This is a genomic window from Tenacibaculum sp. MEBiC06402, from assembly GCF_049239625.1.
Classification (GTDB): domain Bacteria; phylum Bacteroidota; class Bacteroidia; order Flavobacteriales; family Flavobacteriaceae; genus Polaribacter.
The window spans coordinates 1-115,343 of sequence record NZ_JBMKKT010000104.1; the positions used below are offsets into that span (position 1 = coordinate 1).

General features: G+C 31.3%; 108 protein-coding genes, 2 tRNA genes and 1 pseudogene (1 of these 111 running past the window's edge). 66 read left to right on the top strand and 45 right to left on the bottom strand.

Annotated elements, in window-relative coordinates; genetic code table 11:
* From ACOSP6_RS14200 to ACOSP6_RS14210, 3 genes and pseudogenes are all read right to left on the bottom strand, one after another.
* Positions 1-4,360: pseudogene (locus ACOSP6_RS14200) on the bottom strand (hypothetical protein); the annotation flags it as partial.
* Positions 4,361-4,457: 97 nt separating this feature from the next.
* Entirely contained in the window at positions 4,458-6,311 is a 1,854-nt protein-coding gene (locus ACOSP6_RS14205) for a PorP/SprF family type IX secretion system membrane protein (protein WP_422094057.1), read from the bottom strand.
* A 5-nt stretch (positions 6,312-6,316) separates the two neighbouring features.
* Positions 6,317-8,536, bottom strand: a complete 2,220-nt coding sequence (locus ACOSP6_RS14210) for a gliding motility-associated C-terminal domain-containing protein (protein ID WP_422095732.1) — start codon at positions 8,534-8,536, stop codon at positions 6,317-6,319.
* Between the two features lie 162 nt (positions 8,537-8,698).
* On the opposite strand from ACOSP6_RS14210, the gene porQ reads away from it, so the two are divergent.
* The 3 genes from porQ to ACOSP6_RS14225 are packed head-to-tail and all read left to right on the top strand — an operon-like array spanning position 8,699 to position 11,917.
* A complete protein-coding gene (porQ, locus tag ACOSP6_RS14215) occupies positions 8,699-9,748 on the top strand; it encodes a type IX secretion system protein PorQ (protein ID WP_422094055.1) in 1,050 nt (349 codons plus the stop codon).
* A gap of 29 nt (positions 9,749-9,777) precedes the next feature.
* A complete protein-coding gene (cmk, locus tag ACOSP6_RS14220) occupies positions 9,778-10,467 on the top strand; it encodes a (d)CMP kinase (RefSeq protein ID WP_422094054.1) in 690 nt (229 codons plus the stop codon).
* The gene (locus ACOSP6_RS14225) at positions 10,454-11,917 is read left to right on the top strand and encodes a hypothetical protein (protein ID WP_422094053.1); all 1,464 of its coding nucleotides are present in this window, start codon (positions 10,454-10,456) and stop codon (positions 11,915-11,917) included. Before cmk ends, ACOSP6_RS14225 begins: the two co-directional genes overlap by 14 nt.
* A gap of 90 nt (positions 11,918-12,007) precedes the next feature.
* On the opposite strand, the gene ACOSP6_RS14230 is transcribed toward ACOSP6_RS14225, so the two are convergent.
* Together ACOSP6_RS14230 and ACOSP6_RS14235 are read right to left on the bottom strand one after the other, a co-directional pair.
* Complete coding sequence (locus tag ACOSP6_RS14230) at positions 12,008-13,045, bottom strand: RluA family pseudouridine synthase (RefSeq protein WP_422094052.1); 1,038 nt, start codon at positions 13,043-13,045, stop codon at positions 12,008-12,010.
* 32 nt (positions 13,046-13,077) lie between these two features.
* Entirely contained in the window at positions 13,078-13,635 is a 558-nt protein-coding gene (locus tag ACOSP6_RS14235; protein ID WP_422094051.1) for a PASTA domain-containing protein, read from the bottom strand.
* 112 nt (positions 13,636-13,747) lie between these two features.
* Between ACOSP6_RS14235 and ACOSP6_RS14240 the strand changes: the two genes are divergently transcribed.
* From ACOSP6_RS14240 to ACOSP6_RS14255, 4 genes are read left to right on the top strand one after another with little or no spacing between them, the layout of a single operon-like run.
* Positions 13,748-14,722 (top strand): D-alanine--D-alanine ligase, encoded by a 975-nt coding sequence (locus ACOSP6_RS14240; protein ID WP_422094050.1) that lies wholly within the window; start codon positions 13,748-13,750, stop codon positions 14,720-14,722.
* Positions 14,723-14,728: 6 nt separating this feature from the next.
* The gene (coaD, locus tag ACOSP6_RS14245) at positions 14,729-15,181 is read left to right on the top strand and encodes a pantetheine-phosphate adenylyltransferase (protein WP_422094049.1); all 453 of its coding nucleotides are present in this window, start codon (positions 14,729-14,731) and stop codon (positions 15,179-15,181) included.
* Between the two features lie 20 nt (positions 15,182-15,201).
* On the top strand, positions 15,202-16,182 hold the full coding sequence (locus ACOSP6_RS14250) for a TonB family protein (RefSeq protein ID WP_422094048.1): 981 nt from the start codon (positions 15,202-15,204) through the stop codon (positions 16,180-16,182).
* Positions 16,183-17,919: a M14 family metallopeptidase gene (locus ACOSP6_RS14255; RefSeq protein WP_422094047.1), complete on the top strand. Its 1,737-nt coding sequence runs from the start codon at positions 16,183-16,185 to the stop codon at positions 17,917-17,919.
* A 52-nt stretch (positions 17,920-17,971) separates the two neighbouring features.
* Here the strand turns inward: ACOSP6_RS14255 and ACOSP6_RS14260 are convergent, their stop codons facing one another.
* On the bottom strand, positions 17,972-19,603 hold the full coding sequence (locus ACOSP6_RS14260) for a SulP family inorganic anion transporter (RefSeq protein WP_422094046.1): 1,632 nt from the start codon (positions 19,601-19,603) through the stop codon (positions 17,972-17,974).
* Positions 19,604-19,742: 139 nt separating this feature from the next.
* Between ACOSP6_RS14260 and pyrR the strand changes: the two genes are divergently transcribed.
* The 6 genes from pyrR (at position 19,743) to ACOSP6_RS14290 (ending at position 25,377) form a co-directional block, all read left to right on the top strand.
* Positions 19,743-20,300 (top strand): bifunctional pyr operon transcriptional regulator/uracil phosphoribosyltransferase PyrR, encoded by a 558-nt coding sequence (gene pyrR, locus ACOSP6_RS14265; protein ID WP_422094045.1) that lies wholly within the window; start codon positions 19,743-19,745, stop codon positions 20,298-20,300.
* Positions 20,300-21,232: an aspartate carbamoyltransferase catalytic subunit gene (locus tag ACOSP6_RS14270; protein WP_422094044.1), complete on the top strand. Its 933-nt coding sequence runs from the start codon at positions 20,300-20,302 to the stop codon at positions 21,230-21,232. Before pyrR ends, ACOSP6_RS14270 begins: the two co-directional genes overlap by 1 nt.
* Positions 21,233-21,237: 5 nt before the next feature.
* Positions 21,238-21,570 carry a hypothetical protein gene (locus ACOSP6_RS14275; RefSeq protein WP_422094043.1) on the top strand — a complete coding sequence of 111 codons (333 nt, stop codon included), beginning with the start codon at positions 21,238-21,240 and terminating at the stop codon, positions 21,568-21,570.
* A gap of 21 nt (positions 21,571-21,591) precedes the next feature.
* Positions 21,592-21,912: a T9SS type A sorting domain-containing protein gene (locus ACOSP6_RS14280; RefSeq protein WP_422094042.1), complete on the top strand. Its 321-nt coding sequence runs from the start codon at positions 21,592-21,594 to the stop codon at positions 21,910-21,912.
* Positions 21,909-22,847 (top strand): ribonuclease Z, encoded by a 939-nt coding sequence (locus ACOSP6_RS14285; RefSeq protein ID WP_422094041.1) that lies wholly within the window; start codon positions 21,909-21,911, stop codon positions 22,845-22,847. The genes ACOSP6_RS14280 and ACOSP6_RS14285 overlap by 4 nt, the downstream gene beginning before the upstream one ends.
* Before the next feature lie 124 nt (positions 22,848-22,971).
* Positions 22,972-25,377: a TonB-dependent receptor domain-containing protein gene (locus ACOSP6_RS14290; protein WP_422094040.1), complete on the top strand. Its 2,406-nt coding sequence runs from the start codon at positions 22,972-22,974 to the stop codon at positions 25,375-25,377.
* Positions 25,378-25,458: 81 nt separating this feature from the next.
* On the opposite strand, the gene ACOSP6_RS14295 is transcribed toward ACOSP6_RS14290, so the two are convergent.
* The 6 genes from ACOSP6_RS14295 to rpmH form a co-directional block, all read right to left on the bottom strand.
* Positions 25,459-26,784 (bottom strand): TolC family protein, encoded by a 1,326-nt coding sequence (locus ACOSP6_RS14295; RefSeq protein WP_422094039.1) that lies wholly within the window; start codon positions 26,782-26,784, stop codon positions 25,459-25,461.
* 10 nt (positions 26,785-26,794) lie between these two features.
* The gene (locus tag ACOSP6_RS14300; RefSeq protein WP_422094038.1) at positions 26,795-29,953 is read right to left on the bottom strand and encodes an efflux RND transporter permease subunit; all 3,159 of its coding nucleotides are present in this window, start codon (positions 29,951-29,953) and stop codon (positions 26,795-26,797) included.
* A 9-nt stretch (positions 29,954-29,962) separates the two neighbouring features.
* Positions 29,963-31,087 carry an efflux RND transporter periplasmic adaptor subunit gene (locus tag ACOSP6_RS14305; protein ID WP_422094037.1) on the bottom strand — a complete coding sequence of 375 codons (1,125 nt, stop codon included), beginning with the start codon at positions 31,085-31,087 and terminating at the stop codon, positions 29,963-29,965.
* Between the two features lie 9 nt (positions 31,088-31,096).
* Positions 31,097-31,552, bottom strand: coding sequence for a MarR family winged helix-turn-helix transcriptional regulator (locus ACOSP6_RS14310; protein ID WP_422094036.1), 456 nt, complete (start codon positions 31,550-31,552; stop codon positions 31,097-31,099).
* A gap of 142 nt (positions 31,553-31,694) precedes the next feature.
* The gene (gene carB, locus ACOSP6_RS14315) at positions 31,695-34,547 is read right to left on the bottom strand and encodes a carbamoyl-phosphate synthase large subunit (RefSeq protein WP_422094035.1); all 2,853 of its coding nucleotides are present in this window, start codon (positions 34,545-34,547) and stop codon (positions 31,695-31,697) included.
* Positions 34,548-34,672: 125 nt separating this feature from the next.
* Positions 34,673-34,834: a 50S ribosomal protein L34 gene (gene rpmH, locus ACOSP6_RS14320; protein ID WP_028891113.1), complete on the bottom strand. Its 162-nt coding sequence runs from the start codon at positions 34,832-34,834 to the stop codon at positions 34,673-34,675.
* Positions 34,835-35,051: 217 nt separating this feature from the next.
* Between rpmH and ACOSP6_RS14325 the strand changes: the two genes are divergently transcribed.
* Complete coding sequence (locus tag ACOSP6_RS14325; protein ID WP_422094034.1) at positions 35,052-36,665, top strand: CTP synthase; 1,614 nt, start codon at positions 35,052-35,054, stop codon at positions 36,663-36,665.
* 51 nt (positions 36,666-36,716) lie between these two features.
* Here the strand turns inward: ACOSP6_RS14325 and ACOSP6_RS14330 are convergent, their stop codons facing one another.
* Complete coding sequence (locus tag ACOSP6_RS14330; protein WP_422094033.1) at positions 36,717-37,949, bottom strand: ABC transporter permease; 1,233 nt, start codon at positions 37,947-37,949, stop codon at positions 36,717-36,719.
* A 6-nt stretch (positions 37,950-37,955) separates the two neighbouring features.
* Here ACOSP6_RS14330 and ACOSP6_RS14335 point away from each other — a divergent pair, with 6 nt between their 5' ends.
* Complete coding sequence (locus tag ACOSP6_RS14335) at positions 37,956-39,188, top strand: exo-beta-N-acetylmuramidase NamZ family protein (RefSeq protein WP_422094032.1); 1,233 nt, start codon at positions 37,956-37,958, stop codon at positions 39,186-39,188.
* A 24-nt stretch (positions 39,189-39,212) separates the two neighbouring features.
* Here the strand turns inward: ACOSP6_RS14335 and ACOSP6_RS14340 are convergent, their stop codons facing one another.
* Both ACOSP6_RS14340 and ACOSP6_RS14345 read right to left on the bottom strand, forming a co-directional pair.
* Positions 39,213-40,211 (bottom strand): PLP-dependent cysteine synthase family protein, encoded by a 999-nt coding sequence (locus ACOSP6_RS14340; protein WP_422094031.1) that lies wholly within the window; start codon positions 40,209-40,211, stop codon positions 39,213-39,215.
* 67 nt (positions 40,212-40,278) lie between these two features.
* The gene (locus ACOSP6_RS14345) at positions 40,279-42,441 is read right to left on the bottom strand and encodes a S9 family peptidase (protein ID WP_422094030.1); all 2,163 of its coding nucleotides are present in this window, start codon (positions 42,439-42,441) and stop codon (positions 40,279-40,281) included.
* 66 nt (positions 42,442-42,507) lie between these two features.
* Between ACOSP6_RS14345 and ACOSP6_RS14350 the strand changes: the two genes are divergently transcribed.
* The 5 genes from ACOSP6_RS14350 (at position 42,508) to ACOSP6_RS14370 (ending at position 47,132) form a co-directional block, all read left to right on the top strand.
* Positions 42,508-42,831 carry a YbaB/EbfC family nucleoid-associated protein gene (locus tag ACOSP6_RS14350; protein ID WP_422094029.1) on the top strand — a complete coding sequence of 108 codons (324 nt, stop codon included), beginning with the start codon at positions 42,508-42,510 and terminating at the stop codon, positions 42,829-42,831.
* 89 nt (positions 42,832-42,920) lie between these two features.
* On the top strand, positions 42,921-43,301 hold the full coding sequence (locus ACOSP6_RS14355) for a VOC family protein (RefSeq protein WP_422094028.1): 381 nt from the start codon (positions 42,921-42,923) through the stop codon (positions 43,299-43,301).
* 7 nt (positions 43,302-43,308) lie between these two features.
* Positions 43,309-43,617, top strand: a complete 309-nt coding sequence (locus ACOSP6_RS14360; protein ID WP_422094027.1) for a DUF2752 domain-containing protein — start codon at positions 43,309-43,311, stop codon at positions 43,615-43,617.
* Positions 43,618-43,631: 14 nt separating this feature from the next.
* On the top strand, positions 43,632-43,967 hold the full coding sequence (locus ACOSP6_RS14365; protein ID WP_422094026.1) for a CCC motif membrane protein: 336 nt from the start codon (positions 43,632-43,634) through the stop codon (positions 43,965-43,967).
* Positions 43,968-44,156: 189 nt separating this feature from the next.
* Positions 44,157-47,132 carry a DEAD/DEAH box helicase gene (locus ACOSP6_RS14370; RefSeq protein ID WP_422094025.1) on the top strand — a complete coding sequence of 992 codons (2,976 nt, stop codon included), beginning with the start codon at positions 44,157-44,159 and terminating at the stop codon, positions 47,130-47,132.
* Between the two features lie 51 nt (positions 47,133-47,183).
* Here ACOSP6_RS14370 and rocD read toward each other — a convergent pair whose 3' ends face one another.
* The 3 genes from rocD to ACOSP6_RS14385 form a co-directional block, all read right to left on the bottom strand.
* Positions 47,184-48,464, bottom strand: a complete 1,281-nt coding sequence (gene rocD, locus ACOSP6_RS14375) for an ornithine--oxo-acid transaminase (RefSeq protein ID WP_422094024.1) — start codon at positions 48,462-48,464, stop codon at positions 47,184-47,186.
* A 143-nt stretch (positions 48,465-48,607) separates the two neighbouring features.
* Positions 48,608-48,991, bottom strand: coding sequence for a DUF6768 family protein (locus ACOSP6_RS14380; RefSeq protein WP_422094023.1), 384 nt, complete (start codon positions 48,989-48,991; stop codon positions 48,608-48,610).
* Positions 48,978-49,541 (bottom strand): RNA polymerase sigma factor, encoded by a 564-nt coding sequence (locus ACOSP6_RS14385; RefSeq protein WP_422094022.1) that lies wholly within the window; start codon positions 49,539-49,541, stop codon positions 48,978-48,980. Before ACOSP6_RS14385 ends, ACOSP6_RS14380 begins: the two co-directional genes overlap by 14 nt.
* Positions 49,542-49,675: 134 nt before the next feature.
* Between ACOSP6_RS14385 and rlmD the strand changes: the two genes are divergently transcribed.
* From rlmD to ACOSP6_RS14435, 10 genes are all read left to right on the top strand, one after another.
* Entirely contained in the window at positions 49,676-51,127 is a 1,452-nt protein-coding gene (rlmD, locus tag ACOSP6_RS14390; RefSeq protein ID WP_422094021.1) for a 23S rRNA (uracil(1939)-C(5))-methyltransferase RlmD, read from the top strand.
* Between the two features lie 6 nt (positions 51,128-51,133).
* Positions 51,134-51,619, top strand: coding sequence for a DUF6452 family protein (locus ACOSP6_RS14395; protein WP_422094020.1), 486 nt, complete (start codon positions 51,134-51,136; stop codon positions 51,617-51,619).
* The gene (locus tag ACOSP6_RS14400) at positions 51,594-52,319 is read left to right on the top strand and encodes a DUF6048 family protein (protein ID WP_422094019.1); all 726 of its coding nucleotides are present in this window, start codon (positions 51,594-51,596) and stop codon (positions 52,317-52,319) included. The genes ACOSP6_RS14395 and ACOSP6_RS14400 overlap by 26 nt, the downstream gene beginning before the upstream one ends.
* A gap of 61 nt (positions 52,320-52,380) precedes the next feature.
* Complete coding sequence (locus ACOSP6_RS14405) at positions 52,381-53,328, top strand: isopenicillin N synthase family dioxygenase (RefSeq protein WP_422094018.1); 948 nt, start codon at positions 52,381-52,383, stop codon at positions 53,326-53,328.
* Between the two features lie 2 nt (positions 53,329-53,330).
* On the top strand, positions 53,331-53,654 hold the full coding sequence (locus ACOSP6_RS14410) for a translation initiation factor (protein WP_422094017.1): 324 nt from the start codon (positions 53,331-53,333) through the stop codon (positions 53,652-53,654).
* 171 nt (positions 53,655-53,825) lie between these two features.
* The gene (locus ACOSP6_RS14415) at positions 53,826-54,764 is read left to right on the top strand and encodes a DUF1835 domain-containing protein (protein ID WP_422094016.1); all 939 of its coding nucleotides are present in this window, start codon (positions 53,826-53,828) and stop codon (positions 54,762-54,764) included.
* Positions 54,764-55,633 (top strand): nucleoside phosphorylase, encoded by an 870-nt coding sequence (locus tag ACOSP6_RS14420; RefSeq protein WP_422094015.1) that lies wholly within the window; start codon positions 54,764-54,766, stop codon positions 55,631-55,633. The genes ACOSP6_RS14415 and ACOSP6_RS14420 overlap by 1 nt, the downstream gene beginning before the upstream one ends.
* A complete protein-coding gene (locus ACOSP6_RS14425) occupies positions 55,634-56,488 on the top strand; it encodes a substrate-binding domain-containing protein (protein WP_422094014.1) in 855 nt (284 codons plus the stop codon). It begins immediately after the preceding gene.
* Between the two features lie 23 nt (positions 56,489-56,511).
* Entirely contained in the window at positions 56,512-56,673 is a 162-nt protein-coding gene (locus ACOSP6_RS14430; protein WP_422094013.1) for a hypothetical protein, read from the top strand.
* A 69-nt stretch (positions 56,674-56,742) separates the two neighbouring features.
* A complete protein-coding gene (locus ACOSP6_RS14435) occupies positions 56,743-57,456 on the top strand; it encodes a hypothetical protein (RefSeq protein ID WP_422094012.1) in 714 nt (237 codons plus the stop codon).
* Here the strand turns inward: ACOSP6_RS14435 and ACOSP6_RS14440 are convergent.
* Entirely contained in the window at positions 57,453-58,094 is a 642-nt protein-coding gene (locus tag ACOSP6_RS14440; protein ID WP_422094011.1) for a protein-L-isoaspartate(D-aspartate) O-methyltransferase, read from the bottom strand. The two genes, ACOSP6_RS14435 and ACOSP6_RS14440, sit on opposite strands and share 4 nt — an antisense overlap.
* A gap of 119 nt (positions 58,095-58,213) precedes the next feature.
* Here ACOSP6_RS14440 and ACOSP6_RS14445 point away from each other — a divergent pair, with 119 nt between their 5' ends.
* Together ACOSP6_RS14445 and ACOSP6_RS14450 are read left to right on the top strand one after the other, a co-directional pair.
* Positions 58,214-59,179, top strand: a complete 966-nt coding sequence (locus tag ACOSP6_RS14445) for a Gfo/Idh/MocA family oxidoreductase (protein WP_422094010.1) — start codon at positions 58,214-58,216, stop codon at positions 59,177-59,179.
* A 26-nt stretch (positions 59,180-59,205) separates the two neighbouring features.
* On the top strand, positions 59,206-60,093 hold the full coding sequence (locus ACOSP6_RS14450) for a 3-hydroxybutyryl-CoA dehydrogenase (RefSeq protein WP_422094009.1): 888 nt from the start codon (positions 59,206-59,208) through the stop codon (positions 60,091-60,093).
* 144 nt (positions 60,094-60,237) lie between these two features.
* On the opposite strand, the gene ACOSP6_RS14455 is transcribed toward ACOSP6_RS14450, so the two are convergent.
* From ACOSP6_RS14455 to ACOSP6_RS14480, 6 genes are all read right to left on the bottom strand, one after another.
* Positions 60,238-60,360: a hypothetical protein gene (locus ACOSP6_RS14455; protein WP_422094008.1), complete on the bottom strand. Its 123-nt coding sequence runs from the start codon at positions 60,358-60,360 to the stop codon at positions 60,238-60,240.
* Positions 60,361-60,541: 181 nt separating this feature from the next.
* Positions 60,542-63,118 (bottom strand): DUF6923 family protein, encoded by a 2,577-nt coding sequence (locus ACOSP6_RS14460; RefSeq protein WP_422094007.1) that lies wholly within the window; start codon positions 63,116-63,118, stop codon positions 60,542-60,544.
* A 190-nt stretch (positions 63,119-63,308) separates the two neighbouring features.
* The gene (locus ACOSP6_RS14465; protein WP_422094006.1) at positions 63,309-64,427 is read right to left on the bottom strand and encodes an efflux RND transporter periplasmic adaptor subunit; all 1,119 of its coding nucleotides are present in this window, start codon (positions 64,425-64,427) and stop codon (positions 63,309-63,311) included.
* A 31-nt stretch (positions 64,428-64,458) separates the two neighbouring features.
* On the bottom strand, positions 64,459-65,700 hold the full coding sequence (locus ACOSP6_RS14470; protein ID WP_422094005.1) for an ABC transporter permease: 1,242 nt from the start codon (positions 65,698-65,700) through the stop codon (positions 64,459-64,461).
* A gap of 2 nt (positions 65,701-65,702) precedes the next feature.
* A complete protein-coding gene (locus ACOSP6_RS14475) occupies positions 65,703-66,932 on the bottom strand; it encodes an ABC transporter permease (protein WP_422094004.1) in 1,230 nt (409 codons plus the stop codon).
* A 10-nt stretch (positions 66,933-66,942) separates the two neighbouring features.
* On the bottom strand, positions 66,943-67,644 hold the full coding sequence (locus tag ACOSP6_RS14480; protein ID WP_422094003.1) for an ABC transporter ATP-binding protein: 702 nt from the start codon (positions 67,642-67,644) through the stop codon (positions 66,943-66,945).
* A 132-nt stretch (positions 67,645-67,776) separates the two neighbouring features.
* On the opposite strand from ACOSP6_RS14480, the gene ACOSP6_RS14485 reads away from it, so the two are divergent.
* The 3 genes from ACOSP6_RS14485 to ACOSP6_RS14495 are packed head-to-tail and all read left to right on the top strand — an operon-like array spanning position 67,777 to position 69,560.
* Positions 67,777-68,193, top strand: coding sequence for a thiol-disulfide oxidoreductase DCC family protein (locus tag ACOSP6_RS14485; RefSeq protein WP_422094002.1), 417 nt, complete (start codon positions 67,777-67,779; stop codon positions 68,191-68,193).
* Complete coding sequence (locus ACOSP6_RS14490) at positions 68,194-68,844, top strand: HAD family hydrolase (RefSeq protein WP_422094001.1); 651 nt, start codon at positions 68,194-68,196, stop codon at positions 68,842-68,844. It begins immediately after the preceding gene.
* Positions 68,844-69,560, top strand: a complete 717-nt coding sequence (locus tag ACOSP6_RS14495; protein WP_422094000.1) for an SMI1/KNR4 family protein — start codon at positions 68,844-68,846, stop codon at positions 69,558-69,560. The genes ACOSP6_RS14490 and ACOSP6_RS14495 overlap by 1 nt, the downstream gene beginning before the upstream one ends.
* On the opposite strand, the gene ACOSP6_RS14500 is transcribed toward ACOSP6_RS14495, so the two are convergent.
* The 6 genes from ACOSP6_RS14500 to ACOSP6_RS14525 all read right to left on the bottom strand — a co-directional run bounded on the left by ACOSP6_RS14500 (position 69,538) and on the right by ACOSP6_RS14525 (position 75,198).
* Entirely contained in the window at positions 69,538-70,698 is a 1,161-nt protein-coding gene (locus ACOSP6_RS14500) for a flavohemoglobin expression-modulating QEGLA motif protein (RefSeq protein WP_422095733.1), read from the bottom strand. The two genes, ACOSP6_RS14495 and ACOSP6_RS14500, sit on opposite strands and share 23 nt — an antisense overlap.
* 22 nt (positions 70,699-70,720) lie before the next feature.
* Positions 70,721-71,551: an N-formylglutamate amidohydrolase gene (locus ACOSP6_RS14505; RefSeq protein WP_422093998.1), complete on the bottom strand. Its 831-nt coding sequence runs from the start codon at positions 71,549-71,551 to the stop codon at positions 70,721-70,723.
* Positions 71,552-71,878, bottom strand: a complete 327-nt coding sequence (locus tag ACOSP6_RS14510) for a hypothetical protein (RefSeq protein ID WP_422093997.1) — start codon at positions 71,876-71,878, stop codon at positions 71,552-71,554. It lies immediately after the preceding gene.
* Between the two features lie 2 nt (positions 71,879-71,880).
* Entirely contained in the window at positions 71,881-72,723 is an 843-nt protein-coding gene (locus ACOSP6_RS14515; RefSeq protein WP_422093996.1) for a sulfurtransferase, read from the bottom strand.
* Positions 72,713-73,744, bottom strand: a complete 1,032-nt coding sequence (gshB, locus tag ACOSP6_RS14520; RefSeq protein WP_422093995.1) for a glutathione synthase — start codon at positions 73,742-73,744, stop codon at positions 72,713-72,715. The genes ACOSP6_RS14515 and gshB overlap by 11 nt, the downstream gene beginning before the upstream one ends.
* 128 nt (positions 73,745-73,872) lie before the next feature.
* Positions 73,873-75,198 (bottom strand): dicarboxylate/amino acid:cation symporter, encoded by a 1,326-nt coding sequence (locus ACOSP6_RS14525; RefSeq protein WP_422093994.1) that lies wholly within the window; start codon positions 75,196-75,198, stop codon positions 73,873-73,875.
* A gap of 158 nt (positions 75,199-75,356) precedes the next feature.
* Here ACOSP6_RS14525 and ACOSP6_RS14530 point away from each other — a divergent pair, with 158 nt between their 5' ends.
* Positions 75,357-75,998, top strand: coding sequence for a DUF937 domain-containing protein (locus ACOSP6_RS14530; RefSeq protein WP_422093993.1), 642 nt, complete (start codon positions 75,357-75,359; stop codon positions 75,996-75,998).
* Between the two features lie 91 nt (positions 75,999-76,089).
* Positions 76,090-76,401 carry a DUF6787 family protein gene (locus tag ACOSP6_RS14535; RefSeq protein ID WP_422093992.1) on the top strand — a complete coding sequence of 104 codons (312 nt, stop codon included), beginning with the start codon at positions 76,090-76,092 and terminating at the stop codon, positions 76,399-76,401.
* A 6-nt stretch (positions 76,402-76,407) separates the two neighbouring features.
* Here the strand turns inward: ACOSP6_RS14535 and ACOSP6_RS14540 are convergent, their stop codons facing one another.
* Positions 76,408-76,701, bottom strand: coding sequence for a hypothetical protein (locus ACOSP6_RS14540; RefSeq protein WP_422093991.1), 294 nt, complete (start codon positions 76,699-76,701; stop codon positions 76,408-76,410).
* A 79-nt stretch (positions 76,702-76,780) separates the two neighbouring features.
* Here ACOSP6_RS14540 and ACOSP6_RS14545 point away from each other — a divergent pair, with 79 nt between their 5' ends.
* The 9 genes from ACOSP6_RS14545 (at position 76,781) to ACOSP6_RS14585 (ending at position 85,240) form a co-directional block, all read left to right on the top strand.
* Complete coding sequence (locus ACOSP6_RS14545) at positions 76,781-77,416, top strand: NUDIX hydrolase (protein ID WP_422093990.1); 636 nt, start codon at positions 76,781-76,783, stop codon at positions 77,414-77,416.
* A gap of 38 nt (positions 77,417-77,454) precedes the next feature.
* Positions 77,455-78,258, top strand: a complete 804-nt coding sequence (locus ACOSP6_RS14550) for a lysophospholipid acyltransferase family protein (protein ID WP_422093989.1) — start codon at positions 77,455-77,457, stop codon at positions 78,256-78,258.
* A 42-nt stretch (positions 78,259-78,300) separates the two neighbouring features.
* The gene (locus ACOSP6_RS14555; protein WP_422093988.1) at positions 78,301-79,392 is read left to right on the top strand and encodes a M42 family metallopeptidase; all 1,092 of its coding nucleotides are present in this window, start codon (positions 78,301-78,303) and stop codon (positions 79,390-79,392) included.
* 111 nt (positions 79,393-79,503) lie between these two features.
* Positions 79,504-80,664: an aminotransferase class V-fold PLP-dependent enzyme gene (locus ACOSP6_RS14560; protein ID WP_422093987.1), complete on the top strand. Its 1,161-nt coding sequence runs from the start codon at positions 79,504-79,506 to the stop codon at positions 80,662-80,664.
* A 2-nt stretch (positions 80,665-80,666) separates the two neighbouring features.
* Positions 80,667-81,212: an NUDIX hydrolase gene (locus tag ACOSP6_RS14565; protein ID WP_422093986.1), complete on the top strand. Its 546-nt coding sequence runs from the start codon at positions 80,667-80,669 to the stop codon at positions 81,210-81,212.
* Between the two features lie 45 nt (positions 81,213-81,257).
* Positions 81,258-82,019, top strand: a complete 762-nt coding sequence (locus tag ACOSP6_RS14570; RefSeq protein WP_422093985.1) for a hypothetical protein — start codon at positions 81,258-81,260, stop codon at positions 82,017-82,019.
* Positions 82,020-82,034: 15 nt separating this feature from the next.
* Positions 82,035-82,736 (top strand): DUF922 domain-containing protein, encoded by a 702-nt coding sequence (locus ACOSP6_RS14575; protein ID WP_422093984.1) that lies wholly within the window; start codon positions 82,035-82,037, stop codon positions 82,734-82,736.
* Positions 82,723-83,478 carry a hypothetical protein gene (locus ACOSP6_RS14580; protein ID WP_422093983.1) on the top strand — a complete coding sequence of 252 codons (756 nt, stop codon included), beginning with the start codon at positions 82,723-82,725 and terminating at the stop codon, positions 83,476-83,478. Before ACOSP6_RS14575 ends, ACOSP6_RS14580 begins: the two co-directional genes overlap by 14 nt.
* A 139-nt stretch (positions 83,479-83,617) precedes the next feature.
* On the top strand, positions 83,618-85,240 hold the full coding sequence (locus tag ACOSP6_RS14585) for a class I SAM-dependent methyltransferase (protein ID WP_422093982.1): 1,623 nt from the start codon (positions 83,618-83,620) through the stop codon (positions 85,238-85,240).
* Positions 85,241-85,325: 85 nt separating this feature from the next.
* Here the strand turns inward: ACOSP6_RS14585 and ACOSP6_RS14590 are convergent, their stop codons facing one another.
* The 5 genes from ACOSP6_RS14590 to ACOSP6_RS14610 all read right to left on the bottom strand — a co-directional run bounded on the left by ACOSP6_RS14590 (position 85,326) and on the right by ACOSP6_RS14610 (position 91,289).
* Positions 85,326-85,796 carry an Hsp20/alpha crystallin family protein gene (locus tag ACOSP6_RS14590; protein ID WP_422093981.1) on the bottom strand — a complete coding sequence of 157 codons (471 nt, stop codon included), beginning with the start codon at positions 85,794-85,796 and terminating at the stop codon, positions 85,326-85,328.
* A gap of 38 nt (positions 85,797-85,834) precedes the next feature.
* Positions 85,835-85,981, bottom strand: coding sequence for a hypothetical protein (locus ACOSP6_RS14595; RefSeq protein ID WP_422093980.1), 147 nt, complete (start codon positions 85,979-85,981; stop codon positions 85,835-85,837).
* A 192-nt stretch (positions 85,982-86,173) separates the two neighbouring features.
* On the bottom strand, positions 86,174-87,121 hold the full coding sequence (locus ACOSP6_RS14600; protein WP_422093979.1) for a hypothetical protein: 948 nt from the start codon (positions 87,119-87,121) through the stop codon (positions 86,174-86,176).
* Positions 87,122-87,206: 85 nt separating this feature from the next.
* Positions 87,207-89,708: a PIG-L family deacetylase gene (locus ACOSP6_RS14605; RefSeq protein WP_422093978.1), complete on the bottom strand. Its 2,502-nt coding sequence runs from the start codon at positions 89,706-89,708 to the stop codon at positions 87,207-87,209.
* A 144-nt stretch (positions 89,709-89,852) separates the two neighbouring features.
* The gene (locus ACOSP6_RS14610) at positions 89,853-91,289 is read right to left on the bottom strand and encodes an ATP-dependent DNA helicase (RefSeq protein ID WP_422093977.1); all 1,437 of its coding nucleotides are present in this window, start codon (positions 91,287-91,289) and stop codon (positions 89,853-89,855) included.
* 104 nt (positions 91,290-91,393) lie between these two features.
* On the opposite strand from ACOSP6_RS14610, the gene ACOSP6_RS14615 reads away from it, so the two are divergent.
* The 6 genes from ACOSP6_RS14615 to ACOSP6_RS14640 all read left to right on the top strand — a co-directional run bounded on the left by ACOSP6_RS14615 (position 91,394) and on the right by ACOSP6_RS14640 (position 96,223).
* Complete coding sequence (locus ACOSP6_RS14615) at positions 91,394-92,131, top strand: hypothetical protein (protein ID WP_422093976.1); 738 nt, start codon at positions 91,394-91,396, stop codon at positions 92,129-92,131.
* The gene (locus ACOSP6_RS14620) at positions 92,106-92,933 is read left to right on the top strand and encodes a DUF3822 family protein (RefSeq protein ID WP_422093975.1); all 828 of its coding nucleotides are present in this window, start codon (positions 92,106-92,108) and stop codon (positions 92,931-92,933) included. Before ACOSP6_RS14615 ends, ACOSP6_RS14620 begins: the two co-directional genes overlap by 26 nt.
* Positions 92,934-93,473: a 16S rRNA (guanine(966)-N(2))-methyltransferase RsmD gene (gene rsmD / locus ACOSP6_RS14625; RefSeq protein WP_422093974.1), complete on the top strand. Its 540-nt coding sequence runs from the start codon at positions 92,934-92,936 to the stop codon at positions 93,471-93,473.
* Between the two features lie 99 nt (positions 93,474-93,572).
* Positions 93,573-93,956, top strand: coding sequence for a BlaI/MecI/CopY family transcriptional regulator (locus tag ACOSP6_RS14630; protein WP_422093973.1), 384 nt, complete (start codon positions 93,573-93,575; stop codon positions 93,954-93,956).
* A complete protein-coding gene (locus ACOSP6_RS14635) occupies positions 93,949-95,250 on the top strand; it encodes a peptidoglycan DD-metalloendopeptidase family protein (RefSeq protein WP_422093972.1) in 1,302 nt (433 codons plus the stop codon). The genes ACOSP6_RS14630 and ACOSP6_RS14635 overlap by 8 nt, the downstream gene beginning before the upstream one ends.
* 61 nt (positions 95,251-95,311) lie before the next feature.
* Positions 95,312-96,223: a peptidoglycan DD-metalloendopeptidase family protein gene (locus ACOSP6_RS14640; RefSeq protein ID WP_422093971.1), complete on the top strand. Its 912-nt coding sequence runs from the start codon at positions 95,312-95,314 to the stop codon at positions 96,221-96,223.
* A 7-nt stretch (positions 96,224-96,230) separates the two neighbouring features.
* Here the strand turns inward: ACOSP6_RS14640 and bshC are convergent, their stop codons facing one another.
* Positions 96,231-97,841, bottom strand: coding sequence for a bacillithiol biosynthesis cysteine-adding enzyme BshC (bshC, locus tag ACOSP6_RS14645; protein WP_422093970.1), 1,611 nt, complete (start codon positions 97,839-97,841; stop codon positions 96,231-96,233).
* A gap of 117 nt (positions 97,842-97,958) precedes the next feature.
* Between bshC and ACOSP6_RS14650 the strand changes: the two genes are divergently transcribed.
* Genes ACOSP6_RS14650 through ACOSP6_RS14670 form a run of 5 tightly spaced genes read left to right on the top strand, consistent with a single transcriptional unit; the run spans position 97,959 to position 103,120 of the window.
* Positions 97,959-99,893 (top strand): BatA domain-containing protein, encoded by a 1,935-nt coding sequence (locus ACOSP6_RS14650; protein WP_422093969.1) that lies wholly within the window; start codon positions 97,959-97,961, stop codon positions 99,891-99,893.
* Complete coding sequence (locus ACOSP6_RS14655) at positions 99,890-101,149, top strand: dihydroorotase (RefSeq protein ID WP_422093968.1); 1,260 nt, start codon at positions 99,890-99,892, stop codon at positions 101,147-101,149. Before ACOSP6_RS14650 ends, ACOSP6_RS14655 begins: the two co-directional genes overlap by 4 nt.
* A gap of 3 nt (positions 101,150-101,152) precedes the next feature.
* Positions 101,153-101,482 carry a hypothetical protein gene (locus ACOSP6_RS14660; RefSeq protein ID WP_422093967.1) on the top strand — a complete coding sequence of 110 codons (330 nt, stop codon included), beginning with the start codon at positions 101,153-101,155 and terminating at the stop codon, positions 101,480-101,482.
* Positions 101,483-101,487: 5 nt separating this feature from the next.
* Positions 101,488-102,126, top strand: coding sequence for an alpha/beta hydrolase (locus tag ACOSP6_RS14665; protein ID WP_422093966.1), 639 nt, complete (start codon positions 101,488-101,490; stop codon positions 102,124-102,126).
* A 58-nt stretch (positions 102,127-102,184) separates the two neighbouring features.
* Positions 102,185-103,120, top strand: a complete 936-nt coding sequence (locus tag ACOSP6_RS14670; RefSeq protein ID WP_422093965.1) for a sterol desaturase family protein — start codon at positions 102,185-102,187, stop codon at positions 103,118-103,120.
* Positions 103,121-103,183: 63 nt separating this feature from the next.
* Here the strand turns inward: ACOSP6_RS14670 and bcp are convergent, their stop codons facing one another.
* Positions 103,184-103,636: a thioredoxin-dependent thiol peroxidase gene (bcp, locus tag ACOSP6_RS14675; RefSeq protein WP_422093964.1), complete on the bottom strand. Its 453-nt coding sequence runs from the start codon at positions 103,634-103,636 to the stop codon at positions 103,184-103,186.
* 35 nt (positions 103,637-103,671) lie between these two features.
* On the opposite strand from bcp, the gene nth reads away from it, so the two are divergent.
* A complete protein-coding gene (nth, locus tag ACOSP6_RS14680) occupies positions 103,672-104,328 on the top strand; it encodes an endonuclease III (protein WP_422093963.1) in 657 nt (218 codons plus the stop codon).
* Between the two features lie 248 nt (positions 104,329-104,576).
* Here nth and ACOSP6_RS14685 read toward each other — a convergent pair whose 3' ends face one another.
* Positions 104,577-105,161, bottom strand: coding sequence for an RNA polymerase sigma factor (locus ACOSP6_RS14685; RefSeq protein ID WP_422093962.1), 585 nt, complete (start codon positions 105,159-105,161; stop codon positions 104,577-104,579).
* 256 nt (positions 105,162-105,417) lie between these two features.
* Between ACOSP6_RS14685 and uvrA the strand changes: the two genes are divergently transcribed.
* The 3 genes from uvrA to ACOSP6_RS14700 all read left to right on the top strand — a co-directional run bounded on the left by uvrA (position 105,418) and on the right by ACOSP6_RS14700 (position 109,237).
* Entirely contained in the window at positions 105,418-108,204 is a 2,787-nt protein-coding gene (gene uvrA / locus ACOSP6_RS14690) for an excinuclease ABC subunit UvrA (protein WP_422093961.1), read from the top strand.
* Positions 108,205-108,375: 171 nt separating this feature from the next.
* Positions 108,376-108,933, top strand: coding sequence for a YqgE/AlgH family protein (locus ACOSP6_RS14695; RefSeq protein WP_422094063.1), 558 nt, complete (start codon positions 108,376-108,378; stop codon positions 108,931-108,933).
* A 148-nt stretch (positions 108,934-109,081) separates the two neighbouring features.
* Positions 109,082-109,237, top strand: coding sequence for a hypothetical protein (locus ACOSP6_RS14700; RefSeq protein ID WP_422093960.1), 156 nt, complete (start codon positions 109,082-109,084; stop codon positions 109,235-109,237).
* On the opposite strand, the gene ACOSP6_RS14705 is transcribed toward ACOSP6_RS14700, so the two are convergent.
* A complete protein-coding gene (locus tag ACOSP6_RS14705) occupies positions 109,234-110,061 on the bottom strand; it encodes an aminotransferase class IV (RefSeq protein ID WP_422093959.1) in 828 nt (275 codons plus the stop codon). The two genes, ACOSP6_RS14700 and ACOSP6_RS14705, sit on opposite strands and share 4 nt — an antisense overlap.
* A gap of 95 nt (positions 110,062-110,156) precedes the next feature.
* Positions 110,157-110,540 carry an START-like domain-containing protein gene (locus ACOSP6_RS14710; RefSeq protein WP_422093958.1) on the bottom strand — a complete coding sequence of 128 codons (384 nt, stop codon included), beginning with the start codon at positions 110,538-110,540 and terminating at the stop codon, positions 110,157-110,159.
* Positions 110,541-110,645: 105 nt separating this feature from the next.
* Here ACOSP6_RS14710 and ACOSP6_RS14715 point away from each other — a divergent pair.
* A tRNA-Met gene (locus ACOSP6_RS14715) sits at positions 110,646-110,719 on the top strand.
* A gap of 210 nt (positions 110,720-110,929) precedes the next feature.
* Here ACOSP6_RS14715 and ACOSP6_RS14720 read toward each other — a convergent pair.
* Positions 110,930-111,373 carry a GNAT family N-acetyltransferase gene (locus ACOSP6_RS14720; protein WP_422093957.1) on the bottom strand — a complete coding sequence of 148 codons (444 nt, stop codon included), beginning with the start codon at positions 111,371-111,373 and terminating at the stop codon, positions 110,930-110,932.
* Between the two features lie 27 nt (positions 111,374-111,400).
* On the opposite strand from ACOSP6_RS14720, the gene ACOSP6_RS14725 reads away from it, so the two are divergent.
* Positions 111,401-111,847 (top strand): GNAT family N-acetyltransferase, encoded by a 447-nt coding sequence (locus ACOSP6_RS14725; protein ID WP_422093956.1) that lies wholly within the window; start codon positions 111,401-111,403, stop codon positions 111,845-111,847.
* Positions 111,848-111,911: 64 nt separating this feature from the next.
* Positions 111,912-111,984, top strand: a tRNA-Gly gene (locus ACOSP6_RS14730).
* Between the two features lie 37 nt (positions 111,985-112,021).
* Here ACOSP6_RS14730 and ACOSP6_RS14735 read toward each other — a convergent pair.
* Positions 112,022-112,666 (bottom strand): rhomboid family intramembrane serine protease, encoded by a 645-nt coding sequence (locus ACOSP6_RS14735; RefSeq protein ID WP_422093955.1) that lies wholly within the window; start codon positions 112,664-112,666, stop codon positions 112,022-112,024.
* A gap of 88 nt (positions 112,667-112,754) precedes the next feature.
* Between ACOSP6_RS14735 and ACOSP6_RS14740 the strand changes: the two genes are divergently transcribed.
* Positions 112,755-113,657, top strand: a complete 903-nt coding sequence (locus ACOSP6_RS14740) for a lysophospholipid acyltransferase family protein (RefSeq protein ID WP_422093954.1) — start codon at positions 112,755-112,757, stop codon at positions 113,655-113,657.
* A gap of 285 nt (positions 113,658-113,942) precedes the next feature.
* The gene (locus tag ACOSP6_RS14745) at positions 113,943-114,788 is read left to right on the top strand and encodes a hypothetical protein (protein WP_422093953.1); all 846 of its coding nucleotides are present in this window, start codon (positions 113,943-113,945) and stop codon (positions 114,786-114,788) included.
* Between the two features lie 62 nt (positions 114,789-114,850).
* On the opposite strand, the gene ACOSP6_RS14750 is transcribed toward ACOSP6_RS14745, so the two are convergent.
* A protein-coding gene (locus ACOSP6_RS14750; protein WP_422093952.1) for a response regulator crosses the window boundary here: on the bottom strand, positions 114,851-115,343 show its end. 2,309 nt of this gene lie beyond the right edge of the window; the window shows 493 of its 2,802 coding nt (coding positions 2,310-2,802); the start codon falls outside the window, past its right edge — the gene reads right to left on this strand; its stop codon occupies positions 114,851-114,853.

A 115,343-nucleotide genomic window follows, 5' to 3' on the forward strand; every position in this document is an offset into this window, starting at 1 on the left:
CCGATAAACATCCATTGGTATCTTGAGCAATAATGGTGTGTGCTCCTGCTGCTACATCCGTAAATGGTGTAGATTGAAATGCTCCAGCTCCATCTAATTGATACGTATATGGACCATTTCCTCCTGTCGCACTCGGCTCAATTGTAGCACCAGTTGCCGGGTTACAAGTTACTTCTTTCGTAATTGTTCCGCCTGCAACTACAACCGTAGGCTCACTTAATGTTTCTGTACCCAACGACACATCACATGTATCTCCGTTTACAGTTGCACGAATACGGACATCGTAACTTCCTGCTGTTAAACCTGTTGCTGTAACTGGACTACTCATATTTCCAGTAACCCAAGTAGTTCCTCCATCAATACTATAGTCAAATGAAGTTCCAAAATTACTTGCAGTTATCTCTATAGCTCCATCACTTCCTCCATTACAGGTAATGTTGGTAGGATTTGTACTTCCTAATAATTCTCTTCCTGCTTCAACAACAAAAGAAACATCAACAATACAACTTCTCCTATATTCTACAGTTATTGTATGAGATCCAACTGATAAATCAGGAAAGCTATTAGTTCCGTTAAATGGTCCACCATCTAAAGAATATGTATAACTTCCGTTAACAGGAGATAATGTTACATCTGCTGTTCCATCACAATTATAAATTAAAGTAGGTGTTATTGTAGGTTCATTTGGTAAAGGATCTACTACTAATGGATCAGGTAAGCTATACATACAACCATTTGAATCTCTTATCACTAGATTGTATGTACCTGGGGTGGCCGTATTTAATACCCCAGAAGATTGAAAAGTAACACCTCCATCAAAACTATAATTATAACTTGGTGTACCACCAGATTCATTACTAAAAACAATTCTTGCAGGATGACTACAATTAAATTCTCTATCTATCGATGCTTCAGCAAATAAAGGATCTGGTGTTGTTATATCAACTGGTCCAACACTATAACTACATGAAAAACCACCTTTTGTCGCTCTTACATCTATAGTGTAAGAACCACTTCCTAATCCTGTAAAAGTATTAGAAGGATCGAATGACGTTCCTCCATCAATACTATACTCCAAGGAATATCCTATCAAACCAGGAGGCGTCACAGTATTTACAGTAATACTACCATCTGTATCTCCATCACATAAAGGGTTTGTTACACTTGTCGTAAATTGTAAAGGCTCTTCAAGAACTACGGTAACAGCACTAGAAACTTGAGAACAGTTATTATCATCAACAACTATGAACTCATAAGTACCTTCCTCTCCGCTAGCAATACTAAAACTTGTAGTTGAAACAAAATCACTAGAAGCAATATCTGAAACATTAGTATATGATATAGCGGTTTTTGTAGCTGTAGCAGCAGGTGTATATGACCAAACTGCATATGTATAAGGCGTCGTTCCTCCGGAAGCACTTAAATCTATAATACCATCGGTACAATTGATATCTTTTGTAACAACAGCAGTTAAACTCAAAGGATCTGGCACAACAAACGCTGCAGTATCTTCTGAAAAACTACATTCCGCTGTGGTTACCTGAACCGTATATACTCCAGCACCTGTAACTGGAAAGTCTCGAGAAGTATCAGCAGTAGGTCCGAAACTACTTACTAATGAGGCTCCATTTAAAATCGTATATGTGTATGGCCCTGGTATTGCGCTGTTAATCTGAACATTAATGTTCCCAGAATCTCCTGCACAAAGAATAGGACTTGTTGTAACATCGACATCAATATCGATAGAATTTACTGAATAACCTGGATAAGGATAAACACAAGAAGTTGCATCATTCTTAATATAAACATCATAATTTCCAGCAGTTGTAATTGAAAAAACATTAGATGTTTGATATGATGAATCTGGAGGTGTTGGTCCTCCAGCGGTTACAATAGCATATTCATAACCAGAAGGCACGTTATTTATTGTTATACTTCCAGCATTACCACAAATAATATCGTCTGTTACAATAGTAGGTGTGATAGTCGCTTTAAAGACATTAAAGTAATAACGTTCGAAACAACCTCCTGACTCTGTTACCTCTAAACGATATTGACCTGCCTCTGAAAAACTCCTTGTCGTGGCATTAACGTCTGTAGCCACATCCTCCCAACAAGCTGCAGTTTGATTTGGACAGCTAGGATCTGGATCTGGACTACAACTTGAACTTAATTGTTGCCATCGTACGGTAGTTGGAGAAATAACTCCAGTTATAATTTCTCTAAAATCAGTATCTCCACAAAGGTATATTTCTACTAATTCTGTTCCATCATTTGGACAAGTCCTAATATTATCACCAAAAGCAGCGATAGGATTAGTACCTGTTCCGAAAGGACCAACGACAAACGTTTCATCCGAACTTACACAAGCTGCTGGCACCCCTGATGGATTAACTTTCGTTACTGTATAAGTACCTGTACTTGTTACAGTAAGAGTAGGATCAGTACCAACAACTACACCATTTTCATCTCTCCATTCATAAGAGGCAAATCCTGATCCAGGAATTAACTCAAGTGACGGACCACATAATGTTACATTTTGAACAAAGCTACATCCACTTGTATCAACTAAGAAATTTGATGTTCCAGCAATACCATAATCACAGGCATCAATACCAGAAACACTTGGCTCATTATTTACACTAACTCCTCCTTCAACTCCATCATACCTAGCAAAAGCTTGATTTTCAATAACATTAGAACAAACATCTCTTAGCTCATTACAATCTGACACTACTTGAACATGCAGACGAATATTGTGTATTGATCCTCCTTCTTCTACCAAACTATCAGGAATAGTAAACTCTAGTTCTCCTTGGAAACCGTTAGCTAAAGCTGGTGGATCATAAGTATAAGTTACACCTGACGGAACTGTAATATCCGCAGGAATTAAATCAACATTTTTAGGAAGTCTATCGGTTATTACCGTATTAGTTGCATCATCTGTACCAACATTCTGGAAACTTATATTGTACCACAAATCACTACCTAAACCAACCGGCGTTCCTGCGATATCGTTTCCTGCTCCGTCATCAATAGTCTTCACTAGTTGAATATCTGGCTCAATAATTTCAATTGCCATTCCAATTAAGAAAGGCCAGTAAACATCTCCCGCTGTTGTAAACCTTGCATCTAAACTAGTTTGATTATTCGCAATTACTGTATTTGAAGGGTTACTTAAATCAAACAAATCTATATCAAAACCTAAAGTATTTTCACTATCAGGATTTCTGGTAGTTACAAAATTATCATACTGTGTTATACTACCATTAAAGAAGTTATTAGCTGGGTTTGTATTAGTAGTAGAAATATCATTGTAAGTACCTGAAGTATCTTCTACCTGAAAACTATCTCCAGAAATATATGTATCACCTTCAAGTGTTGCAGTAAGAAATTGTGTTCTTACTGGTCCTGAAGGAATAGTTGTAAAACCAGAGAAACTAATATCTGCATTATTCGTTCCATCGACAGTAGAAAACCCATCGAAAACAGAAATATTTTTACTTGATTGCGTTGAATCTTCATAAATTACAACAAGCACCCAACCTGCCGATCCTCCTAAACCATTACTCGAGTCCCATCCGGTTGTTGCTCTAATATTTGCTGCGTAATAATCTCCATTAGGATCACTCAGGGCTTGTACATCTGTAGTAACATCTTTATAACAAACATATGGTCTTTGTGTAGCTATACCATTATCATATATAACTTCATCAGCAGTAATATCTTGGTAACCTTGTCCTGGTAACCTAAATTTTATATCTCTGTAATCTCCTTCTCTTGAACCCGCATCTTCCCATGTATCATATGGGTAAACTCCAGCCCAATATAAACCTGCGTAAATAACTCTAGAACAGTTTGGAAGAGCTAACGTCGATTTTGACGATGAAAATGTAGTACCATTCTCTGAAATACCTTCAATATCATCAATATCAATATAATCCATAAAAAAGTTACCATTATTGATAAAAAAGTAACTTCCACTAAAATCTATTACTAAATCTGAGTCGTATGGATCATCTGGTGTAATTGAAGTATTGACATCTCCACCAATAGTATTAGTATTCGGATTGTAGTAATTAAAATCATAAAAAGAATTATCGGTATCTCTATTTAAAATATTATTACCTACAAAAGTAATATTTCCTTGAACATTGACACCTCCTGTTGCTAATCTTTGTGTAAAAGCAACATCTGGTTTTTTTAATAAGGACCTGTCAACACTTTCTTTATATGCCTTAGACTTAAAACTACTGTTCGGTGGTATTTTATCCAACACTTTCTTCCTGCTATCAACTTGTGAAAATGAGAGCACAGTGTGTAAAACAAATACTATTAGGGTAAGTAATTTTTTATTCATTTTTGGGGATTTGAATATTATATTATAACGCTCATTTAATATATAAAAAGAATTTAACAAAACCAAGCTAAAAAAACACTAAACATATGTTTATCAATTACTTAATTTGATAAATACTTTTTCTATCATAATATTTACCGTTAAAGTTATTATTATATAATCTTATCGCTTCTTTTCTATCATCCGTTTTAAGGATGTAAACATGTCTGTATCCTGTCTCAGGATTTATGAAAAAGTCGGCATCAATACCATCATTTTCTAACTCATCTAAAAACTTATCTGCGTAAGGCTTTTTAGAGAAAGCATTTACAACGATATAATAACCTGCAGGAATCTCTCCCGTTGGGTTTTTCATTGTACGAACACGAGCTGGTGGCTGAGATTTTGGCTCAGTAATCGTTTCACCCTGAGCACCTAAAGTAATCCTCATTACATAAACCCTATCAGAACCAGTTTTCTTCTTAATACCTAAGTCATTATTCGCCTCTTCGCCTTCTACTCCTTTTTTAACAGCCCCATTAATTTCATCCTTCTGTTTTTCAGCATCTTCTTCTTTAGCATGTCTATCAATATAAACCACATATACATCGAATTTAGGATCTCTAACGTATCGAGCTTTGTACTTATTTTTCTTATTTCTATTATACTTTCGCACTTCTGCCTTTGCTCTTGACAATGATTTAAATTGCTCAATAGCTGTATAATACATTGTTCCTGCACCACCACCTGTTCTCGTCACAGTTCTTTGCCTCCAAGGCTTAGCTGTACTTCTTGGTAATGATTGATCTCTTGCTTCTTTCGGTTTTTCAACAGGAACCTCTCTAATAATTTCAGTTGTTTTCGGTTGATTTTTAACTAATCGTAACAATTCATCAACCTTTTTATGTAAACTATTTATAGAATCCTGAGCAACTTTTAACTCATCAGATAAATCGTTATGTTCAGGATCATCGTATTCATTCCTTTTCGTATCAAGAATCTCTGGTTCTTCGTCTTCTGGAAGAATAATATCAACTTTCGGTGTTCTATTTGAAACACCTCTTCCTCTATTTCTACCAAATCGATATAAAATACCTACCTCATTTGTTCCTCCTAAATTATCTTGTTTTTCATATGAAAAACCAATTCCAAGATTTTTAGTAAGATTTATTCCAAAACCTGCATTTAATCCAAATATTTTATCATAACCGACTTTTACCCAACCAGCTTTTGGTAATTCTAAAAGCATATTTCCAGAATAAGAAAAATCACCTTTTAGTTTTCTTGCAATACCTAAACCTCTTATCGACATATTTTGAAGCAAGCCACTTGTATTATCGAACCTATATGTATAAGCCGCATGAGCTGAAATTGTTTTATCTCCGAAATCGGTAACAAATTCGCTCGACTTTAAATTAAAATCTCCTAAGTTCTCAAAAAACAGACCTACATCTAAGTCTCCAAAAGACATTGTTGCAGCAGGTTGAAAAACAACCACTGGCTTATCTTGATAATTATTTATTAAAGGATCGTCGCCATTAGATAGCACTCTTGGGTTGTCTAAACTTCTTCGGCTGTAGAAGAAATTGAAACCAAATGTTAATTTCTTATCTCCTCCTAATTTAAGTTGATATGCGTAATTAGCAACAGCTCCAAAGTCTTTAAAAACACCTATTTCTTGTTGAAAAACTGCAATTCCTCCTCCTACATTTCTTCGCATTCTTCCTGAATAACTTAAAATATGCAAACGAGCAGCATCTTGAAACTCAATATTAGCACTTCTTGAAATTGCTTCAATTGTTGCTGTTTCTCTATGTAAAATTGAAAAAGTCGGCACCGTCATGAAGTTATTAAACTGCATAAAACTTCTTGACGAAAATCCATTATACTCATCTTCATTAATACTTACCTGAGACAGGCCAGTAAAATGAATAAATGCAAATAATACAAATAAAGTAATGTTTTTAACCATATAAATTATTGTAATACTGAAATGGTTCCCGCTTTAACTAGACTATTATCTTTAATAACCTTAAAGTAGAATAACATCCCATCTTTTAAATTATTGTCCTCTGGCCAATTATTTTGATAATCGGTTGTATTAAGGACTTGTTCCCCCCTTGAATTAAATATGATAACCTGAACATTTGGCTGAAAAGCAAATCTGTTCGGTAGTTCCCATCGATCATTAACACCATCACCATTAAACGGTGTAATTATATTAGGTATAATCAACATTCCATCATCCTCAATAACATTCACATCTCGCTGCGCATTACAACCTCCTACTGTACCTATAACAGTGTAGGTACCTAAAACTCCTACGTCTAAAGTTTCGTTTGTTGATAATAAATTTCCAGCTTCATCATACCATTCATAAGAATCAGCTCCACTTGCTGTCAAAGTAATAGTACCTCCAGTAGGTAAGACTGCATTAGTAGAAGGACTAACTTCTAAAACACTATCATCAAACTCGACAATTTCAATTTCGGTAACATTTATTTGACAACCAAAACCATCTAAAGTCACACTATAAGTTCCAATTTCAGAAACCTCAACGTTTAGAGGGTCTACTACAGTCATTGCAGCTCCATCCTGAAACCATGTATAAGTATAACCAGGAAAATCATCAATAGTAAGAAATATTGATTCACCTGGACATAATGCATTGGATGAAGATACAATTTCAACATCCCCAACACCTAATAATAAATTAATCACATTAGAGTCAGCGGTAAGCGAACCTACTGTAACATTTAAATAATACTCACCATTATCGGTATACGAATTCACATTAAATGTTTGAGCTTCTGCTCCTGCAATCGCAACAGTATCTTTAAACCATTGTAATCTCATTATAATTGATCCACCAGAATCAGGTGCTAATAATTTATCTATTTTTTCCTGTGATAAATCATAATCATTACCGTCTGTAGCAGTAACACTTATCCCAACCATAGCCAGCTCAGTGCTTGCAGAATTACATTCTTCATAATCTGTTCCAGCTCTAATGGTTACGAACATTTCAACAACTCCTAGAACAATACGTGTATCAGAATTAATTGAGACTGGGCAATCACCCGAAGATTCTGTTACTACAGCATAATATTCTCCTGGTCCTGAAACATTCAGTGTATCTCCTGACACTCCTGGTATCTCTCCTGATTCATTAAACCATTTTATATCAACAGTACCTGGAGCATCATGAGTAACATTTAACACTATTGTCTCTCCCGGAAATATAATATCTGTTGGATTACCACTAATATTAACATCAAATGAAGTATCTGATTTTTGCTGTAACGTAACATCTTGAGAACGACTTGAGCATCCTCCTATTTCTATTTCTAAATGATAAACCCCAAATTGATCTGTTGTTGGTGTCGTGTAAATAGGTAAATAGTCTGGTAAACCTGTAATTTGAACTCCGTCTTTGAACCATTTGTAGGTAAAACTTGGATCATCTATACTAGCTTGCAGATCATAAGATTGATCTGCACATAAATCCACCGTATTATCTCCCAATATTGTTAAACTTGAAGAATTAACAACTATTACATTAACTTTATTAGAAATAACGGCATCTGTACATGACCCATAATCTACTTCTGCGTAGTATTCACCCGGTTGAGTAACAGTAAGTGAAAGTCCTGTTTCGCCAACAATTTGAGAATTGTTACGATACCATTTATAACTTAAATTCGGATCAATTTCATTTAGCGTAATAGTTTCAGGATTTCCATTACATAAAGCAACATCTGTAAAGTTGTTTAATATTAATTGTTCAGAAGTAATATCATAAGCGCCAAAAGGATCAGAATCTGGACTAGTTACTGCTGGGTTTTCAGCTACAACTCTTATTCTATACCCTGAACCATAAGTACCATTCGGAACACTAAACGAACCATTAATGGGGATCAGAGGGCTAAAATTTTGATTATTCACACTCAATATCTCTACACCAGGAGAAAAATCACCATTCTCATCAGAAAGAAAAACCTTGAAAGTATTGGCTGCGTCGAAAATACCATCTCGGTACGTAAAACTAAATGTAAAATTATTGAAGCTATCAGTAGCACAAGCAGACGTGAAGTCTAAGACAGGCTTATCTATAGTTTGCCCATAAATACTAAAGCTAAGCAATAGTATTGTTAGCTTGAGAATCGGTTTTAGATTTATTTTCAAGTACTTAAACATAATAGGCGGGGACCATTAAACTAGGTGCACTATACACCTAACATACAAATATATTTATTTTTTGTTAAAAGCCTAATTAATTTAAAGCTTATTCAGTTTAAAAACACTATTGTTGTAATTAATACGTTAATTTAGCGGAGTTATTATATGTTGTTTCAAATAATGCTAAAAAAATTCACCTTAATTTCATTTTTTTTCGTTGTAACAAATACTGTAGCACAGGTTGCTGGTTCGAGTACATTTTCCTTTTTAAATACGGCTACAGATGCGCGACAAATTGCTTTGGGAGGAAAAATATTAACATTAGTTGATGATGTAGATCAACCTAAATGGAATCCTGCAGTAATCAATATCGATTTAGACCGAAAACTATCGGTTAATTACACAAGTTACTTAGCTGATATCTCAATCGGATCAATTTCATACGCACATCGTTTTAATAGGCATTCACCTACGTTTCATTCTAACATAACTTATATAAATTATGGAACTTTAATACAAGCTGATGAGCAAGGAAATGAAACTGGAACCTTTGGAGCTAGTGATGTTGCTTTATCAGCTGGATACGCATATCAAATACCAAATTCGAATATTCGAATCGGTGCTAATGCTAGGCTAATTTATTCTTCGATAGCCAATTTTTCGTCTAGTGCTTTTACTGTTGATTTTGGAGCTATTTATTATAATATTGAAAAACCTTACATATTTTCATTGGTACTTAGAAATATTGGAACCCAAATAACTACATTCAATGGAACTTCTGAAAAGATTCCTTTTGAGATTGCGATTGGAGCATCTTACATGTTAGAAAACGTTCCTTTTAGACTCTACGGAACAATAGATAATTTGCAACAATGGAACATAAGTACGGCTAACCCTTCTAACTCTATTTCTGATTTAGAAGGAAATGTAACAGAAGAAGAAATTTCAGTTTTAGATAATGCTTTCAGACACGTTATTATTGGTGCAGAACTCTTTCCTAAACGTGCTGTAAACTTACGAATTGGATATAATTTTAGAAGAGGAAAAGAATTACAAGTCCAAAATGTTAGAACTTTTGGAGGTATTTCATTTGGTTTTGGATTACGAATGAATAAAGTAAAATTAAACTACGCCTACTCCAGATATCATTCGGCATCTAACGTAAGTACTTTTGGCTTAACAATAGATTTCAATAAAGATTATAGACGAAATATTTCTACGAATTATTAACTTAATTATCTTTGCTGTTAAACTAGATTATGAGCGATAAAAAGATAATAATAGCAATTGATGGTTTCTCTTCAACTGGCAAAAGTACAATTGCGAAACAGTTGGCTAAACAACTTAATTATATTTACGTAGATACTGGAGCAATGTATAGAGCTGTTACATTGTTCGCTATGCAAAATAATTTAATTACTAAAACCGCTTTTGATAAACAAAATTTAATAAAATCGCTCCCAAAAATCCAATTGCAGTTTAAATTTAATTCTGAATTAGGATTTGCAGAAATGTATTTAAACGGTGTTAATGTTGAAAAAGAAATCAGGTCTATAGAAGTTTCTAAATTAGTTAGTAAAGTTTCTGAAATCTCTGAAGTTAGAAGAAAACTTGTTTTAGAACAGCAAGAAATGGGAAAGCATAAAGGAATCGTGATGGACGGAAGAGATATTGGAACAATTGTTTTTCCTGATGCTGAACTGAAACTTTTTATGACTGCCTCTGCCGATAAAAGAGCTACCAGACGTTATAAAGAACTATTAGATCGTGGTGACAAGGTAAACTATCAAGAAATACTTCAGAATGTTCAAGAGCGTGACCATATCGATTCTACAAGAAAAGACTCGCCTTTAATAAAAGCAGATGATGCCATAGAGTTTGATAATTCAGATATGGGGTTAAAAGAGCAATTTGAAAGAATAATGAGCCTTGTAAATGATAGACTCTAAAGACTTTCAAAAAAAAATTAAAATTGCTGCATTCATCATTTTTATGATTACAGCTTTTTTTAGTGTTGGACATCTACAATCCGATGAGCATTTTCAGGTTTTAGAGTTTGCTCAATACAAACTTGGTAAAATTTCAGCTAATGATTTACCATGGGAATTCGGAGAAAAAATGCGTCCTTCCATTCAACCATGGATTGTATATTCTTTTATAAATTTATTTGATGCAATTGGACTTAACAATCCTTTTGTAATTACACTAATATTTAGAATTTTTAGTGGAATTCTTTTGTGGTATGTAATCATTTCTTTAAATAAAATTATAATTGAGAAATACTTTAAAGTAACAAGATGGGCTAATATATTTTACGCCACTTCATTACTACTTTGGTTCATTCCTTTTACCTCAGTTCGTTTCTCATCTGAAAACATATCAGCATTATTTTTATTATTAGGATTCTTACAATTATTTCGAAAACAAACCTATGTAAGCTTCGCTATTATTGGACTATTTTGGGGATTATCATTTTTATTTAGATATCAATTAGGATTAAGCATTTTTGGAACTTATGCATTTCTACTTTTCATTCAAAGAATTCACATTTTAAAACTTGCAATAAGTGTAATTCCATTGTTTTTAATAATTAGGCTTGGAGTGTATTTAGACACTTTGTTTTATGATGAATTTACAATTGCTCCATATAACTACCTAAAAGCCAATATACTTGATGACAAAGCTTCTAACTTCGGAACTTCTCCTTTTTTCGCTTACTTATATTTATTTCTAGGAAAAGCTATTCCACCCATAAGCTTGATTCTTTTCGCTGGATTTATTTCATCATTTAAACCATTGAAAAAGAATATTTTTTTATGGTCTATAATACCGTTTATATTAATTCATTCTTTCATTGCTCATAAAGAAATCAGATTCATGTTTCCTGTAAATTACCTATTCATTTTTATGAGTGTTTACGGATTAATGAATTATTTTAAAGACAAGGAAATTAAAAACTGGCACAGTAAACTCATTAAGTTTAGCGTTTATATAAATATTCTTTTACTCGTTGTAATGGCTTTTAAACCTATGAATGGAACAGTGAAATTATTCAAATATGTGTACAATAATTTAAACAAAACTGAAACTCATTTAATAAGCACAAAACGTCCGTTATATTCAATGTTAGTTGATTTACAATCCTCTTTTTACACAGCTAAAAATATTAAAAATGAAGTTGTAAAACCTGAAGATTTAGCTCAATACTTGAGAAGCAACAATATTAAAAACTGCTATATTTTACATGAAAAATTTGATTTAGCAGAATCACTTGATGGATACTCTTTGGAAAAAGTTTATTCAGAATACCCAGAATGGATTAAGAGTTTAAAATTCATAGACTGGCAAAAGAAGCTAAGAACAAAAACTATTTATAAGCTCACAAAAAAAGAGGAATAATTTTAAATTATTCCTCTTTTCTGAAAATTTAATATCCTGTATTATGATTAAATAATTTTCAAATACGCGATTCTCAGCGATTAGAAAATTTTAGTCTATTTCGTTCGAATTAACAGAGTATCTTCTCCATTTTTCCAAACATTGCTGAATATCATCTGGAATTTCAGAATTAAACTGCATAAACTCTCCAGAAGTTGGATGCACAAATCCTAAAGTTTTTGCATGTAATGCTTGTCTAGGTAAAACCTTGAAACAATTATCTACAAACTGTTTATATTTTGTAAATGTAGTTCCTTTTAAAATTTGATCTCCACCATAACGTTCATCATTAAATAAAGTATGACCAATATATTTAAAATGTGCTCTAATTTGATGCGTTCTTCCTGTTTCCAATTTACATTCAACTAATGTCACATAAGTAAATCGTTCAACTACTCGATAATGAGTTACAGCTGGCTTTCCAAATTCTCCATCTGGAAAAACAGACATTTGCATTCTATCTTTTAAACTTCTACCAATATGTCCTTCTATCGTTCCTGAATCCTCTTCTACACTTCCCCACACCAATGCATAATACAACCGCTCTGTTGTTTTATCAAAAAACTGTTTTGATAAATGAGCCATTGCATATTCAGTTTTAGCAACTACTAATAAACCACTAGTATCTTTATCAATTCTATGAACTAAACCTGGACGTTCATTACTATTCTTAGGTAAATTTTCAATATGATGAATTAATCCATTCACTAATGTCCCTGTGTAATTTCCATGACCTGGATGCACTACCATTCCTGGTTCTTTATTAACTACAATTACATCATCATCTTCATATACAATATTTATTGGAAGATCTTCAGCTACCAATAAATTCTCATGTGGTGGATGTGTTAAAACGACTCTAACAACATCTTTTGGTTTTACTTTATAGTTTGATTTCACAGCCACGTCATTCACCAAAATATTTCCAGCTTTTGCTGCTTGTTGGATTTTATTTCGCGTAGCATTTTCAATAAAGTTCATTAAAAATTTATCTACACGCAATGGTTCTTGTCCATCCGTAGCTGTAAATCTATAATGCTCGTATAATTCAGAATTCTCTTCTTGTAAGTCGTGACTTTCCTCCTGCATTTAAATAATATTCTTAACTTCTTAAAGTTGATTTAGTTTCCTTTTCCGTCTCCCAGAATTAAATCTATCACCGATTTTTTAGGTAATTTATCTCCTAAGCCAATTTGTTTACCTTTATGTTTTAAACCTCTAACTACATCCTTACCAATATCAGGAACATAGGTAAACTTCTCTCCTACTAAAAAGCCAATTGATCTTAAATGTGTAATTGCTTGTCTCTTTGTTTTTCCATTTAAATCTGGAATGGCTACATCTTTATATTTTGATGGGTTTAATGTCAAATAAATCTTTCTCTTTTCTTTTACAAAATCTCCGGCTTCAGGATTTTGTTCAATCACTGACTTCGCAGGATAATCAGGGTTATAACTTGCACTATCTATAATAGTGTATGCTAAATTCAATTCTTCAAGTTTTCTATCAACTTCTAACAACCCCATTTTATTTAAATCTGGAACTTGAATTTTTTGATCGTGATTTGTTGTAAAACCTAACCACCATTGCAATAAGAAAACGAACAATAATAATCCAACAATGGCCAGTCCTATCTGGATAAAAAACGTTCTACTTTTCAAAAATTGAATAAACTTCATAATCTATTTTTTTGTAAGATGAGACAAATGTACATTAAAAATAATACTAAATTAAAAACAGCAGTTTTTAAAATACTTTTTTTGGTAAGTTTGTAATACATAATCAATCGTAATGAAGAAAAATATCGCCATTATTATGGGAGGCTACTCGTCTGAAGTAGCGATTTCTATTAAAAGTGGAAATGTAGTTTATAAACATTTAGATGCTGAAAAATATAATTCATACCGAATACATATAGTAAAAGAAGGCTGGTTTTATATTGATTCAAATGAAAAAAAACATGCTGTTAACAAGGATGATTTCTCAATTGAAATTGACGGAAACAAGATAACATTTGATTGTGTTTTTAACGCTATTCACGGTGCACCTGGAGAAAACGGGGCTATTTTAGCGTATTTCGATTTGTTAGGAATTAAACACACTTCCGCTCCATTTTATCAAATGGCTTTAACTTTCAACAAACGTGATACTTTAAGTGTATTACAGAAGTACGATATTCCAACAGCGAAGTCAGTATATTTAAATAAAGGAAATTCTGTTGATCCTAACGAAATTGTTGAAAAAGTTGGATTACCTTGTTTTGTAAAACCGAACAATGCTGGTTCTAGCTTTGGAATTTCCAAAGTATATGAAGCTCATAAATTATATGATGCTATTGATAAAGCATATCAAGAAGATAATGAAATTCTAATTGAAAGTTTTCTTGAAGGAACCGAGGTTTCCGTGGGGGTTATTGAATATAAAAATGAAGTTTTAGTTCTACCAATGACTGAAATAGTTTCTGAAAATGATTTCTTCGATTATGAAGCTAAATACGAGGGAAAGTCACAAGAAATTACACCTGCAAGGATTTCAACCGAAGAAGAAAATAAAGTTAAAACTATCGCCAAGAAAGTTTATACAGTTTTAAACATGAGTGGTTTTTCTAGATCGGAATATATCCTAGTAAATGGTGAACCACATTTCTTAGAAATGAATACTGTACCAGGTTTAACAGAGGAAAGTATACTTCCACAGCAAGCTAATGAAGCGGGGATTTCGTTAGCTGAATTATTTGATAACGCAATACAAAATCAACTAAACTAAACATACATGAGACGCGCAATTTTTCCTGGATCTTTTGACCCTATTACTTTAGGTCATTTTGATATTATTGAAAGAGGAGTTACTCTTTTCGACGAATTAATTATTGCTATTGGTATTAATGCTGATAAAAAATATATGTTTCCATTAGAGAAACGTCAACAGTTTATTGAAGAGGCTTTTAAAAACGAACCTAAAATAAGAGTTGTTACATACGAAGGGTTAACCGTAAATTTTTGTAAAGAAATTGGAGCTGATTTTATATTAAGAGGCCTACGTAATCCAGCTGATTTTGAGTTTGAAAAAGCAATTGCTCATACGAATCGTAAACTATCTGAAATAGAAACTGTTTTCTTGTTAACCTCATCTGGTAAAAGTTATATTTCTTCTTCAATTGTAAGAGATGTAATTAGAAATAATGGAGACTATACAGGTTTAGTTCCAGATTCAGTAAGAGTTTAATTTATTACCCAAAAACAACTATGAAAAAGCAAATTTTTATTTTACTTACCTTATTATCAATTAGCAGTTTATTCGCTCAAAGATATAAACAGTACCGTATTGGTGATACAATCTTCTTAAAAAATAAAGTACCTGTACCTAAAACACAAGCAGACTTTTATACCGTCGTAAAAGAAAAAGTTAGCATCAATAATAAGAGACTTTATAAAATGGAGGGGTATAAATCTCCGAAAGATTCTACCTCTTTTTTTAAACATTCAATATACTATACAATTGATCCGAATTTAGTTGGATCTGAAAGTAAGCACATAATTTTTCATATGAATGGAAATAAACTTGCTGAAGGTTATAGAGAAAAAGGGAGAAATTATGGTTTATGGACTTATTGGTACGACAATGGTCAAAAAAAGGAAGAAAAGCGTTTTTTTAAACACAAAGCTCTAGCTAAAAAAATAAAAGATCCTGAAATACTATCTTTTTGGGATAAAAATGGAAACCAAACTATAGAAAATGGTAATGGTACTTACCTAACTATTAAAGATTCCACCACTACAAAAGGTTTTTATAAAAATGGTTTAAAGCATGGTAAGTTTTTAAAAACAAAAAATGAGAAAAAAGTTTATGAAGAATATTATAAAAATGGAAAACTAAAACAAGGTAAAAGCTGGGATAAAAACGGAAAAGAATTCAGTTACAAACAAGGCTTCAAAACTCCGCAATACCCGGGAGGACAAAAAGCGATTGCCAAGCATATTATAAAAAACATAAACATTCCTGACTACGCGTATCAAAATGACATTTCCGGAAGAGTAATATTAATGTTTAAAATAAACAAAGTTGGTAACATCAGTAATATTAGAGTTGTCAAAAGCTTATGTAAACCTTGCGATCAAGAAGCTGTAAGGGTTATAAGACTTATGAAAAAATGGAAACCAGGAGAGTCTAGAGGTCAAAAAATTAAGGTAAATTACACCCTACCTATTACTTACAACGTACAATAGATGAAAAAACTTATAATTCTTGTTCTTTTAATTAGTTTCTCTTGCCAGAAAAAAAAGGGCTTTGACTTTACAACAACCTTCGAGAAATCTGAAGGAACCGAAACTCCAATTTACAGTGATGTTATTTCTTATTACCAAGATTTAGCAACTCAATATTCAGAAATCACCTTACTTGAATTTGGGCTAACAGATAGCGGTAATCCATTACACTTAGTCGTTTTTAATTCAGATGGAAAGATTGCTAAAAACGAATTTAAAAACTCTAAAAAGAATAGAATTTTAATCAACAATGGAATTCACCCTGGAGAATCTGATGGTATTGATGCTTCCATGATGATGTTACGAAATATCGTTCAAAATGACTCTCTTCAAAACGCTTATAAGAATTCGTTAATTTGTGTAATTCCGATTTATAATATTGGAGGAGCGTTGAATAGAAATTCGCATACAAGAGCAAATCAAAATGGACCAAAAGAATATGGATTTAGAGGAAATGCAAGAAACTTTGATTTAAACAGAGATTTCATAAAGCAAGACACAAAAAATGCTATAGCTTTTGCTGAAATATTCCATACTGTAAATCCAGATATTTTTATTGACAACCACGTGAGTAATGGAGCTGACTATCAGTATGCGATTACGCATTTATTTACCCAACATAATAAATTAGGCGGCCATCTTGGAAGTTTTCTTGAAACAGAAATAAGACCTTATTTAGAGAATTCTTTAGAAAAGAAAAACATTCCTATTACTCCTTATGTAAATGTTTGGGGAAGTACTCCTGATAAAGGATGGTCTCAGTTTATGGATTCACCACGCTACTCAACAGGATACACCACATTATTCAATACTTTCGGAATGATGGTTGAAACACATATGTTGAAACCTTATAAAATTCGTGTTGAACAAACATATGAACTAATGTTATCTATGCTTGATTTCACGGAAGAAAACTCTGAAAAAATTAAAAATTTAAGAACAAGTGCTACTGAAAATATTCTAAAGAAGAAAACGTATCCGATTCAGTATAAAGTTGATAGAGAAAATCCTTCAAAATTCAACTTTAAAGGATATGAGGGTTCATATATTGATAGTAAAGTTACCTCTGGAAAAAGATTATTTTACGATAAATCGAAACCTTTCCAAAAAGAAGTGAATTACTATAATAAATTTAAAACAACTAAGGAAATTGCGATTCCAAAAGCATACATTATTCCTAAAGGTTGGCAAAATGTAATTGAAAGATTAGCAAATAACAACATAGAATTTACACGTTTTTCAAAAGATACAGTTATGAATGTTGAAGTGAATCATATTACTTCTTTTAAAACATTAAGTTCTCCTTTTGAAGGTCATTATTTACACTACAATACAGAAATTAAGAAAAGTGTTAATTATGTAAAGTTTTCAAAAGGTGATTATTTAGTTCCTACCAACCAAAATGGAATTCGATATTTACTAGAAACCTTAGAAGCGGAAGCTGTAGATAGTTTCTTTAATTGGAACTTTTTTGACACCATTTTGCAACGAAAAGAAGGGTTTTCTCCTTATGTTTTCGAAGATAAAGCGGAAGAATTCTTAAACAAGAATCCATTAGTCAAAGCCGATTTTCAAAACAAAATTAAAACTGATACAGTTTTTGCGAATAATCCTAGAGCTCAACTAAATTGGATTTACATGCAAACTCCACATTACGAACCTGCCCATATGAGATTACCTATTTTCAAAATTCCATAGGTCATTATTAAGATAAAAATAAAAAGCTCCTGAAAAATCAGGAGCTTTTTATTTAAAATTTATATTCATTCAGAGGCTTTGGAAACGCCTCTGGATTTGCTGCTAAATGATACCTAGGATCATCAACATCTTCGATAATTATATCATGAAACTTATCACTTGCTTTGTACATTAACACTTTACAATCTTCACTTAAATGTTTTAATTTAATTGTTTTTCCCGCAGCTTGATATTTCTCAACTAAAACAAATAAAGCTTCTAATGCTGAGTGATCTGAAATTCTACTTTCAATAAAATCAATAAGAACATTATCTGGATCATTTTTTACATCAAACTTTTCATTAAAAGAAGAGATGCTTCCAAAGAATAATGGTCCCCAAATTTCGTACACTTTTGTTCCATCTTCACGCATACGTTTACGAGCTCTAATCATTTTTGCATTCTCCCAAGAAAAAACTAATGCACTTACAATTACCCCTGCAATTACCGCAATTGCTAAATCGAAAATTACTGTTAATGATGAAACTAAAATTAAAACGAATAAATCCGTTCTTGGAATTTTACTAGCAATTCTAAAACTACTCCAAGCAAACGTTCCGATTACTACCATAAACATAACTCCTACTAAAGCAGCAATTGGAACTTGTTCAATTAAAGATGAAGCAAAAAGAATGAACATTAATAAGAATACTGCTGCCGTAATACCAGACAATCTTCCACGACCACCACTTTTAATATTAATAATAGATTGTCCAATCATTGCACAACCTCCCATTCCTCCAAATAAACCAGTAATAATGTTAGCTCCACCTTGTGCTAAACATTCACGATTTGTATTTCCACGAGTTTCTGTAATATCATCAATTAAATTTAACGTCATTAAACTCTCAATTAATCCAATTGCTGCTAAGATTAAAGCATACGGAAAAATAAAAGTCAATGTTTCTAAGTTTAATGGAATTTTTGAGAATGTTTCTAAAACAGGAACTGGAAAACCTCCTTTTAGTCCTTCTCCACCACCTTCTCTAATAAATGAACCAACAGTTGCCATGTTGTCCAAACCACCAAAAATTACAATAGCTGAAACTACTAAAATTGCGATTAACGCTTCTGGTAATTTTTTAGTTGCTTTTATTTTAGGTAACCCCCACATGATTAACATCGTTAATCCTACAAATCCAATCATTAAAAATAGTTCTGTTCCTTGTAACCAAACTTTTTCTCCTGCAACTTTCTTGGTAAACATTCCCAATTGAGATAAAAATATTACAATTGCCAAACCATTTACAAACCCCATCATTACAGGATGTGGAATTAATCGAACAAACTTTCCTAGTTTAAAAACTCCTGCTAACATTTGTATAACTCCCATTAACATCACCGTTAAAAACAAATAATACAAACCAAGGTTTTCATCAGCAGCTCCCATGGCATTTCCTTCTGCAACTAAATTCACCATTACGACTGCCAACGCTCCAGTTGCTCCTGAAATCATTCCTGGTCTCCCTCCAAAAATCGAAGTAATTAATCCAATCATAAAAGCGGCGTACAATCCTACTAACGGATCAACACCCGCAACGAAAGCAAATGCTACTGCCTCTGGAACTAATGCTAATGCAACTGTAATTCCAGATAAAACATCATTTCTAATATTCCCTACTCTTTTGGTAATAAACTCAGTCATAATTGTTTTCTTAATTTTAAAAGAGGGCAAATATAGATATTATTTCATCGTTAAAGGTTTCTTACAGTTTAATTTTGCCTTGAGCCATTTTTATACTACTTTTGAACTTTGGAACTATCAATTAAATTGGTAGCATAAAATGAGCAGAAAAACACTACTTACTTCTAAAGAAATTGAAATAATTCTGCATCGACTAGCATGTCAGCTAATCGAAAATCATAACGACTTTTCTAATACAGTTTTAATCGGTTTACAACCAAGAGGAACTTTTTTAGCAGAACGCTTACAAAAGATTTTGGTTGAAGACTACAATATCAAAAATTTAAAACTAGGCTTATTAGATATTACATTTTATCGTGATGATTTTAGAAGAAATGATGAACCTTTAGAAGCTACACCAACCAAAATTGACTTTTTAATTGAGAATAAAAAAGTAGTCATAATTGATGACGTTCTATACTCAGGAAGAAGTGTAAGATCAGCATTAACGGCCCTACAGGCTTTTGGAAGACCAACCAACATTGAGTTATTGGTTTTAATTGATCGCAGATTTAGCAGGCATTTACCAATTCAACCAAATTATCGTGGTAGACAAGTAGACGCCATTAATGAAGAAAAAGTGCTGGTGAACTGGAAAGACACACATTCAAAAGACGAAATATACTTAGTACCTAAACAATCTAAGAAAGAACAATAATGAAGCAGTTAAGTGTAGAACATTTATTAGGAATAAAATATCTGAACAAAAATGATTTAGAACTTATTTTTGAAACTGCTACTCATTTTAAAGAAGTTATAAATCGGCCAATTAAAAAAGTTCCTTCTCTAAGAGATATTACTATTGCCAACTTATTTTTTGAAAATAGTACTCGTACCAAATTATCTTTTGAATTAGCAGAAAAACGTTTATCTGCTGATGTGATTAATTTCTCTGCTGGACAATCTTCTGTTAAAAAAGGAGAAACTCTTATTGATACAGTAAACAACATCTTATCAATGAAAGTTGATATTGTGGTAATGCGTCATGGAAATGTTGGAGCTGGTGTTTTCTTATCAAAACATGTAGATGCTAGAATTGTAAATGCAGGTGATGGAACTCATGAACATCCTACACAAGCTTTATTAGATAGTTTTTCGATGAGAGAGGCTTTAAATTCTGATTTAAAAGGAAAAAAAATTGTAATTGTTGGAGATATTCTGCACTCTAGAGTAGCTTTATCAAATATTTTCGCTCTACAATTACAAGGCGCACAGGTTAAAGTTTGCGGACCTACTACCTTAATCCCGAGGTATATTTCTAGTTTAGGTGTTGAAGTAGAAACAAATCTTAAAAAAGCACTAGAATGGTGTGATGTAGCCAATGTTCTTCGTGTTCAGCACGAGAGAATGGATATTAAATATTTCCCTTCTACCAGAGAATACACACAGCTTTTTGGTATTAATAAAGAGATTTTAGATAATCTTGGCAAAGATATTGTAATTATGCACCCAGGACCTATAAATAGAGGTGTCGAATTAACAAGTGACGTAGCAGATAGTAAACAGTCTATCATCCTTAACCAAGTTGAAAATGGAGTTGCAGTAAGAATGGCTGTTATTTATTTGTTAGCACAACAAATAAAAAGATAGTTATCATGAAAATAGAACACAAAGAAGATTATATTTTAATTAGTTCTGAAGAAACATATTTTTCAGAATTTTATGATTTATTTTCAAATAAACATAAAGAATTTGCTAAAAACAATGTAATAATCAACATTTCATCGAATCTTATTGCAAATGAGCAAGAAATTTCGTTATTTTTGAAATGTGCTGATATACATCAAGAAAGCGGCACAACTTTTGTAGTTGTATATCAGAATGTTGACGTGGATAATTTCCCTGAGACTTTTAACATTGTTCCTACTTTACAAGAAGCAGAAGATGTGTTAGAAATGGAAAATATCCAAAGAGATTTAGGTTTTTAACAAATAATATCCCCTTTTATTATGATAAAAAAACTACTTTTTATCTTTTGTTTTTTATGTGCTTCATTGCTTTACTCTCAGGAGAAATCGGTGAATAAATTGGTGGCATCACCAAACCCTTTTTTAAATTCAACCACTATAACTTTTAACTCAACTACCCAACAAGAAGTTTTGATTAGCGTCAGAAATGTACTTGGAAAGACTGTTTTTACAAAAAAAATGTCAGCTCATGTAGGAAAAAATGAGCTTCCATTTAAAAGAAACAATTTAAGTTCAGGCATGTACATCTACGCAATTCAAACAGGAAATGAAGTAATTTCTAAACGTTTTGTAATTAGATGAGTTTAAAATTAACAGTATTAGGTTGTCATTCAGCAACTCCAAGAGTAAATGCACACCCAACTTCTCAATATCTAGAAATAAATAACAGACATTTTTTAATAGATTGTGGTGAAGGAACGCAACGACAAATGAGAAAGTATAAAGTTGGTTTTTCTAAAATCAATCATATTTTTATTTCTCACTTACATGGTGATCATTTCTTCGGGTTAATCGGTTTATTATCTACTTTCGGAATTTTAAACCGAGAAAAAGATTTACATGTTTTTGGTCCAAAAGGAATCAAAGAAGTTACAGAATTACAACTCAAACTGTCAATGTCTCATGTGAAATATAATATTGTTTTTCATGAGTTAACCTCAAATAAAAGTGAGTTAATCTTTGAAGATGATAAGGTTTTAGTTTACACTATTCCTTTACATCATAGAGTTTACACTAATGGTTATTTATTTAAAGAAAAACCAAAAGCAAGAAACTTACATTTAGACAATATCAAACAATACGATGAAATCGAAATCTGTGATTATCATAATTTAAAAGCAGGTAAAGATTTTATGTTGAGTTCGGGAGAGATTATAGCGAATGAAGAACTTACAGTAGCTCCTGAGAAACCGAAAAGTTTTGCCTTTTGTAGTGATACAATGTTTAAACCAGATATTGTTCCGATTATACAAGATGTTGATGTTTTATATCATGAAGCTACTTTTTTAAAAGAACTAGAGCATCTTTGCGAAAGAACAAAACATTCTACAGCAGAACAAGCAGCAACTATTGCTAAAAATGCTAATGTTGGAAAATTAATTTTAGGCCATTATTCTAGTCGTTATTCAGATATTGAGTGCTTCAGAGAAGAAGCACAAACAGTATTTGAAAACGTAGAACTAGCAAGGGTTGGGGAAGTTTTTACTTGCACCACAAAAGTTCCTGTACACGTTTAAAAACAACCTTTTTTTTATTTTAACTGCACTGTTAATAATTCGTTAAACAGTGTTAAACGAAGTAACAAAACTAATCTTCTCGTAGTCTTTTATGCATTGAAGAACTACAATAACAACATAAGAGATGAGAAGAATTTTATTATTACTTGTATTAGCTATTAGTACAAGTTCATTTGCACAAATGAAAAAAGATGACCTGCCCAGACCAGGAAAAATTTCAGGAAAAATTATAGACAAATTAACTAAAGAGCCATTACCTTACGTAAATATTATTATTAGAGATGCAGCTAAAAAAGTATTAACTGGAGGAATTACAGATGATAATGGACTTTTTAACGTTACCAAAATTCCAGAAGGAAAAAGTTTTGTTGAAATTCAGTTTATAGGTTACAAAACTGTAAGTCGAGAAATTACAATTGGCTCTAAAAATAGAAATATTAAACTAGGAACGATTGCTTTGGAGGAAGACTCTACAACCTTAGAAGAAGTTGAAGTTAGAGCAGAAACCTCTACAGTAGTACAAAAAGTTGACCGTAAGGTTATTAATGTTGGAAAAGATTTAACTTCTGCTGGTGCTACGGCCTCTGAACTGTTAAACAACGTACAATCTGTTAGCGTTGATAGCCAAACAGGAAATATTAGCTTACGTGGAAACGAAAATGTTCGTGTATTAGTAGATGGGCGACCTACGAATATTCCTGCTGCACAGTTATTAAGACAATTACCTTCTACGTCGATTAAGAGTGTTGAATTAATTACAAATCCATCAGCAAAATATAACCCAGAAGGAATGAGTGGTATTATTAATATCATTCTAAATAAAAACGCCAATATGGGATTCAATGGATCGCTTAATACAGGAGTTGAAACTGGACATTATGTTCGTTACAATGCTTCTACAAACATGAACTATAAAACAGGAAACGTCAACTTTTTTGGAAACTATGGATTTAATGGCGGAGACAGATTTAACTTTGGTTTCATCAATAGAGATGGAGTGAATTTTCAGGATTTCTTATTTATCAATGAAAATGAATCTCATTTATTTAAAATTGGAGCTGATGTGTATATTGATGATAAAAACACTTTTTCATTCTATACTACCCAAAATTGGTCTGATAATGGAGCAAATGGTCGTGTCTTAGTTTCGGATGCCTCTAATAATTTAGTAAGTAACGCACCAAACTCTCAAGACAACAATAATCATAATCAAACGTATAATGTAAATTATAAACATGATTTCAAAAAGAAAGGACATAATGTTGAATTTGAATCAACATACTCTATTAACGATGCACCACAGTTACTTATAAATAACGATTTATTGAATCCAAACGATGGAGAATTAAATTATTTTAATGATATCAATAATGAGCGTTATAATATTTTAATGAACCTAGATTATACAAACCCTGTTTCCGAGAAAGGTAAATTAGAACTTGGATTGGAATACCGTGAGGATGGAACAGATAACACCAATAGAACTAACCAAACTAACTTTAATAATTCATCATTTAGTTACGACAGAAAAATCTTCTCTGGTTATGCTAATTATGGACATACTTTTGGAAAAGTTACAATGCAATTAGGTGCGAGATTAGAGCAGTTTAATATTGAAGGTAAATTCAACGTTGAAACAGTTGGAACAGAAACAGTCACGGATGATATTTTTACTATTTATCCATCTGCTTTCTTTACCTACAATCCTTCTGACAAAAATCAGTTTCAATTAAGTTACAGTAAACGTGTAGATAGACCTAATATTCAACAAGTAAATCCGATTAGAGAATGGAGCACACCTTTAATTACGTCTGTAGGTAACGAAAATTTATTACCACAGTTTACGAACTCAATTGAAGTAAACTATACGAGAAAAGTAAAAGGAGGATCAATAACATTAGGAACATTCTACAGAAATATTAACGATGTAATCTCGAGAGTTACTTTCAGAGATCCAGCAGATCCAAATAATGTAAGACAAATTTTAACGTTCCAAAACTTTGATGATACCGATGCATATGGAGTTGAATTATCATCTAATTATAAAATTGCAAAATGGTGGAGAGCAAATGCTAGTATGGATTTCTATTCTCAAAAGCAATTTGGAGTAGCAGACTTATCTAACCCATCTGCACCTAGATTAGAAGTACAAAACGAAGTTTTTAATGCTAGAATTAGTAACAGTTTTACAGTTTCTAAAAAACTTAGATTACAATTATTTGCAATGTACAGAGGTTCAGTTCAAGATATTCAATGGACAGTTGACCCTATGAAAATGGTAAACTTAGGTGCTAATTATACAGTTTTCGGAGGTAAAGGAAACTTAACATTTAGAGTTAACGATATTTTCAATACTATGCAATTTCAATTTGCATCAGATAATCCATTTACACAAAATGGTAGATTTAAGTGGGAAAGTAGAACAGCTTACCTAGGATTTAACTACAGATTTGGTGGTGGAAAAAACAAAGCTAAGTCTAGAAGAAGAAGAGATAGTAACGAAAAACAAGGAGGTGGTGGCTTCTTTTAATTGAAGGGTAATAGATTAATCACCAAAAGAAAAGCCGAAGTTGATAACTTCGGCTTTTTACTTATAATAAGATTTCTCTTTTTAAAAGTTCTTATGATTCAATAATTCTCCTGAGAACTGAAGCAATCTTAATTCTGCATTCTTAGCTACGTATTTAGCATTATTTCTACTTAATTCTGCATTGATTAAATTAATTTGAGCCTGACGAAAATCAATAGAAGTAATTTGACCAAGTTTATAACGTTCTTTTGAACGTTCAAAATTTAGTTTATTAGTTTGAACATTTTTCTCTTGAGCTTTTAATGCAAACAAACTATTTTGATATGTCTCCCAGGCATTATTTATATCTCTTTCTAACTGCTCCTCTAACTGTTCTTTTCTAATTTCCTGAGTTTCTAAAGCTATTTTAGCATTATTCACATTTGTTCTAGTCCTACCACCATCAAATAAATTCCATGTTAAATTAACTCCAGCACTCAAACCTACTTGTGTATTACTAATTGGACTAAAAGCATTGGTAGCATCTCCACTATTTCTATTCCAAGCATAAGAACTTGTCAAGCTTACATTCGGCATCCAACCTGATTGATTAATTTTAACATCCAATCGACTTAGTTCAATATTCTTCTTAGATTGTAATAGATTAGCATTTTCAGATTTTGCCTTATTAATAATATTTTCCAAATTAATTTCGGTATCATACAAAATATCGGTATTTACATCCAACGGCGTATTTACCTTTCTTCCTAGAACAACGTTTAAATCACGCTTAGCATTTTTCAATTGTCTTCGAACATCTATGTAAGTTATACTATCATTATTGACATCAACTTCTGCATTTAAAACATCTAACTTTGTGTTTTGTCCATAATCAAAGCTATAATTCGCTCTTTTTAAACGCTCTTTTGAAATTTCTAACGCTTGTTTTTGGGTTGATTCATTTTCTGAAAGTCTCGCTACTTCGTAGTAAGCAATAAACAAAGTTATTACTGTATTCTCCATAACCTGACGCCCCTGAAGTTCAGTTAAGTTATAACTTTCTTTTAAACGTTTAAAAGCATTCTGTCTATTAAAACCATTAAAAATCGTATAATTTAAACCAATTGAAGCATTATAGTTTTCAGATTCGGCTCCTGTTACGGTGTTCACTGTTCCATCTTGAAATTCGATATCCGTATCATTATTTGTATATCTTGCTCCAGCGTTACCCGTAACTGTTGGTAAATATCCACTATTATAAATACTTTTATTATTTTCTGCGGTAGCTACGTTATTTTTAGTAATTCGAATATCATAATTGTTCTCTAAGGTAAGTTCTAAAGCCTTCTCTTTGCTTAGAATTTCTTGAGCATAAAAAACACTATTTGACAATAGCAGCCCAACTAAAATTACAATTTGTTTTTTCATGTGTTTCATTTTATGCTAATTCTTCTTCTTCCGATTTCAACTCTTTAATCGCTCTTTCAACTTCTTCTCTAGTAGGTCTTTCTCCTTCCCATAACCAATAGAAATAAACTTTCGCATAGTTAGAAATCGATAATAAAACTGGTAATGTTAATAGGGTTAAGAAAGTAGCAATCATGATTCCATAAGCAATAGAAATTGCCATTGGAATTAAAAACTGTGCTTGTCTACTTGTTTCAAAAATCAGAGGTGCTAATCCGGCAACTGTTGTAATGGTAGTAAGGAATATTGCTCTAAATCTTGACTTTCCGGCAGCGAATAAAGCTTCTTCATACTTTAAGCCTTCCTTTAAATAGGTATTGAATTTGCTAATAAGTACCAATCCGTCATTTACCATAATACCGATTAATGCGATAATTCCTAAAAGTGATAAAATGTTTACGGCAAAACCATGAATGTAATGTCCCCAAGCAACACCAATTAAACTAAATGGAACCATTACCAATAACATGAATGGCTGACCATATGAACGGAATGTAAACACAATGACTATATAAATTAGCAATAATATTACCGGACCTACAATTTTTGCTGAACCAGAAACTTTTGATGCTTCTCTATTTTGCCCTTCATATAATGCAGAAACAGATGGATATTTAGCCTTTAACTCAGGCATAATTCGCTGCTGAATATCAGTTAAAACATCCGTAGCACTGGCCTGCGCATCTTTCATATCTGCCTCAACCTTTATTTCTCTTCTACCTTCTAAGTGATTAATTGAAATTTCACCACGCTCAATTTCATAAGTTGCTATTTCAGAAAGTGGTACACGAGTTCCATTTGGAGCAGAAATTCGCATATCATCAAGATTTTTGATTGATGAGCGCTCTTTTCTGTTATATCTCACCCAAACTTTTATCTCGTCCTGTCCACGTTGAAAACGCTGCGCTTGTCTGCCAAAGAATCCACTTCTAATTTGAGACATTACATCATTTAAATTCAATCCTAATAGATAAGCATTATCCTTTAATTGAATTTTAATTTCCTTAATTCCTTGTGGATCGTTGTCAGTAACATCTTTTAGCTCCTGGTTTTTCTTTAACTCCTCTTTCAGTTCTGTTTTGGCAGCTTTTAATTCTTGAATATTATTACTCAATAAAGAAACTGAAACCGGACTTCCTCCAAAATTTCCACCAGAACCAAAAGTTAAAGATTCAACTCCATAAACCCCTCCTACCCGATCTCTAATTACATTGGTAATTTCTCTAGAACCAAAAGTTCTTTCTTCTCCAGGCAATAAGTTAATTCGTAAAGAAGCCTGAGCAGAACCTGGCCCTATTTGTTTTAATACATTTTCAACAACCGGTTCCCCTTCATTTCCATACTTCTTGGTAAACTCTTTTTCTACTTCCCAAACTTTATCTTCGATAGCCGTAATAATACTATCAGTGATTCTTTCATTAGTTCCCTGAGGCATGGTTAAATTAATAGAGACACGATCACTTGCAATAGATGGGAAAAAAGTTCCTCTGATAATCCCTCCTTTAAACGCACCAATCGTTATCATTAAAAAACCTATCGGAATTATTAAACCAAAAAATTTAAACTCTAATACAAACTTTAATGCTGGCGCATACAGTTTATCTCTCATGAAATCCATTACATCCTCAGCATACTTATTAAACTTGTATAATTTTTGATTTCTATCCAAAGATTTTGAGTGTGCAACGTGTGCTGGTAAAATAATTAGAGCCTCCACCAACGAAAGTATTAATGTTAATGCAACAACTGTAGCTACCTCTCCGAAAAACTCACCGATATTACCATCTAAAAAGAAGAATACCGAAAAAGCTAGTACCGTAGTTGTAATTGCAGAAATAATTGGTGGTACAACTTCCATTGTTCCATCAATTGCCGCACGGATTGGGTTTTTCCCTTTCTCAAAATGATGATAAATATTTTCAGATATAACGATTCCATCATCTACCAATATTCCGATAACGATAATCATTCCGAATAATGACAATACGTTTATTGTAATATTAAAATATCCCGCCAACATGAACATTCCGAAAAAAGCAACTGGTAAACCTGCAGCAACCCAAAATGCCAACCTAGGACGTAAAAACAGTGATAAAAACAACATTACTAACAACATTCCTTGCCAAGCATTCTTAAAAAGCAACTCTGTACGTTGATTTAATGTAATAGATGAATCCCTTGTAATTTCAAGTTTTACATTCTTGTGCTCTTTATTGAACTTAGTAATATACTCGTTAATCTTTTCAGCAGATGACAACAAATCCTCATTATTAGTGTTGCTTACCTGAACTCTAACCGCCAAATTTCCGTTATAATAATTTCTGTTCGGTGTTTCGTTCCAAATATCTCTTACTGTAGCGACATCTTTTAATCGAATAATACGACCAGAGGCATCAGCCTTTACAACTATATTATCTAACTCATCTCCATAATAGGAACGATTGTTAGCACGTATTAAATATTCTTCTGCATCTGTTTTTACCGAACCTCCTGTAGTTAAAATATTTGCAGACGATACAGCATTTGCAACTTGATTAAAAGTAAGATTATAAGCTAAAAGAGAGTTTTCATTCACCGCGATTTCAATTTCCTCTGCTGGATAACCTGTAATACCAATTTGAGATATCCCATCGAATCTGCGAATATCGTTTTCAATATCTCTTGCAATTGATTTTAATGATTTTAATGAAATTCCTTCTCCAGTTACTACAAAACTTATGGTTTCTCTTATATTTTCAACCTTTGCAACCACTGGTGGTTCCATTCCCGTAGGAAAGTTAGGTACTTTATCTACTGCATTTTTTACATCAGCTAAGACTACATTAATATCATAATCTTTAAGTGTTTCAACCGTAATACTTGCGGCGTTTTCGGAAGAAGTTGAAGTTACCCTATCAACACCTACAATTCCTTTTAAATTGTCTTCTATCTTAAGAACTACTCCTTCTTCAATTTCCTGAGGCGAGGCTCCTGGATATACTACATTTATACTGATAAATTTTACTCTTGTAAGCGGAAAGAAAGAAGATTTTAAGGTTGAAAAACCTAGATAACCTAAGATCACAAAAGCAATTATAATAATATTTACCGCTACTGGATACTTAATAAAATACGCTATAATTTTTTTCATATCGTACCTTTATTTAGTTGATGATTTTTCAGAAAAAATCTTAACTGGCATTCCCGAATAAGCGCCAGCAACAGGTTTTGAAACTAATTTGTTTCCATCCGCTAATCCTTTTACAACAACTGTTTTTTCGTTAAAATGAACAGGATTAATATCGACTAAGCTTAAAACAGAATCTTTTACTACATAAACTGCTTTATTTTCTACAAGTAATTTTCGATTAATTTCAATAGCCCCAGATATAGGTTTCGTAGAAACATCTGCTTCTAAATACATTCCTTCTCTTAATCCTTCTCCTTTTACTTCAATATAAATAGTTACTGTTTGCGATGTTTGATCTATTTTTCCATTAATTCTGGTAACAACACCTTCCCATGCTTTAGTTTTCTCTAAGTTTCGCAGTGATACTTTTTTTCCTTTAACTACAACATCAGCAAAACTAGCATTTACTGAAAGTGGTAACTCAAAAATGGAAACATCAATAAATTCACCCATCTTTTGACCAGCTCTTACCAACGTTCCGTTTGTAACCAATGCTTCTGTTAAAACACCATTAAATGGTGCTCTAATATTATATTTACCAAGTCTAACTTCGAGATTCTTTATGTTATAAAAGCTTGTGTAAATATTTTTTCCTGAAATAAAATATTTCTCCTTATTTGATTTAGGCTCGGGTAATGGAGCTAACGAATTATTAATATTAAAATTCTTTAAATAAGAATTCCAAGCTTCAAAGGACTCGGGATAATCTAATCTTATATCTGGCATTATCGAAGCAATTGAACTCTGTAAAACACTGCGCTGAGATTTTATAGATGCATAAAACTCTTGATTATTAATTTTTAATAATGTTTGTCCTTTTTTAAATGGTGTTCCTATACGAAAATCCTTGCCTGTATCTTGCAAAACACCTTGAACTTCAGAATAAATATCAACCTTGTTTTTAGCCACTAGATTTCCATTAGCAGTGACAACAATTGGTACTTCACGATTTTTTACTTCATCAACAAAAACTGTCTTTTCAATTTTAACCGCTTTTGGTTTTGGATTCTTTTTACTGTTCTCGAAATAATTCGAAATTAAAAAGGATAAAGCCAATAAAGCTAAACCCGTTCCGGTAATGATTAGTTTTCTCATATAATAGTATTAGTTGCTAGTGCAACTGTTTTGCGTTTTTGATATTAAATTTTCTTGTACTTTTTGAATAATTCTTATTGTTGATTGAATTTCTTCCTCTGAAATATTTTCCTGTAACGACTTTGCGAAATCTTGAATAACTGGTAATGTTTTCTGGAAAAGTCCAGTTCCTTTCTTTGTCAAATAAATATGATTAATTCTTTTGTCAGTCTTTGAAGGAATTCTAGCTAACAAGCCTTTCTTCTCCATTGTATTTACCAACCTTGTAAGGGAAGTTTTATCTCTTCCTGTGAGAAACGCCAACTCCTGTTGAGGGACACCATCTTTTTCATGAAGTTTTTTTAATAGAACCCATTGTGTTTTAGTAAGACTAATATTCATTTCATGAAACATCTCTTGAATGTAATTATCAATCATCTTAGTAGTTTTACCTAACCATGGCGCCAATGTTTTCTCTATATCCATTATTACATTTCTGTAGTTAACAAATTTACGGCTACTTTATAACTTAGTTGCATATACAACCAGTTAACATTCTGTTAAAAATTTGACATAAAAAAAACCTAAAGATTTCTCTTTAGGCTTTCATAAAATGTCTCAGATATGATTATTTACTCAAATACATTTTTCTTCTTGCATATAAGTCATAAAAATCATCATCTCTTAAACTATCAATAAATAAAATACTTTCTCCAGTACTCTTCATTTCTGGACCAAGCTTCTTATTTACATTCGGGAATTTGTTAAATGAGAATACTGGTTGTTTAATAGCATAACCTTCTAATTGAGGATTAAAACTAAAATCAGTTACTTTCTTCTCTCCTAACATTACCTTCGTTGCATAGTTTACATAAGGTTCTTTGTAAGCTTTTGCTATAAATGGAACTGTACGAGAAGCTCTTGGATTCGCTTCGATGATATATACTTTATCATCTTTAATTGCAAACTGAATATTAATTAAACCTACTGTATTCAATTCTAAAGCAATCTTCTTTGTATATTCTCTAATTTGCTCCAACACTAACTCTCCTAAATTGAAAGGAGGTAATGTCGCGTTAGAATCTCCTGAGTGAATTCCACATGGCTCAATGTGCTCCATAATACCAATGATATACACATTTTCTCCATCACAAATAGCATCCGCTTCCGCTTCAATTGCTCCTTCTAAATAGTGATCTAATAATAATTTGTTATTTGGAATCTTACGTAATAAATCAACTACATGCTCTAATAACTCTTCTTTATTAATAACAATCTTCATTCCTTGTCCTCCTAATACATACGATGGACGAACTAAGATTGGGAAGTCTAACTCATCAGCTAAAGCTAAAGCCTCATCTGCATTTGTAGCAACTCCAAATCTTGGATAAGGAATATTATTATCTTTTAATAATGTTGAGAAACTTCCTCTATCCTCAGCTAAATCTAAAGATTTGTAGCTAGTTCCGATAATTGGAATTCCGTATCTATCTAACTTTTCTGCTAATTTAAGTGCTGTTTGTCCACCTAACTGAACGATTACACCTTCTGGTTTTTCATGCTTAATGATATCGTAGATATGCTCCCAGAATACAGGTTCGAAGTATAATTTATCTGCCGTATCAAAATCTGTCGAAACAGTTTCTGGGTTACAGTTAATCATAATTGTTTCGTAACCACATTCCTTTGCAGCATATACTCCGTGAACACAACAATAATCAAATTCGATTCCTTGTCCAATTCTGTTTGGCCCAGAACCTAAAACGATAATTTTCTTCTTATCCGAAACAATACTTTCGTTCGCAGGTAATTTTTCTCCATCAGCAGTTTCAACTTCATTTTCGAATGTTGAATAATAATATGGAGTTTGAGCTTTAAATTCTGCTGCACAAGTATCAACTAACTTATATACACGCTTAATTTTCAACTCTTCACGTTTCTTATATACCTCACTTTCTAAACACCCTAACATGTGCGCAATCTGACGATCACCATATCCTTTTTGCTTAGCCTCTAAAAGTAATTCTCTGTCAAGAGTATCAATTGTATAGGTAGAAATCTCTTTCTCTAAGTGAAATAATTCCTCATACTGTTTTAAATACCACATATCTATCTTTGTGATATCGTAAATCTTACTCAAAGGAATTCCCATTGCAATCGCGTCGTAAATTGCGAATACACGATCCCAACTTGCATGTGTTAATTTATCAATTACTTGATTGTAATCTTTATAACCTTTACCATCTGCACCTAAACCATTACGTTTAATTTCTAATGACTGAGTCGCTTTGTGCAATGCTTCCTGGAAAGAACGTCCAATTCCCATTACCTCTCCTACAGCCTTCATTTGTAAACCTAAAGTTCTGTCAGAACCTTCGAATTTATCAAAGTTCCAACGAGGAATTTTCACGATTACATAATCTAACGTTGGCTCAAATAAAGCTGAAGTAGATTTTGTAATTTGATTATCTAATTCATCTAATGTATATCCGATAGCTAATTTAGCAGCAATCTTTGCAATTGGATATCCAGTTGCTTTAGATGCTAATGCTGATGAACGAGATACACGTGGGTTAATTTCAATGGCAATAATATCTTCTTTCTCATCTGGAGAAACAGCAAACTGAACGTTACATCCACCTGCAAATTCACCTATAGAACGCATCATTTTAATTGCCATATCACGCATTTTCTGATATGTTTGATCAGAGAGTGTCATTGCCGGTGCGACTGTGATTGAATCTCCCGTATGGATTCCCATTGGATCCATATTTTCAATAGAACAGATAATTACAACATTATCGTTATCATCACGTAATAACTCTAACTCGTATTCTTTCCATCCCATCATCGCTTTATCAATCATTACTTCGTGAATTGGAGAAATCTCTAATCCTCTCGTTAATGATTCTTCGAACTCATCTTCATTGTAAACAATTGAAGCTCCTGCTCCACCTAACGTAAACGATGCTCTAATACATAATGGAAAACCAAATTCTTGAGCAATTTCTTTACCTTTTAAATATGACGTTGCTGTTGCTTGAGGAGCCATTGGCACATCAATTTGTCCCATTAACTCTCTAAATTTCTCTCTATCTTCTGTAATATTGATAGCATCAATGTCTACTCCGATAATTTCAACTCCGAAGTCTTCCCAAATACCTTTCTCATCTGCTTCAATACATAAATTTAACGCTGTTTGTCCTCCCATTGTAGGTAATACAGCATCAATTTGTGGGTGTTCCTTTAAAATTTGAATTAAAGATTTTGTTTTTAAAGGTAATAAATACACATGATCAGCCATTGAAGGATCTGTCATGATTGTAGCTGGATTTGAATTGATTAAAATCGTTTCTATTCCATCTTCTCTTAAAGAACGTAAAGCTTGAGAACCAGAATAATCGAACTCACATGCTTGTCCAATTACGATCGGCCCTGATCCAATAATTAAAATCGATTTTAGGTCTTTTCTCTTAGGCATTTGTGTTGTTTTGTTTTTGTGTGTTTTGCTTGTTGTGTTGTAAAAATATAAATATAAATTGATTAGGTATAAAAAAAGGTGTTACTAATAAACAGTAACACCTTGATATAAACAACTCTAAATCATTATTTTTTCGGTCTTGATTCAGACGAAACCGATAATTTCTTTCTTCCTTTTGCTCTTCTTCTAGCTAATACTTTTCTACCATTAGCAGAAGCCATTCTTTCTCTGAAACCGTGTTTGTTTCTTCTCTTTCTTTTCGATGGTTGGTAAGTTCTTTTACTCATTTTAAATAAAACTTGAAATATTCAAAAATTAATTTTGCTAATAGTGAAATTCCGACTGCTAAAAGCGTTGGCAAATATACAACTGTTTTTTAACTTGACAAGTGATTAAATACTTTTTTTTGAGATATTTTTTTTTAACCTAAAACTCATCGAATTTTCTTCGTTTTTTATTGTGAAAACTATCAATGTTATTACTTTTGCGCAAACCTAATACTGCATGAACAACACAAAATATGTATTTGTAACTGGAGGGGTTACTTCATCCTTAGGAAAAGGTATTATTGCCGCCTCTTTAGCGAAACTATTACAAGAAAGAGGATACTCAGTTACCATACAAAAATTAGACCCATACATTAATATTGATCCGGGAACATTAAATCCATATGAACATGGAGAGTGTTATGTAACCGATGATGGCGCCGAGACAGATTTAGATTTAGGTCATTATGAGCGTTTTTTAAACATTCCTACATCTCAGGCTAATAATGTAACCACTGGTAGAATTTATCAATCGGTAATAAATAAAGAACGTAAAGGTGAGTTCTTAGGAAAAACCGTTCAGGTAATTCCACATATTACTGATGAAATTAAACGTAGAATTAAATTACTTGGGAATACAGGTAAATATGATATCGTTATAACTGAAATTGGAGGAACTGTTGGTGATATTGAATCATTACCATACATAGAATCTGTAAGACAATTACAATGGGAATTAGGTGAAGACAATGCTATTGTTATTCATTTAACATTAGTTCCTTATTTAGCGGCAGCTGGGGAGTTGAAAACTAAACCAACCCAACACTCAGTAAAAATGTTAATGCAGAGTGGAATTGGACCAGACATATTGGTATGTCGCTCTGAACATGAAATTTCCGAAGATATAAAACGTAAACTAGCTTTATTCTGTAACGTTAAGAAAGAAGATGTGATTCAGTCGTTAGATGCAGAAACTATTTACGATGTTCCTAATTTAATGTTTGAAGAAGGTTTAGATTCAGTTGTATTGAAAAAATTAGAATTATCTTCTGATAAACAACCCGAACTAAAAGAATGGAATTGTTTTGTAAAAAAATACAAAAACCCAAAACAAGAAATCGAAATTGGTTTAATAGGTAAATATGTTGAATTACATGATTCTTATAAGTCAATTACGGAAGCATTTATTCATGCAGGTTCTACTCATGAAACAAAAGTAAATGTTCGTTGGATTCATTCAGAAGAATTAGAAAACGGAAACGTTGAGAAAAAATTAAAAGGATTGAATGGACTTTTGGTTGCTCCTGGTTTCGGTGAAAGAGGAATTGAAGGTAAAATTGATGCAGTAAAGTATGCTAGAGAAAATAATATTCCTTTCTTAGGTATTTGTTTAGGTATGCAAATGGCAGTAATTGAATATTCAAGAAATGTTGTTGGTTTAAAAGGAGCTAATTCTACAGAAATGAATGAGAATACAGCTCATCCTGTAATTAATCTTATGGAAGAACAAAAGGAGATTACAAATATGGGAGGAACTATGCGTTTGGGAGCTTGGGATTGTGCTTTGGAAACAGAGTCGAAAGCTTACGAAGCTTATAAAAACAATAATATTAGTGAGCGCCACAGACACAGATATGAGTTTAATAGTGATTACAAAACTCAAATTGAAGCAGCTGGCATGAAAGCAACTGGAATTAACCCTAAAACAGGATTGGTAGAGGTTGTAGAAATTCCTACTCACCCATGGTTTGTTGGAGTACAATATCATCCAGAATATAAAAGTACTGTGTTAAATCCACATCCTTTATTTTTAAGTTTTATTGAAGCTGCAATTAATTATTCAAAGAAATAATCAATAGGTTACCATATAAAAAGAAGCATTCACCAAAAGTGAGTGCTTTTTTTATTCAAACTTAATTGATTTAGATGGGTGAATATTTGAAACTATTTTCGAAGGAATTACAAGCATTAATAAACATAAAATTAGAGTTCCTAAGTTTAATAGTATAAAATGAAGTATGTTTATATTCACCGGTACAGTTGAAACGTAATATGTTTCTGGATTAAGCGAAATGATTTTAAAATACTTTTGAACCAACAATAATCCTAAACCTATAACATTACCCCAAATCAATCCTCTTACGATTAAATAAGAAGCATTATATAAAAACACTTTTTGAATTTCCCAGTTTGAGCTTCCCAATGTTTTTAGGATTCCAACCATTTGAACACGCTCTAAAATTAAAACAAGTAAAGCAGTAATCATATTAATTCCAGCTATTACAACCATAATTGCTATAATAAACCAAACATTATTATCAAATAACTTTACCCACTCAAAAATGGCAGGAAAATTATCTACAATAGTAACTGCATTTAATGTAGCTCCAATAGTACTATAAACTTGATTTCCTTTTTCTTGTAACTCATCAAAGTCATTTAATAAAATTTCAAAACCTCCGACTTCATTATCTTTCCACTTATTAATTCTTTGAACTTCTTTTAAATCTCCTAATATGATGTTATTATCAAACTCCTGAAAACCTGTATTGTAAATACCCGCTATTACAGGTTTTCTCATTTTAAAACCAGTTGCAGTCGCACTTTCAAACCAAGCCTGTAAGGTATCATTTAGTTTAAGTTGTAATCTATCTGCTATTGATTTTGAAATCAATACTTCTCTATTTCTTTTTTGATTATAATTTGGTAATCTTCCTTCTACTAAAAACTCTTTAAAAAAAGAAAAATCATAATCCTTATCGACTCCTTTAAAAACAATTCCCTGAAAATCTGTTGGTGTTCTTAAAATACCACCTTTATTAATATAAGGTTGTACTTTCTTTATACCGTTAATATCTTTGAAGTTTGGGTAAAATTCTTGGTTAACATCAATAGAAATAGTGGAAACATCAGAATTATTATTATCATAATTAGTAATCTGTATATGACCTTTAAACCCAGCTATTTTATCTCTTATTTTTTGTTGAAACCCTGAACTTACGGCAACAGCCACTAACATAATTGCAATTCCCAAAGTAATAGCTACTATGGCAATTTTTATAATTGGAGATGATATACTATTTTTATGCTCTTTGCCTGCAATAATTCGCTTAGCAATAAATAATTCGTAATTCAAAAATTCATGATTTATAACACCATCAAAAGTACATATTTATTCTTGTTTATGCTTAGCATTTTTTGCGATGTGTCATGTAAACAACCAAACAAAATAAATGATGGTAAAAATATAGTACAGCAAAAAATTGTGCCAGGTGCTAATAGAACTGGAATTTATATTCCTCTTTTGAAAGGAAAACGAATAGCAATAGTTGCTAATCAAACTTCCATAATAGAAAAGAAATCAAAGTTCAATCCTGAAATTACATCATTTCATCTAGTTGATTATATTCATAATTCAAAAGAAATTGAAGTAGTAAAAGTGTTTGCTCCAGAACACGGATTCAGAGGAAAAGCAGATGCAGGAGAACATATTAAAGATGGAATTGATAGCAAAACTGGATTACCAATTATTTCTTTATATGGAAAAAACAAAAAACCTTCAAAAGAGCAATTAACAAATATAGATGTAGTTGTTTTTGACATACAAGATGTAGGTGTACGTTTCTATACATATATTTCAACGCTTCATTATATTATGGAAGCCTGTGCAGAGAATAATATTCCACTTATTTTATTAGACAGACCAAATCCAAACGGACATTATATTGATGGGCCGTTATTAGAATCTGAACACAAAAGCTTTGTTGGAATGCATCCCATTCCTGTTGTTTATGGAATGACTATTGGAGAATATGGAAAAATGATTAACGGTGAGGGCTGGTTAGAAAACCAAGTAAAATGCGACTTAACCGTAATTTCTATAAAGAATTATACCCACACTAGTAAATATAGTTTACCTGTAAAACCCTCTCCAAATTTACCAAATGATACTTCTATCAACCTCTACCCTAGCTTATGTTTTTTTGAAGGAACTAATGTTTCAGCAGGAAGAGGAACTAATTTTCAATTTCAAATTTATGGTTCTCCATTTTTAAATGAAATGAATTATACATTTACTCCAAAACCAAATGATGGAGCTAAATATCCAAAGCATAAAGAAAAAACTTGTTTTGGTGAAGATTTACGAAATACAGAACACCTTTCAAAGTTAAATTTAAAGTGGTTGATTAAAGCTTATCAGAAGACTGACAAAAAAGAAGAATTCTTTAATAAATTCTTCACGAAACTTGCAGGAACAGAATTATTACAAAGCCAGATTGAAAAAGGACTTTCACAACAAGAAATAGAAAATTCTTGGAAAAAAGATTTAGAAAATTTTAAAAAGATTAGAAAGAAATATTTGATCTATGATTAAATCAATTTTAAATTGATCGAGATATTACATAAATCCTTGTTGTTTCATCCAATCATCAGAATACACTTTATCCATGTAACGAATTCCGTGATCTGGTAATACCATAACAACAACACTATTTTCATCAAACATTCCTTGTGCTGCGTACTGTTTTGTAGCTTGAATTACTGCCCCTGAAGTGTAACCGCAAAACATTCCTTCTTGTTTTACTAAATCACGGCAAGCAAAAGCCGCATCTTTATCGGTTATTTTTTCATACATATCAACAATATCAAAATCTGTTGCTGTAGGAATTAAGTTTTTTCCTAATCCTTCAATTTTATATGGAGAAATTTCATTAGGATCAAACTCTTTTGTTTCATGGAACTTTTTAATAACCGATCCAACAGCATCAACTCCTAATATTTTAATATTCGGATTCTGTTCTTTTAAATACCTTCCTGTTCCAGAAATTGTTCCTCCAGTTCCACTTGCAGCAATAAAGTGTGTAATTTTACCTTGCGTTTGCTCCCAAATTTCAGGACCAGTTGTTGTATAATGGGCCTCAATATTTAATTCATTAAAATATTGATTAATATAAATAGACTTTGGAGTTTCTTTATGCAGTCTTTTAGCAGTTTCGTAATAAGATCTTGGATCATCTGCTGGAACATTAGCTGGACAAACATGTACCTCTGCTCCCATCGCTTTTAAAACTTCGATTTTATCTTGAGAAGACTTATCACTAACGGCAAGAATGCATCTGTATCCTTTAATTAAGCTAATCATTGCTAAACTAAAGCCTGTATTACCTGAAGTAGTTTCTACAATTGTACTGATTCCTGGTTTTAAAATACCTTTTTTCTCAGCACTCTCAACAATGTGTAATGCAATTCTATCTTTTGCAGAATGACCAGGATTAAAAGCCTCTACTTTTGCATAAAAAGTACCTGGTAAATCTTTAGTAATTCGTTGAAATTTAACAACGGGGGTTTGTCCTATTAAATCAAGTACCGAATTTACTATTACTTTGTTTCTGTCCATCAAAAATTGCTTCATAAAAAAACCTGATAGTGATTACCATCAGGTTTTAATCGGTGCAAAAATATAATTATTTTTCTAACTTATCCTCTAAAGCTAAAAAGAAGCTATATTCCCTTGCAGTTTCTTTTAAAGAATTAAATCTTCCTGAAGCTCCACCATGTCCAGCTTCCATATTTGTATGTAAAAACAATTGATTGTTATCTGTTTTTAACTCTCTTAATTTAGCTACCCACTTTGCAGGTTCCCAATATTGCACTTGACTATCATGTAATCCTGTAGTCACTAACATGTTTGGATATTCTTTTGCTTCAACTTGATCGTATGGAGAATATGATTTAATGTAATCGTAATATTCTTTATCATTTGGATTTCCCCATTCGTCATACTCACCTGTTGTTAAAGGAATACTATCATCTAACATTGTAGAAATAACATCCACAAAAGGAACAGCAGCAATTACTCCATTATATAATTCTGGATTCATATTTACCACAGCCCCCATTAATAATCCACCAGCAGAACCTCCCATAGCATATAAATGCTCTGGAGAAGTATATCCGTTATCAATTAAATATTTAGAACAATCGATAAAATCAGTAAATGTATTTTTCTTATTTAACATTTTACCATCTTCATACCACTCTCTTCCTAAGTATTGACTTCCTCGAATGTGAGCTAAAGCGAAAATAAATCCGCGGTCTAATAAACTTAAACGCGTTGTTGAGAATCCATCAGGAATTGTGTATCCGTACGAACCGTATGCGTATTGTAAAACAGGTGTATTTTTATCAATCTTAGTATCTTTTCTATGAACAATTGATAAAGCTACTTTTTTACCGTCTCTAGCAGTAACCCAAATTCTTTTACTTACGTAATTTTCTTTTTTGAATTTCCCTCCTAAAACTTCTTGCTCTTTTTTAATTTCTTTAGACTGATCTTTCATATTGAAATCAATCACAGAGCTTGGAGTTGTCATTGAATTGTAAGAATAACGAATTACCTCTGTATCGAAATCAGGATTTGAATATACTCCAGCAGAATATGTTTCTTCATCGAATGGTAAGTAATAATCTTCTTTACCATCCCAACGCTTAATTCTAATTTTGAATAACCCGTTGTCTCTTTCTTCTAAAACTAAGTAATCTTTGAAAATTGAGAAATCCTCAAAAAACACATCTTCTCTGTGCGGAATAACATCTACCCAATTCTCTTTCGTAGTTTTAGTTTCTGGAGTTTTCATCAACTTAAAGTTCGTTGCTCCGTCTTTGTTGGTTTTAATATAAAAGTGGTCTCCGTAATGAGCTATATCGTATTCTAAATCACGCTCTCGTGGTTGAATAATTCTAAACGTTCCAGTAGGATTATCAGCTTCTAAAACCTGATATTCACTCGAAACTGTACTGTAAGATCCCATTACTAAGTACTTCTTAGATTTTGTTTTCGTTACAAAAACTCCAAAAGTCTCGTCTTTCTCTTCAAAAACCAACACATCTTCAGACTCATCTGTTCCTAAAACGTGTCTATAAATTTGAGAACTACGTAATGTTACAGGATCTTTTTTAGTGTAGAATAACGTTTTATTATCGTTAGCCCAAACACTTCCTCCTGTAGTATTGTTGATTCTATCTTTATAGATTTCGCCAGTTTCTAAATTCTTAATTTGAATAAAATACTGACGACGACTTACCGTATCTGTAGCAAAAGCAAGTAACTTATTATCAGGAGAAACATTTAATCCTCCTAATTGAAAATATTCATGTCCTTCCGCTTCTTTATTCACATCGAACATAATTTCTTCTTCAGCCTCTAAGTTTCCTTTTTTTCTCGAGTAAATAGGATATTGTTGTCCTTTTTCATATCGAGTAATATAGAAATAACCATTTCTTTTGTAGGGAACAGATTCATCATCTTCCTTAATTCTACCTTTCATTTCTTCAAACAAACTTTCTTGGAAGTCATTGGTATATCCCATAACATCTTCGAAATATTTATTCTCAGCATTCAAATAATCATATACCTTTTGAGTTTGCTCGTCTTTTGTTTCAGCGTTTTTTTGCTCATCAGTTAAACGCATCCAGAAATAATTGTCTACACGAACATCACCGTGTTTTTCTAGTTTTTTTGGTTGTTTCTCAGCTACTGGCGGAGTGGTTTTGTTTGTCATCTTCTCTTTTTTGCAGGAAGCAAAAATAACACTTATACCAATACTGAATAAAAGAATTTTTTTCATTTGATTTATTTTGGTTTAGTAATGTAGTAATTTTGTAACGGAATTATTTAAAAAAATATATAATTTATGTTCGGAGATTTATCAGGAATGATGGATAAGCTTAAGCAAGCTCAACAAAAAGTAGAAGAAACAAAACAACGTTTAAATACTGTTTTAATTGATGAATCCGGTGCTGATGGAAAAATTAAAGTTACCGTTACGGCTAACAGAGATATCAAAGCCGTTTCTATCGATGAATCATTATTAAACGATGCTGAAGAATTAGAAGATTATCTAATACTAACATTAAACAAAGCATTAAAAAGAGCTGGAGAAATAAACGAACAAGAAATGGCAATTGCTGCAAAAAGCGGAATGCCTAATATTCCAGGAATGGATATGTTCAAATAATTGAAAGGAATAATTTAAAGTTAGAGGCTAGAAGTTTCATTAACTTTAGACTTTAGACTTTAGACTTTAGACTTTAGACTGTAAAAAATATGAATCTAAATCAAGTTACGGTTCCTTCATTAGATTTGTCAAAATCAATTCCTTTTTATGAAAAGTTAGGATTGAAACTTATAGTGAAAGCCTTGCCTCATTATGCCAGATTTGAATGTCCTGATGGAAATTCTACCTTTTCCATTCATTTAGTAGATGAATTATCAAAAGGAAATGGAGTTTACGTGTATTTTGAATGTAAAAATTTGGATGAAGAAGTTCAAAATTTAAAAGAACAAGGAATTCAATTTGATCAAGAACCTAAAGATGAATCTTGGCTTTGGAGAGAAGCTAGATTAAAAGATTTAGATGGAAATCAGTTAATATTATTTTATGGAGGTGATAACAGGTTAAATCCGCCATGGAGAATTCAAGAATAAATTAAAGATGAAAACCCAAAAAAGCCATACAACTGAAGATTATATGCTGCCATGTTTGAACAAAAAAATGTTTGGCTTCGATTGTCCTGGATGTGGTTTTCAACGCTCTGCAGTAATGGTTACAAAAGGAGAATTTAAAGAAGCCTTTAACATGTTTCCCGCAATCTATACCTCGATTATTTTTTTTATCGCAGTAATCTTTCATTTTTTGGTTAAGAAAAAAATCACTTCTAAAATTTTAATTATTTTGGCTATTCTAAACGTATCAGTAATTATTATTGCTTATGTTTTGAAAATGAATAAACTAATAAACTAAATAAAAATATTTACATGTTTGAATTTGAACAACGAAAACTACCCAATGCAACACCTGTCTTAGTTCTAGGAATTTTATCAATAATTACCTGTTGCTGTTATGGTGTATTAGGAATTATCATAGGAGTTATTGCTCTAGTATTATATAAACAAGACAAAGAGGTATATGATAAAAACCCTAGTGTTTATGATAACTATTCTAACTTAAATACTGGAAGAATATTAGCCATAATCGGAATTATTTTAAGTACGCTTTTTTTAATATATGTAATTTGGTTAATCTCTTTTTTCGGCTGGGATACTTTACAAAATCCAGAACAATTACAAGAGCGTCTTAACGAATTACAATAATAAATACTCTTATGGTATTTTAATTTCTTTTCAAAAGAGTTAATTACGTAACAACTTTACTATCAATAAAGAATAAAGCAAACTGATTTACAGTTTGCTTTATTCGTTAATAAGTATTCGCAAAAAAACGAAATCTTAGTTTTTAAATGTCCTATTTTCGCCGTCTTACATTAAAATTTGAGGGGATTAATGATAGACAAAAAATGGTTACAATACTATAAAAACAGCTTGGTTGATAGTGAAAACTTAGCAATAGACATTGCTAAAATTAAAAACTTATATCATCAAAACAATTCAGATTTAAGTAACGCATTTATTAATCAAAAGCAAGCAGTTCAATTAATCGACGCTGAGGAAAGAAGAATCAATAGACTTCGTGGAGTTCTTAAAAAAGAGAATAGTCAATGGCGTAACATTGAAGAAACTAAAATTGTGATTGCTCCATTTCATTTAGAATATCAAACAGATAATCCTCAATTTAAACAACGTGTTATTCATCCATTTTGGATAAACGCTACTGTAAACAGATTAGGACAATTATCGGCTCCGAAAGACCTCTTCCCTCTTATTGTAAGAAATTATATGACGCCGATAGCCGATATTAAAAATGATTTTATTTTTACTTCATTAGATGCCGTTCAAAATGCAAGAGAAATTGAACCTCCTTCAACTGAACATGAAGAAGATATTGTTCCTTGGGATGAATACTGGAATTACATAAACGAGGTTTTCTATGCTATTACGTTTAAAAACTTACCTTATTATAGAGCGGATAGATATTTCACTAAATTTCAATTAACCTATTTTGCTGTAAGCTCAAAAATTTCTACTGCAAAAAGTATCTTGTTTCTATATGATAACTTATTACAAAATGAGGAAAAGTTACCGCTGCTCTCAAAAATAATCAATCCAAATCAGGTCGAAAAAAGAGATGCAATAACAGACTATGACTATCTAAATTATAATCACTTACATCTTGGGCAAATGTCGGATCGTTTTCCATTATCGGTAACACAACGTAAAACATTACTCTCATATTTGTCTGCCGAAGAAAGCTCGGTTACTGCAGTAAATGGTCCTCCAGGAACAGGAAAAACCACCTTACTTCAAAGCTTGGTAGCTACAGAGCTTGTAAAAAGCGCCATCATCGGAGACGAAGCGCCTTTTATATTAGCTTGCTCAAATAACAATCAAGCAGTTACAAATATTATTGACAGTTTTATAAACTCAAAAAGTAGCTTAGAAAATTTATCAGAAAGATGGATTCCTAATTTTAAAGGATACGCTACTTATTTACCTTCTAATGGAAAAAGTGAAAAATACTTAGGTGACATTAATTTTTTAAAAGGTAATTTATTCAAACATGAAGGTACACTATGTGAGCTTGAAAACCAAAACTATTTACAGGAAGCAGAATATTATTTCTTATCAAAATATAACGATTATTTTGACTTAAAAACCGATTCAATTGAAGATGCATTAGAACATTTACAGGACGAAATAATTGTTATTGAAGAACTATTAATTGATAGTGTTTCTTTTCCTGACAACCTCTTAAAGTCTATAAACTACATTAACATACGACTTAAGGACAAAGAAAATTACATTAGTCGTGATGATTTAAACATTTCTCAAATTAACGAATGGCGTTCAATTCTCGCTACATTAAAATCAGCCTCTAAGAAACCTGAATTTCTATCATTAGTAAAAGAGTATTTTACTTCAGACGCAGAGAAGTCTTCGAACAACAATACTTCTATTTTTAAGACAGAAGAGTCAATTATTAACGATAAAACAAAAGCGAATCAGTTAATAAAAGAACTCATTAAGAATTTAAACATTGCGTTACAATCAAATTTAAAACTAAAAGACTGGCGACAAAAAGTTGACATTCAAAGTTTTCCTATTTTAAAAGAAGATAAACTTTGGGAATCTGAGTTTAAAAAATTAGAAACAAAAGATTTTACTCCTAATTTTTATTATGATGAAATTGATGTTACTCTTCGTCACAAAGCATTTTTACTTGCTACTCATTATTGGGAAGGACGCTGGATTTTAGCCACTAAAGAAGCTCTAGAAGAAAACACTGAAAGAGGAACTGGTGAACAAGCTATTACCATCAAATGGAAACGAAGAGCAATGCTCACACCGTGTTTCGTGTCCACTTTCTATACCGCTCCTAGTCATTTTTTATACAGCCAATTTCAGGGTGAAAATGAAAATGGAAAGCCTATTTTTGAATATTTCCCGTTATATAATTTTGTTGATTTATTAATTATTGACGAAGCCGGACAAGTTACACCAGAAGTTAGCATTCCTGTTTTTGCAATTGCTAAAAAAGCATTTGTAGTTGGCGACTTAAAACAAATTGAACCCATTTGGTCTATTCCTTCAAGAATAGATAAAGGAAATCTATCTAGCTTACGGATTATTGAGCACGAACAAGATATGGAATACTTAAAAGAAGCTGGACTTTTAGCTTCAAATGGATGCATCATGAAAATCGCACAAAATTCCTGTGAGTATGAAACTCCAATTGACAATAAAAAAGAACAAGGCTTGATTTTATTAGAACATAGAAGATGTAATGATGAAATAATTAATTTCTGCAATGAATTAGCCTATGATGGAATTTTAAAACCTATGAAAGGAAGAGCAAGAAAAGATCAAGCTTTTCCATCGATGATGGCTTATCATATAGAGGGTTATAGCGAACGAAAATACAACAGTCGACAAAATATACAAGAAGTAAAAGCTATTGTTACTTGGCTTCAGCAGAATAAAGAAAAAATTCAAGAAACATACAATGTTGATAATATCGAAGATGTACTCGGAATTATTACTCCTTTTGCCAGTCAAAAAGGAGAACTCTCGAAAGCATTACTCGAGGCTGGATTTAAAGTAAATGATATTAAATTAGGAACGGTTCATGCTTTGCAAGGTGCTGAACGTGATATTATTTTATTTAGTTCGGTATACACAAACGATGACGAAGGAACGATGTTTTTTGAAAAAGACAATAAACCAAACATGCTAAATGTTTCGGTTTCGAGAGCAAAAGACAGTTTTATATTATTCGGTGATACAAGAATTTTCGACGAAACTCAAAATACGCCCTCTGGTGTTTTAAAGAAACATTTAAATATTTACGAAATGGCTACTTAAAGACATAAAAAAAGCCTCACAATTGTGAGGCTTTTTTTATATATAATTCTTCTATTTTTCGAATTCCATAATTGTTTTCTTGATAATAGAAATACAATCTCTTAACTCCTCTTTATTCATAACTAATGGTGGAGCAAATCTGATGATATTACCATGTGTAGGTTTAGCTAATAAACCGTTATCGCGTAACTTCATACAAATGTTCCATGCAGTATCACTATCTTCAGTATCATTAATTACAATTGCATTTAACAATCCTTTTCCTCTAACTAAAGTTACTAACTCAGTTTCGTCTACTAATTTCCCAATTTCTTCGCGGAAAATTTTCCCTAAACGATCTGCATTCTCAGCTAAATTCTCGTCTCTTACAACTTCTAAAGCCGCAATTGCAACGGCAGCAGCAATAGGATTTCCTCCAAAAGTTGAACCGTGATTTCCAGGACGAATTACATTCATAATTTCATCATTTGCTAATACAGCAGATACTGGATAAGCTCCTCCACTTAATGCTTTACCTAAGATTAAAATATCTGGTTTTACATCTGGAGTTCCAGAACAGTTTTTATCTGCACAAGAGCAGTTTCCGCAAGTAGCTAATAAACGACCAGTTCTAGCAATTCCTGTTTGAACTTCATCTGCAATAAACAATACATTATACTTTTCACATAATGCCTTTGCCGCAGCTAAATATCCTTCAGATGGAACATAAACTCCAGCCTCACCTTGAATTGGTTCTGCCATGAATCCAGCTACATTCTTATTATTCTCTAATGCTTCTTCTAAAGCTTTTAAGTTATCATATTCAATTTTGATAAATCCTTTTGTAAACGGCCCGAAATTTTTACGTGCCACTGGATCATTTGAAAATGAAATAATTGTTGTTGTTCTTCCGTGGAAGTTATTCTCACATACGATAATCTCAGCTTCATTCTCGTCAATTCCTTTTACTTCGTAAGCCCACTTTCTACAAATTTTCAAAGCAGTTTCAACAGCTTCCGCACCTGTATTCATTGGTAATAACTTATCAAAACCAAAATACTCAGTTGCAAACTTTTCGTACTGACCTAACATATCATTATAAAATGCACGAGATGTTAAGGTTAAAGTTTTTGCTTGATTTACCATTGCATCCACAATTTTTGGGTGACAATGACCTTGATTTACCGCAGAGTACGCTGAAAGGAAATCATAATATTTCTTTCCTTCTACATCCCAAACATAAACACCTTCACCTTTGCTTAATACAACTGGTAACGGATGGTAGTTATGGGCTCCATACTTGTTTTCTAAATCGATTGCTTGCTGTGACGTTAATTTTTCTAAAACAGCCATTTCCTTAATTTTTTTAAAAATTCATAAAATAACCATTCCTACTGTACCTTTATTCTTCCGAAGAGCTTCGAAAAAGCAGCGTGGGAGAGAAATCATCCCTAAGAGATGCGCAATTTATTAAATAATAACTCCGCCGTAAAATGTTACTTCGATAATTTTCCCGATAAAGAAGAAACTTGTAATTCTAATCGCTTAATCTCTCTTAACAGCGCCTTTTTATCCATTTGCATCCACGTATAAAACTTCAACATTGAAGAAGCCATTATACTTAAAGAACCAAATACTCCCCAACGAATTAAATCATTCGTTTCTGTAGCGTTAAAAAACTGAATTGCACAGTACACAAATACTCCAAACCAAAGTAGTTGAACAATTGCTATTAATATAGTAACCCAACTATTTTTTCCTTTAAATATACCAAACATCATCTGCCACAAGTTTTGTTCTTCCAATTCATCATAAAATCTTGCTTCTTCTTTAGTTAATGTTTCTTTTATCAATTCATCTAAATCTTTAAATTCTTCCATTTTTCCTATATTTTATTATTACTTTTTTTAATTGTTCTCTGGCATGAAATAGCCTAGATTTTCCGGTACCAACAGAAATTCCTAAAATATTTCCTATTTCTTTTAGCGAATAACTTTCAACATAAAACAACTGTAAAACCTGTTGATGTTCTTCACTTAGTTTTTTTATTTCTTTAAGCAGAATTATTTTAATTTCCTCTTTATTATCATCAGATTCTATTGAGGAAGTAAATCGCGAATCTTTATACTCAGTTTTTCGTTTTTGCTCTCGTTGTTGTACTCTCAAAAAATCTATTGCTTTTCTATTTACAATACTAATTGCCCAACTTTTAAACTTCATTGGATCTTTCAAATCATTGAATTTATTGTAAATAATCGTCCAACTTTCTTGAGCTACATCTTTAGCTATATCTCGATCTTTCACATAAAAATGAGCCAGTTTACAAAACCGAACATGCCAACGTTTTACGAGTACAATAAATGCAGTAGACTTACCAGACTGATAGTCTAAAATCAATTTTGCATCTATTTCTTTATCCTTGTTTTTCATTAATTAGAATTCATAGTATGGACGATGAAAAAATAAAAAGGTTCAAATCTTTTTAAAATTACTTTTTAAATTTCAAAATAAACGATTCAAACTGCTAAGTTTTACTAATTTTGCAGTCCTTAAAATTATTATAGATGCCAAGAAGAGAACGCAATAAATTTGTAAAACGAGGAGAAGTAATTGAGTTACTAATTGAAGATTATGCTTTTGGTGGAAAAGGTATCGGGAAAATAAGATCAGAACATGGTGAGTTTGTAGTTTTTGTTCCTAATACGTTACCAGGTCAATTAGTAAAAGCCAGAGTTGCAAAATCTCAGAAGAAATACGCAGAATGCAAATTAATTGAAGTTCTTAAACCTTCGGAAGATGAAGTTGCCATGGATTATCAAGAAATTCCTGGTGCGCCGTATATAAAACTTCCAGTAGAAAAACAGCATAATTACAAACATACAAGTACTTTAGATTTATTTAAAAGAATCGGTAAAGTTGCAAATATTGATGATTTATTTGATGAGTTTGTGAGTTCTCCAAACCTATTTCATTACAGAAATAAAATGGAATATAGCTTCTCTGCCATTGGTTTTGATAGCGTAAAAAATACTGACGTAGATGAGTTTACACTTGGTTTTAAAAAACGTGGTGTTTGGTGGATGGGTGTAAACCTTGAAAAAGATTCTGGTTTATTTGATAAAGATGTTGAAGACAATATCAGAAACATAAAAACCTACTGTGAGGAAACTGGTTTAGCTCCTTGGCATGGACCTAGAAAAGAAGGTTTCTTTAGGTATTTTGTAGTTAGAAAGTCATACAAAACAAATGAATTATTATTCAATTTAGTTACCACTTCAGGAGATTTAGACAACTTTAACTTGGATAAGTTCGCTAATTATTTAGTTGAACTTTTTGGTGATCGTGTAGCTGGACTATTACATACTATAAATGATGAAACGGGAGACAGAACAATCGCTACTTCTGGAAGCATTCAATTAGTATATGGAAAAGATAAAATTGTAGAGGAATTACTAGGATTGAATTTTGAAATCAGCATGAAAAGCTTTTTCCAAACAAATCCTAAATCTGCAGAAAAACTATACTCTAAAGTAATTGATTATGCTTTAGAAAATAAAGATGCAATTGATAATACCGTTGTCATGGATTTATTCTGTGGAACAGGAACTATTGGTCAAATATTAGCTTCAAAAGGAAGTAATACAAAAATTATTGGAGTTGATATTGTAGCTTCTGCCATTGCTGACGCAAAGAAAAATGCAAAAAGAAATAACATAGAAGGTGTTGAGTTTTATGCCGCTGATGTTGGGAAATTCTTATTAGAACATCCTGAATTTAAAAACAAAATTAGAACGATAATTTTAGATCCAGCGAGAGCTGGAATTGCTCCAAAAACACTTAAAAAAATCATAAATCTAAATGCAGATAGAATGGTTTATGTATCTTGTAACCCAGCAACTCAAGCAAGAGATACAGAGCAGTTGATTGAAGCAGGATATAACTTAAAAAAGATTAGTTTAGTTGATCAATTTCCACATACCGCTCATATTGAAACTGTTGTATTGTTTGAAAAATAAATTTACATGAAAATTCTAAAGCAACTATTTGTTTTTACACTTTTAATCGTAATTATTAGTTCTTGTGAAAAAGATGATTTCTGCGAATTCAGTTCACCAACACCAAATTTGGTACTTCGTTTTTACGACAAGGATGTAAATGACGATTTAAAAATTGTTCAGCGATTGTCGATTATCGCTCAAAGTAAATCAGATAGTTTATATACCAATAGATCAGTTGACAGTATTGCTATTCCTTTAAACACGAATGCTTTTGAAACTATTTATATTTTCAAAAGAAATGAAATAGATGGAAATTTAGCGAACAACGAAACTGCTACCTTAACTATAAAATATACGCCTGAAGAAGAATATCTTTCTAGATCCTGTGGATTTAGATTTGTATTTAAAGATATTACTTTTGAAAAAACAGGTTGGATTGACAGCTTATCAATAACTACTTTAGAATCTATTAACTCACAACAAAATGCGCACGTTAACATTTTTCATTAATTTTTGTTTTCTTTTTTGTTTCGCTTCTATTGGTGCTCAAAATATCGGAGTTAAAAAAGAGCAACCGAAAGATACAGTAGTTTACAAAACTGGTTATGGTTTACGTTTAGGTTTGGACCTAAGTAAAGCTGGTTTAAGTTTTTTTGACAAAAGTTATAATGGTTTAGAAATTGTTGGTGATTATCGTATTTCTAGTAGATGGTATATCGCTGCAGAAATAGGATATGAAGAAGAAATTATATTTGAAGATTTTACCACATCAAGCTCAAAAGGAAACTATATAAGAATTGGGGCTAATTACAATACCTACAATAACTGGCTTGATATGAATAATGAAATTTATGTCGGCGGAAGATACGGATTAGCGTTATTTGATCATACGTTAGAAAGATATACACCCAATGCAACAACTGGAGATGTAAATACACCAATATACTTCCCTACTACTCCTGTAACAACTCCTGTTACAGAAACAGGATTAACCGGACAATGGATTGAATTTGTTTTTGGAATTAAAGCAGAAACTTTTAAGAATCTTTTTATTGGTTTTAGCGGATCGTTTAAGATTGTTACAACTATGGAAGACCAAACTGGATTTAAAACTTTGTACGCACCAGGCTTTAATGATGTTTTAGATAGCGGTACAGGATTTGGTTTTAATTACACTTTAACCTACTTAATTCCATTTGTTAATAAATAATTTTAGAGCATACCTCCTATTTTACTACCTTTACACTACGTAATAAACAAACTTATTAACAATGGATAGAATACCTAGTGTTGATCTGAGAGACTTTTTGTCTGGAGATGAAAGTAGAAAACAAAAATTTATTAATGAAATTGGTCATGCTTATGAAAATATAGGATTTGTTGCCCTAAAGGGTCATTTTTTAGACAAGGAATTAGTTGACAACCTATATGAGCAAATCAAAAAGTTTTTCGAATTACCAGTAGAAACAAAACAGAAATATGAAATCCCAGGTATTGGAGGTCAGCGTGGTTATGTTTCGTTTGGTAAAGAAAGTGCAAAAGGAAAAAAAGAAGGAGATTTAAAAGAGTTTTGGCACTTCGGACAATACGTTGAAGATAACCCAACTTTAGAAAAAGAATATCCAGCTAATGTTACAGTTGATGAACTTCCAGAATTTAATGAAGTAGGTAAAGAAACCTATAAAATGTTAGAGAAAACAGCTAAATACGTATTACGCTCATTAGCTTTGCATTTAGGTTTAGAAGAGACTTACTTCGACCAATATATTTTTAACGGAAACAGTATTTTAAGACCTATTCATTATCCACCAATTAAGGATGAGCCAAAAGGAGCTGTAAGAGCTGCTGCACATGGTGATATTAACTTGATTACACTTTTAATGGGAGCTCAAGGTAAAGGTTTACAAGTTCAAAACCACGAAGGTGAATGGATTGATGCAATTGCTGAGCCTGATGAATTAATGATTAATGTTGGGGATATGTTGTCGAGACATAGTAACAATAAATTGAAATCTACAATTCATAGAGTTGTAAATCCACCAAAAGAATTATGGGGAACTTCTCGTTACTCAATACCGTTTTTTATGCACCCAGTTTCAGAAATGAAATTAGATGTTTTAGACAATTGTATTGATGCCGACAATCCAAAGAAATTTGAAGACATTACCGCTGGCGAGTTTTTAAACGAGCGTTTAAGAGAACTTGGGTTAATTAAGTAATTATGGATTTACAAGATCAACTTAAGAATCTTTTTCCAGATCATCAATTTGAAGAACCAACTCCAGAAGAAAAACCTGATATTTGGCTTCAAGATGAACCTCTTCTTTGTAAATATGAGAAACGTAAAGGAAAACCTATCACAATAATTGATGGTTATAATGGTGCTACGCAAGACTTTAAAAAATTAGCCAAAGAGATTAAAACAAAACTGTCTGTTGGTGGAAGTTTTAAAGATGATACCATTATAATTCAAGGAGATTATAGAGATAAGATAATGGAACTTTTGCAAGAAAAAGGATTCAAAGTGAAAAGAGTTGGTGGCTAAAGAATCTTTGATTAATAGGTGTCAAAAATCATAGTGCCAAATTTTTTAAAATTCACTTTTTTAACAAAAAGTTTATCAAAACAACAAAAATAAACAACAAACAAAACAATATTCTCAGAGTATTGTTTTTTTTTATTAATATTGATAAATTTTTATATTAAGTCCCTACAAATGAGTTCTTTTTTACACATCACCAATGGTGATTCAACAACTGAAATTTTAGAAAACCTTTCTATCAAAGGTGAAATTATTACGTGGCGTGAAATGTTGTGCGAAGGAAAAACTACCAGAGATGTTGGAAGTGAAGATTTTTGGAAAACACGTTTTGATTTTTTAAATACTGCTTACAAAATAACCAAAAAAACGTTTATTGATTTTACCTTAAAAGAATACAGAAAACTCTGTAAACAAAATCAAGACGAAATCGTACTATGGTTTGATTATGATTTGTTTTGTCAAGTTAACATGCTGGCGGTTATTAGTTGGTTAAAAAAATATCGAAAAGGCTGGAAAATTACGTTGGTCCAAAGCGGCAAATCTGAAAACCATGATCATATGGTTGGCTTTGCAGAATTAACCAAAGAGGAATTAACCAACCTTTATGAAAATAGAATTCAGTTGTCACAAGACGACATCGAATATGCCGATTATATATGGCAACTATACTGTTCCGATAGCCCGCTTAGACTTGAAACTGTTCATAAATTCAATCCTTCATCTCCATTTATTTATTTGACTGATGCTATAAGCGCTCATTTAAAACGTTTTCCTTCTGTTGAAAATGGTTTAAATAAAATTGAAAACAATATTATAAAGGCTGTGCATAAATCAAATCTTACAACTGAAAATGAATTAATTCACAAATTATTGGTAGAACAAGAGGTTTATGGTTTTGGAGATATTCAGTATAAAAACAAAATTAAAGAGCTTCAAAGTTTATTTTCTTCAATGAATCCAGTGAAGCTAAGTGAGGATGGAATTAAAGTTCTAAACAACCAAAAAAATTACTATCGAGAATTGCGTTCTGATTTTTCGTATCTTGGCGGGGCAAAAAAATACAGTTACTTGTATATGAATGCTAACGACAAGTTATTGAAATTAACATCTTAATGAACATTCAAAATTCTGAACTTATCTTAAATCCTGATGGAAGTATTTACCATCTTAATTTAAGACCCGAACATATAGCCAAGGATATAATTTTTGTTGGAGACCAAGATAGAGTTGACAAAGTAACAAAACACTTTGATAGTGTCGATTTTACTACTCAAAAAAGAGAGTTTAAAACCTCTACTGGATTCTACAAAGGAAAACGATTGTCAGTTGTTTCCACTGGAATCGGACCAGACAATATTGATATTGTAATTAACGAGCTAGATGCTTTGGTAAATATCAATATTGAAACAAGACAAGTAAAAGATAATCATACTTCACTTAACATTGTAAGAATTGGTACTTCTGGTTCTTTACAAAATGATATTCCTGTAGATTCGTTTTTATTGAGTTCACATTCACTTGATATTAACGGAATGTTGCATGCCTATCAAATTGATAGTATCTCGAATCCTGAAATTGAAAATGCTTTTATTAAACATACGGATTGGTCTGCAAAAAAAGGAAGTCCAATAGTAATAAAAAACTCCCAAGAACTAGAAAACAAATTGTTCTCTGAAGAGACTTATAAAGGTATTACTGCAACTGCGGGTGGATTTTATGGACCTCAAGGTCGTGTACTAAGATTGCCTCTACAAGATCCTGATATCAACAAGAAAATTGATAGTTTTAATTATAATGGTAATAGGATTACAAATTTAGAAATGGAAACTTCTGCTATTTACGGTTTGTCAAAATTATTGGGTCATAACGCTTGCTCTATGAATGCAATTCTCGCTAATCGAGCGAACGGAACTTTTAGTGCTGATCCAAAAAAAATAGTTGAAGAATTAATTATATATACGTTAGATAAATTAGTTGAATAAATGCTGGATTTAAAAGTTGGTGGTGTTCCGGAACATTTTAACTATCCATGGTACATTACGTTAAAAAATAAAGAATATACAAAACAAGACATCAATCTTCGTTGGAAAGATTTCCCTGGTGGTACAGGTGCCATGTGCAAAGCATTGAGAGACGCTGAAATTGACATTGCTATTGTATTAACAGAGGGAATTATTAAAGATATTATCGAAGGAAATCCATCTAAAATATTACAAACATTTGTAAAAAGTCCTTTGGTTTGGGGGATTCATGTAGGTGCTAAATCAAAGTTTAAAACGGTGGAAGATTTAGAACATGCAACGGTTGCTATTAGTAGATTTGGTTCTGGTTCTCACTTAATGGCCATTGTAAATGCTTACAATAATGGATGGGATATAAATAAATTAAAGTTCAAAGTTGTTAAAAACCTTCAAGGAGGTATTGATGCTCTAACCAATGGAGATGCCGATTATTTTATGTGGGAGCATTTTACTACTAAACCTTATGTGGATGAAGGTATTTTTAGAAGAGTTGGTGATTGTCCTACTCCATGGCCTTGTTTTGTTGTAGCCGTAAGAGATGAAGTATTAGAAAACAATCCTGAACAAATAAAAGTAGTTTTGGATATTATTAATTCTTGTACTGAAAATTTTAAGCAAATACCCGAAATAGATAAGACATTATCAATCAGATATGAACAACAGTTGGAAGACATTCAAGAATGGCTTTCTATTACTGAATGGAATGACGGAAAACCTATTACCAAAAATTTATTAACGCGCATTCAAAATAAAATGGTTGGGTTCAACGTTATATCCGAGAAGATTGATTCTGATAAATTAATTAAAAATTTGTAAATTTAGCATCTAAATAAGATAAAATGAAAAGAGTAGTATTTATTGCAATTTGTATTGTTGGTTCTTTAGGATTAATCTCATGTGGAAGTACAGCACCTTGTGGGCTGTCTCAAAACACAAAAACTAAGCAAACTCAACAAAACTATCAACAAGAAATTGTTGTTGCTGAGGCAGCAGCAGAATAAGTTGATTGTTCTTTTTTCAAATTCAATAAATCCGCTTTTTTAGGCGGATTTTTTTGTTAACTTTAGTATATGAAAAAGATTTTTAAAATTGTTAAAACAGTCTTAGCTTTATTTCTAGTTTTAATTTTAATCGATTTATACATTTTTCGTGGATATCTCTATATAGATTTTTTTCGAGGGTACTTTACTGATTATACGGAAAGAAAAGAAATTCAGAGTGATAACCTTGAATTTAAAATTCGAAAATCTGATAGTTCTTTTCATATAAATTTCACTAATAAAAGCTTAAAGCCATACTTTGTTAAAACATACAGGTGGAAAGTTAAATTTCCTGTTAATGACTCCATTTTCTTTCTTCATTTAAGAACTAAATCTAATTATCCAAAACTTCAAGATGATTATGGTGATGGAATGGACTGTGGAACAGGTATAGGATATTTCTCAATAAATCCTTTAGAAAGTTTTAAACAAGATATAAGTTACTCTAAATTAATCAAAAATCACCTAAGCTACGCTCATCGAAAAAGGACAGATGAAGATACAATAAATGATTTATTTTACGATAAACCCCTCATAATATCAAAAGAAGATAAATTGCCTTTCCTCATTGATAGAAATGATTTAACTGAAGAAGATAGTTTGAGTCTTCGATTATACATTCCCGTCTATAATTATAACTATAGCCAATTGATTTACGTAAAGTCTAACAAGATAAAGGTTTCTTATTTAGATGTAATTAAAAATGATATTCAAGTAAAAAAAGACGAATTCGAGAATTATTAATTCCTCTTTTCCAACATCGGAACAAACTTAAAATCACCCAACTCGTGTTTTTCAAATTCTTTTGCTGATTTACGAATTAGTAAGGTCATTACTTGAGTTTTATCTCCTACTGGAATTAATAGCTTCCCTCCTACTTTTAATTGACTTAACAATGGATTAGGAATATATGGCGCTCCTGCTGTAACAATTATTTTATCAAAAGGAGCTTTCTCAGGCAATCCCTTATAACCATCTCCAAAAATAAATTTCTTTGGACGGTAACCAATTTTTGGCAAAAACAAAGAGGTTCTCTTAAATAATTCATGCTGTCTTTCGATAGTATAAACTTCTGCTTTCAACTCCAATAAAACTGCCGTTTGATATCCAGAACCTGTTCCAATTTCCAATACTTTTTCCCCTTCTTTAACATCTAAAACCTCTGACTGAAAAGCTACTGTATAAGGATGTGAAATTGTTTGATTGGCTGCAATTGGAAATGCTTTATCCTGATACGCATGATCTTCAAAACTGCTATCTATAAACAAGTGTCTCGGAATTTTCCTAACAGCATTCAACACTCTTTCATCTGAAATTCCTTTTCCAGACAACGTATTAGCTAACTGATTTCTAAGTCCTTGATGTTTGGTAGTATCTCTCAAAAAAAGTTGATTTTTGGGATTTTAAAAGTAGTAATTATTCACCAAAAAAAATCTATAAAAGTGTATCTTTGTTTGCGTTGATTAAAAATAATCGGCAATCATTTAAAACTTAATTACATATGCTAAAAGCCGGAGTTTTAGGAGCAGGCCATTTAGGTAAAATTCATTTACGCTTATTACAAGAATCTGAAAAATATGAATTGGTTGGTTTTTACGATCCTAATGAAGATTATGCTCAAAAAGTAGCCACTGAGTTTGGGTACCACTTATTTGACTCTATCGATAGTTTAATTGATGCTGTTGATCTTGTTGATATCGTTACTCCAACACTTTCTCATTTTGATTGTGCTAAAAAAGCCATTGAAAAAGGAAGACACGTTTTCATTGAAAAACCAATAACGAACACTTTACAAGAAGCCGAAGCAATTAAAACTTTAGCTAGTCAGAATCATGTTCGAGGTCAAGTTGGACATGTAGAACGTTTTAATCCTGCATTTACGGCTGTAAAAGATATAATCGAAGCTCCTATGTTCATCGAAACGCATCGATTGGCAGAATTCAATCCAAGAGGAACTGATGTACCTGTTGTTTTAGATTTAATGATTCATGATATTGACATTATTTTATCTGTTGTTAAATCAAAAGTTAAAAATATTTCTGCAAGTGGTGTTTCTGTTATTTCTGAAACTCCAGATATTGCCAATGCACGAATTGAGTTTGAAAGTGGATGTGTTGCTAATTTAACTGCGAGTAGAATATCTATGAAAAACATGAGAAAAACTCGTTTCTTCCAGAGAGATGCGTATATATCTGTTGATTTTCTAGAGAAAAAATCAGAAGTAGTAAAAATGAAAGATGCACCCGAAACACCAGATGATTTTGCTATGATTTTACAGAATGCAGAAGGTGTTAAAAAACAAATCTATTTCGAAAATCCAAAAATAGAACAAAACAATGCTATTTTAGATGAGCTAAACTCTTTCGCTGATGCTATCAATCAAGACATCACCCCTATTGTTTCTTTAACACAAGGAACAGAGGCGCTAAGAATTGCTCATAAAATAATCGATTGTTTTTCTAAATAATACATAACAACTAAAATTTAATTTTCATGAAGAATATTGCAGTAATTGGTGCTGGAACTATGGGAAATGGAATTGCTCATACTTTTGCTCAATTCGGATTCAATGTACAGTTAATTGATATTTCTCAAACAGCTTTAGATAAAGGTATAGCTACGATTTCTAAAAATTTAGATAGAATGGTTGCTAAAGAAAAAATATCTGAAGAAGATAAAACCAATACATTAAATAATATTACCACCTACACTAGCATAAAAGAAGGTGTTCAATATGCAAGTTTAGTAGTAGAAGCTGCTACTGAAAATGTTGACTTAAAACTTAAAATATTTAAAGAATTAGACGACGTTTGTCCTGAAGACACAATTTTAGCAACAAACACTTCTTCTATTTCTATTACACAAATTGCAGCGGTTACATCTAGACCAGATAAAGTTATTGGTATGCACTTTATGAATCCTGTGCCGATTATGAAATTAGTTGAAATTATTAGAGGTTATAACACCTCTGATAGCGTAAATGATTTTATTGTTGATTTAACTAAGGATATCAAAAAAGTACCAGTTGAAGTGAATGATTATCCAGGATTCGTTGCTAATCGTATTTTGATGCCTATGATTAACGAATCTATCGAAACGTTGTATAACGGTGTTGCTGGTGTAAAAGAAATCGATACGGTTATGAAACTTGGAATGGCACATCCAATGGGACCTTTACAATTGGCAGACTTTATTGGTTTAGACGTTTGTTTGTCGATTTTAAACGTAATGTATGAAGGATTTAAGAATCCGAAATATGCTCCATGTCCTTTACTAATAAATATGGTAACAGCAGGCAAGTTAGGTGTGAAATCTGGTGAAGGTTTTTATGACTATTCTGAAAGCAGAAAAGCAGAAAATGTAGCTAAAATGTTTAGCTAATATCAAACACATATTATTAAAAACAAAAAAGAGAGCTCAAATGAGCTCTCTTTTAGATTGGGGATTATGTTGAATTAATTACTATAAAGTAATTAAAGGGGGAAACATTTGACGATTATCGGGGGATTCCTATAAGGGGGAATTTTATTTGTAAAAGGGACTTCTATTATTCTTTACATATACCGGTACTTTCTCTACTTTTAATCCTGAATTTGAAAATCCGAATAAAACTTTTACTAACTGATTTAATGGCTGAAAAATGTTCATTTTAAAAGATGTTTTTAAGGGGTTATCCTTTTGTTTGACACCGCTAAATTACAACACATTACTTCTTTCTTTTTTAAATTTTAGACTGTAGTAGATGATGAGCCGATAAATGGTATTCTTTTGTCGATAAGTAAAAATATAATATCATTTCATCGAGTTTTCAACTATTTAATTGTCCATTTCACCTTAGCAATAACTTACCTTTCAACTCTTTAGTCCCAGAGTATATCTTGAAGAAATACATACCTGAAGCTAGATTTTTTCTATCAAATACAACGGAATTCGTTCCTGTTACTGACTTAATGACCTCCTGATGAACACGTTCTCCAAATAATGTATATACTTCAAAGTTAAACTCAGTACTTACATCTGTTCTGAAATTTAGTTGTGCTGACTCTACTACCGGATTAGGCACAATATTAACAACTGCCTCATTAGTTAAGTCCGTAACCGAAGCTGTAGCTGACTTTGAAAACTTAATATTTTCAATTTCCAATAATTTAGTCTGTGTAATACCATTTTCTGAAAGTAATGTAAAGAACAACATTTTTACGTCGTTAAGCTTATTGTCATTACTAATCCCTGAAAGTAAATCGTTGAAATATATAATATGTTCCTTCTTAAAACCATTTAACTCAATAACCTTATAAGGCTGATTCTCCCATGAAGAAACACTTTCTTTTACAAGAGTTATTTTTAATTTACCTGTTCCTTTTCCTAAAAAAGACAACGTATTGTAAGAAGATAAATCAACAGTTTCGAACTTAGGAGTTAATGATCTGTAAATAGATACATCTTGATTTGTCTGAAAAGTAGCTTGTATATTTCGCTCTACTGCAAAAACCTCTTCATCATAATCAATCGAATTTTGTGTAACCGAAAAATCAGAAATAAAAGACTCTGAGCTATAATCAACTCCCCAAGTTCCATCAGAAAGAAACAAATCATCAGGAGTCATATTATATTCGTTGGACAATCTAAATCCAAAATCATACAATCTATCAGTTTCTAAAGTAACATTATTTAATGCTCCATCTAAATTAATAACAAAATTTACATTTTGATTTTCTGATGTTTCCGTTGCTCTTTTGTAACCGTCTATTGAAATAGTTGTTGCTCCAATAGTACTTACAACTTCCATATCAATCTTACCATTATTATAATTCGCCTTTCTAATAAAAACTGGTGGAGCCTCTGAACCTACATAGGATGTTATTTCTTTTTGAACGTTTATCAAGTTTAAGACTTCCTTCGACAACTTATATAAATCATCTATATTACTTGCCCAAATTTGGAAATTATAAAAACCTTTATGAGAATATTTATCTAAATTCCAATGAGATTCAACTAAATACGAACTTTTATCTTCAGACTCAGTTACTGCAAAACTAGCAACATATTCAATTCCTCCATCAGGTCTTTTTACGATAGATTTTATAAATAATTCATCGTTAATTTCCATATTAGAAACAGAAAGTAATTCTGAACCAGTAAATCTATCACATATAAGTTTTGTATGTTCGTACACAGAGTTTTCGGTTTCTAAAACCAAGATAGTTCCCAAACCTTCGTTATTACTAGTAATATAATCTACCGAAAGTACGTCTACAGCATTCGTTATATCTTCGAGGTCTTTTGGAGAACTTTCAACTACCGCTACACCTTGTAAAACATCCATAGGAATAAAGTCCCACAAAGTAACTTCACCACTCGATCTTTTTCCGTAATTCGCTTTTTTAAGTACTTTCTTCGCGGTAGAAATATCGAACTTGTAATTTGTTTTAACTCTGTTTAAATTTCTCTGATTTATTTGCTGAGACAATCGATTATTACTTTCCAAACCTCCATCATTACCCGTTGAGGTTGCAGACATTTCAGGACACGCAGCCACTCCAGAACAAGATGGGTCGTCACAATCTACCAAACCATCACCATCATCATCAATTCCATTTGTACAGTTTTCTTGAGGAACAGGAGCTGTTGGACAACGTGCTCCATCATTTTGAGAACTTGATGGTCCGTATGCAAACAAGTTTGATTGCATATTCGAGCTACTTGTTACATTTTGTACACCATAAATTACGTAAACGGTTCCAGTTTGATTCGCAGAAACATAAAAATTTCCATCTACGTCGAAATACACAGCACCATAAGTATAATCTAAACCAGCTAGTATTGGTACTTCGCCAAGTGCCAGAACATTACCTGTTACTGGATCGATTTTATACAAAATATTAGAATATTTCTCTACAGTATAAAGCATATTATCAACCGCATTAAACGCCCAATCATGATTACTAATTGCTTGCGATAAACTTACACTACCGATATTAGTTAAATAAGTTGGGGAGCTTGGGTCCAAATCGATTTTATACAATGAAGAACTTCCGTTTTTTAAATGGTAAACTCCATCTTGATTTACATCTCCTACATACGAATAAGGAGCATTGGCAATAGTATATTGGGTAATCTGATAATCATTTCCGATTCTTACAATAGTATTTGATGGACTCTTTAATGAACCCCAGATATAACCATCTTTCGGATTATATCCGACACCATTTATCACTGAAGGATCTAAATCAACTCCTTCTAATGAAGCAACACCAGATGCTAAATTTTGAGCATAAACATCGTTACTTTGAAACAAGTATGCTTCTTGAGTACAATTAAAAGGTTCATTTTGAGAATGAAGTTTGTTATTCAATGATAATACTAGAATTGCTACTAATGTAATAATGGTGTGTTTATTCTTCATAATATTGCCCGTTTAGAATTGTTATCGTACTATTTTGAATTCTAAATTAGCGCATATTACTAGGAAATTTTTAGAATTAGCTCCTTCGTTAATTTAAGTATTGATTAAATACTAATTTTTAATGATGAAAAGAGAAAAAACAAAAAGGCATCTCAATGAGATGCCTTTTTTACCGTTTGTCTATAGTTTTTTAGTTTTTGTCTTTATCTTTTTCGTTTTTAGATGCTTTATTCCAAATTTTGATATCATCTTCCATAGTAATTCCTGATTTAACCTCTATGTTAACTCCGTCAGAAATTCCTAATTCAAGTTCCTTCTTTTCAAAAGAATCTTCTCCTGTTTTTACCTCAACATAAGGCTTCTCCGTTTTCTTGTCAAATCTTAATAACGCCTCTTTAATTGCTAATACACTATCTTTTTTCTCAAGAACAATATCCGCATTTGCTGAATATCCCGCTCTAATGAAATAGTTATCATCTAAAGAAACATCTGCTTTAATTTTAAACTGAACTGCTCCACCTTCTTCCGTACCCTTTGGTGCTATAAAATTTAACAACGCAGGGAATTTTTTATCTTCAATAGCCCCTAAAGAAACTTGTAATTCTGTTCCTTTTACTAATTTACCTACTTCCGATTCGTCTACCTGACCTTCAAAAATCATTTTATTCATATCTGCAATAGTAGCAATGGTAGTACCTGCATTAAAGCTATTACTCTGAATTACCTGATATCCTTTCTTTACGGGAATTTCTACAATCATTCCTGAAGATGTAGCTCGAATATTTGTATTTGCAGCACTTCCTAAACCAGCTGTAGTACCTCTCTTAATGATGTCCATATTAGAACGAGCATTAGATAAACGTTGCTTTGCGTTATTAAAAGAAAGTTGAGAATTCTCAAACTCTTGACGAGCAATTACACCTCTTTCGAATAAGCTTTTATTGCGGTCAAACTGAACTTTAGCATTATCAAATGCTAATTGAGCATTCTTAATTTCGTTGTTTGCTGAGTTTAATGCCTCTACATTTGGTACTACTCTAACCGTTGCTAATAAATCTCCAGATTTAACAACCTGTCCCTCCTCTACTACTATTTTATCAACAATACCAGCAATTTGAGGTTTAATTTCTACCTCTTCTAAAGGAACCACTTTTCCAGTAGCAACCGTTTTCTTAACTATAGTTGTTTTAAACGCTTTCTCTGTTTCGAATTGTACAACACTTCTCTTGTTCTTTTTCGCAAACCAGATTAATACGGTTGCAAATAACAGTGCTACAGCGATTAATATAATTTTTGCTCTTTTACTCATTGTATTTATTTATATAGTCTGATTATTATTGTTATTCTTCTCTTAAAGCCTCGATAGGTTTTACTAACGTTGCCATATACGCTGGAATTAATCCTATTAATGTACCTAAAACTACTAGGATAAAAAACGCAAATAGTATAATAGGAATATTTACAGTTGGGTTTAATAACGTCGGATCTGGCCCAGAACCTAAGGTGGTATCAATTAAATATAGAATTAAGCCTCCAAAAACAATTCCTAACATTCCTGCAATTGTTGTTAAGAAAACCGATTCTAAAACTACTTGTTGACGAATTTCAATTGGTGTTGCTCCTAGAGCTCTACGAATTCCTATTTCTTTTGTACGTTCTTTTACAGTAATTAAAAGAATATTACCGATTGCAAAAACTCCCGCAATTAAAGTAGCAATACCAACAAACCAAGTTAAAAATTGCATTCCCGTTAAAAACCCTGTTACTTTATTAATTCTAACAGCAAGATTAAAACTTCCAAAAGCTCGATTATCCTCGGGATCTACTTTATGTAAATTTTTAAGCGTTAATTTTATATCACTTTCCAATTGCTTGATATCTACTCCTGCATCACCAGTAACCATCATCCAATCGATATTATTACCTCTATTGTAGATTTGCTGGAATGTTGTAAATGGAATGTATGCTGCATCTCCATCAATACCTATATTTCCTCTTTTATAAACTCCAACCACTTTGTAATTAATGTTATCTGCAATAACATATTGCCCAATTGGAAATTCATTTTTCTCAAATAATTGCTTGTAAGCCGTCTCTTCGATTATTATTACTTTCGATTTATTTTTGATATCGTTCTCATTAATAAATCTACCGTAAATTAAATCTTTCTTTTGTACTTTATCTAAAACCGGATAATCACCACTTATACTGAATTCACCTGTTTTAAATCCATTAATAATATTTGTACTTGTTTGACTTCTTGGAGCTAAATATTTAATTTGTTTAAACTCACTTTTTAATACTTCAATATCTTTTGTTGTTAAGCGAATCCTACGTCCTTCTTGAAAACCTTTAAAAGGTTTTTCTGTTCTTTGGGCCCACATGAAAACACTATTGGTAGCAAAATCTCCAAAGATATTTTTAAAGTTATTTTCCATTCCTCTTGCCGCTCCTAAAAGAACAACTAACAAAAAGATTCCCCATAAAACTCCTATAATGGTAATTATAGTACGAGTTTTGTTTTTACGAATTCCTCCGTAAATCTCTTGCCATGTATCTGAATCAAATAAAAATTTAAACATAATTAATCTGCTCTTAAGGCTACAATTGGTTTAATTTGGGCTGCTTTCTTAGCTGGTAAATATCCAGCAATTAATCCTGCAATTACTAGAGTGATAGTCGCTCCAACTACAATTCCCGTATTTACACCAGGATTTTTAATAAAATACTCTTCTAAACTATCTCCTATTTGATTTAAAATATAGGTTCCTAAAAGTAGTCCTAAATATCCTGCGAGTGCTGTTATCAAAAGAGACTCCTTTACAACCATTGCTATTATAGAAGATGGTTTTGCTCCTAATGCTTTTCTGATACCAAATTCTTTGGTTCTTTCTTTAATTGAGAAAATCATGATATTACTAATCCCAATAATACCTGCAATTAAAGTACCTGAACCAACAAAAATTACAATAAAATATAAAGCTATCATGAATTGGTTTACTCCTTTATTCGCTTCTGCCATATTTCTTACCGATAATGCACTTTGGTCATCAGGATGAATATCTAACTTCTCTCGTAAATCTCTCTCTAAACTATTTCCAAAAGCAATTGCTTGGTTTAAATCTAATTTTGGATCATAACCAATATTAATTTGACTGATATAATCATTATTACCGTACAACTTTTGCGCTGTAGTAACTGGCATATATGTCAATCTTTCTTCGTTATCTCCTCCATCATCAGTAAATACACCTATTACTTTGTAAGAAATACCGTTTACATTCACCTGTTTTCCTAAAGCAGGTCTCTCGCCAAAAAGATCTTCTTTTACTAATCTTCCTATAACAATAACTTTTGATGCTTGTTGAAGATCTAACTCATTAATATATCGACCATCGGTGATTATGGTTTTCTCTAAAAATTGATGATCTGGATGAACAGCTCTCAAACTGTAAGCATCTTGCTTATTCTTATAAGAAATACTTACGTTTTTATAAATTCTTGCAGTTAAATATTGAATTTTGTTGTTGTATTTTTCTTCAACATAATCGTAATCTTTATTCTTCAATTGAATTCTTCTTCCAGACTGTAAACCTTTATATGGCTTAGAAGTTTTCCAAACTCTCACAAACATTGCGTTAGCTGCATCATCAACAAAAGCTTCGGCAAATGTATTTTTTAAACCACTAACTATTCCAAATAGTAATGTGAATAACAAAATAGCAAACGCAACTGTAAAACCAGATAAAACAGCTCTTAGTTTGTTTTTATTAATACTCTGAAAAATTTCTCGCCAAGAATCTAAATCAAACATAGCCTAGCTTTTAGTTTACTTTTTTAAGTTTGCCTGCATCAGTCAATTCATCACTTATAATTACACCATCCTTCAATCTAACAATTCGATTCGTTTGCTCTGCTACATCCTCTTCATGTGTAATTACAAAAACAGTCATTCCTTCATCGTTGATTCCTTTCAATAAATCCATAACAGAATCAGTAGTTTTAGAATCTAATGCTCCTGTTGGCTCATCTGCTAAAATAACTTTTGGATTGGTTACTAATGCTCTTGCAATAGCTACACGTTGTTTTTGCCCTCCAGAAAGCTCGTTTGGTAAATGGTTTGCCCAAGGTCCAAGTTCTACCTTTTCAAGATATTCCTGTGCTATTTTTAAACGCTCTTTTCTTCCCATACCTTTATAGTACAAAGGCAATGCAACATTTTCAAGTGCAGTTTTATATGATATTAAATTAAACGACTGAAACACAAAACCTAAAAATTTATTCCTTAATACAGCGGCTTTCTTTTCGTTTAAGTTTTGAATAAGTTGGCCATTTAAGAAATAATTTCCTTCATCATGTGTATCTAAAAGTCCAACAATATTTAGCAATGTAGACTTACCTGAACCTGAAGATCCCATAATGGATACAAATTCACCTTCTTTAATGTGTAGATCTAGTCCCTTTAAAACATGAAGAGAATCTTTCCCGATTGGATAAGATTTGTGTAGTCCTTCTATTTTTATCATATAGTTAGTTAATTTATCTGAATTTGTAAGTTCTAAAAAGCTTTGACTTTAATAACTCACACTCACTAGACGCTTGTTTTTAAATTATGTTACAGAAAGTTGTTGTAATTTTGAAAAAAAATAAAAATTAATATGATTGATTTCCCTGAAGATAAAAAAATAATATTATTTGATGGTGTTTGTAACTTGTGTAATCAAACGGTATTGCGAATAATTAAACTTGACAAAAAGGATGTTTTTCGATTTACTTCACTACAATCAGAAACAGGAAAAGAAATTATTGATTACCTCAAAATTGATACTTCAAAGGTCGATTCTATCATTCTATTTGAACCAAAAAAAGCTTATTACATAAAATCTACTGCTGCTTTAAAAATATTTGGTAACTTTGGAGGAATTTGGGAGGTAAGTAAGTTTCTATTGTTTTTCCCCTCTTTTATCAGAGACTTTGTATATGATATAATTGCAAAAAATCGTTACAAATGGTTTGGTAAAAAAAATCAATGCATGATTCCTACTCCAGAATTACTATCAAAATTTATAGATTAAATGATACAGAATTTAAGATGTGTAATCTTTGATATGGATGGTGTAATAATTGATTCAGAAGAGTTACATAGGAAAGCATACTTTGAAGTATTTGAGTCTTTAGATTTAGATGTAACTGAAGAGTTATATAAATCGATGACAGGTTCTTCTACTCTTAACGCTTTTCAAAAGTTAGTTTCACACTTCAATTTAAACGAGGTTCCTGAAGAACTTGTTTTAAATAAAAGAAAAAGATATGTTGACTTTTTCGAGAATGACCCTAATTTAAGTTTAATCGATGGAGTTGAAAATATCATCGATTATTTCTTTCACAAAGGCCATACCCTAGTACTAGCTTCTTCATCGGCTATGGTAAATATTAATCGTGTTTTTGATCGATTTGATTTACATAAATACTTTAAAGCTAAAATTAGTGGAGCCGATTTAAAAGCTTCAAAACCACATCCAGAAATTTTTGAAAAAGCTGCTGTTCTAGGAGGACATGATAGAACAAATTGTATCGTAATTGAAGATTCTGATAATGGTATTAAAGCAGCCAACGACGCTGGTATTTTTGCGGTTGGTTATAAGAATCCTTTAGTTACCAATCAAACTTTAGAAAATGCCAACATGGTTATTTCTAGTTATAACGAACTAATTGATATTTGTTAATGGAAGGAAAAACAACACTCAAAATTTTTGTTATTTCAATAGTCTTAGCCTCTGTATTGGGATTCATGTATTTAAAGAACAAGGATACGTCTAAAAGCGCAGAACATAATGTATCTGATAAAGTTTTAATCAAAAAGGCCAAACAACAAATTGACTCTATCAAACAATCTTCTTTAATTGAAGATACAATGATGGAATTAATTATAAACTTAGCTGATGATTATTCAAAACATAAGAATATTGGAACTAAACTTTCTGATAACGATATTTCAAAAATTGAAGAAAGATTAGAACTTACCTTGCCTGAGTCGTACAAACTATTCTTAAAATATTTTGGTGATGGAGCTGAATTAGTTTACAATGCACCTGTATTGAATAGTAAGAAAATTGACTATTTAAACAAACTAAACAAAGAGGTAAATGAAACCATTGAATCTGATATAGCTACATACAAAAGCAGTAATTTGCTATCATTAACTAGAAAAAGCAAAGATGGAACTGCATGGTATTGGTTTGTGGATAAAACTAAAGAAGATAATGAATGGAGTTTAGTTTACTTCAACTCTAAAAACCAGTCTATTGAACATGAAGTAGAAAGTTTTACGAAATGGGTAGAACTTCTTGTAAGTGGTAAAAGCAATGTTGTTACTGAATTACAAAATAAAATAAATTCAGGTGTTAGTACCGATATAACTACTTCAAGTTATCTAAAATAAAGTTGATTGTTTCGTTTTTATTATCATTCCTTGAATACGAATCGGTAATATACTTGGAAGGAACAGCATATCCGTTAGTAATCAGATATTGAATATCATCGGAATATTCTAATGTAACTTTACCTGTTAATAAATTACTTAGGTCTTTTCCTTCTTTATAGTGATTGTATATTTTCTTGAGACCAGTTAAATACAAATAATCCTTAGTAAACCCGCCTCCACGATAAGCTCTAAGTGTTATATAAAAAGCATTTTCCCTATCTAAATCGAATGAATTATGTAATAATCTAAAGGTTCTTGAAAACGAATAACCTTTGGCTAATCCATTTACAGCCAAAACACGATAAGCAAGTTCTTTTAACCTTGTTAAGGTAAGATTTCCAGACATATATTCACTAAAAACTGCCAACCCTTCTTGTGTTTCTTCATTTCCAGGAAAACCGTGAGAGAAAATTTTCAAAGGATGTTCTAAAGCATTCATCGTTGTTACCATATGAACACCTATTTCATGATTTGTTAAAATAGCCAATTCATTATCGGAGTATGTATGATTTTCACTTAAAACCAACGCTTTTTTGCTATTTAATACCATAGCAATAGCACTCATTTTTCTTGAATGTTTTATACTGAAATCGAAATCATATTTCTTCCCATAATCTATAAATACTTTTTCCGCTTCTCTTGAAGAATACTTTCCTTTAAAAGCCGGAGCTGTAATATCTTCATCTTCAAAATGAAGAATAAACTTAGCATTTTCAACATCATCTTCTGTAGGAGAACCAAATGATCGTAAACTGTTATAATAGAATTTTTTCCCTTCACCAATAGTTTCAATACACTGAATCAATCCTGAGTAGAAATAGATAATGTCTTCATATAAATCTCTAATCTTTTCGTCCTCAATTTCTTCAAGAGGCAAAGCAAAAAACTCACTGTGCAATTTGAACTTATCAAAATCACGCTCGGGATAAATAAAATTCGGATCAGTTAAATATTTTGAAGCAAAGAATTTTGTTTTTTCCTCTTCTATATTCACTGGATTTACATATCTAAGTAACTCAATTTCTTTAACTAATTGATCAATTCTTTGATCTATTTCGAAAAGTTTTTTTGTGTTAACCGTAGTATCCATCATCATTTTAAAATTCTAACCTGCAAATTTATGATTTATGTCTGTTATAGAAATCTTTTGCATGCTCTTTTAACATACTTTTCAAATATACTTTTACTGCATTTACAACTTCAGGATAAATGATTTGATTAAGCTCATCACAATATACTTTAGCTATTTCTGTAGCTAAAACCAGAGTATTATCAAACCTTTCAGTAATAAATTTTAAAAAGTATCCATTTCCTTGAAAAGTGTCGTTAATTTTTGAAGTCGATTTAATGTTATTTGGCAATGGCATTTTTTCTAAAATTTGTCTCCATTGTTCAACATCGTCTTGGAATCTTTCGTTATCGATATTTGAAGTTCCTAAATTCCAAGTTGGCACTTCTCTATCCCAACGCTGCCAATTGTAACTATGCATATCAAACACTATACAATTTTTGTGCTTCGATTCTAATTTTTTAATTAAAGCATACACCACTTCATAGAAAGATTCATGTTTTGCTAAACTTTTCTCTTTCATAGTATTGGCTAGAGGAGATTTCCACAACTTTTTACCCCAAGCATCTTCATAAATTGCAGTAGAAGGAGCCCTATTTAAATCGTACTCAAATCTTGAATCTAGTCCTGCTATAACAATAGGATGCTCTGCAATCATTTCTTTTGTGCATGGATCCTCTTCATACCAACGGTCATATTCAGTGTGCAAACAATTTGCCCACAACTCTTTTCTGAATTGATGCCCATCGTGAACGGCTGCACAAACATACGGGACATATTCTTCTATTTTTAAGGTAAAAGAATAATCAGAAGAAACCGCTTCGAAGGTTTCCTCTTTCTCTATCTTTAGAATTATTTCTTGTATCGATAATTTTTCCATCTATTTCAGGATTTTTTGAAGTGCAGCGAAAATTTGTTTTTCAATTTTATCGACAGTTCCATCTGCGAAAAAAACTTCTTTAATATCGTTTAGTAGATTCCTTTTTTCTTGATCTGAATATTTATTGGTAAGTAAATACTCCTTAATATTTTCAATGATATCCTCTTCTCTATCAAAAACTATTTGAGTATGAACTTTATTAAATGTTTTTTCATCTACTTTAGAAAGAATATAATTACGTTCTTCTTCAGTTTCAAGAAGATTACATTGAGCTGCGTATAACAGAACATACGCTTCAAACTCAGTTCTTGTCCATTCTAGTATCATAATTAATTTGCAATAGGTAAACCTGATATACTCGCCCATTCTGTCCACGAACCATCATATACCGAGTAATTAGTATTTTCAGTTATTTCAAGTGCTAAAGCCAAAATACAAGCAGTAACTCCCGATCCACAAGTAAATATATAATCCTTATTTTCTGAATTAATCGATTCGAATAATGTTATCAATGCTTCCTTTGACTTCATCTTTCCGTTATTTTGAACAACAGAATATGGTAAGCTTTTAGAATTAGGAATGTGGCCTCCTTTTAAATCTTTTCTTGGCTCTGGTACTTTTGCTAAAAATCGATCATTTGAGCGTGCATCTGCTACACAATATGTATTGCTAGTAATATTATCAAGTACTTCCTGATAATTCACCACATAATTTGCATTAAATTTTGCTCTAAAATTACCTTTATTAAGATTAACAGATTTTGGGTTTTCAATAGTATATCCTCTTTTTTTCCACTCTGGAAATCCTCCGTTTAAAACAGCTACATTATCGTGACTAAAAAGTTTAAAAAGCCACCATGCTCTTGGAGAAGAGTAAACTCCCAAATCATCATAAATAATAACACATGAATCATCATTTATTCCTAATTGTTGTATCTGTTCTTCGAAATATTGTTGATCTGGAATCGTATTTGGAAACTTTCCATCGACATCTAAAAAAACATTCTTAAGGTCAAAAAAAACAGCATTTGGAATTTGGAATTTTTCTTGAACGACATCAATTGATGAACCGACTTTTTTTATACTGGCATCTAAAATAATTAAGTTGCTTGCATTACTATTTTCATTTAACCAATCAACAGAAACAATTGGAGATACAACTTTAAGCTTCATCAACTTGTTTCTTTAAATCTGTCATTCTTCTGAAAGCCGCATTCTTTTCAAGAACTTTACTCTCTAAAAAGTCAACAACTTTCTCTTGTAATTTTACTTTTGAAACTTTATTGATGTAGGTGATTCCTCCAGGACTCATAACATTAACCTCTACTAGTTTACCATTAATCACATCAATTCCAACAAAATACAATCCATCTTTCACTAATTTAGGACCTATTTTTTTACATAATAATTTCTCTGCGGTTGTTAAACGATGCTTTTCAACTCTACCTCCAGCTGTAACATTTGATCGGTGATCTTTTTCACCCGGAATTCTTTTCATTGCACCAATCGGCAATCCATTTAAAAGTAAAATTCTAACATCTCCTTTTTCCGCACCTTCAATATACTCTTGAAGAATTACATAATCAGAAGAACCATCACTTTTACTAATGTAAAAATCAAGTAATGAATTGATATTTCCCATTGCGGATTTCTCAATTAAAATAACACCAGAACCTCCATAACCGTTTAAAGGTTTTAGAATCATTTTATCCGAGTCGGATTCTTCAATGGTTTTTATTAAATACTTTTTATTTTTTGATACGTGAGTAACAGGGATAATTTCATTCTTTGGGTCTTCAAAAACCGCCGTATATAATTTGTTATTTCCTTCTCTCATTCCTTGTACTGAGTTGATGATAAATACATCATCCTTTACTGAATCAAGAAAATTTAACATTAAAGGATCCAACGGTGGATTAGCACGCATAAAAATAGCGTCAAAACCAGCTAATGGTAACATTTCTTCTCTTATCGTTGCTTTTTTATAATACGATTTAGGAGAAGTTGGCACCTTTTCCATTCTATTAATAATTGTACAAAAAGCATTGGTAACACTATTTCGAATAGTTAGATTTGAAGGTGTACAAATTGCTACACCATGACCTCTTTTTGCGCATTCATGAATTAACGTCAATGAAGAATCAGTATCTGGTTTTATTTCCTCCCATGGATACATTAAAAAACAAATATTCATTTATTAAATGTAGTTTTTGATTAGTATAAGTAAGTATCTATAAAATTAATAGAAAAACACCAATAATATTGCATTGTTATTGGTGTTTATAAAAGTACTCTTTTTTATTTATCTGATGGAAATAAATATTACTTTACCTCATCATAATGATCATCCCAATTTTTAGGATTAGGTTCACCTAATTTTCCAACAGATTTCGCCACCAACGTTGCTACAGTAGCATCTCCTGTAACATTAATTACAGTTCTGCACATATCTAATGGTCTATCAACAGCAAAAATCAAGGCTAAACCGATTGCTAATTTATCCGCTGGAAAACCGACAGCTTCTAATACAATTACTAACATTACCATTCCAGCTCCAGGTACTGCTGCTGAACCAATAGAGGCTAATAATGCAGTAAGTATAATAGTTAACTGATCAGCAAAGGACAAATCAAAACTTAATGCTTGCGCTATAAACACTGCTGCAACTGCCTGATATAAACTCGTTCCGTCCATGTTAATGGTTGCACCAACAGGTAACACAAAACTTGAAACTTCTTTATCAACTCCAACGTGCTCTTCTACTCTTTCCATAGTAACTGGCAAGGTTGCAGCACTTGAACTTGTTGAAAAAGCTAATAATTGAGCCGGACTAATTTGTTTTAAAAACCATAATGGATTCTTCTTCGCGAAAACACTCATGATGATCATATAGAATACAATCATTAATAACAATCCTGACACTACAGTCAAACCATATTTAAATAAAGCAAATAATAAATCTGGATCGTTTGATGAAACCACTACATTCGCTAGTAATGCAAATACAGCATATGGTGCAAATAACATTATTAAATCGACCATTTTTAACACAACTTCATTCAGTGAATCGAAGAAATTCTTCAATGGTTCAGACTTCTTTTCTCCTATTAACAACATAGCAATTCCAAAAAATATAGTAAAGAAAATTACTTGTAACATTGCTTTATTATTGCTCATTGCTTGCATGGCATTGTCAGGAACCATATCAACTAAAAACTGTAAAGGTCCACTATTTTTTTGTCTTGAAGCTTCAGCAATTTTAGATTTAACTCCATCACTATTTGCGTAAGTTTGAGTTAACTTTTCGATAGTTTCTTCAGAAATACCATCTCCTGGCTTTACAACATTCACTAGTAATAATCCTATCGTAATTGCTATAACAGTTGTTCCAACATAAATACCAATCGTGCGTAGTCCAATATTTTTGAACTTTGAAATATCTTTTAAATCGGAAATTCCTTTTATAAGTGATGCAATAATTAGAGGAACTGCAATTAGTTTTAATAATTTTACAAATATTGATCCAAAAGGTTTAATCCAATTTCCAACAAAACCAGCTCCGCCTTCTACAGTAGTCATCAGTACCCCAAAGACTATTCCTAAAACCATTCCGATTAATATTTTCCAATGTAATGCTAATTTCTTCATTTGTTTATTTTGGTTTGTACCGTGTAAAAATATAAAATTGATTATAATTAAACTTAAAACATTTACAGTGGAGAAAATCCAAAGAATATGTGACTTCTTTTTGTATCTTGTGTCAATATAACTGTCAGAGTATTAATTAAAATAAAAACTAATAGAAAATGGAAGGAATCTTAGACTTATTAAACAGCCCAATTGGAAAAACTATTATTAGTGGTGTTGCTGGTTCAACTGGACAAGATAATAACAAAACTGGAAGTGTTTTAACTATGGCATTACCGGTTTTAATGAAGGCCATGGAACGTAATGCTGCAACTCCACAAGGAGCTGAAGGATTAATGGGAGCTTTAAATAAACATGATGGAGGAATATTAGATAATCTTGGTGATTTATTTAATGGAGGTGTTAATAAAGAGGTTGTTGATGATGGAAATAAAATACTTGGACATATTTTAGGATCAAAACAACAAGGTGTGCAACAAGTAATTGGCCAAAAAGCAGGAATGGACTCAGGAGCTGTTGCTGATATTTTAAAAACGGCTGCTCCAATTTTAATGGGAGTTTTAGGGAAACAATCTAGACAAAATGGTGTGAGTAATGCGGGTGGCTTAGGTGACTTACTCGGCGGAATGCTAGGTGGAAGCAAAACTAAAAATGAGCAAAGCTTCTTAGAAAAAATATTAGATGCTGATGGTGACGGAAGCGTTATTGATGACGTTGCAGGAATGGTTCTTGGCGGAAGTCAAAAAAAATCAGGCGGTTTATTAGGCGGACTTCTAGGAGGTTTATTTGGTAAGAAATAAGATTCAATCTACATAATAATAAAAGGGTAAACGTATTTGTTTACCCTTTTTCTTTTATATACTTTTGCCCCGAAATATTTAACTTCTTATTTTGGAAAAACTAAAAGAACGTTGGGGTTTAAAAACGAATTGGGATGTTGTTGCCGTATTAATTGTGTTTGCTATTAACGGGTCTTTTTCTGCTTGGGTAGCAAAGCCTGTAACAAGTTTTCTTGGTTTGTCTTCAGAAACATTAAACCCTTGGATTTACTATCCTCTTAGAATTCTTTTAATATTTCCAATTTACCAAACTACTCTGCCTATTGTTGGTTGGTTATTCGGACAGTTCAATTTCTTTTGGGAATTCGAAAAAAAGTTTTTAAGTCGTTTAGGTTTTGGTTTCTTATTTAACAAGAAAAACTAAAACAAATCATCGTTTTTTAATTTCCTTATTTTTCCCAGAACTAAAAACATATGTGTAAAACCACATCAGAGTAAAAGTAGGTATAACATCTAACCATGGCATGGCCTCTTCTACGAATGAAATAGCTGCTGCAATTTTTCCTCTATTACCTTTATACATCTTAGTCATTAAATAAGCAGAAGCAGGAGCCCAAACAACATCCGTTAATTCGGCCAATCCTGGTATAATAAAAGACATATATCCTATTACATCGAAGAGTATTCCTAATAGTAATTTTTGATATTTATTTTCTATATTCATATTTTTAATTTTTTATGAAAGTTACATCAACATTCAAACCATTTATTAGACACAAAAATTAATAAAAGTAACAGTATTCATGGATTTTTCTCATTTCAAAGATCAAATTAACCTTTTAAAAACAAAACCTTTAGGAGGATTAGAATCACAATTTAAGTTGGTTCCAGAATTGAGAATTAAAATATCTGAAGAAAAAATTAAAAAAAGTAACCCCAGGAAGGCTGCTGTAATGGCGCTTTTTTACCCCGATGAACAGGAAAGAACAACGTTTTTATTAACTCAAAGGGCTAGCTATAATGGCACTCATTCAGCTCAAATAAGTTTCCCTGGAGGTAAATATGACCAAGAAGATGATAATATTCGACAAACTGCTCTTAGAGAATTAGAGGAAGAAGTAGGAGTAATTCGAGATTCGGTTAAAGTTATCCGACAATTGTCTGATACTTACATTCCACCAAGTAACTTTATGGTGACTCCATTTATCGGTTTTGTTGACAAGAAGCCTTTGTTAACCCCAAATGAAGAGGTAGCAAAACTTATTGAAATTGAAGCTTCTGACCTTTTAAATGAACAAAATATCTCTTCTATTGTTATGGAAACTTCCTACATGAAAGAGATTGAAGTTCCGTGTTTTAGATTTTATAATCACATTGTTTGGGGTGCTACTGCAATGATGTTATCTGAAATAAAAGATTTAATGAAAGAAATTGAATGAAAATGTTTTTTTAAATTTGTTTTACTAAACTAGATTTTATGCCCCTATTTAAAAGGAATCCTTTCGGACATATTCTATTTATAAAACGTTTTCTGATACAAATCTTAGGATTAATTTCTCATAGTAGATACAGAAGTTTTAACAATTTACAAATTGAAGGATCAGAAGTACTTAGACAACTTCCTGATAAGAACATACTGTTTATTTCAAATCATCAAACATACTTTGCTGATGTTGCCGCTATGTTTCATGTTTTTAATGCTTCTTTAAAAGGACGCGATGACAATATTAGAAACGTGGGATATTTATGGAAACCGAAATTAAACTTATACTACGTTGCTGCAGGTGAAACTATGAAGTCTGGATTACTGCCTAGAATTTTTGCTTACGTTGGTTCCGTTTCCGTGGAAAGAACTTGGAGAAACGCTGGTAAAAATATCAACCGTCAAGTTAAAATGTCCGATATTTCTAATATTGGAACCGCATTAAAAGATGGCTGGGTAATTACATTCCCGCAAGGTACAACAACTCCTTTTAAACCAATTAGAAGAGGAACAGCACATATTATTAAAACTTTTAAACCTACAGTTGTTCCTATTGTAATTGATGGCTTTAGAAGATCTTTCGATAAAAAGGGATTAATGATAAAAAAACGTAACGTTTTACAATCTATGGTAATTAAAGAGCCGTTAGAAATTGATTATGACAATGAGAGTGTGGATAGTATTGTTGAAAAAATTCAATTCGCCATTGAACAACACCCTTCTTTTTTAAAGGTTTTAACTCCTGAACAACTTAAAGAGCAAGAAGAGTTTATTGAAAGTAGAAGTTTTTGGGGATAAATAAAACTTCTAATCACAAACACATATAAAGTAAGCATAATTATGTCAAAAAAAGAAACCATATTAACTAAAGATTCTATTGACTTTTTAGAAAAATATTTAAATAACGCCGCTCCTACTGGGTATGAATGGGAAGGACAAAAAATCTGGATGGATTACCTAAAACAATATGTTGATGAGTTTATTACAGACACCTATGGAAGTGCAGTTGGTGTTATCAATCCGGATGCAAAATATAAGGTTGTTATTGAAGGACATGCAGATGAAATTTCCTGGTATGTAAACTATATTTCTGACAAAGGATTGATTTACGTTGTAAGAAACGGAGGTAGTGATCATCAAATTGCGCCAAGTAAAGTTGTAAATATCCATACAAAAAACGGAATCGTAAAAGGAGTTTTTGGTTGGCCTGCAATTCATACTAGAGATAAAGGAAATGAAACTCCACCGAAGCAAGACAATATTTTTATTGATGTTGGTTGTGCAAACAAAGAAGAGGTTGAAGCACTAGGCGTGCATGTTGGTTGTGTAATCACTTATCCAGATGAGTTCCACATTTTAAATGAAAATAAATTTGTTTGTCGTGCTCTAGATAACAGAATGGGGGGATTCATGATTGCCGAAGTTGCTCGTTTACTTCATGAAAACAAAAAGAAACTTCCTTTCGGATTATATATTACAAATTCAGTTCAGGAAGAAATTGGATTACGCGGAGCTGAAATGATTACAGAAACAATTGAACCAAATGTTGCTATTGTTACGGATGTAACTCATGATACTACCACGCCAATGATTGACATGAAAAAACAAGGTCATCAAGAAATTGGTAAAGGTCCAGTTATTGCTTATGCTCCAGCTGTTCAACAAAAACTAAGAGATTTAATTATTGAAGGTGCGGAAGAAAATGATATTCCTTTCCAAAGATCAGCTTTGTCAAGATCTACAGGAACAGACACTGATGCTTTCGCTTACAGTAACGGAGGTGTTGCTTCTGCATTAATTTCATTACCATTACGTTACATGCACACAACTGTTGAAATGGTTCACAGAGAAGATGTAGAAAATGTTATTAAAATGATTTATCACGCACTGTTAAAAATTGAAGACGGAGAAGATTTCTCTTACTTTAAATAATATTAACAGAGAATATAGAATTGTGTCATTTTGAACATCTTGAAAAATCTAGCAAAGATTTAACAAGTGTTCAAAGTGACATTTTTTATTTTTATAACAAATACAACTAAAATGAGTTTACCGAACCAAAAAGTTCTATTCCATTTACCAGACGATATTACTTATTTAAATATTGCAAGTCAATCTCCTTCATTTAAAAGTGTGGAAGAAGCAGGAATTAAAACTGTAAAAGAGAAAAGTCATCCTTACTTAATTACGGCCAATCGTTATTTTGATCCGATTGTTAAACTCAAAAAACTTTTTGCACAACTTGTAAAAGCAGAAGATTACAACAGAATCGCATGCATTCCATCTGTTTCATATGGATTAGCAACAGTTGCAAACAACATTCAATTAAAAGAAGGTGATGAAATTCTTCTTATTGAAGAACAATTTCCTAGTAACTATTATGTATGGGAACGTTTAGCTCAAAAATACAATGCCATAATTAAAGTTGCCCAGCAACCGAAAACCAATTCTGATAAAGGAAAAACATGGAACGAAAATATTCTGAATTCAATTTCTGACAAAACAGCGGTAGTTGCTATGGGAAATATCCATTGGGCAAACGGTACTTTATTCAATTTAAAAACAATTCGAGATAAGTGTTACAAACACAATTCTTTGTTTATTATTGATGGAAGTCAATCGGTTGGAGCTTTGCCGTTTTCTATTGAAGACTTAGAACCCGATGCATTAGTTTGCGCGGGTTATAAATGGTTATTCGGACCTTATGGATGCGCGTATGCTTATTTCGGTTCTTATTTTGATAACGGAACTCCCATTGAAGAAAATTGGTCTAATCGATTGGATAGTGAAAATTTAAGTGGTCTAACCAACTATCAATCTCAATATAAACCATTAGCCAATAGATATTGTGTTGGCGAACACGGAAGTTTTATTTATACAGAAATGCAAATTGCTGCATTAACACAATTACTAAACTGGAATCCTAAAGATATTCAAAACTATTGTCATGAAATTACATCAGAATTTGTTCATAAACTAAAAGAAGTTGGATGTTTTATTGAAAATGAATATTTCCGTGCGAAACATCTATTCGGGATTCAATTACCTGAAACCATTGAAATGGAAAGATTGAAAAATCGATTACAAAGAGAAAAAATATTTGTTTCCTATCGTGGAAATTATGTTCGTATTTCCTGTCATTTGTACAACACAAAAGAAGAATTCGATAAACTTACCGAATGCTTTTTGTCTGAAATGCACTAATTATGGATGAACTTATTGATATTGTTGATGAACAGGGAAATTATACAGGTAAAACTTGTCTAAAATCAGAAGCACATAAATTTGGTTACTTCCACCCTACTGTTCATATTTGGATATATACACCTCAAAGAGAAATCTTATTACAGAAAAGAGCTCTAACTAAAAAAGTGTTTCCTGGTTTATGGGACATTTCCGTAGCGGGTCATATCGCTGCAGGAGAAAAAATTGAAATTGCTGCATTAAGAGAAGTTGAAGAGGAAATCGGTTTTATTATTGAACCTCAAAATCTAAAAAAAATAGGTACTCGAAAACATCAAGTTCATCATGCAAACGGAATTATAGATAATGAATTCCATCATGTATTTATTTCTGAACTAACAGTTCCTGTAAGTAAATTAGTTATTCAAGAAAGCGAAGTTGCTGAATTAAAATTATTCAATCTAGAGATCCTAAAAAACACCTCTGCATATGAAAATATCTTACTCCCTCAGTACAGCGATTATTATAAAACTGTTTTTAATGCAATAAATTCTGGTTTAACTAGATAGATTACTTACATTTGCCGCGTAAATCAAAAAAAAAATCACAAACAAATGAAAATCAGTAATCTATTACTTTTATTCATAACAACTTTTTCAATTTTAAGCTGTACAACTAATAATCATAATTACCCTATAGAAAAGGAGTATTGGGATATTAACGATTACGACAAAGCTATTTTAGACCTAAGGTTTGGTTACCAAGCTAATGAACCAAAGCCAACTTTAGATAATCCAGAGAAAAGAATTATTGTAGAAAAACTGATTGATAAACAGAATTATAAAATCATACTTGACGATAGTACCATTAATCTTAGAGAGCGTAATAAATTTGCTCATGACTTCTTTGATCAGTGGAGAGAAATGACATCCATATATAATGAAAAAGGTGCTGATAATAAATACATTTACGGAAAAGAACTTTTAGCTGTTTGGCATTTTGGATTAGAATTTCACATGGAATATTTCACAATCGGAAATAATGCTATTCATACTTTTTCTGCTAATGCAAACAATGAAAAAGTTATCAATCGAGTAAATCATAATATGAATGAGTTGGTTAAAAACTTCTCTAATTATATGGATTTAATTAAAGAGGAAGATGCTTTTTACGAAAACGAAAAGGAGTTTTTTATTAAAGGAATCGATACATATTTCACAAAACTTATTATGAAACTTCCTGAGGCAAATTATGAGCGAATAGAAAAAAAAGCAACAAGTGTTCTTAAAAAAATAAAATCTAAAGAGATAAGAGCTTCTCTAGAATCTCTAATTGAAACGATTAATTTTATTAAGCTAAAGAAATCGAATGTATAGTTAAACTTTAATGATTTGAGTGAAAATTTAGTTGCGGCCTTGGTTCTTTTAATTTACTTCTCTCCTATATTTTATCAACTTACCATAGTATTAAGAGAACTAAAAAAAGGAAATAAATTACCATTAAAAAAGTTATTTCGATTTTTAAAAATTAGTATCAGCATACTGATTCCTACAGTGGTTTTCTTTTTTATAATTAGCCATACGAATTATTTAAATTATCAAAAACCAATGAGGTTTAATGAATATGATAAAATCACTTTTGACAATTTTAAAGGATTAAACTTCTTTAAGAAATCATTATATGGCAGTACTCGGTTTGCCTATATTGTTACCAGTATTGAAACCCAAATAGAAACTGATTCAGTATCTATTGAAGCACTTTTTCACCCTTCAAGATCTTTTGTTTATAATAGAAAAACTTACAGTAAAGATTTATTAAACCATGAAAAATACCATTTCAAAATAACGGAACTATTTGTAAGAAAAGCTAAAAAGAAAATTTCAAGGTTACAATTAAAAAACGAACAAAAAATAAACTACATAGTAACATCTATTAAAAAAGAAGAACGTAAATATCAAAAAGCGTATGATTATAACACCTTTCATAGCTACGTACATAGCGAACAAAAAAGGTATGAAAAAGAAATAGATAGTTTATTAAATTTGTTGTCAGAATATAAAAAATCAAAAATTACACTTAATGAAAAAAAATAAAGTAATACTAATCCTTCTGGTTGCTGTGGGATTCATAAATTGTGCTGAGGAAAAACACAAGTTCCCGATAGAAAAAAGATACTGGGATCTTAACGACTATGATAAAGCTATTACAGATTTAAGATTTGGATACATAAATGATGAGAAAAAACCAAGCTTTGATGATCCTGAGCAACGAATAATTGTTCAAAAGTTAACAGATGAACAAAATTTCAAAGTAGTTTTAGATGATAAAGAATTAGGATTAAAACACAAGAATAAAGTTGCTACAAAATTCTTCTCTCATTGGAAAGACATGACCGCTATTTATCAAGATAGAGATAGAAAAGACATGTATATTTATGGAAAAGAGATGCTCGCTGTTTGGCAGTTCGGATTAGGATTACAATTAAGGTATTTTAAATTGGGTAATGACGAAATTATAGAAGATTCAGACGACCCTAGTTCTAAAGAAATAAGAAATCTTATAAACTCTAATGTTAATAAGCTTACTACAAATTACACATATTACTTAGGCTTAGTAAATGAAGAAAAATCATTAACCAAAAAGGAACAGGACATTTATGCGAGTGGAATTTCAAAATATTTCACAGATTTAGTTGAACTTTATCCTAATGCAAAATACGATTCTCTTAAAGAAAAAGCCAGTTTAATGCTAAACAAAACAGAATCAAATTCTATTAAAAATGCTTTGACAAAACTAATAGCTTTAATAGATTCTAAAAAAGTAAAAAAGGGATAAGAATAATTAAACCCTTTTGTTATTTAATAATTATTAAAAACTCACCTAGTATTAGGTGAGTTTTTTATTTACGTCTGTTTTGTAATACTTTATTTATTAAATTGATGTCCAAACAACCAAACCAAAAACATCTATTTAAATGCTTTCAAAACAAGAGAAATCTGAACTAAGAGGAAAACTATTTCGCCACTTAGATGGAATTGTAACCTGTCCTGCAGCTTACGAATTACATAAAAAAGGAATTACCAAGTATCTATTATCAGAACAACAAGTTGATTTAACAGAACTCTCAAATCATTTTAAAGCAAATGAAGGATATTTAAATGTTGCACTAAGAACATTAGCTTCTCAAGGCTGGTTGGATTATAATGTGAATAACCAATCAAATAAAGTAACTATTCGCACAAATGATTTATCAGAAGAAGCATTCAATCATTTTTCTTTGTATCAAGAAGCTGCAGAATTACTAAAATATTCAGAACAATATTCATCTAGAAAATTTGAGCTAGCTCCTTTTTTGAAACTCGAAAGCTTATTCGATAATTTTAAGAATAACTTTGGAATACAACTTTCCTTAGATGATAAAATAGTTACGATTCAAAAACAAATCCTAACACATATCGAAGGAATTATTGTAGGACCAACTTTGGTTCTTTTGGGAATGAATGGAATGTTTCATAAATATTTTATGCAAACAAAGTTTAAAGCTGAAGAATTCCATAGAGAACCTGAAAATTTTGCCCGATTGTTAGATATTTTAACTCATTTAAATTGGTTCAAAAAAACTGGTGATTCATACGAATTTACAGATACTGGATTGTTTTTTGCTAGAAGAGCCAGTGCATATGGTGTTACAGTTTCCTATATCCCAACGTTAAGAAAACTAGATAAATTCATTTTTGGGGACCCAACAATTTTTAGATCTGAAGGAATTGGAAATGAAGAAATTCATGTTGACAGAGAAATGAATGTTTGGGGAAGTGGTGGTGCTCATGCTTCCTATTTTAAGGTAATCGATGAAATCATTATAAAACTATTTAATAAGCCAATTCATGAACAACCGAAAGGAATTTTAGATGTAGGCTGTGGAAATGGAGCTTTTCTTAAACATTTATTTAATGTTATTGAAAATCAAACTGAACGTGGAAAAGTTTTAGAAGATCATCCTCTATTATTAATTGGAGTCGATTATAATGAAGCTGCTTTAAAAATTACGCGTAAAAATTTGGTTCAAGCTGATATTTGGGCTAAAGTTATTTGGGGAGATATTGGTAATCCAGAGGCAATGTCGAAAGACTTAAATGAAAAATACGGAATCAATTTATCTGATTTATTAAATGTTCGTACATTTTTAGACCATAACAGAATATGGGAAGAACCAGAAATTAAAAGAGAAATTGCCGCTACAAATTGTTCAGGAGCCTACGCTTACCGTGGAGTTCGAATTAATAACAATTTAGTTATTGAATCCTTAAAACAACATTTTAATAAATGGAAACCATATGTTAGTAAATTTGGTTTATTACTAATAGAATTACATACTTCAAAACCTGAATTAATAAAAAATAACATTGGTAAAACTGCTGCAACAGCTTATGATGCTACACATGGATATTCTGATCAGTACATTATAGAAATTGAAGAATATATGAAAGCCATGGAAGAAATCGGATTATCTTCTGATGATTCAACTTTTAGAAAATTCCCCAATTCTGATTTAGCGACAGTTTCTATTAATCTATTCAAATCGAAGAAAGAATAAATAAGATATAAAACTCCAGGGAGTTTAAATTTGATACGGAAAGAGTACAAAAAAACAAGTCTCTTTCCGTATCATAAAAATCTAATTAAGAAATTTTTATGGTTTTAATAGGTTTCTTTTTTGCTTCTTCTCGCTTCGGAAGAATAACCTCTAGAATACCATCCGTATAGTTTGCTTTAATTTTTTCATCATCCACGGTTTCAGGCAGTTTAAATCGTCTTTCAAAAGACGAATAACTAAACTCTTTTCTTGTGTAATTTTCCGATGTCTCTTCATTATTATATTCAACAATAGATGAAATGGACAAAAGATTATTATCCACACTAACATCAAAATCAGATTTTTTCATTCCTGGAACAGCCATTTCAACAATAAAACTATCGTTTGTTTCCTTAATATTAACTTTAGGAACCGAAGTTTCCGTAGTTAAATCTGAAGAAAAAATTGATGGAAAACCACTCATAAAGAAGTCATCAAATAAGGTTGATCTCTTTGGATAGTTTGTCTTTGCGTTCGCCAAACTTCCATTTTTTGATAATGTTGCTAAATTGCTCATAATTAAAAATTAAAAAGTTAGACAATTGATTAATAAAATTATGCATTTGTAAAAATGTAATCACCACTATTACGCATTTTATTGTAGTAGTACTCATTAACAAATACAGGTACTTTTAAATAAGGAAATTTAATTTTGAAGTTCTCGTTTTCTTTACCTAGAAATTTTACTTTAGTTTTTTTCATAATCCAAAATTTTTAATCTAAAAATTAATAAACCATAAAAAATAATTTCACTTATAATGTTACCAATTTCGTTCCATTTGATTTTCATCAAAAAAACAAGACAAAAAGACATTTTGAATTAAAGGAGGTTCTGATAAACCACTAAGTAACAAACTAAAAACTGACAATTTTTCAGCCTACTAAAAAGCTTTATTAATTATTCGGGAATCGTACATAATTGGTAATTTCTTCATTTCCCCATTTTATTTTTAAAGAATCTTTACTTACTGAAATCACTTCACCAACTTGTGTTGCTTCTTCATAAAACACTTTTAATCGGTTATCCTCTAAAACATATTTAAAAGAAGAATCTCCATCTGAATCAGCAAGATAAAACTCATCTTTATTAATCATAAATTGAGCATGAGGATCGGAAATGTTGTAAGCCCAAACCCCATAAAAAAGATTTAAGTCAATCGGCTTCATAAACTCCTTAAACTTCACCAACTCGGGACTAATAATAATGATTTCCTTTTTTCTTGGAAAAGCTCCATGCTCTATTATGAGTTCTATTTTGTTATTATCCTTCTTATTTAAAGAAACAATCTTAACATCAAAAAAATCTGATATCACAAAGGTTTTATTTTCATACCCTAATTCTGTAGGTTGAATTAGTATATGAATATTTGTTTTACTGTTTTCACTTTCTAAAGACAAACTTTCTCCATTATAAAAAGTCATTACTCTAACAAAAAAATCATCTCCATAAATTGATTTTTCTTGTTGAAAATCTTTCAAAACAGCCTCAAAATCAGATTGAGTTGTTTGTTTGATTGTGGAGGTGTGTTCGTACACAATTAAATTATCAGAAACATCAAGTGTATCGGTAAAGAACTTCTCGTCGATTATTTTTTCTTTTCCTGCAAATAACTGTTCTTCAACATTAATTTCCTGATTCGCTGATTTTACAAAACGATAATAATCATTAACAACAGAATCTTCAGAAACTCTTAAACGCTCTATTTTCTTATTCAAATCCGAGATAACTTCTTCCTTTTCTCGTAATTGCTTTTTGAGCTTATTAAACTCAGCTGAGTTTTCTTCATTATTACAACCTACAAAAACTTGTAACACTATTAAAAAGGTTAATCTCCTAAACATACTTTATAACTTATAAGTAAATATAGTAAAACAAAAAACCTCGAATTATATTCTTCGAGGTTTTAATTAATTTATGATAAACTGATTATTTTATTTCGTTCTCTTTTAAAGAAAGTAAATTCGCAAATAATTTATACGCTCCAGGAACACCTGCTGGTAATTCTCTAAAGAAACTTAATCCTGTGTAGATATAGTTTCCTTTTCCATACTTTGCAACTAATAAACTTCCCTTTTTCGAAGATTCTCCCTTATCATTCATCGCTAAAATCGGTTCATATTCTGCACTCCAGTTATTCGGAAAATATAAACCTCTTTCCTGAACCCATCCCTCAAAATCAGAATTTGAAATTTTATTCGGATAATTTAATACTTCATGCTCTTTTGCTAACATTGTTACTTGAGCGTTCTCATCTGTTACTCTATCTCTCGACAATTGTAAAGTATAAGGAGCTTTTACATCAACTCTCCTATTCGTATTATACTGAACGATAATGTTTCCACCATTTTTAACGTACTCAAGTAAATATTTCTGTTTAAACTGAAGAACTTTTTTGGTGTTATACGCTCTAATACCAACAACAACTGCATCAAAACTATTAAGAGAAGTTTCATTTATATTTTCTGGTGAAATCTCAGTAACCGTATATCCAATCTGACGTAAACTTTCTGGAACAGCATCTCCAGACCCTTGAATATATCCTATTGATTTTCCTTCTTTACGAATATCTAATCGAACAACTTTTGCTTTTGAAGTTAATAAAACGGACTGTTTAGGAATATGGTTATAATTAATCTCTATTAGTTCCTTATCATATGACTTATTATTAACCTTAGCTACCGAATTAATATAACCCTCAGATTGGTTTTGAGATGGAGTAACGGTAAAGGTAACTGCAATTTTATCTCCTTTTTGTTCAATTGAAAAAGGAATCTGTGCTGGACCAACAGTCCAACCTTCAGGAACATTTAATAAGACATTTCCCTGAACGTTCGCTTCTCCAGATCTAACTTCAACAGCTATCTTTTTTGGTTTACCATCTGCAAAAATGATTACTTTATCTTTTAACTTAGTTGTCACTTTAGGTAAAACTTCAAAAGGTTCATAAATCTCTCCTTTATCTCTTTGCGAATATCTTCTAACCACATTTTTAGTGAAAGAAATCGGAGTATCTTCAATCATAAGATTAAACCTTACTTGAATTGGTCTTGGTGTTTCAGGCTTTCCTATGAGCTGTTGATTTTTAACTGTATACATTCCTAATCCCCAAACATCTTTTAACCAATAAGGAGCTGAATATTCTATTCCGGTTAACGAAACATCCTCGGTAAAGTTTTGTCTTTTATTTGAAATTAAATCAATATTCTTCGAAACTTTCTTCTGAGAAGGCAACCATTCAATCGAAGTTAAATCCATTGATATAGAACTTCTATTCAATACTTCAAAATCTACTTTTATTGAAGAACCTGGAGTTGCACTTGAATTTTTAGCCGATGCTTCAAGATATAATCCAGCGCAAGCTTCAATAATATCTTTAATTTCAGCAGATTTTATCGCTTTCCAATGATCATCCTTCAAATTATTGATTAAACCATAGGCTTTTAATAATTCAGGTAAGTGTTTAGCTGGATTTACAAAATCAAAATTCTTTTCAATGTCATATAATATATCTCCAATCGCTCCTCCACCTTCTACTCTATTCCAAGTTGTATTAATTCCAGAAAAAATGTCTTTTTTATCCTTAGGAAAATCTCCTTTTAAAAACTCAACCCATTCCGTCTGAGTTCCTCTAGTAGTTAACCTCCCGAAACCTTGACATAAATGTTGACTACTTGCAATAGAGGCTAATTCGTTATTGGACAACCCTTTTAAAGGATAATAAACCCCAATATCAAAATTTAGCATTTTACTCTTATCTGCTTTGTCAAAATTTTCCTGACTTCCATAAAACCACCATGAAGTATTAAAAAACAAACGGTTTGGTTGCCAAGCATCTGTGTATTTTAGTTGTTCTGGATACTTAGATTTATCTCCAGCTAAATCAAATGCTTCGACACTTAACATCGCAGATGACGTATGATGCCCATGCGTAGTTCCTGGAGTTCTGTGATTAAAACGATTAACAATAACATCTGGTTTAAACGTTCGAATGGCCCAAACAACATCTGACAACACTTTATCTTTATTCCATATTTCTAATGTTTCATCCGGATGTTTTGAATACCCAAAATCATTAGCCCTTGAAAAGCGTTGTTCTCCCCCATCAACACCTCTTGCCGCTAATAATTCCTGAGTTCTTATTACACCTAGTAATTCACGAATTTCCGGACCAATCAAGTTTTGACCTCCATCTCCCCTAGTTAGAGACAAATAAGCTGTTCTTGCTTTTACATTGTTAGACAAATAAGCAATTAACCTTGTATTTTCATCATCTGGATGAGCTGCTACATATAAAGCAGAACCTAAAAAATTAAGCTTCTGTACTTTCTCGTAAATCTGATTTGTAGTTAATTTTTGTGGTTTTTGAGCAATCGCTGAAGAACATATCAGCAATAATAAGATGAATGATAGTGAAAACGTTTTTTTCATTTACGTAAAATAAATTGTCAGGTCGAGCGAAGTCGAGACCTAACTGTTTTACCTCCCGACTCCGCTCGAGGTGACAAGTTAGTATTGCAACAAATTTATAATTTTTAGTCTCTTAATTATCTAGTTTAACAAAATGCTAACACTTTATTCTAAAAAATAATCGTCACTAAAACCGATTAAATATAACTTTTCTTGTGCTCTGGTGACAGCAGTATATAACCAACGTAAATACTCTACGCTAATTCCATCAGGTAAATAAGGTTGCTCTATAAAAACAGTTTTCCATTGACCTCCTTGTGATTTATGACAAGTCATAGCATACGAAAATTTCACCTGTAAAGCGTTAAAATACTTATTGTTTTTTACACCCATGAATTGTTTGTATTTTGACTTTTCATGTGCAAAATCTTCTTTTACAGCTTCATACAATCTATTCGATTCTTCATAAGTCAATGAGGGACTTTCACTTGATAAGGTATCTAAAAGTAAAACCGTTTCGAAAGGTTTCATATCAGGATAATCAATCATTCGTACCTCTACTTCAGCAAATTTGAATCCGTACAACTCTTTTATTTGTATAATTCGCATTACTTCACAAGTATCACCATTTGCAATAAAACCAGCAGAAGAGGAATCTTTTAACCAGAAATAATTATTTTTCACGACCATTACATAATCTCCGACAGAAATTTCATTTTCTTGTCCTCGTATTTTGGTACGTATTTGCTGATTATATTGGTTGGCTCTTTTATTAGAGCGAACAATAATTGCAGTATCTTCTACTCCTCCCGAAGCGTCGGGACCATCATAAGCTTGCGTTATAGCGTCTTGGATATCATAACCATCCTGCAATCTAACAATATCAGGGTAATTTAAATCGAACTTAAAATCGACACCTTCATTCTGGATTAACAGACGTAAATCTGTTGCATTTGCTAAAATTCCTGAATCCTGTTGTTGACGAACAACTTCATCTAATTCTATTTCAGATATATCCTTATTATAATGAAGTGATAATTTATCAGCGTCTAAAGCAGGACTAACATCTAACTTTACAGGAGGCAACTGAGCTGTATCACCAATGAATAATAACTTACAGTTCTTTCCGGAATACACAAAAGAAATTAAATCGTCCAAAACTGAACCATTTTCAAATAACTTAGCATTCTGGACCTGATCTGAAATCATGGATGCTTCATCCACTATAAACAATGTATTGGTATGCTTATTTGGTTGCATTACAAAACTTACACCTCCGCTAGACTGTTTTTTCGGAAAGTAGATTTTTTTATGAATTGTAAATGCTTGCCTTTTTGAGTATCCCGAAATTACCTTTGCTGCTCTTCCTGTTGGTGCTAATAAAACAGCTTTTTTTCCAACTTTCCATAAACTATGAACTATGGTACTAATTACAGTTGTTTTACCCGTTCCTGCATATCCTTTTAATAAGAAAAGAGCTTGATTATTTTTATCGAAAACAAAATGAGACAAATCATTAATTAACTCTAATTGTCTTTCTGTAGGTTCGTATGAAAATTTTTGTAATAGCTCTTTATAAAAATCGGCAGGATTCTTGATCATATTTCAAATAAAAAATCAAAGATAAGTGTATTTGCAAATAATTGTTTTCATGATTGAAAAAAAATTGTAGATTTGCGTACATATCATAAAAAAATCTAGATACAATGAATTTAATATTAACTATTGTAGCCGCTGTTATAGTCGCATTCCTTTTAGCTTTTGTTATAGTAAAATATATACCATTAAAACTAAGAGGTTTAGTTTCTGTTTTATTATTATTAGTTGCAGGTTATTTGGTTTATTTAATATATAACGGAATTATGGAGCCTATCAAATTCAACAAAGAAAAGAAGGTTCGTTATGCAAAAGTTATCGATCAGTTAAAAATCATTAGAGACGCTCAAATAAAATATAAAGATGCTAAAGGTGTTTTTGCTAAAGACAAAGCTAGCTTAATTAATTTCATTGAAAGCGATTCATTAGTAATTACTCAATCAGTTAACGAAAAGAAAGAAATCTTAATTGGTGGTGGATTAACGAAAGAAGTTTCTGTAAAAAGAATAGATACAATTGGTTTTGAACCAGCTTTAACATATTTTAAAGACAGACCTTACAAAGAAATGTTTAGTGTTCCTGGAACTGATAAAGAGTTTCAGATGACTACTAGTGAGATTGAAAAAATTAAAGGTTTATTTGTACCTGTATTTGAGGCAAAAACTGAGAAAAAAGAAATTTTAAAAGGTTTACCAGCCCACTTAGTTAAGCAAGAATTAGAAGTAATTGAAGCAGATCAAATTAAAGGTCAATTCGTTTCAGTAGGATCTTTAGAGGAAGTATCTACTGGTGGTAACTGGCCTCCATTTTATGACAAGGGAGATGCAAAAACTGATTCAGAAGAATAGAAAAGAAATTTCATCTAAACATAAAAGTTTATCCATCCAATTTAGTTTGGATGGATTTTCTTTTTGTGTTAAAGACATACCAAGTAAGGAAGTTTTAGTTTTATCAGAATATATATTCGATAAAACCCTAGAAAATCCTCATTTACTGCAAGAAAAAGTTCAACAAATTTTTGAGACTGAAAAAGAATTACAGATAGAATTTTCAAAAGTTACTGCCATTCATGAGAATCAGTTAGCTACTCAAATACCTGAGGACTTTTTTGATAAGGATAATTTAAAGAAATATTTAGATTATAATATCAAAACATTTTCATCTGACTATATTACTTATGATAGTTTAGAAACTCTGCAAGCAAAAAATGTATATATTCCTTATGTAAACATTAATAATTTTTTGTTTCAAAATTTTGGTGAGTTCGAGTTTAAACATCATTCCACAATACTTTTAGAACAGCTAATTGGTGTTCATTCTAAAACTTTAATAAATACGATGTATGTGAATGTTTCTAATAAAAACATGGATATCGTTGTTTTTAAAAACAATCAACTCACCCTGTATAATTCATTTAAATTTAACTCTAAAGAAGACTTCTTATATTATATTTTATTCGTCTCGGAACAACTAGAATTAAATCCTATAAATTTTCAATTGTTTTTCTTAGGAAATATTAATGAGGATTTTGATACTTTTAAACTAGCTAAAGAGTATGTGAAAAATATAGATTTTCTTAAAAGCAAGTATAATTTCTTACAAGAATCTGAAGTATTTCAACCTCACTCTAATTATATTTTATTATCATAAATGCGTATTATATCAGGAAAATATAAAAGTAAAAGAATCAGTGCTCCTAAAAACTTACCTGTTCGACCTACAACCGATATGGCAAAAGAGTCATTATTCAATATTTTGAATAACTTATATTATTTTGACTCTATTTCGGTTCTGGATTTATTTGCTGGAACTGGAAATATTAGCTACGAATTTGCTTCTAGGGGCACAGAAACGATATATGCCGTAGATGCTCATTTTGGATGTATTAAATTTATCAATCAGATAGCTAAAGAGTTGGACTGTGAAATCACTACTTTTAAAAGTGATGTGTTTAAATTTCTGGAAAAATCCTCGTTAAAAACAGATATCATATTTTCCGACCCTCCTTACAACTTTGAAGAAGAACAATTCCTAAAAATTGCGGATTTGGTGTTCGAAAATGATTTACTAAATGACGAAGGAGTATTAATTATAGAACATTCGAAACATACAGATCTTTCTTCACATCCTAAATTAAGCTACCAAAAAAGATATGGAGGTAGTGTTTTTAGTTTTTTCGAGTTAACATAGCACCTCTACTACCATTATAAATTTTAGTGTTTTAAAACTTTAACATTCTTTTTATTACTACAACTATAGTTATAGTAATAAAAGGTATATATTTGTTGTATGAATAAGTTAACCAAGCCTGAAGAGCAAATAATGCATTATTTATGGAAGCTTAAAAAAGCCTTCCTTAAAGATATAGTCGATCAGTTTCCCGAACCAAAACCAGCATACACTACTATCTCTACTGTTGTGCGAGTTTTGGTAAAAAAGAAATTTATTGACTACAAGACTTTTGGAAAAACTAGAGAATATTACCCTTTAGTTTCAAAACAAAAATACTTTTCTGAATACATGAATGATGTAATTTTCAGCTTTTTTAACGGTTCGTCAGCCAAGTTTGCATCTTATTTCACTAAAAATGAAGATTTAAATTTATCTGAACTTGAAGAAATAAAAAAGCTTATAGAAGAAAAAATAGAAAACTTAAAAAATCAGCATGAATAATTACATCCTCTTTACTTTAAAAGTAACAATCGTTTTTACAGTTTTATTCACTTTTTATAAGTTATTCTTCAGTAGAAATACATTCCATAAATTAAATAGAATTCTATTATTACTCATTATTCCATGTTCAATTTTTATTGCATTAACAAAAACTGTCATTCCAATTCAAAATGAACATTTAGAGATACCATCATTTGTTGAACTTGGTTATACTATAGATACTACTTCATCGGAGATAAACATAATTGACTCCAACACATCACTTGAAAACCCATATTGGTTATTCATTATTTATATACTAGGTGTTGTAATTTATATGATTACAATTCTAAAATCCATTTTTCATATACATAAGTTGAAAAAAGATGCTACCGCCATCAGTGATGGAAAATACAAATTAATGTACTCCAATACTAAAGCTACATTTACCTGTTTTAATCTGATTTTTATTCCAAAGGAATTACAAAATTCAGAAAACAATATTGTAATTGAACACGAAAAAAAACATGTCGACTTTAATCATACTCTCGATTTAGTTTTAATCGAACTTTTCATTGCCTTATTTTGGTTTAATCCGATAGGTTATCTCTACAGAAAATCTTTAAAATCAATTCACGAATATCAAGCCGATGAATCCGTTTTAACTGATAACAACATAAGCATCTATCAATACTTAAGCTTACTAAAACAAGAAATAGAGAAATCTACACATTCTTATTTGTACAGTTACTTCGGTCATCCAATTTTAAAAAACAGAATAAAAATGATAACAACATCAACAACTCGAAATATCCATAAATTGAAATATTTAATACTGATACCTGTGATATTTTTAACAATGGTTTCATTTACAAAAGAAAATAATATCATTCGAATACTACCTGTTCTCAATGATACAAAACCTTCTATATCACCTGTAAAAAACTTCACAAAAAAAGATATTACTGCCAAATATGGTCCAATGAAACATCCAATTCTAAAGTCACTTAAAATCCACAATGGTATAGATATAAGGGCCTCTATAGGAACTCCAATTTTAGCTACAGCCGATGGAGTAATCGCAAGTGCCTCTGATGAAGGAAATTGGGGTAATCTTGTTATAATTAAGCATGAAAATGGATTTGAAACATTGTATGCTCACTTAAATAGTTTCAACTGCAAAAAAAATCAAAAGGTAAAAAAAGGAGAAATTATTGGTTATTCTGGTGAAACAGGAAAAGTAACTGGTCCACATTTACATTACTCTATAAAACAGCATGGAAACTTCCTCAATCCTCTAAATTTCATAGATTAATTTCATTAATTCGGAACAAACTCGTACACCTAAAAACTTATAACAACTTACTATTCATTACATGAAAAGATCGATACTAACCTTACTAGTTTCTTTGATACTTTTTGGTCTGGCACCAAATTTATACAGCCAAACTTTAGACACTAGTATTTTGCAAATACCTTCCATCATAACAAAATACAAGAAAGATCTTGCCAAAAACAATCGTGTTAAGGATAGTTTGAGTTCTATTAATTTCAAAGAAAATTGGGACACAATTCATTTTAATCCATACGATAGAAGTAACGTTAGTTTTCCTTTTGAAATAAGTTTTTTAGATAAAACATATGCATCTCCTATTCAAAAAAAACATGTTGTTACCTCGAGATATGGATGGCGTCGAGGAAGAGCACACAGAGCAATTGATATCGATCTAGTTACAGGTGATGATGTTTACAGTATTTTAGATGGAAAAGTACGATTTGTTGGTTATCATCCTGGACATGGTAAAACTATTGTTGTACGACATTACAATGGATTAGAAACGGTATATGCACATTTATCTGAATACAATACAAAAGTAAATACTATTGTAAAAAAAGGTCAATTAATAGGTAAAGGTGGAAATACAGGAAGATCTCGTGGAAGTCATTTACACTTAGAGGTTAGATATAAAGGAATTGATATTAATCCTGAGCATATTTTCACTTTTAAACGCAATAATAATATTCGATCTAAAAATGTTTGGGTAACTAAAGACTGGGCGACTCCTTATCACCATATTTCAACACGTCAGAGTAGTCTTGTTACACTTGACACTTTTGAAAAAGTCAAAGCTTATAAGAAAAGAAAACGTAGAATATATATAGTAAAAAGCGGTGATACTTTATCCGGAATTGCCTTTAAAAACCGTGTTCCTATTCGAAGAATTTGTAAGGCAAATAAAATAAAGAAAACATCAACTTTAAAAATTGGTCAAAGGTTGATTTTGTAAAATATGTTTACTTAACCATTACAAAAAACTCTAGTTGTAATGGTTTTAAATTTTCTTTTAGGGTTGAAATAAAATCTGAACCATACTCTAAATAATATTCAGAGAAATTTCGTTTTCTTTCTTCTAGACTTAAATTCGGTAATATTTCGCTTTGTATAGATTTTATTCTATCTACGATATCTGAATGTCTTCGTTTTTCTGCTCTCAATAAGCGTTTCTCTAGATTATCTAATCCTTTCAACTGCTTTTTTTCTTGCGCGTTGACTGCTCCAACATAGGAAACATCGGTTTTTTCTGCAATTTCTCTCAAACTGTTAAATTGCTCTTCTAAAAAAGCTCTTTGCTGTTTAAAATCGAAATGAACTTCTGAATTTTCCTCTACCTTTTTTGCTACTAAATCATGTTGCTTTAAAAACAATTCTTCTAAAGAAATATTAAGTCTCTCTAATTTACCGTACTGTTTTTTACTTACCACTTGAACAGAATTACGTAATAATAAAATAGGAAACGGAACATCGACTTTGTCAAAATAAGATTTTAATTGCATCCAATATGCCAACTCTCCTCCTCCACCTATATAACATAAATTAGGAAGTATTACTTCTTGATACAACGGTCGCATAATTACGTTTGGAGAAAAACACTCGGGATGTAATTGCAATTCTTCTAATATCGCATTTTTACTAAAATAAATATCTGTATTTAAAACACTAAAAGAATCATTTTCAAATACAATACGCTCTCTTATTTCTCCCTTTACATAAAACAGGTTAATTTCTCTTGGATTTACCTGAATTTTATAAGTATCTCCAAGTTCTTCATTAGTTTTATTAACAGCCTTAAACGAAGTGGAATTCATCAAATCCTCTTCTGCATACGGAATTAATAATCGCTTTAAATCTTTATCATCCGCATCTATAACAACTAAGCCATAATCTGCAAAAAGTTCATTCGCGATGAAACGAGTTGCATCTGCAAGATTATTCTGATTCAAATAAGCTTTTTTAAACAAGTCTTTCAAAAACTCAGCATTTCTTGAACTACCCAAGTGTTTTTGAAATTCTTCTAATACTTTATCTAAACCCTCTGTTGAAAATCGACCTACTGCTCCAGTTTGATTAGAATTCCATTTTACTTTTGTTCCTTTAAAATTGAAATAATTAATTTCTTCAAAATCATGATCTTCCGTCGCCATCCAATACACAGGAACGAAATTAGAATCTGGATACTTTACAGATAGTTCCTCCGCTAAATTAATTGCTGAAATAATTTTATAAACAAAATACAGTGGACCAGTAAATAAATTTAATTGATGACCTGTTGTTACCGTAAAAGTGTTCTTCTTATTTAATAATTCGAAATTTTGTAAAGTTCTTTCAGATGCAGCAATTGAACTATATTGATTCTTCAGGGAATTAACTAGAATATCTCTTTTGTCTTTCGAAAATGATTGTTCTTTTAATTTTATCTGTTTTTCAAAGTTTTCAATACTCGGGAAATTACCGTAAAAAGAAGTTAATTTTTCTGACTTTTCAAGATAATCACACATCATTGTAGAGAAAAAACCCGTTTTTTGAAAAGGAATATAGGTACTACAATCACATTCGGTTAAAGACATTTGCAAAAATATTTATAGTAAAGTAACAAATTTAAGTCATTGCTTACAACTAGTATTGCTTCTTAACAAAATTTTATTAATCAATTTCTCTATTTTTACGGAGTAATAAAATTTAATATGCAATTTAAACATCCAGAGTATTTATATTTCTTAGCACTACTAATCATACCTATTCTGGTTCATTTATTTCAATTAAGAAGATTTAAAAAAGTCCCTTTTACAAATGTTGCCTTTCTAGAGAAATTAGTCATAAAAAACAGAAAGAGTTCTCAAATAAAAAAGTGGTTATTATTATGTTGTAGATTACTTTTAATTACCGGGATTGTTTTGGCTTTTGCTCAACCTTTTTTCAGTAATCAGTCAAAAAATAGTACACAACATACGTTCATATACTTAGATAATTCATTAAGTCTAAACACTAATGGAAGTTCAGGAAATATTCTTAAAGTTGCTTCTCAAGAGTTAATTGAAAATACTGTTGAAAATTCAAATTACAGCTTGTTAACCAATTCTAATTTTTTTAAAAATATAACATCGGGAGAACTAAAAGCCCAACTTAAAAAAGTAAAAGCCACAACAAAGGAACTTTCTAAAGAAGATGTGTTACTTAAAATAGCCAGTTTAAAAACTACCTCTGAAAATATAATTATCTCTGATTTTCAAAATACCGAAGAAAAATTATTCTCAAACACGAGTGTCCCTCTAACCTTAGTTCAAGTTGCGCCAGTTCAAAAAAACAATCTTTCTGTAGATAGCGTTTATGTAGGTCAGAAAGAATCAAACTCGCTAACTATTAATGCACTTATAAAAAACCAAGGAGCATCAAAAGAAAATATTCCAATTGCCATTTATAACGATGATAAGTTATTGGGTAAACAGACATTTTCAGTTTTAGAAAACGAAGAGAAAATTATTACTTTTTCAATTGAAAAAATAAATCCTTTCAAAGGAAAAATTGAATTGAATGTAAAAGATACTTATAGTTTTGATAATACCTTTTATTTCAGTCTTAATTCAAATGAAAAAATAAATGTACTCGCCATAGGAAATTCAAATGAATTTTTAAACCGAATCTATACCTCCGATGAGTTTAATTTCTCGAATACTTCTTTACAAAGTGTTAACTATAATAATGTCGAGCAACAACAATTAATTGTTCTTAATGAGTTAGAGAGTATTCCTCAAAGTTTAACCTCAAGTATCGTTAATTTTGTAAAAAATGGTGGCCATTTAATTATTATACCAAACAAGCAAACCGATATAAAATCGTATAACACATTCTTAAAAAACTTATCTATTGGAACCATTATTGATAGAAAAACTGATTCGTTAAAAATAACTTCTATAAACTTTAACCATCCATTACTTAAGAATGTTTTTGATAAAAAAGTTCAAAATTTCCAATATCCATTAGTGACAAACTACTTCGCAACAAACTTCACTAATCCAAGTAGAATAATTGGTCTGGAGAATAATAAAAGTTTTGTTTCAAAAATAGGTCAAAATAACTCTTCTATTTATTGGTTCTCCTCTCCAATCAGTAAAGAAAATAGTAATTTCACAAACTCACCATTAATTGTTCCCGTTTTTTACAATATCGGACAAGGAAGTTTGCAGCTTTCAAAACTCTATTATAGAGTTCAAGAAAAAAATGAAATTGAAGTAAGTATTCAACTCAACAAAGATGATATTCTTTCGATTAACACAAAGGAAAACACTTTTATTCCGCTGCAACAAACATTTCAAAATAAGGTTAAACTAACCACAAACGAACTTCCAGAAAATAAAGGTTTCTATACGATTACTAGCAAGGATAAAGGAATACAAATCATTGCTTTTAATAATCGAAAATCAGAAAGTTTACTTAATTTTCCTAATTTACTAAATAGCTTTAACAACAAGGAAAACATAACTGTATCTACTTCAGTTGGAGATACGGCAAAAAAAATAATTCAAAAAAACAAAGTTCATTGGCTTTGGAAATGGTTTTTAGGTTTAGCCATTGTATCTTTGTTGCTAGAAATTTTGATTCTAAAATACTTTAAAGTATGACTACGCTTATAAAATCAGCGACTATCATAGACTCTAACAGTCCTTTTCACAAACAAACTAAAGACTTATTAATTATCAACGGTGTTATTTCAAAAATTGAAGATAACATCTCTCCCCAAAAAGACTACAATACAGTAGAGTTAGAAAATTTACATGTTTCTACCGGATGGTTTGACACTAGTGTAAGTTTAGGAGAACCAGGTTTTGAGGAAAGAGAAACGATTGAAAATGGCTTAAAAGTAGCGGCGAAAAGTGGTTTTACCAATATTGCTGTAAATGCAAATACAAATCCAATTGTCGATACTAAATCTGCTGTGGAGTATTTAATAAACAAATCAAACGACCATCCTGTAAATTTGTATCCAATTGGCGCCCTTACACAACAAAGCAAAGGCGTAGAAATGGCAGAACTTTATGATATGCAAAAATCAGGAGCTATTGCTTTTGGAGATTATAAAAGATCTTTAGAAAATGATAACCTATTAAAAATAGCTTTACTATATGCTCAAAACTTTGATGGTTTAGTATTGAGTTTTCCTAAGAACAAAAAGATAGCAGGAGAAGGTATTGCTAACGAAGGATTAAACTCAACAAAACTAGGATTGAAAGGAATTCCAAATCTTGCTGAGGACATTCAAGTCGCACGAGATTTATTTTTATTAGAATATACTGGTGGAAAACTGCACATCCCTACTATTTCAACAACCAAATCTGTCGAATTAATTCGAGAAGCTAAACGAAAAGGGTTAAATGTAACTTGTAGTGTGGCTGTACATAACTTAGTTATTACGGACGACGCTTTACATGGTTTTGAGGCAAATAATAATGTAAATCCTCCTTTACGAACTCAAAAAGATGTTGATGCTTTAATTGAGGGGGTAAAAGATGGAACTATAGATATTATTACATCCGATCACAATCCAATCGATATAGAAAATAAAAAAGTAGAGTTTTCAATCTCTAAAAGTGGAACTATTGGAATGGAAACTGCTTTTGGAGCTTTGCTTACGAAACTTGATTTAGAAACGATTATTTCTTGTATCAGTGATAATCCGAAGAAAATATTTGGTCTTGATAATTCTAATATTGATATCAATAACCAAGTAGATATTACGCTATTCAATCCAGATATTGACTACAAGTTTTCAGAAGAAGATATTTTATCAACTTCAAAAAATAGTATATTTATAGGACACAATTTAAAAGGGAAAGCATATGGCGTTTATGCTAACGGTCAACTTTTACTAAATACCTAAAATATGAAAAACTTAACATCAGTAGAGGAAGGAAAAACACTTGCAATAATTTCTCACTTCTGGTTTATTGGAACAGTTATAGCCTGGGTTTTAAACCTAAAAAAGCAAAATGATTATACAAGCTTTTATGTAAGACAAATGCTTGGTTGGGATTTATTGGCATTCTTAAATGGATGGTTAATATATAGTTTTTTTGGAGGTTTCTTTAAATGGATAATCGGTGTTATTTTAATTTTATTTTGGATTATCAGTTTTATCGGATGTATATCAGGTGATAAAAAATTAATACCTGTTTTTGGTGAACACTTCCAAGAATGGTTTAAAAGTTTATAACATACATGAGTTTATATTACAAGGTCAGAGAACCTAAAATTGCTTCAGAAAATTCAAGTTTATTAATATTATTGCACGGTTACGGTAGTAACGAAGATGACTTATTTTCATTCGCAGAAGAATTACCCGATGAATTAAGAATAATTAGTGTTAGAGCTCCGTACGAAATGGGATATGGTGGATATGCTTGGTATGCCATTAATTTTGATGCAGACGAAAATAAATTTTCAGATATAGGTCAGGCCAAACAATCTGTTCAAAAAATTTCTGAATTTATTGATGAGTTAAAATCTCAGTACAATCCAACTAAAATTTTTCTTTTAGGATTTAGTCAAGGAGCAATTTTAAGTTATTCTTTGAGCTTAAATTTTCCTAATAAAGTACAGCATGTAATAGCTTTAAGCGGCTATTTAAATGAAGAATTAATACCCTCAGAAATTTCAAATGAAATAAAAACAGATTATTATATTTCTCACGGCTCAGTAGATCAAGTAATTCCTGTTTCTTGGGCAAGAAAAGCGCCAGAGAAATTAACTAACTTATCATTAAAAAACGAATACTCGGAATATCCGGTTGGGCATGGAGTCGCTCCTCAAAACTTTTACAGTTTTAAAGCTTGGATTGAAGAAAGGTTAAAAATATAATTACTTCTAATTATTTTTTTATAAACTAGTATATTTGTTCCCTAATTTTTTTCTTGGTATGGATATATTTACGCATCAAAATGCTTACAAGTGGTTTGTTCCAATTTGTGCTCTAGCGATTGGTATTGAAATGTATTTTAGCTACAAAAGAAAAGCCAAAAACTATGAGTTTAAAGATGTATCAACGAATGTTTACTTCGCTTTAGTAAATGTTCTTTTGGACGGTTTGATGTATGGAGTTTCTTTCATAGTAATGGACTTCTTTTATGATTACCGATTCATAAACTGGGAAAACACAGGTGTTCTTTACTGGATTATTGCTTTTGTCGGTCAAGACTTCTTGTATTATATTCATCATTATGTAGATCATCATTCACGCTTTTTTTGGGCAGTTCATGTAACTCACCATAATTCTGAGTATTATAATATTTCAACAGGATTTAGATCACCAGTTCTACAACCTTTCTATAGATTTATGTTCTTAATTCCTTTAATTTTAATAGGAATTCAACCGTTACATATCATGTTTGCATATGCAATGAACCAGAACTATGGAACGTTATGTCATACTAATTTTATTAAAAAGAACAATCGTAAAGGTTTTGTAGGCTTTTTATTAAGTGTTTGGGAATATATTTTTGTAACTCCATCACATCATAGAGTTCATCATGCTTCCAATGTCAAATATTTAGATAAAAACATGGGAATGTTTTTAATCATATGGGACAGAATGTTTGGTACTTTTCAAGCTGAAGAAGATGAAATGGAATATGAAAAATTAAAATTTGGTTTAACTAAACCATTGGACGATAAAGGTCCTATTAATATTATTTTTCATGAGTGGAAAGAAATTTACAAAGACTTCTTTCATAGAAAAAAGCATTTACCATTAGGTACAAGATTAAAATATGTATTTATGCCTCCAGGATGGAGTCACGATGGAAGTTCTCAAACGAGTAAAGAGTTACAAGAAGAGTTACGCTTGAAAAACTAATAAAAAAACACTACTGAAAAGTAGTGTTTTTTTATACCTTTTAATCCATGTCTATTCTAGATTTTAACCTAAAATCTGATTTGCATGTTCTTTTGTTTTAACCTTCGTAATAACATCTTCTAAAACTCCATTTTCATCAATAACAAATGTTGTTCTATGGATTCCGTCATATTCTCTTCCCATAAATTTCTTCGGTCCCCAAACACCAAAAGCATTTATCACTGCTTTATCTTCATCTGCTAATAAAGGAAACGGTAACTCATTTTTGTTGATGAAATTTTGTTGGCGCTTTGCGCTATCCGCACTTACTCCCAAAACATCATATCCTTTCGACAAGAATGTTTGATAATTATCTCTTAAATCACATGCCTCTGCCGTGCAACCCGGAGTACTTGCTTTTGGATAGAAAAACAAAACTAATTTCTTACCTGAGTAATCGGATAATTTAACTGTATTTCCTTCTTGGTCCTTTGCTTCAAAATTTGGTACTTTATCGCCTATCTTTAGTGTAGTCATAATTTGTATTTTTGTTAAGTAAAAATACTGAAAAAATGAACAAAAGCGAAAAAGTTCAGTTTGTAATTGACACTCTAGAAAAACTGTATCCCGAAACTCCCATTCCACTCGATCATAAAGACCCATATACTTTATTAATAGCCGTATTAATGTCTGCACAAAGCACCGATGAGCGGGTAAATCAAATTACACCATTACTGTTTAAAGTTGCGGATAACCCATATGATATGATTCAATTGACTGTGGATGAGATTCGAGAAATTATAAAACCTGTAGGTCTTTCTCCTATGAAATCTAAAGGAATTCATGGATTATCAAAAATTTTGATTGAAAAACATAATGGAGAGGTTCCTAAAAGTTTTGAAGCTTTGGAGGAATTGCCTGCTGTAGGTCACAAAACAGCAAGTGTAGTTATGGCTCAGGCATTTAATATTCCAGCGTTTCCAGTGGATACTCATATTCATAGATTGATGTTTAGATGGAACTTATCGAATGGTAAAAGCGTTGCTCAAACAGAAAAAGATGCTAAAAGATTATTTCCAAAAGAATTATGGAATAAACTTCATTTGCAAATCATATACTATGGTCGTGAATACTGTCCTGCAAGAGGCTGGAAATTGGAAAATGATATCATCACCTCAACAATAGGTCGAAAATCGGTGATAAACGAATATCTATCTAAAAAGAAATAAAGTAAACATAAAAAAGCTTCAGTTTTCAGGCTGAAGCTTTTTCACTCTTAATTCAAATTCAATTCAATGAGAACGTTTGTTTTAGTTCTGACTGTTTTGAAGCTTTTAGAGAAGTTTAATAAAAACTCCACTGTTTTTTGTTTTGGGTTCATCTTATGATTTGATGATTTACTTGAGTAAATGTGCGCCATAAATTAATGTTTGGTAAAAATATTTACCTAACTAACGCTCAAATTATTAGTTTAGTATTAATTCACTAAAATTATTTTATTTTTCTCAATTACTTTCCTCAAATTTATCAATGCATATCTCATTCTACCCAATGCAGTATTTATACTTACACCTGTAGATTCTGAAATTTCGTTAAAACTCATATCCATATACATTCTCATTTTAAGAACCTCTTTTTGTTCTTCTGGTAGTTCCTCTATTAAACTTCTTACATCTGACAAAATTTGATCTTTGATAATTCTCTTTTCGGCATTTAATGAATTATCGCTTATAATCGAAAAAATATCAAATTCATCTGTATTATTGAATTTTGGCATTCGATTATTCTTCCTAAAATGATCAATTACTAAATTGTGTGAGATTCTCATAACCCAAGGCAAAAATTTCCCTTCTTCGTTATAATTCCCTCTTTTCAATGTTTTAATCACTTTTATAAAGGTATCCTGAAAAACATCTTCAGTAATGTCTCTATCTTGTACTTTACTGTAAATAAAACTAAAAATTCTTTGCTGATGTCTTTTAATAAGAAGCTCTAGAGCAACTTCTTTTCCGTTGATATACTCTTTTACTAAAACGCTATCGTCACAATCATTCCTAAACATAATTCTACTTTTATCTAACGAAAAGCACTTCGACTCTTCGATTGGGATTATATAATAATTTTAAAAGTAGTTTTTATGTATAGGCGTAACGCTTTAATAATTAATTTATTAGGCAAATATGTAATATTTTACCATAATTTACAAATTTTATTGCATTTTAATTAAGTAATTACATTTTTTTAACCATAAGTTTTAATTCAATTTACCTTAACTGTCCGCTGTAAAATCATTATTTTTGAAGTTTACTTTTATTGAAATGAAAACAGCTATTTCTTCTATAAATCCAAAGGAAAATATCATTATAAAAGGAGCTTCGCTTCATAATTTAAAAAATATTGATGTTGTAATTCCAAGAAATAAATTTGTAGTTATTACTGGTTTGTCGGGATCAGGAAAGTCTTCTTTGGCTTTTGATACGCTTTATGCGGAAGGACAAAGAAGATACGTAGAAAGTTTATCTTCTTATGCAAGACAATTTTTAGGAAAGCTTCATAAACCTAAAGTGGATTATATTAAAGGAATAGCTCCTGCAATTGCTATAGAACAAAAAGTAAATTCCACCAATCCAAGATCCACAGTAGGAACTTCAACAGAAGTTTATGATTACATAAAATTACTTTATGCTAGAATCGGAAGAACATTTTCTCCTATATCAGGAAACGAAGTAAAAAAACATACCGTAACTGATGTAATCAATTTTATTAAAACTATTAAAGAGAACACAAAGCTGTTGTTATTATCTCCAATTATTATACCTGAAGGCAGAGATTTAGTAACAGTACTTAAAGTTTTAACCCAACAAGGATATGCCCGATTGAAGTTTAATGATAAGGTTTATCGCATCGATAAATTTCCAATTGACGATTACAACAACGAAACTTTAGAATTAGTTGTTGATCGAATCGTAGTTCAACATCAAGAAGATTTTTACAATCGTTTAGCAGATGCAATTCAAACAGCATTTTTTGAAGGAAAAGGGGTTTGTTTTTTAGAAGATGTAGAAACTTCAAATAGAAACGAATTCAGTAATAAGTTTGAATTAGATGATATTACTTTTCTAGAACCAAACACTCATCTATTCAGTTTCAATAATCCATATGGTGCATGCCCGGTTTGTGAAGGATACGGAAGCGTTATTGGAATCGATGAGGAATTAGTTATTCCTAATACAGGTTTATCAATTTATGAAGATGCCATTTTTCCTTTCAGAACTGATTCCTACAAAAAATATAAAGAAGATTTAATTCTGAATGCTTCCGAGTTTAATATTCCTATTCATAAACCTTGGTTTGAATTAACCGAAGAGCAACAGGATTTAGTTTGGAAAGGAACAAAAAAGTTTAAAGGAATTAACCATCTTTTTAACACATTAGAAGAGAAAAGCTATAAAATTCAAAATAGAGTTATGCTTTCACGCTATCGAGGAAAAACAAAATGTAGTGAGTGTGAAGGTAAAAGACTTAGAAAAGAAGCTAATTATGTTCAGGTAAATGGAAAAACGATTTCTAGTTTGGTAAATTTACCATTAGATGAGCTTGCCGATTTTTTCAACTCAATTGAACTTACCAAGTACGAGCAAAAAATAGGAAAACGCTTATTGACAGAAATTAATAATCGTTTACAGTTTTTAGTTGATGTAGGTTTAAGTTATTTAACATTAAATAGAACTTCTAATACATTATCTGGTGGTGAAAGTCAACGCATCAACCTTGCAACTTCACTTGGAAGTTCATTAGTAGGTTCTATGTATATTTTAGATGAACCCAGTATTGGTTTGCATCCGAAAGATACTGAACGACTTATTAAAGTATTGAAGAACTTGCGAGATTTAGGTAATACAGTTATTGTGGTTGAGCATGATGAAGAAATCATGAAGGAAGCGGATTATATTATTGACATCGGTCCGGAAGCGGGGACTTACGGAGGACAAGTTGTTGCAGAAGGAACATTCGAAGATATTTTAAAATCTGACACATTAACAGCGAATTACCTGTCTGAAAAACTAAAGATTAAAGTACCTGCAAAACGTCGAGAAGCTAAAAACTTCATAAAAGTTATAGGCGCTAGGGAAAATAACTTAAAAAATATTGATGTTACTTTCCCTTTAAATAACTTAACTGTCATTACAGGAGTTTCCGGTAGTGGAAAAAGTACTTTGGTTAAAAAAATCCTTTATCCAATTATGCAGAAAGAGTTAATAGGATATGGAGATAAAGTTGGTCAATTTACATCTTTCGAAGGAAGTTACGACAACTTAAAACATGTAGAATTTATCGACCAAAATCCTATTGGCCGTTCTTCAAGATCAAATCCAGTTACTTATATAAAGGCCTATGATGATATTAGAAAGCTGTTATCTGTTCAAAAACTATCTAAAATAAGAAACTATCAACCGAAGCATTTCTCTTTCAATGTGGACGGTGGTAGATGTGAGGTTTGTAAAGGTGAAGGAGAGGTGACTATTGAGATGCAGTTTATGGCAGATGTGCATTTAAAATGCGAGAATTGCCAAGGAAAACGTTTTAAGAAAGATGTATTGGAAGTTACTTTTCAAGGAAAAAATATTGATGATATTTTAAACCTCACCATTGATGATGCTATATCGTTTTTCTCGCAATATGAAGCAAAAAAAACAGCTTCAAAATTAAAACCTTTACAAGATGTTGGTTTAGGCTATGTTACTCTAGGTCAGTCATCATCAACTCTTTCAGGAGGAGAAGCACAAAGAATAAAACTTGCCTCGTTTTTAGTTAAGGGAAATACAAAAGATAAGGCTTTATTTATTTTTGATGAACCTACAACAGGTTTACACTTTCATGACATTAATAAATTACTTACCTCTTTTAATGCTTTAATAGATCGTGGTCATTCTGTAATTGTAATCGAGCACAATACCGATTTAATAAAGTGTGCCGATTATATTATTGACTTGGGAGCTGAAGGTGGTAAAAAAGGTGGAAACCTAATTTTTGAAGGAACACCGGAAAAGTTAATAAAAAACAAAGAATCTTACACTGCAAAATACATTAAAGAAAAAATTTAACAGTAATCTTTTAATTCAACTTAAGTATTTAGTAAAAAAGGGATTAACTTATTTTACACAGATAAATCGCTATAAAATAATTAAAAATTAGTAGCGTCCGATGCATTTTTTATTAAAGAAAAGTTAAAAGTTTGAAAAAATATTATTATTTTTCTATAGAATTTTAGCAATATAACAATGTTAAACCCTAAAAAAGGCAGACTTTTAATTGCAGAGCCATCTATATTAAATGATGATTCTTTTAAGCGTACAACAGTTTTGCTTACGGAGCATTCTGAAAATAGCACTGTTGGGTTTATACTAAATCGCCCACTTCAATATGTTCTTGAAGATTTAATTCCTGAAGTTGATTGTAATTTCACGGTGTATCAGGGTGGTCCTGTAGAACAGGATAACTTATATTTTATACATAGAGTTCCACATTTACTCCCTGATAGCATTGAAGTTGCAAATGGGATATATTGGGGAGGAAATTTCGGTTCGCTCAAAGACTTGCTGAACAAAAATTTAATTGCGTCTACAGATATTCGTTTCTTCCTAGGATATTCCGGTTGGGGAGCAAATCAATTAAACGATGAGCTCAATACACATTCTTGGTTTATTACAGAAAATGATTTCCAAAATATTTTTACAGAAGACGAGGAATCAATATGGAAAAATAAATTACTTCAAAAAGGAGGTAAATACAAGATTTGGGCAAATGCTCCAGCTGATATTAATATGAATTAAGCTTGTTTCAACTCTGAAATAGCTTATTTTTCCAGTTCTCGAAAACTTCACACATCGGTTATTCAACAATAAAAAAAGTCCATACATCTAAAAAATAGTAAGGAAAGTGATTTTATCTATACTATTGTAATGTATAAATGTCCCGAATATGAAAAATAATACTAAAAAATTAACGTTTGTTACTACTAGCGGTAATGAGTTTCAAATAAACTTACCAATAGCAGATTACACTTTGACAGTTAATAGATATTCTAACGAAGGTTTTTTTGTTGATAAAACAAATGTAAGTGTCTTCTTAAACTAACCAGTTATAGATAAAAAGGAAAGACTTTTCTTGATTTTTTCTGATATATCGGTTTTAAACTCTTTCTTTCTGTAATTTGTAACAGCTTGTATTCCTACTATCGCGTTTGTTATAAAAACTTCGTCTGACTTTTGCAGTTCAAAAGGAGAAATTGATGTTTCCTCAATAGTAAAATCTGCATGCTTGTCAATAATCTCAATTACCTTTTTACGAATTACACCTTTAATACAACCTTCAGATAAAGCAGGTGTTTTAATAACATTTCCTTTTATCACAAAAATATTCCCATTAGTTACCTCAACAACTCCCTTTCTTTCGTTTAATAATATACAATTGTCAAGATCATTCTCTTTAGCATAAATAGCTGCAATAGTATTCAAAATTCTGTTAGTTGTTTTTACCGTAGAAAGTAGCCCAGAATAATTATAGAAATCCTTATATAAATCAATTCTATAATTATCCTTTGAATTGAGTTCAACCTCCTTGGCTTCTATAATATAATCGACTTCATTTGTCTCAGGATTATAAAGTCCACCGTCTTTTCTGTAAACATTTACACGTATTCTTAATATATCTGAGTCATAATTTGCAACTGTTTTCAGTATTTCTTCCTCTAAAAATTCTAATGTAAACTTCATTGGAATTTTCATTCGGAGCATTCTCATAGAAGCCATTAATCTAAAATAATGATCTTCTAAAAAAATTATTTTATTGTTTTGAAACTTAATTGTTTCAAAAATTCCATCTCCGTATTTAAAGGCTCTATTTTGGTGAGTAAGTTGTAATTCGCTCTCTAGAATCACACTTCCATTATAATTAATCATGAGAATAATTTAGAAATGCGAAATTACTAAAATATTCATGTTCTTAAATAAAAAAAGCCCGACAAAGTCGAGCTCTAATTTTATGATCTTATTTCTTATGCACCAATCAAATGCCTAAGCTCATCAATTTGATTTTCCCATAACATTTTAGCCTCCTCTACTCCATCTTCATCATCTGCAAAATCTGTAACAATTAACGAAACATCCTTTGTTAATGGATCTACCTGAACTCTAAACTCAAAATAACTATCATCACCTTCAGATTCTGTCCACTTGAATTTAATTCTTTCATCGGCTTTTTTAGTAACGATGGTTGCTTCTTCTTCACTATCATCCCAGAAAAAGGTGATATTTTTACCTCTAGAATTAACCTTATCTGCAAACCATTCTTCTAATCCCGAAGGAGTTGCGAAATATTGATATAATAAAGCGGGAGAAGCGTGCACTGGTATCTCTAGTTCAAATTTAACTTTACTCATGTATATTTAAGTTTGTTGTACAATATATATAAATATTCTTTTTAAAAAAAATGTACTTCTTTTATTGCTGTATTTGAAAATTCCATTATATTTGCGTCCGCAATTGGCGAGGTAGCTCAGGTGGTTAGAGCGCAGGATTCATAACCCTGAGGTCGGGGGTTCAAGTCCCCCCTTCGCTACTAAGTGAAGTTAATTGTTAATCCGTAGAATCGTAACATATTGATTCTACGGATTTTTGTTTTTAAAGCATTAAAAAATCTGAAAAAAAATTAAATTATATTTTTTTGAAATGATTTTTTTATTAAATTTGAATTGTCTGAGAGACGTTTCAGACACTTTTTCTTTTTCATAGCAATTTTCCCACTCCGATTTCCCGTGAGTGGGTTTTTTTATACCTCTTTTTTATTGATTACTCTATACATTTTGTAATGCGGACCGACTTTGTTCACAAATTTATCTCCAAGAATTTGAAATTGATTTTTTTGGTAAAACTGAACTGCAACTTCTCTAGCATTACACCATAAAACATCAATACCCCGTTTTAACAATTTATCAATTGCAAACGACAATAATAACTTCCCATATCCTTTTCCTCTTGCTTCAGGAGCACTGGCCATACCTCTTAACTGATATTGAGATCCTTTTATTTCTTCTAAAGAGCTTTTCATAAATGTTCCGATACAAACTAATTGATCATTATCAAAGACTCCCAAATGAAAAGTGCTATCATCTAAATCTCCATCAAATTCATGTGGCAAATCAATATTTTTTCTTAAAACTTCCAGCCTCAACGAATAAGTACTTTCGGCAGGTATTTTCTTAACAGAAACCATTATTTTTATCTTGAAATTATAACTACAATGAATATTACTTTTAAAAGAATTGATAATAAAGATATTTTAGACATTCTACCATTACTATCAATTATAAACACTAAGACTCCATCAGATATTTTAAAAAACAGAGTCTTAGAAATGGTAAATTACCAAAATTATGAATGTGTTGCAGCTTTTGATAATGAAAAAATAATTGGTGTTTGTGGTTTGTGGTATTCTACGAGACATTACATTGGAAAAAGTGTAGAACCTGACCATGTAATCATTTCTGAAACATATAGAGGTAAAGGTTTAGGAAAATTATTTTTTGAATGGATTTATGAATACACAAAAGAAAAAGGATGCGAAGCAATGGAACTAAACACGTATTCCTCTAATAATAAGTCACATAAATTTTACTACAACGAAGGCTTTAATATTTACGCCTTTCATTTTTTAAAAATTTTGCGTGAGGACGAAAAATTTTATTAAAAAAAATCAAAAAAACGTTTGTGTAATCGAAAAAGGGTGCTATATTTGCACCCGCAATACCGACGCGGGAGTAGCTCAGTTGGTAGAGCGTCAGCCTTCCAAGCTGAATGTCGCCGGTTCGAACCCGGTCTCCCGCTCAAAAAAAACCGAAACATTTGTTTCGGTTTTTTGTTTTTATAATCTTTCCAATTTATCTCCGAAAAGGAAGAGCGCAACAATTATGGCACCCATAATAAGTATCATACTAGGATTATTATTAAATACAGCAGGTCTTAGCCAAAGTGTTATTAAAAATCCTCCAATAGCACCTCCAAGATGTGCGGAGTGACCAATATTTCCCATCTTAGCTTTCATTCCATAAATAGAATATAATAAGTATCCAATTCCAAAAACATAACCCGGCAAAGGGATTGGTAAAGGAAACATAATTAATTCCATTTCCGGATACAACATTATTCCAGAGAATATAACTCCAGACACAGCTCCTGAAGCTCCAATTGCAGAATAATAATAATCTTTCTTATTCTGTAGCAAAGAATACATACTACCAGCAAGCAAACTAGCAAAATAAATAAGTAAAAAATTTACATCTGAAAAGTATATGGTTACAATTCTACCAAATAAATACAAGGCATACATATTAAAACCAAAATGAACCCAATCTGCATGTAAAAAGCCAGAAGTCACCATTCTAATCTTTTCTCCATTCAGTATTTTCCCTACTTGGAATTTATACTTATTAAAAAAATTATCATCTTGAAAACCTTTAATCGTAGTCAAAAAATTTGCTATTATCAAGCCTAAAACTATTCTATTCATAAACATTAATATAAAACACAAACTTAATGAAAAGATTTAGGTACTTGTATTTTATATTTAAATACGATATTTGCAAAAATCAATTTAAATGGACTTACTTATTTATGCATTAGTGTACCCTCTTATTTGGTTAATGTCACGATTACCAATGAGAATACTCTATATTTTTTCTGACTTTTTATTTATAATGATCTACTATGTATTTGGTTATAGAAAAAAGGTGGTTGTAGACAATTTAAAAACAGCTTTCCCTGAAAAATCGGAAGATGAGATTAAGTCAATATCAAAAAAGTTTTTCAGGCATTTAACAGATTTAATTGTTGAAAGCATAAAGTCATTTTCAATAAGTGAAAAAGAAGTTTTAAAACGGTATAAATACAAAAACCCTGAATTGGTAAATGAAATTACGAAAGAAGGAAGAAGTATTGCTTTAACTGGGGCACATCAAGCTAATTGGGAATGGTCTTTTAGCTTACCTTTAGTTTTAGATACAACAGTTTTTGGAGCTTACACACGTTTAGGAAACAAGTATTTTGAAAAAACAGTTAAGGAATCAAGAATGAAATTTGGTGTAGTAGGATTTAAAACCTCTGAAACTGTAAAGGCAATGCACAAAAATTACACAGAAAAGATTCAAGGAATCTACATTTTATTAAGTGATCAATCTCCAGTTTTACAAAAAACGCATCATTGGCAAGAATTTTTTGGAGTAAATGTGCCTGTGCATTCTGGAGCAGAAATGTTAGCCAAAAAGTTTGATTTAACGGTTGTGAATTACGTTACGCGAAAAGTTAAACGTGGATATTACGAAACTGAATTTGAACTTATAACCGACACCCCAAAAGAATTTAAGAATTATGAAATTTCGGATAAGTTTATAGCCATTACGGAAAGAAACATTAGAAAACAACCTGAATTTTATTTATGGTCTCACAAACGTTTTAAACACAGACATAGATACCAGGAATGGGTAGAAAAGTATAAGAAATAAAAAAAGCTTCTCGAATGAGAAGCTTTTTTTATGAGTGAGAAACTAAATTTAAGAATAAATTTTGTTTTTAATTCTTATGCAGTAACAATTTATGAAGTTTAAAGTTTAATTCTTCAATAAAATTAAAACGAATAAAAATGACCCTTTTTTTAATTATGTCCTTTTTCTGAAACAACTGTCCGCAACCGAAACCTAGAGTCCTTTTCTTTAATTATACTTTAAAATAACTGAGTAAGTTTGAAATGTTGTACAACGAATTAATCTTAATAAAATAATTTTTTTAACATGAAAACAATTAAACATTTAAAAAAGATAAGTTTTTTTATACTTATATTAACAACTTTATTAGTTTCTTGTGAACAACAAGATATAATAACTGAAGATCCTATGGCAAATGTCGGTGAACAAGAGACACCTACATCTACACCAGTCCATTTTGAAGACAAATACCATTACCAAGGTAAAGTATATAATACCAAAGAATGGGATACTTTTTACAACCAATTAAACAAAAAAGTACATATAATTGGTGTAAATGACATCTTACATGTTTTTGATGACCGAAATGAGGCATTACAATTTAAACAAAAAGAGATAGTTCGTCTTGATAAAATGAATAAAACCGAAGAGTTTGACTTAACTGCTGGAAAAGCAAGCGGAGACCAAATTATTGGACAAAAACGAGTAGTTGTTATTTTTGAATTTTATGATGGTAAAGATTTTTATGGAACACTTTATCACAGAGTTATCAATCAGGTTGTTACTTTAAGAAAAAATGTTTGGTCATATAAGTATCTTGAAAATCATACCGCAGAGTTTAATTTTCCTTCAGATTTTATAAATAAAACAAGTTCTTACAGAGTTACTTTCTATGCTGGTGGAAGAATAGACACGGAAGGAGCCTCATTATCATCTGGTTATTTAAAGGCTCGATTTAGGTTATATCCTGCACCTCTAAACGGAGATAATATGTTACATTGGGTAAGAACAATAAGAAAGAATCCTTGGCATCCTGGTGGTGACATAGACTCTGATAATGATTTATCAAATGATAGACCTTGGTATACTGTTTTTTTGAAAACTTGGGATAACCAGTTTGACTCTGCACATATTGAGTTCTTTGTATCATAACATAATAATGTCAAATAAAATATAAACATTAATTCAAAACATTCGTTCTAGGTAACTATTACTTAGAATGGATGTTTCTTTGATTTTGTATTAAAATAGCTATTTGGATGTTTTCCAAAACGTTCTATATAAAGTTTGCTAAACTGTGTAGAATTAGACATGCCAACGGATAAAGCAATGGCTTTTACATTACTATAAACTTTTTCCTCTAGTAAATTACGCGCTTCTAATAGCATGATTTCTTGCTGATATTTTTTAGGACTTAAACCTGTAATTAGTTTCATTTTTCGTCTTAATTGACGCTCACTCAAATAAACACTATCAGATAATGAACTTAATTTAAAATCAGGATTTCCTAAGTTGTTTTTTATTATATCTCTAACCTTATTAATCAATTCAATATCAGAATTTTTAAGACTAATAAACTCTTGATCTTTTATTTCATTACTATTTTCCCTGTCTTTATCTTGCTCTATTTCCTCTATAAATGACTTACGAATTTCATATCTCTGTACTAAATTATTTACTCTTGCCAATAATTCTGTAGCTTCAAAA

Bases quoted from the DNA above. Each gene is read 5' to 3' on its own strand.
- ACOSP6_RS14345 (WP_422094030.1), bottom strand. From the start codon at position 42,441: ATGAAAAAAATTCTTTTATTCAGTATTGGTATAAGTGTTATTTTTGCT.
- bshC (WP_422093970.1), bottom strand. From the start codon at position 97,841: ATGTCTTTAACCGAATGTGATTGTAGTACCTATATTCCTTTTCAAAAA.
- ACOSP6_RS14745 (WP_422093953.1), top strand. From the start codon at position 113,943: ATGAAAACAATTAAACATTTAAAAAAGATAAGTTTTTTTATACTTATA.
- ACOSP6_RS14405 (WP_422094018.1), top strand. From the start codon at position 52,381: ATGGATAGAATACCTAGTGTTGATCTGAGAGACTTTTTGTCTGGAGAT.
- ACOSP6_RS14660 (WP_422093967.1), top strand. From the start codon at position 101,153: ATGAAAAACTTAACATCAGTAGAGGAAGGAAAAACACTTGCAATAATT.
- bcp (WP_422093964.1), bottom strand. From the start codon at position 103,636: ATGACTACACTAAAGATAGGCGATAAAGTACCAAATTTTGAAGCAAAG.
- ACOSP6_RS14235 (WP_422094051.1), bottom strand. From the start codon at position 13,635: ATGAAGTTTATTCAATTTTTGAAAAGTAGAACGTTTTTTATCCAGATA.
- ACOSP6_RS14340 (WP_422094031.1), bottom strand. From the start codon at position 40,211: ATGGACAGAAACAAAGTAATAGTAAATTCGGTACTTGATTTAATAGGA.
- ACOSP6_RS14600 (WP_422093979.1), bottom strand. From the start codon at position 87,121: ATGTTTAGGAGATTAACCTTTTTAATAGTGTTACAAGTTTTTGTAGGT.
- ACOSP6_RS14350 (WP_422094029.1), top strand. From the start codon at position 42,508: ATGTTCGGAGATTTATCAGGAATGATGGATAAGCTTAAGCAAGCTCAA.
- ACOSP6_RS14465 (WP_422094006.1), bottom strand. From the start codon at position 64,427: ATGAGTAAAAGAGCAAAAATTATATTAATCGCTGTAGCACTGTTATTT.
- ACOSP6_RS14720 (WP_422093957.1), bottom strand. From the start codon at position 111,373: ATGGTTTCTGTTAAGAAAATACCTGCCGAAAGTACTTATTCGTTGAGG.
- ACOSP6_RS14425 (WP_422094014.1), top strand. From the start codon at position 55,634: ATGCTGGATTTAAAAGTTGGTGGTGTTCCGGAACATTTTAACTATCCA.
- ACOSP6_RS14665 (WP_422093966.1), top strand. From the start codon at position 101,488: ATGAGTTTATATTACAAGGTCAGAGAACCTAAAATTGCTTCAGAAAAT.
- ACOSP6_RS14290 (WP_422094040.1), top strand. From the start codon at position 22,972: ATGAGAAGAATTTTATTATTACTTGTATTAGCTATTAGTACAAGTTCA.
- ACOSP6_RS14415 (WP_422094016.1), top strand. From the start codon at position 53,826: ATGAGTTCTTTTTTACACATCACCAATGGTGATTCAACAACTGAAATT.
- ACOSP6_RS14655 (WP_422093968.1), top strand. From the start codon at position 99,890: ATGACTACGCTTATAAAATCAGCGACTATCATAGACTCTAACAGTCCT.
- ACOSP6_RS14445 (WP_422094010.1), top strand. From the start codon at position 58,214: ATGCTAAAAGCCGGAGTTTTAGGAGCAGGCCATTTAGGTAAAATTCAT.
- ACOSP6_RS14685 (WP_422093962.1), bottom strand. From the start codon at position 105,161: ATGTTTAGGAATGATTGTGACGATAGCGTTTTAGTAAAAGAGTATATC.
- ACOSP6_RS14705 (WP_422093959.1), bottom strand. From the start codon at position 110,061: ATGATTAATTATAATGGAAGTGTGATTCTAGAGAGCGAATTACAACTT.
- rpmH (WP_028891113.1), bottom strand. From the start codon at position 34,834: ATGAGTAAAAGAACTTACCAACCATCGAAAAGAAAGAGAAGAAACAAA.
- ACOSP6_RS14225 (WP_422094053.1), top strand. From the start codon at position 10,454: ATGATAGACTCTAAAGACTTTCAAAAAAAAATTAAAATTGCTGCATTC.
- ACOSP6_RS14250 (WP_422094048.1), top strand. From the start codon at position 15,202: ATGAAAAAGCAAATTTTTATTTTACTTACCTTATTATCAATTAGCAGT.
- ACOSP6_RS14560 (WP_422093987.1), top strand. From the start codon at position 79,504: ATGAGTTTACCGAACCAAAAAGTTCTATTCCATTTACCAGACGATATT.
- uvrA (WP_422093961.1), top strand. From the start codon at position 105,418: ATGAAAACAGCTATTTCTTCTATAAATCCAAAGGAAAATATCATTATA.
- coaD (WP_422094049.1), top strand. From the start codon at position 14,729: ATGAGACGCGCAATTTTTCCTGGATCTTTTGACCCTATTACTTTAGGT.
- ACOSP6_RS14605 (WP_422093978.1), bottom strand. From the start codon at position 89,708: ATGAAAAAAACGTTTTCACTATCATTCATCTTATTATTGCTGATATGT.
- carB (WP_422094035.1), bottom strand. From the start codon at position 34,547: ATGCCTAAGAGAAAAGACCTAAAATCGATTTTAATTATTGGATCAGGG.
- ACOSP6_RS14285 (WP_422094041.1), top strand. From the start codon at position 21,909: ATGAGTTTAAAATTAACAGTATTAGGTTGTCATTCAGCAACTCCAAGA.
- ACOSP6_RS14500 (WP_422095733.1), bottom strand. From the start codon at position 70,698: ATGATGATGGATACTACGGTTAACACAAAAAAACTTTTCGAAATAGAT.
- ACOSP6_RS14205 (WP_422094057.1), bottom strand. From the start codon at position 6,311: ATGGTTAAAAACATTACTTTATTTGTATTATTTGCATTTATTCATTTT.
- ACOSP6_RS14555 (WP_422093988.1), top strand. From the start codon at position 78,301: ATGTCAAAAAAAGAAACCATATTAACTAAAGATTCTATTGACTTTTTA.
- ACOSP6_RS14530 (WP_422093993.1), top strand. From the start codon at position 75,357: ATGGAAGGAATCTTAGACTTATTAAACAGCCCAATTGGAAAAACTATT.
- nth (WP_422093963.1), top strand. From the start codon at position 103,672: ATGAACAAAAGCGAAAAAGTTCAGTTTGTAATTGACACTCTAGAAAAA.
- ACOSP6_RS14615 (WP_422093976.1), top strand. From the start codon at position 91,394: ATGAATTTAATATTAACTATTGTAGCCGCTGTTATAGTCGCATTCCTT.
- ACOSP6_RS14460 (WP_422094007.1), bottom strand. From the start codon at position 63,118: ATGAAGAATAAACACACCATTATTACATTAGTAGCAATTCTAGTATTA.
- ACOSP6_RS14595 (WP_422093980.1), bottom strand. From the start codon at position 85,981: ATGAAAAAAACTAAAGTAAAATTTCTAGGTAAAGAAAACGAGAACTTC.
- ACOSP6_RS14650 (WP_422093969.1), top strand. From the start codon at position 97,959: ATGCAATTTAAACATCCAGAGTATTTATATTTCTTAGCACTACTAATC.
- ACOSP6_RS14490 (WP_422094001.1), top strand. From the start codon at position 68,194: ATGATACAGAATTTAAGATGTGTAATCTTTGATATGGATGGTGTAATA.
- ACOSP6_RS14410 (WP_422094017.1), top strand. From the start codon at position 53,331: ATGGATTTACAAGATCAACTTAAGAATCTTTTTCCAGATCATCAATTT.
- ACOSP6_RS14210 (WP_422095732.1), bottom strand. From the start codon at position 8,536: ATGTTTAAGTACTTGAAAATAAATCTAAAACCGATTCTCAAGCTAACA.
- ACOSP6_RS14735 (WP_422093955.1), bottom strand. From the start codon at position 112,666: ATGAATAGAATAGTTTTAGGCTTGATAATAGCAAATTTTTTGACTACG.
- ACOSP6_RS14270 (WP_422094044.1), top strand. From the start codon at position 20,300: ATGAAGCAGTTAAGTGTAGAACATTTATTAGGAATAAAATATCTGAAC.
- ACOSP6_RS14505 (WP_422093998.1), bottom strand. From the start codon at position 71,551: ATGGAAAAATTATCGATACAAGAAATAATTCTAAAGATAGAGAAAGAG.
- ACOSP6_RS14540 (WP_422093991.1), bottom strand. From the start codon at position 76,701: ATGAATATAGAAAATAAATATCAAAAATTACTATTAGGAATACTCTTC.
- cmk (WP_422094054.1), top strand. From the start codon at position 9,778: ATGAGCGATAAAAAGATAATAATAGCAATTGATGGTTTCTCTTCAACT.
- ACOSP6_RS14590 (WP_422093981.1), bottom strand. From the start codon at position 85,796: ATGAGCAATTTAGCAACATTATCAAAAAATGGAAGTTTGGCGAACGCA.
- ACOSP6_RS14470 (WP_422094005.1), bottom strand. From the start codon at position 65,700: ATGTTTAAATTTTTATTTGATTCAGATACATGGCAAGAGATTTACGGA.
- ACOSP6_RS14475 (WP_422094004.1), bottom strand. From the start codon at position 66,932: ATGTTTGATTTAGATTCTTGGCGAGAAATTTTTCAGAGTATTAATAAA.
- ACOSP6_RS14450 (WP_422094009.1), top strand. From the start codon at position 59,206: ATGAAGAATATTGCAGTAATTGGTGCTGGAACTATGGGAAATGGAATT.
- ACOSP6_RS14295 (WP_422094039.1), bottom strand. From the start codon at position 26,784: ATGAAAAAACAAATTGTAATTTTAGTTGGGCTGCTATTGTCAAATAGT.
- ACOSP6_RS14335 (WP_422094032.1), top strand. From the start codon at position 37,956: ATGATTTATAACACCATCAAAAGTACATATTTATTCTTGTTTATGCTT.
- ACOSP6_RS14325 (WP_422094034.1), top strand. From the start codon at position 35,052: ATGAACAACACAAAATATGTATTTGTAACTGGAGGGGTTACTTCATCC.
- ACOSP6_RS14435 (WP_422094012.1), top strand. From the start codon at position 56,743: ATGAAAAAGATTTTTAAAATTGTTAAAACAGTCTTAGCTTTATTTCTA.
- pyrR (WP_422094045.1), top strand. From the start codon at position 19,743: ATGAGCAGAAAAACACTACTTACTTCTAAAGAAATTGAAATAATTCTG.
- ACOSP6_RS14515 (WP_422093996.1), bottom strand. From the start codon at position 72,723: ATGAAGCTTAAAGTTGTATCTCCAATTGTTTCTGTTGATTGGTTAAAT.
- ACOSP6_RS14280 (WP_422094042.1), top strand. From the start codon at position 21,592: ATGATAAAAAAACTACTTTTTATCTTTTGTTTTTTATGTGCTTCATTG.
- ACOSP6_RS14365 (WP_422094026.1), top strand. From the start codon at position 43,632: ATGTTTGAATTTGAACAACGAAAACTACCCAATGCAACACCTGTCTTA.
- rsmD (WP_422093974.1), top strand. From the start codon at position 92,934: ATGCGTATTATATCAGGAAAATATAAAAGTAAAAGAATCAGTGCTCCT.
- gshB (WP_422093995.1), bottom strand. From the start codon at position 73,744: ATGAATATTTGTTTTTTAATGTATCCATGGGAGGAAATAAAACCAGAT.
- ACOSP6_RS14260 (WP_422094046.1), bottom strand. From the start codon at position 19,603: ATGACTGAGTTTATTACCAAAAGAGTAGGGAATATTAGAAATGATGTT.
- ACOSP6_RS14580 (WP_422093983.1), top strand. From the start codon at position 82,723: ATGAAAAAAAATAAAGTAATACTAATCCTTCTGGTTGCTGTGGGATTC.
- ACOSP6_RS14670 (WP_422093965.1), top strand. From the start codon at position 102,185: ATGGATATATTTACGCATCAAAATGCTTACAAGTGGTTTGTTCCAATT.
- ACOSP6_RS14240 (WP_422094050.1), top strand. From the start codon at position 13,748: ATGAAGAAAAATATCGCCATTATTATGGGAGGCTACTCGTCTGAAGTA.
- rocD (WP_422094024.1), bottom strand. From the start codon at position 48,464: ATGGCTGTTTTAGAAAAATTAACGTCACAGCAAGCAATCGATTTAGAA.
- ACOSP6_RS14725 (WP_422093956.1), top strand. From the start codon at position 111,401: ATGAATATTACTTTTAAAAGAATTGATAATAAAGATATTTTAGACATT.
- ACOSP6_RS14230 (WP_422094052.1), bottom strand. From the start codon at position 13,045: ATGCAGGAGGAAAGTCACGACTTACAAGAAGAGAATTCTGAATTATAC.
- ACOSP6_RS14710 (WP_422093958.1), bottom strand. From the start codon at position 110,540: ATGAGTAAAGTTAAATTTGAACTAGAGATACCAGTGCACGCTTCTCCC.
- ACOSP6_RS14585 (WP_422093982.1), top strand. From the start codon at position 83,618: ATGCTTTCAAAACAAGAGAAATCTGAACTAAGAGGAAAACTATTTCGC.
- ACOSP6_RS14370 (WP_422094025.1), top strand. From the start codon at position 44,157: ATGATAGACAAAAAATGGTTACAATACTATAAAAACAGCTTGGTTGAT.
- ACOSP6_RS14485 (WP_422094002.1), top strand. From the start codon at position 67,777: ATGATTGATTTCCCTGAAGATAAAAAAATAATATTATTTGATGGTGTT.
- ACOSP6_RS14310 (WP_422094036.1), bottom strand. From the start codon at position 31,552: ATGGATATAGAGAAAACATTGGCGCCATGGTTAGGTAAAACTACTAAG.
- ACOSP6_RS14480 (WP_422094003.1), bottom strand. From the start codon at position 67,644: ATGATAAAAATAGAAGGACTACACAAATCTTATCCAATCGGGAAAGAT.
- porQ (WP_422094055.1), top strand. From the start codon at position 8,699: ATGCTAAAAAAATTCACCTTAATTTCATTTTTTTTCGTTGTAACAAAT.
- ACOSP6_RS14620 (WP_422093975.1), top strand. From the start codon at position 92,106: ATGCAAAAACTGATTCAGAAGAATAGAAAAGAAATTTCATCTAAACAT.
- ACOSP6_RS14400 (WP_422094019.1), top strand. From the start codon at position 51,594: ATGCGCACGTTAACATTTTTCATTAATTTTTGTTTTCTTTTTTGTTTC.
- ACOSP6_RS14570 (WP_422093985.1), top strand. From the start codon at position 81,258: ATGAAAATCAGTAATCTATTACTTTTATTCATAACAACTTTTTCAATT.
- ACOSP6_RS14255 (WP_422094047.1), top strand. From the start codon at position 16,183: ATGAAAAAACTTATAATTCTTGTTCTTTTAATTAGTTTCTCTTGCCAG.
- ACOSP6_RS14630 (WP_422093973.1), top strand. From the start codon at position 93,573: ATGAATAAGTTAACCAAGCCTGAAGAGCAAATAATGCATTATTTATGG.
- ACOSP6_RS14300 (WP_422094038.1), bottom strand. From the start codon at position 29,953: ATGAAAAAAATTATAGCGTATTTTATTAAGTATCCAGTAGCGGTAAAT.
- ACOSP6_RS14635 (WP_422093972.1), top strand. From the start codon at position 93,949: ATGAATAATTACATCCTCTTTACTTTAAAAGTAACAATCGTTTTTACA.
- ACOSP6_RS14395 (WP_422094020.1), top strand. From the start codon at position 51,134: ATGAAAATTCTAAAGCAACTATTTGTTTTTACACTTTTAATCGTAATT.
- ACOSP6_RS14545 (WP_422093990.1), top strand. From the start codon at position 76,781: ATGGATTTTTCTCATTTCAAAGATCAAATTAACCTTTTAAAAACAAAA.
- ACOSP6_RS14740 (WP_422093954.1), top strand. From the start codon at position 112,755: ATGGACTTACTTATTTATGCATTAGTGTACCCTCTTATTTGGTTAATG.
- ACOSP6_RS14305 (WP_422094037.1), bottom strand. From the start codon at position 31,087: ATGAGAAAACTAATCATTACCGGAACGGGTTTAGCTTTATTGGCTTTA.
- rlmD (WP_422094021.1), top strand. From the start codon at position 49,676: ATGCCAAGAAGAGAACGCAATAAATTTGTAAAACGAGGAGAAGTAATT.
- ACOSP6_RS14565 (WP_422093986.1), top strand. From the start codon at position 80,667: ATGGATGAACTTATTGATATTGTTGATGAACAGGGAAATTATACAGGT.
- ACOSP6_RS14550 (WP_422093989.1), top strand. From the start codon at position 77,455: ATGCCCCTATTTAAAAGGAATCCTTTCGGACATATTCTATTTATAAAA.
- ACOSP6_RS14420 (WP_422094015.1), top strand. From the start codon at position 54,764: ATGAACATTCAAAATTCTGAACTTATCTTAAATCCTGATGGAAGTATT.
- ACOSP6_RS14455 (WP_422094008.1), bottom strand. From the start codon at position 60,360: ATGAACATTTTTCAGCCATTAAATCAGTTAGTAAAAGTTTTATTCGGA.
- ACOSP6_RS14510 (WP_422093997.1), bottom strand. From the start codon at position 71,878: ATGATACTAGAATGGACAAGAACTGAGTTTGAAGCGTATGTTCTGTTA.
- ACOSP6_RS14275 (WP_422094043.1), top strand. From the start codon at position 21,238: ATGAAAATAGAACACAAAGAAGATTATATTTTAATTAGTTCTGAAGAA.
- ACOSP6_RS14385 (WP_422094022.1), bottom strand. From the start codon at position 49,541: ATGAAAAACAAGGATAAAGAAATAGATGCAAAATTGATTTTAGACTAT.
- ACOSP6_RS14360 (WP_422094027.1), top strand. From the start codon at position 43,309: ATGAAAACCCAAAAAAGCCATACAACTGAAGATTATATGCTGCCATGT.
- ACOSP6_RS14700 (WP_422093960.1), top strand. From the start codon at position 109,082: ATGAAAAATAATACTAAAAAATTAACGTTTGTTACTACTAGCGGTAAT.
- ACOSP6_RS14430 (WP_422094013.1), top strand. From the start codon at position 56,512: ATGAAAAGAGTAGTATTTATTGCAATTTGTATTGTTGGTTCTTTAGGA.
- ACOSP6_RS14525 (WP_422093994.1), bottom strand. From the start codon at position 75,198: ATGAAGAAATTAGCATTACATTGGAAAATATTAATCGGAATGGTTTTA.
- ACOSP6_RS14610 (WP_422093977.1), bottom strand. From the start codon at position 91,289: ATGATCAAGAATCCTGCCGATTTTTATAAAGAGCTATTACAAAAATTT.
- ACOSP6_RS14380 (WP_422094023.1), bottom strand. From the start codon at position 48,991: ATGGAAGAATTTAAAGATTTAGATGAATTGATAAAAGAAACATTAACT.
- ACOSP6_RS14640 (WP_422093971.1), top strand. From the start codon at position 95,312: ATGAAAAGATCGATACTAACCTTACTAGTTTCTTTGATACTTTTTGGT.
- ACOSP6_RS14495 (WP_422094000.1), top strand. From the start codon at position 68,844: ATGGAAGGAAAAACAACACTCAAAATTTTTGTTATTTCAATAGTCTTA.
- ACOSP6_RS14355 (WP_422094028.1), top strand. From the start codon at position 42,921: ATGAATCTAAATCAAGTTACGGTTCCTTCATTAGATTTGTCAAAATCA.